Source organism: Sphingopyxis witflariensis (assembly GCF_002205635.1).
Taxonomy (GTDB): Bacteria; Pseudomonadota; Alphaproteobacteria; order Sphingomonadales; family Sphingomonadaceae; genus Sphingopyxis; species Sphingopyxis witflariensis.
In genome coordinates this window covers 111170-224084 of sequence record NZ_NISJ01000001.1, presented here as the reverse complement: position 1 = coordinate 224084, position 112915 = coordinate 111170, and the positions used below count along the sequence as shown (strand labels likewise).

Annotated in this window: 110 protein-coding genes, 1 tRNA gene and 1 other annotated feature (3 of these 112 running past the window's edge); of the genes, 72 read left to right on the top strand and 39 right to left on the bottom strand. The window is 63.5% G+C overall.

Annotation, left to right across the window (positions count from 1 at the left end; all coding sequences use genetic code 11):
* The 4 genes from pstB to CDQ91_RS01140 form a co-directional block, all read right to left on the bottom strand.
* Nucleotides 1-135 carry the 5' portion of a phosphate ABC transporter ATP-binding protein PstB gene (gene pstB / locus CDQ91_RS01155; protein ID WP_088470876.1) on the bottom strand. 648 nt of this gene lie to the left of the window's left edge, so the window shows 135 of its 783 coding nt (coding positions 1-135); its start codon is at nt 133-135; its stop codon lies beyond the left edge, outside the window.
* 2 nt (nt 136-137) lie between these two features.
* A complete protein-coding gene (gene pstA, locus CDQ91_RS01150; protein WP_088470875.1) occupies nt 138-1394 on the bottom strand; it encodes a phosphate ABC transporter permease PstA in 1257 nt (418 codons plus the stop codon).
* Nucleotides 1387-2763: a phosphate ABC transporter permease subunit PstC gene (gene pstC, locus CDQ91_RS01145; protein ID WP_088470874.1), complete on the bottom strand. Its 1377-nt coding sequence runs from the start codon at nt 2761-2763 to the stop codon at nt 1387-1389. Before pstC ends, pstA begins: the two co-directional genes overlap by 8 nt.
* Nucleotides 2764-2964: 201 nt before the next feature.
* The gene (locus CDQ91_RS01140) at nt 2965-4026 is read right to left on the bottom strand and encodes a substrate-binding domain-containing protein (protein ID WP_088470873.1); all 1062 of its coding nucleotides are present in this window, start codon (nt 4024-4026) and stop codon (nt 2965-2967) included.
* A 398-nt stretch (nt 4027-4424) separates the two neighbouring features.
* On the opposite strand from CDQ91_RS01140, the gene CDQ91_RS01135 reads away from it, so the two are divergent.
* A protein-coding gene (locus CDQ91_RS01135) for an IS3 family transposase (RefSeq protein WP_088470872.1) occupies nt 4425-5596 on the top strand; the annotation gives its coding sequence in 2 pieces (ribosomal slippage) (nt 4425-4689 and nt 4689-5596; 1173 coding nt in all).
* A gap of 224 nt (nt 5597-5820) precedes the next feature.
* On the opposite strand, the gene uvrA is transcribed toward CDQ91_RS01135, so the two are convergent.
* A complete protein-coding gene (gene uvrA / locus CDQ91_RS01130) occupies nt 5821-8712 on the bottom strand; it encodes an excinuclease ABC subunit UvrA (RefSeq protein WP_088470871.1) in 2892 nt (963 codons plus the stop codon).
* A gap of 187 nt (nt 8713-8899) precedes the next feature.
* Between uvrA and CDQ91_RS01125 the strand changes: the two genes are divergently transcribed.
* From CDQ91_RS01125 to CDQ91_RS01115, 3 genes are all read left to right on the top strand, one after another.
* Nucleotides 8900-9163, top strand: a complete 264-nt coding sequence (locus tag CDQ91_RS01125; protein ID WP_088470870.1) for an NADPH-dependent FMN reductase family protein — start codon at nt 8900-8902, stop codon at nt 9161-9163.
* A gap of 11 nt (nt 9164-9174) precedes the next feature.
* Nucleotides 9175-10554 (top strand): hypothetical protein, encoded by a 1380-nt coding sequence (locus CDQ91_RS01120; RefSeq protein ID WP_144036651.1) that lies wholly within the window; start codon nt 9175-9177, stop codon nt 10552-10554.
* A gap of 150 nt (nt 10555-10704) precedes the next feature.
* Complete coding sequence (locus CDQ91_RS01115; RefSeq protein WP_088470868.1) at nt 10705-12780, top strand: M13 family metallopeptidase; 2076 nt, start codon at nt 10705-10707, stop codon at nt 12778-12780.
* A gap of 16 nt (nt 12781-12796) precedes the next feature.
* Here CDQ91_RS01115 and CDQ91_RS01110 read toward each other — a convergent pair whose 3' ends face one another.
* On the bottom strand, nt 12797-14293 hold the full coding sequence (locus CDQ91_RS01110) for a BCCT family transporter (protein WP_237245766.1): 1497 nt from the start codon (nt 14291-14293) through the stop codon (nt 12797-12799).
* Nucleotides 14294-14462: 169 nt separating this feature from the next.
* Here CDQ91_RS01110 and CDQ91_RS01105 point away from each other — a divergent pair, with 169 nt between their 5' ends.
* Nucleotides 14463-14897 carry a hypothetical protein gene (locus CDQ91_RS01105; RefSeq protein ID WP_144036650.1) on the top strand — a complete coding sequence of 145 codons (435 nt, stop codon included), beginning with the start codon at nt 14463-14465 and terminating at the stop codon, nt 14895-14897.
* A 6-nt stretch (nt 14898-14903) separates the two neighbouring features.
* Here CDQ91_RS01105 and CDQ91_RS01100 read toward each other — a convergent pair whose 3' ends face one another.
* The gene (locus tag CDQ91_RS01100; protein WP_088470865.1) at nt 14904-15374 is read right to left on the bottom strand and encodes a hypothetical protein; all 471 of its coding nucleotides are present in this window, start codon (nt 15372-15374) and stop codon (nt 14904-14906) included.
* Nucleotides 15375-15606: 232 nt separating this feature from the next.
* Here CDQ91_RS01100 and CDQ91_RS01095 point away from each other — a divergent pair, with 232 nt between their 5' ends.
* The gene (locus CDQ91_RS01095) at nt 15607-15948 is read left to right on the top strand and encodes a UrcA family protein (RefSeq protein ID WP_088470864.1); all 342 of its coding nucleotides are present in this window, start codon (nt 15607-15609) and stop codon (nt 15946-15948) included.
* A gap of 31 nt (nt 15949-15979) precedes the next feature.
* Here the strand turns inward: CDQ91_RS01095 and CDQ91_RS01090 are convergent, their stop codons facing one another.
* The 5 genes from CDQ91_RS01090 to CDQ91_RS01070 form a co-directional block, all read right to left on the bottom strand.
* Nucleotides 15980-16714 carry a LytR/AlgR family response regulator transcription factor gene (locus CDQ91_RS01090; protein WP_088470863.1) on the bottom strand — a complete coding sequence of 245 codons (735 nt, stop codon included), beginning with the start codon at nt 16712-16714 and terminating at the stop codon, nt 15980-15982.
* Nucleotides 16715-16716: 2 nt separating this feature from the next.
* Nucleotides 16717-17889: a sensor histidine kinase gene (locus CDQ91_RS01085; RefSeq protein ID WP_088470862.1), complete on the bottom strand. Its 1173-nt coding sequence runs from the start codon at nt 17887-17889 to the stop codon at nt 16717-16719.
* 92 nt (nt 17890-17981) lie between these two features.
* Nucleotides 17982-19439, bottom strand: coding sequence for an MATE family efflux transporter (locus CDQ91_RS01080; RefSeq protein ID WP_237245765.1), 1458 nt, complete (start codon nt 19437-19439; stop codon nt 17982-17984).
* 55 nt (nt 19440-19494) lie between these two features.
* On the bottom strand, nt 19495-19956 hold the full coding sequence (locus CDQ91_RS01075; protein ID WP_144036649.1) for a hypothetical protein: 462 nt from the start codon (nt 19954-19956) through the stop codon (nt 19495-19497).
* Nucleotides 19957-19979: 23 nt separating this feature from the next.
* Nucleotides 19980-22679 (bottom strand): valine--tRNA ligase, encoded by a 2700-nt coding sequence (locus tag CDQ91_RS01070; protein ID WP_088470859.1) that lies wholly within the window; start codon nt 22677-22679, stop codon nt 19980-19982.
* A 117-nt stretch (nt 22680-22796) separates the two neighbouring features.
* On the opposite strand from CDQ91_RS01070, the gene CDQ91_RS01065 reads away from it, so the two are divergent.
* The gene (locus CDQ91_RS01065) at nt 22797-24131 is read left to right on the top strand and encodes a COG3904 family protein (RefSeq protein ID WP_088470858.1); all 1335 of its coding nucleotides are present in this window, start codon (nt 22797-22799) and stop codon (nt 24129-24131) included.
* Between the two features lie 9 nt (nt 24132-24140).
* Here CDQ91_RS01065 and CDQ91_RS01060 read toward each other — a convergent pair whose 3' ends face one another.
* The 3 genes from CDQ91_RS01060 to ypfJ all read right to left on the bottom strand — a co-directional run bounded on the left by CDQ91_RS01060 (nt 24141) and on the right by ypfJ (nt 28443).
* Nucleotides 24141-26210 carry an alpha/beta hydrolase family protein gene (locus CDQ91_RS01060; protein ID WP_088470857.1) on the bottom strand — a complete coding sequence of 690 codons (2070 nt, stop codon included), beginning with the start codon at nt 26208-26210 and terminating at the stop codon, nt 24141-24143.
* Nucleotides 26211-26278: 68 nt separating this feature from the next.
* Nucleotides 26279-27562 carry a metal-dependent hydrolase family protein gene (locus CDQ91_RS01055; protein WP_088470856.1) on the bottom strand — a complete coding sequence of 428 codons (1284 nt, stop codon included), beginning with the start codon at nt 27560-27562 and terminating at the stop codon, nt 26279-26281.
* A complete protein-coding gene (gene ypfJ / locus CDQ91_RS01050; RefSeq protein ID WP_088470855.1) occupies nt 27535-28443 on the bottom strand; it encodes a KPN_02809 family neutral zinc metallopeptidase in 909 nt (302 codons plus the stop codon). Before ypfJ ends, CDQ91_RS01055 begins: the two co-directional genes overlap by 28 nt.
* A 152-nt stretch (nt 28444-28595) precedes the next feature.
* Here ypfJ and CDQ91_RS01045 point away from each other — a divergent pair, with 152 nt between their 5' ends.
* The 4 genes from CDQ91_RS01045 to CDQ91_RS01030 all read left to right on the top strand — a co-directional run bounded on the left by CDQ91_RS01045 (nt 28596) and on the right by CDQ91_RS01030 (nt 32640).
* A complete protein-coding gene (locus CDQ91_RS01045; RefSeq protein ID WP_088470854.1) occupies nt 28596-29750 on the top strand; it encodes a patatin-like phospholipase family protein in 1155 nt (384 codons plus the stop codon).
* A 31-nt stretch (nt 29751-29781) separates the two neighbouring features.
* Entirely contained in the window at nt 29782-30567 is a 786-nt protein-coding gene (locus tag CDQ91_RS01040) for a 3-hydroxybutyrate dehydrogenase (protein ID WP_088470853.1), read from the top strand.
* Between the two features lie 93 nt (nt 30568-30660).
* Nucleotides 30661-31308 carry a DUF4893 domain-containing protein gene (locus CDQ91_RS01035; protein WP_088470852.1) on the top strand — a complete coding sequence of 216 codons (648 nt, stop codon included), beginning with the start codon at nt 30661-30663 and terminating at the stop codon, nt 31306-31308.
* Between the two features lie 21 nt (nt 31309-31329).
* Nucleotides 31330-32640, top strand: coding sequence for an amidohydrolase (locus tag CDQ91_RS01030; protein ID WP_088470851.1), 1311 nt, complete (start codon nt 31330-31332; stop codon nt 32638-32640).
* Nucleotides 32641-32643: 3 nt separating this feature from the next.
* Here CDQ91_RS01030 and CDQ91_RS01025 read toward each other — a convergent pair whose 3' ends face one another.
* Both CDQ91_RS01025 and CDQ91_RS01020 read right to left on the bottom strand, forming a co-directional pair.
* Complete coding sequence (locus CDQ91_RS01025; protein WP_088470850.1) at nt 32644-33519, bottom strand: alpha/beta hydrolase family protein; 876 nt, start codon at nt 33517-33519, stop codon at nt 32644-32646.
* A gap of 22 nt (nt 33520-33541) precedes the next feature.
* Nucleotides 33542-34306: a crotonase/enoyl-CoA hydratase family protein gene (locus CDQ91_RS01020; protein ID WP_088470849.1), complete on the bottom strand. Its 765-nt coding sequence runs from the start codon at nt 34304-34306 to the stop codon at nt 33542-33544.
* A gap of 267 nt (nt 34307-34573) precedes the next feature.
* Here CDQ91_RS01020 and CDQ91_RS01015 point away from each other — a divergent pair, with 267 nt between their 5' ends.
* Nucleotides 34574-34756, top strand: a complete 183-nt coding sequence (locus CDQ91_RS01015) for a hypothetical protein (protein WP_088470848.1) — start codon at nt 34574-34576, stop codon at nt 34754-34756.
* 73 nt (nt 34757-34829) lie between these two features.
* Nucleotides 34830-35822, top strand: a complete 993-nt coding sequence (locus tag CDQ91_RS01010; protein ID WP_088470847.1) for a TerC family protein — start codon at nt 34830-34832, stop codon at nt 35820-35822.
* A 51-nt stretch (nt 35823-35873) separates the two neighbouring features.
* Here the strand turns inward: CDQ91_RS01010 and CDQ91_RS01005 are convergent, their stop codons facing one another.
* The gene (locus tag CDQ91_RS01005) at nt 35874-36173 is read right to left on the bottom strand and encodes a WYL domain-containing protein (RefSeq protein ID WP_088470846.1); all 300 of its coding nucleotides are present in this window, start codon (nt 36171-36173) and stop codon (nt 35874-35876) included.
* A gap of 246 nt (nt 36174-36419) precedes the next feature.
* On the bottom strand, nt 36420-38012 hold the full coding sequence (locus CDQ91_RS01000) for an isocitrate lyase (protein ID WP_088470845.1): 1593 nt from the start codon (nt 38010-38012) through the stop codon (nt 36420-36422).
* A gap of 157 nt (nt 38013-38169) precedes the next feature.
* Between CDQ91_RS01000 and CDQ91_RS00995 the strand changes: the two genes are divergently transcribed.
* The gene (locus CDQ91_RS00995) at nt 38170-39561 is read left to right on the top strand and encodes a helix-turn-helix domain-containing protein (protein WP_088470844.1); all 1392 of its coding nucleotides are present in this window, start codon (nt 38170-38172) and stop codon (nt 39559-39561) included.
* A 53-nt stretch (nt 39562-39614) separates the two neighbouring features.
* Here the strand turns inward: CDQ91_RS00995 and CDQ91_RS00990 are convergent, their stop codons facing one another.
* The 3 genes from CDQ91_RS00990 to CDQ91_RS00980 are packed head-to-tail and all read right to left on the bottom strand — an operon-like array spanning nt 39615 to nt 43239.
* Nucleotides 39615-41444, bottom strand: coding sequence for a DUF885 domain-containing protein (locus CDQ91_RS00990; RefSeq protein WP_088470843.1), 1830 nt, complete (start codon nt 41442-41444; stop codon nt 39615-39617).
* Between the two features lie 45 nt (nt 41445-41489).
* Complete coding sequence (locus CDQ91_RS00985) at nt 41490-42197, bottom strand: helix-turn-helix domain-containing protein (protein WP_158213584.1); 708 nt, start codon at nt 42195-42197, stop codon at nt 41490-41492.
* A 4-nt stretch (nt 42198-42201) separates the two neighbouring features.
* Entirely contained in the window at nt 42202-43239 is a 1038-nt protein-coding gene (locus CDQ91_RS00980) for a mannose-1-phosphate guanylyltransferase (protein ID WP_088470841.1), read from the bottom strand.
* A 129-nt stretch (nt 43240-43368) separates the two neighbouring features.
* On the opposite strand from CDQ91_RS00980, the gene CDQ91_RS00975 reads away from it, so the two are divergent.
* From CDQ91_RS00975 to CDQ91_RS00960, 4 genes are read left to right on the top strand one after another with little or no spacing between them, the layout of a single operon-like run.
* Nucleotides 43369-44757, top strand: coding sequence for a TIGR03013 family XrtA/PEP-CTERM system glycosyltransferase (locus CDQ91_RS00975; RefSeq protein ID WP_088470840.1), 1389 nt, complete (start codon nt 43369-43371; stop codon nt 44755-44757).
* A gap of 3 nt (nt 44758-44760) precedes the next feature.
* Nucleotides 44761-46887 (top strand): XrtA/PEP-CTERM system histidine kinase PrsK, encoded by a 2127-nt coding sequence (gene prsK / locus CDQ91_RS00970; RefSeq protein WP_088470839.1) that lies wholly within the window; start codon nt 44761-44763, stop codon nt 46885-46887.
* Nucleotides 46884-48260: a PEP-CTERM-box response regulator transcription factor gene (gene prsR / locus CDQ91_RS00965; RefSeq protein WP_088470838.1), complete on the top strand. Its 1377-nt coding sequence runs from the start codon at nt 46884-46886 to the stop codon at nt 48258-48260. Before prsK ends, prsR begins: the two co-directional genes overlap by 4 nt.
* Nucleotides 48261-50105: a tetratricopeptide repeat protein gene (locus CDQ91_RS00960; RefSeq protein ID WP_088470837.1), complete on the top strand. Its 1845-nt coding sequence runs from the start codon at nt 48261-48263 to the stop codon at nt 50103-50105.
* Between the two features lie 35 nt (nt 50106-50140).
* Here CDQ91_RS00960 and CDQ91_RS00955 read toward each other — a convergent pair whose 3' ends face one another.
* Together CDQ91_RS00955 and CDQ91_RS00950 are read right to left on the bottom strand one after the other, a co-directional pair.
* Nucleotides 50141-50488, bottom strand: coding sequence for a GntR family transcriptional regulator (locus CDQ91_RS00955; protein WP_088470836.1), 348 nt, complete (start codon nt 50486-50488; stop codon nt 50141-50143).
* A gap of 71 nt (nt 50489-50559) precedes the next feature.
* Nucleotides 50560-51141 carry a nitroreductase family protein gene (locus CDQ91_RS00950; protein WP_088470835.1) on the bottom strand — a complete coding sequence of 194 codons (582 nt, stop codon included), beginning with the start codon at nt 51139-51141 and terminating at the stop codon, nt 50560-50562.
* 188 nt (nt 51142-51329) lie between these two features.
* On the opposite strand from CDQ91_RS00950, the gene CDQ91_RS00945 reads away from it, so the two are divergent.
* Genes CDQ91_RS00945 through CDQ91_RS00925 form a run of 5 tightly spaced genes read left to right on the top strand, consistent with a single transcriptional unit; the run spans nt 51330 to nt 56907 of the window.
* Complete coding sequence (locus tag CDQ91_RS00945; protein WP_088470834.1) at nt 51330-52913, top strand: peptide MFS transporter; 1584 nt, start codon at nt 51330-51332, stop codon at nt 52911-52913.
* A 2-nt stretch (nt 52914-52915) separates the two neighbouring features.
* Nucleotides 52916-54343: an amidohydrolase gene (locus tag CDQ91_RS00940; protein ID WP_088470833.1), complete on the top strand. Its 1428-nt coding sequence runs from the start codon at nt 52916-52918 to the stop codon at nt 54341-54343.
* Nucleotides 54340-55644 carry an amidohydrolase family protein gene (locus tag CDQ91_RS00935; protein ID WP_088470832.1) on the top strand — a complete coding sequence of 435 codons (1305 nt, stop codon included), beginning with the start codon at nt 54340-54342 and terminating at the stop codon, nt 55642-55644. The genes CDQ91_RS00940 and CDQ91_RS00935 overlap by 4 nt, the downstream gene beginning before the upstream one ends.
* Before the next feature lie 53 nt (nt 55645-55697).
* On the top strand, nt 55698-56399 hold the full coding sequence (locus CDQ91_RS00930) for an NnrU family protein (RefSeq protein WP_088470831.1): 702 nt from the start codon (nt 55698-55700) through the stop codon (nt 56397-56399).
* Nucleotides 56400-56403: 4 nt separating this feature from the next.
* Nucleotides 56404-56907 carry a DUF1003 domain-containing protein gene (locus CDQ91_RS00925; RefSeq protein ID WP_088470830.1) on the top strand — a complete coding sequence of 168 codons (504 nt, stop codon included), beginning with the start codon at nt 56404-56406 and terminating at the stop codon, nt 56905-56907.
* A 141-nt stretch (nt 56908-57048) separates the two neighbouring features.
* Here CDQ91_RS00925 and CDQ91_RS00920 read toward each other — a convergent pair whose 3' ends face one another.
* Both CDQ91_RS00920 and CDQ91_RS00915 read right to left on the bottom strand, forming a co-directional pair.
* Entirely contained in the window at nt 57049-58044 is a 996-nt protein-coding gene (locus CDQ91_RS00920; protein ID WP_088470829.1) for an aldo/keto reductase, read from the bottom strand.
* Nucleotides 58041-59288: a dicarboxylate/amino acid:cation symporter gene (locus CDQ91_RS00915; protein ID WP_088470828.1), complete on the bottom strand. Its 1248-nt coding sequence runs from the start codon at nt 59286-59288 to the stop codon at nt 58041-58043. The genes CDQ91_RS00920 and CDQ91_RS00915 overlap by 4 nt, the downstream gene beginning before the upstream one ends.
* 119 nt (nt 59289-59407) lie before the next feature.
* Here CDQ91_RS00915 and glmM point away from each other — a divergent pair, with 119 nt between their 5' ends.
* The 8 genes from glmM to folP all read left to right on the top strand — a co-directional run bounded on the left by glmM (nt 59408) and on the right by folP (nt 67636).
* Entirely contained in the window at nt 59408-60745 is a 1338-nt protein-coding gene (glmM, locus tag CDQ91_RS00910) for a phosphoglucosamine mutase (RefSeq protein WP_088470827.1), read from the top strand.
* Nucleotide 60746: 1 nt separating this feature from the next.
* On the top strand, nt 60747-60971 hold the full coding sequence (locus tag CDQ91_RS00905; protein ID WP_088470826.1) for a DUF1272 domain-containing protein: 225 nt from the start codon (nt 60747-60749) through the stop codon (nt 60969-60971).
* Between the two features lie 106 nt (nt 60972-61077).
* Nucleotides 61078-62220: a bifunctional hydroxymethylpyrimidine kinase/phosphomethylpyrimidine kinase gene (gene thiD / locus CDQ91_RS00900; RefSeq protein WP_088470825.1), complete on the top strand. Its 1143-nt coding sequence runs from the start codon at nt 61078-61080 to the stop codon at nt 62218-62220.
* Nucleotides 62221-62368: 148 nt separating this feature from the next.
* Nucleotides 62369-62923, top strand: a complete 555-nt coding sequence (locus CDQ91_RS00895) for a ribonuclease HII (RefSeq protein ID WP_088470824.1) — start codon at nt 62369-62371, stop codon at nt 62921-62923.
* 28 nt (nt 62924-62951) lie between these two features.
* Nucleotides 62952-63848: an oxidoreductase gene (locus tag CDQ91_RS00890; protein ID WP_088470823.1), complete on the top strand. Its 897-nt coding sequence runs from the start codon at nt 62952-62954 to the stop codon at nt 63846-63848.
* A 27-nt stretch (nt 63849-63875) separates the two neighbouring features.
* A complete protein-coding gene (locus CDQ91_RS00885) occupies nt 63876-64898 on the top strand; it encodes a DUF2804 domain-containing protein (RefSeq protein ID WP_237245764.1) in 1023 nt (340 codons plus the stop codon).
* A gap of 351 nt (nt 64899-65249) precedes the next feature.
* Complete coding sequence (locus CDQ91_RS00880) at nt 65250-66389, top strand: site-specific DNA-methyltransferase (RefSeq protein WP_088470821.1); 1140 nt, start codon at nt 65250-65252, stop codon at nt 66387-66389.
* A gap of 116 nt (nt 66390-66505) precedes the next feature.
* A complete protein-coding gene (gene folP / locus CDQ91_RS00875) occupies nt 66506-67636 on the top strand; it encodes a dihydropteroate synthase (RefSeq protein WP_088470820.1) in 1131 nt (376 codons plus the stop codon).
* Nucleotides 67637-67661: 25 nt separating this feature from the next.
* On the opposite strand, the gene CDQ91_RS00870 is transcribed toward folP, so the two are convergent.
* Nucleotides 67662-69095 carry a sigma-54-dependent transcriptional regulator gene (locus tag CDQ91_RS00870; RefSeq protein ID WP_088470819.1) on the bottom strand — a complete coding sequence of 478 codons (1434 nt, stop codon included), beginning with the start codon at nt 69093-69095 and terminating at the stop codon, nt 67662-67664.
* Nucleotides 69096-69253: 158 nt separating this feature from the next.
* Between CDQ91_RS00870 and CDQ91_RS00865 the strand changes: the two genes are divergently transcribed.
* From CDQ91_RS00865 to CDQ91_RS00835, 6 genes are all read left to right on the top strand, one after another.
* Nucleotides 69254-69457: an aa3-type cytochrome c oxidase subunit IV gene (locus CDQ91_RS00865; protein ID WP_144036647.1), complete on the top strand. Its 204-nt coding sequence runs from the start codon at nt 69254-69256 to the stop codon at nt 69455-69457.
* 11 nt (nt 69458-69468) lie between these two features.
* Nucleotides 69469-70590: an NAD(P) transhydrogenase subunit alpha gene (locus CDQ91_RS00860; protein ID WP_088470817.1), complete on the top strand. Its 1122-nt coding sequence runs from the start codon at nt 69469-69471 to the stop codon at nt 70588-70590.
* 220 nt (nt 70591-70810) lie between these two features.
* Nucleotides 70811-71452: a fasciclin domain-containing protein gene (locus CDQ91_RS00850; protein WP_088470815.1), complete on the top strand. Its 642-nt coding sequence runs from the start codon at nt 70811-70813 to the stop codon at nt 71450-71452.
* Nucleotides 71453-71631: 179 nt separating this feature from the next.
* Nucleotides 71632-71913: a proton-translocating transhydrogenase family protein gene (locus tag CDQ91_RS00845; RefSeq protein ID WP_088470814.1), complete on the top strand. Its 282-nt coding sequence runs from the start codon at nt 71632-71634 to the stop codon at nt 71911-71913.
* 1 nt (nt 71914) lies between these two features.
* Complete coding sequence (locus CDQ91_RS00840) at nt 71915-73399, top strand: NAD(P)(+) transhydrogenase (Re/Si-specific) subunit beta (RefSeq protein ID WP_088470813.1); 1485 nt, start codon at nt 71915-71917, stop codon at nt 73397-73399.
* 107 nt (nt 73400-73506) lie between these two features.
* Entirely contained in the window at nt 73507-74205 is a 699-nt protein-coding gene (locus tag CDQ91_RS00835) for an aspartate/glutamate racemase family protein (RefSeq protein ID WP_088470812.1), read from the top strand.
* 138 nt (nt 74206-74343) lie between these two features.
* Here the strand turns inward: CDQ91_RS00835 and CDQ91_RS00830 are convergent, their stop codons facing one another.
* Entirely contained in the window at nt 74344-74760 is a 417-nt protein-coding gene (locus CDQ91_RS00830; RefSeq protein WP_088470811.1) for a DUF2147 domain-containing protein, read from the bottom strand.
* A gap of 99 nt (nt 74761-74859) precedes the next feature.
* Between CDQ91_RS00830 and CDQ91_RS00825 the strand changes: the two genes are divergently transcribed.
* The 8 genes from CDQ91_RS00825 to CDQ91_RS00790 all read left to right on the top strand — a co-directional run bounded on the left by CDQ91_RS00825 (nt 74860) and on the right by CDQ91_RS00790 (nt 82503).
* Nucleotides 74860-76074: a parallel beta-helix domain-containing protein gene (locus tag CDQ91_RS00825; RefSeq protein ID WP_088470810.1), complete on the top strand. Its 1215-nt coding sequence runs from the start codon at nt 74860-74862 to the stop codon at nt 76072-76074.
* A 5-nt stretch (nt 76075-76079) separates the two neighbouring features.
* Nucleotides 76080-77090 carry an SO2930 family diheme c-type cytochrome gene (locus CDQ91_RS00820; protein ID WP_237245801.1) on the top strand — a complete coding sequence of 337 codons (1011 nt, stop codon included), beginning with the start codon at nt 76080-76082 and terminating at the stop codon, nt 77088-77090.
* Nucleotides 77091-77095: 5 nt separating this feature from the next.
* Entirely contained in the window at nt 77096-77728 is a 633-nt protein-coding gene (maiA, locus tag CDQ91_RS00815) for a maleylacetoacetate isomerase (RefSeq protein WP_088470808.1), read from the top strand.
* Nucleotides 77725-79764, top strand: coding sequence for a TonB-dependent receptor (locus CDQ91_RS00810; RefSeq protein ID WP_088470807.1), 2040 nt, complete (start codon nt 77725-77727; stop codon nt 79762-79764). Before maiA ends, CDQ91_RS00810 begins: the two co-directional genes overlap by 4 nt.
* 145 nt (nt 79765-79909) lie before the next feature.
* The gene (locus CDQ91_RS00805; RefSeq protein WP_088470806.1) at nt 79910-80356 is read left to right on the top strand and encodes a MarR family winged helix-turn-helix transcriptional regulator; all 447 of its coding nucleotides are present in this window, start codon (nt 79910-79912) and stop codon (nt 80354-80356) included.
* Nucleotides 80349-80630, top strand: coding sequence for an HPr-rel-A system PqqD family peptide chaperone (locus CDQ91_RS00800; protein ID WP_088470805.1), 282 nt, complete (start codon nt 80349-80351; stop codon nt 80628-80630). The genes CDQ91_RS00805 and CDQ91_RS00800 overlap by 8 nt, the downstream gene beginning before the upstream one ends.
* Nucleotides 80627-81493, top strand: coding sequence for an HprK-related kinase A (locus CDQ91_RS00795; RefSeq protein WP_088470804.1), 867 nt, complete (start codon nt 80627-80629; stop codon nt 81491-81493). Before CDQ91_RS00800 ends, CDQ91_RS00795 begins: the two co-directional genes overlap by 4 nt.
* Nucleotides 81490-82503, top strand: a complete 1014-nt coding sequence (locus tag CDQ91_RS00790; protein WP_088470803.1) for a nucleotidyltransferase domain-containing protein — start codon at nt 81490-81492, stop codon at nt 82501-82503. Before CDQ91_RS00795 ends, CDQ91_RS00790 begins: the two co-directional genes overlap by 4 nt.
* A gap of 25 nt (nt 82504-82528) precedes the next feature.
* Here the strand turns inward: CDQ91_RS00790 and CDQ91_RS00785 are convergent, their stop codons facing one another.
* The gene (locus tag CDQ91_RS00785; protein ID WP_088470802.1) at nt 82529-83197 is read right to left on the bottom strand and encodes an HAD-IA family hydrolase; all 669 of its coding nucleotides are present in this window, start codon (nt 83195-83197) and stop codon (nt 82529-82531) included.
* Nucleotides 83198-83255: 58 nt separating this feature from the next.
* Here CDQ91_RS00785 and glmU point away from each other — a divergent pair, with 58 nt between their 5' ends.
* From glmU to glmS, 7 genes are read left to right on the top strand one after another with little or no spacing between them, the layout of a single operon-like run.
* A complete protein-coding gene (glmU, locus tag CDQ91_RS00780; RefSeq protein ID WP_088471383.1) occupies nt 83256-84602 on the top strand; it encodes a bifunctional UDP-N-acetylglucosamine diphosphorylase/glucosamine-1-phosphate N-acetyltransferase GlmU in 1347 nt (448 codons plus the stop codon).
* Between the two features lie 4 nt (nt 84603-84606).
* Entirely contained in the window at nt 84607-85140 is a 534-nt protein-coding gene (locus CDQ91_RS00775; RefSeq protein WP_174688452.1) for a GNAT family N-acetyltransferase, read from the top strand.
* Nucleotides 85141-85154: 14 nt separating this feature from the next.
* On the top strand, nt 85155-85778 hold the full coding sequence (locus CDQ91_RS00770) for a Pr6Pr family membrane protein (RefSeq protein ID WP_144036646.1): 624 nt from the start codon (nt 85155-85157) through the stop codon (nt 85776-85778).
* Nucleotides 85779-85808: 30 nt separating this feature from the next.
* Nucleotides 85809-86123, top strand: a complete 315-nt coding sequence (locus CDQ91_RS00765; protein WP_088470800.1) for a hypothetical protein — start codon at nt 85809-85811, stop codon at nt 86121-86123.
* A 30-nt stretch (nt 86124-86153) separates the two neighbouring features.
* Nucleotides 86154-86588, top strand: coding sequence for a ribbon-helix-helix domain-containing protein (locus CDQ91_RS00760; protein WP_088470799.1), 435 nt, complete (start codon nt 86154-86156; stop codon nt 86586-86588).
* Complete coding sequence (locus CDQ91_RS00755) at nt 86585-86962, top strand: type II toxin-antitoxin system VapC family toxin (protein ID WP_088470798.1); 378 nt, start codon at nt 86585-86587, stop codon at nt 86960-86962. Before CDQ91_RS00760 ends, CDQ91_RS00755 begins: the two co-directional genes overlap by 4 nt.
* 17 nt (nt 86963-86979) lie before the next feature.
* The gene (gene glmS / locus CDQ91_RS00750) at nt 86980-88803 is read left to right on the top strand and encodes a glutamine--fructose-6-phosphate transaminase (isomerizing) (RefSeq protein WP_088470797.1); all 1824 of its coding nucleotides are present in this window, start codon (nt 86980-86982) and stop codon (nt 88801-88803) included.
* Between the two features lie 415 nt (nt 88804-89218).
* Here glmS and CDQ91_RS00740 read toward each other — a convergent pair whose 3' ends face one another.
* Nucleotides 89219-89407 carry a hypothetical protein gene (locus CDQ91_RS00740; RefSeq protein ID WP_088470795.1) on the bottom strand — a complete coding sequence of 63 codons (189 nt, stop codon included), beginning with the start codon at nt 89405-89407 and terminating at the stop codon, nt 89219-89221.
* 69 nt (nt 89408-89476) lie between these two features.
* On the opposite strand from CDQ91_RS00740, the gene CDQ91_RS00735 reads away from it, so the two are divergent.
* Both CDQ91_RS00735 and CDQ91_RS00730 read left to right on the top strand, forming a co-directional pair.
* Nucleotides 89477-90148 carry an HAD family hydrolase gene (locus tag CDQ91_RS00735; RefSeq protein ID WP_088470794.1) on the top strand — a complete coding sequence of 224 codons (672 nt, stop codon included), beginning with the start codon at nt 89477-89479 and terminating at the stop codon, nt 90146-90148.
* Between the two features lie 497 nt (nt 90149-90645).
* A complete protein-coding gene (locus tag CDQ91_RS00730; RefSeq protein WP_088470793.1) occupies nt 90646-91515 on the top strand; it encodes a dienelactone hydrolase family protein in 870 nt (289 codons plus the stop codon).
* Nucleotides 91516-91599: 84 nt separating this feature from the next.
* Here CDQ91_RS00730 and CDQ91_RS00725 read toward each other — a convergent pair whose 3' ends face one another.
* The 3 genes from CDQ91_RS00725 to CDQ91_RS00715 form a co-directional block, all read right to left on the bottom strand.
* Complete coding sequence (locus CDQ91_RS00725) at nt 91600-92067, bottom strand: DUF411 domain-containing protein (protein WP_088470792.1); 468 nt, start codon at nt 92065-92067, stop codon at nt 91600-91602.
* Nucleotides 92068-92127: 60 nt separating this feature from the next.
* Complete coding sequence (locus tag CDQ91_RS00720; protein ID WP_088470791.1) at nt 92128-93144, bottom strand: aldo/keto reductase; 1017 nt, start codon at nt 93142-93144, stop codon at nt 92128-92130.
* Between the two features lie 63 nt (nt 93145-93207).
* Nucleotides 93208-93798 (bottom strand): LysE family translocator, encoded by a 591-nt coding sequence (locus CDQ91_RS00715; protein WP_088470790.1) that lies wholly within the window; start codon nt 93796-93798, stop codon nt 93208-93210.
* Between the two features lie 64 nt (nt 93799-93862).
* Between CDQ91_RS00715 and CDQ91_RS00710 the strand changes: the two genes are divergently transcribed.
* The 8 genes from CDQ91_RS00710 to queE all read left to right on the top strand — a co-directional run bounded on the left by CDQ91_RS00710 (nt 93863) and on the right by queE (nt 100681).
* A complete protein-coding gene (locus CDQ91_RS00710; RefSeq protein ID WP_237245763.1) occupies nt 93863-94324 on the top strand; it encodes an Lrp/AsnC family transcriptional regulator in 462 nt (153 codons plus the stop codon).
* Nucleotides 94325-94472: 148 nt separating this feature from the next.
* A complete protein-coding gene (locus tag CDQ91_RS00705) occupies nt 94473-95459 on the top strand; it encodes an LLM class flavin-dependent oxidoreductase (protein WP_088470788.1) in 987 nt (328 codons plus the stop codon).
* 113 nt (nt 95460-95572) lie between these two features.
* Complete coding sequence (locus CDQ91_RS00700; RefSeq protein ID WP_088470787.1) at nt 95573-96760, top strand: aspartate aminotransferase family protein; 1188 nt, start codon at nt 95573-95575, stop codon at nt 96758-96760.
* Nucleotides 96757-97683, top strand: coding sequence for an ornithine carbamoyltransferase (gene argF / locus CDQ91_RS00695; RefSeq protein ID WP_088470786.1), 927 nt, complete (start codon nt 96757-96759; stop codon nt 97681-97683). Before CDQ91_RS00700 ends, argF begins: the two co-directional genes overlap by 4 nt.
* A gap of 10 nt (nt 97684-97693) precedes the next feature.
* Nucleotides 97694-98608 carry an Hsp33 family molecular chaperone HslO gene (gene hslO / locus CDQ91_RS00690; protein ID WP_237245762.1) on the top strand — a complete coding sequence of 305 codons (915 nt, stop codon included), beginning with the start codon at nt 97694-97696 and terminating at the stop codon, nt 98606-98608.
* A 144-nt stretch (nt 98609-98752) separates the two neighbouring features.
* Nucleotides 98753-99157 (top strand): hypothetical protein, encoded by a 405-nt coding sequence (locus CDQ91_RS00685; RefSeq protein ID WP_088470784.1) that lies wholly within the window; start codon nt 98753-98755, stop codon nt 99155-99157.
* Between the two features lie 171 nt (nt 99158-99328).
* A complete protein-coding gene (gene queC, locus CDQ91_RS00680) occupies nt 99329-100045 on the top strand; it encodes a 7-cyano-7-deazaguanine synthase QueC (RefSeq protein WP_336579493.1) in 717 nt (238 codons plus the stop codon).
* A gap of 3 nt (nt 100046-100048) precedes the next feature.
* Complete coding sequence (gene queE / locus CDQ91_RS00675) at nt 100049-100681, top strand: 7-carboxy-7-deazaguanine synthase (RefSeq protein WP_088470782.1); 633 nt, start codon at nt 100049-100051, stop codon at nt 100679-100681.
* A gap of 6 nt (nt 100682-100687) precedes the next feature.
* Here queE and CDQ91_RS00670 read toward each other — a convergent pair whose 3' ends face one another.
* The gene (locus CDQ91_RS00670; protein WP_088470781.1) at nt 100688-101020 is read right to left on the bottom strand and encodes a hypothetical protein; all 333 of its coding nucleotides are present in this window, start codon (nt 101018-101020) and stop codon (nt 100688-100690) included.
* A gap of 9 nt (nt 101021-101029) precedes the next feature.
* Nucleotides 101030-101683 carry a lipoyl(octanoyl) transferase LipB gene (gene lipB, locus CDQ91_RS00665; RefSeq protein ID WP_088470780.1) on the bottom strand — a complete coding sequence of 218 codons (654 nt, stop codon included), beginning with the start codon at nt 101681-101683 and terminating at the stop codon, nt 101030-101032.
* A 130-nt stretch (nt 101684-101813) separates the two neighbouring features.
* Here lipB and CDQ91_RS00660 point away from each other — a divergent pair, with 130 nt between their 5' ends.
* Both CDQ91_RS00660 and CDQ91_RS00655 read left to right on the top strand, forming a co-directional pair.
* Nucleotides 101814-102623, top strand: coding sequence for a hypothetical protein (locus CDQ91_RS00660; protein WP_088470779.1), 810 nt, complete (start codon nt 101814-101816; stop codon nt 102621-102623).
* Nucleotides 102624-102669: 46 nt separating this feature from the next.
* Nucleotides 102670-103524: a glycerophosphoryl diester phosphodiesterase membrane domain-containing protein gene (locus tag CDQ91_RS00655; protein WP_088470778.1), complete on the top strand. Its 855-nt coding sequence runs from the start codon at nt 102670-102672 to the stop codon at nt 103522-103524.
* A 55-nt stretch (nt 103525-103579) separates the two neighbouring features.
* Here the strand turns inward: CDQ91_RS00655 and hemF are convergent, their stop codons facing one another.
* Both hemF and CDQ91_RS00645 read right to left on the bottom strand, forming a co-directional pair.
* Complete coding sequence (gene hemF / locus CDQ91_RS00650) at nt 103580-104440, bottom strand: oxygen-dependent coproporphyrinogen oxidase (protein ID WP_088470777.1); 861 nt, start codon at nt 104438-104440, stop codon at nt 103580-103582.
* Nucleotides 104437-104895: a tRNA (cytidine(34)-2'-O)-methyltransferase gene (locus tag CDQ91_RS00645; protein ID WP_088470776.1), complete on the bottom strand. Its 459-nt coding sequence runs from the start codon at nt 104893-104895 to the stop codon at nt 104437-104439. The genes hemF and CDQ91_RS00645 overlap by 4 nt, the downstream gene beginning before the upstream one ends.
* A gap of 224 nt (nt 104896-105119) precedes the next feature.
* Between CDQ91_RS00645 and petA the strand changes: the two genes are divergently transcribed.
* From petA to CDQ91_RS00625, 4 genes are read left to right on the top strand one after another with little or no spacing between them, the layout of a single operon-like run.
* Nucleotides 105120-105677: a ubiquinol-cytochrome c reductase iron-sulfur subunit gene (gene petA, locus CDQ91_RS00640; protein WP_088470775.1), complete on the top strand. Its 558-nt coding sequence runs from the start codon at nt 105120-105122 to the stop codon at nt 105675-105677.
* A gap of 13 nt (nt 105678-105690) precedes the next feature.
* Nucleotides 105691-106977 (top strand): cytochrome b, encoded by a 1287-nt coding sequence (locus CDQ91_RS00635; protein WP_088470774.1) that lies wholly within the window; start codon nt 105691-105693, stop codon nt 106975-106977.
* Nucleotides 106978-107008: 31 nt separating this feature from the next.
* On the top strand, nt 107009-107818 hold the full coding sequence (locus tag CDQ91_RS00630) for a cytochrome c1 (RefSeq protein ID WP_088470773.1): 810 nt from the start codon (nt 107009-107011) through the stop codon (nt 107816-107818).
* Between the two features lie 25 nt (nt 107819-107843).
* On the top strand, nt 107844-108398 hold the full coding sequence (locus CDQ91_RS00625) for an adenine phosphoribosyltransferase (protein WP_088470772.1): 555 nt from the start codon (nt 107844-107846) through the stop codon (nt 108396-108398).
* A 428-nt stretch (nt 108399-108826) separates the two neighbouring features.
* Here the strand turns inward: CDQ91_RS00625 and CDQ91_RS00620 are convergent, their stop codons facing one another.
* Nucleotides 108827-109594, bottom strand: a complete 768-nt coding sequence (locus CDQ91_RS00620; protein ID WP_088471381.1) for a DUF1134 domain-containing protein — start codon at nt 109592-109594, stop codon at nt 108827-108829.
* Between the two features lie 236 nt (nt 109595-109830).
* On the opposite strand from CDQ91_RS00620, the gene CDQ91_RS00615 reads away from it, so the two are divergent.
* Both CDQ91_RS00615 and CDQ91_RS00610 read left to right on the top strand, forming a co-directional pair.
* Nucleotides 109831-109923: transfer RNA gene (locus CDQ91_RS00615), tRNA-Ser, on the top strand.
* A 165-nt stretch (nt 109924-110088) separates the two neighbouring features.
* Complete coding sequence (locus CDQ91_RS00610) at nt 110089-111552, top strand: tyrosine-type recombinase/integrase (RefSeq protein WP_237245761.1); 1464 nt, start codon at nt 110089-110091, stop codon at nt 111550-111552.
* Between the two features lie 29 nt (nt 111553-111581).
* On the opposite strand, the gene CDQ91_RS00605 is transcribed toward CDQ91_RS00610, so the two are convergent.
* The gene (locus CDQ91_RS00605; protein ID WP_088470771.1) at nt 111582-112001 is read right to left on the bottom strand and encodes a helix-turn-helix transcriptional regulator; all 420 of its coding nucleotides are present in this window, start codon (nt 111999-112001) and stop codon (nt 111582-111584) included.
* A gap of 208 nt (nt 112002-112209) precedes the next feature.
* Between CDQ91_RS00605 and CDQ91_RS00600 the strand changes: the two genes are divergently transcribed.
* The gene (locus tag CDQ91_RS00600) at nt 112210-112404 is read left to right on the top strand and encodes a hypothetical protein (RefSeq protein ID WP_088470770.1); all 195 of its coding nucleotides are present in this window, start codon (nt 112210-112212) and stop codon (nt 112402-112404) included.
* 208 nt (nt 112405-112612) lie between these two features.
* Nucleotides 112613-112915, top strand: a protein-coding gene (locus CDQ91_RS00595; protein WP_088470769.1) for an IS3 family transposase whose coding sequence is annotated in 2 segments (ribosomal slippage) — nt 112613-112901 and nt 112901-112915 — 1230 coding nt in all (it continues 926 nt past the right edge of the window). Because the reading frame shifts where the segments join, the coding sequence is not laid out codon by codon here.
* Nucleotides 112894-112915 (top strand) — a sequence feature (AL1L pseudoknot); it runs 95 nt beyond the window's last position. It overlaps the preceding gene by 117 nt.

Genomic DNA, 112915 nt, shown 5'->3' with positions numbered 1-112915 from the left:
GCCGATGAAGGCGGTGACCAGATCGGTGCCGACATCGATCGACACATTTTTGATCGCCTGTTTCTCGCCATAGAAAACGTCGACGCCGTGCGCCTTCATCTTGGGGTCGGCGATGGTCAAATCGTCTTGGGTCATGTTCACCAGCGTTGTTCGAATTTGTTGCGAAGATAGATCGCAAAGGCGTTCATCGACAGCAGCACGATAAGCAGCACGATGATCGCGGCGGAGGTTTTCTCGACAAAGCCCCGGTCGACTTCGTCCGACCAGAGGAAGATCTGCATCGGCAGCACCGTCGAGGGCGAGCAGATGCCGCCCGGAACGTCACCGATAAAGGCGCGCATCCCGACGAGGAGCAGCGGAGCGGTCTCGCCCAGCGCGCGCGCCATGCCGATGATCGTGCCGGTCAGGATGCCGGGCAGCGCGAGCGGCAGGACATGGTGGAACACCACCTGCACCGGGCTGGCGCCGACGCCCAAAGCGGCGTCGCGGATCGACGGCGGCACCGACTTGATCGCGTTGCGGCTGGCGATGACGATCACCGGCATCGTCATCAGCGCCAGCGTCAGCCCGCCGACGAGCGGGCTCGCCTGACAGATGCCGAACCAGTTGATGAACACCGCGAGCGCGAGCAGGCCAAAGATGATCGACGGCACCGCGGCGAGATTGTTGATCGATACCTCGATCAGGTCGGTCCAGCGGTTCTTCGCCGCATATTCTTCGAGATAGAGCGCCGCGAGAACGCCGGTCGGGAAGGCGATGATGAAGGCGATGAAGATCGTCAGTATCGATCCCTTGAGCGCCCCCCAGATGCCCGCAACCGCAGGATCGGTGGCGTCGGCGTTCTTGAAGAAGGGCCAGTGGATACCGGTCCCCAACTTGCCGTCCGCCTTCAGCTTCGCGACCGTCGCGCCCAGCGCGCCCTTGGCGCCATCCTTGGCCGCGATATCGACCTCGGACGAGGCGGGCAGGTCGAACACCGTCTTGCCCCCCAGCAATTCGGGATCGTCGATGATCGCGCTGCGCACTTCTTTCCACGCATTTTCGCTGATCAGCGCCGATCCGCCGTCACCCAGCGCCTCGTCGGCGGCAAAGGCGACGATGTCGGCGAGGCCGGCGTTCGCGATCATCTGGTTCGCATCGGCATCGCCGAGCCGCGCCGTGTCGATCGTCAGCGGCATCGCCTTGAAATCGACCGGCACCGCGACATGCGTGTAGGTGAAACCGCGCGCGCCATTGCCGACCATCACGAACAGCAGGAAGGCGAGGAAGGCGCCCGAGAGCAGCACCGCGCCCAGCCCGAACAGCTTGAAGCGGCGTTCGGCGGCGTAGCGCTTCGCGATGCGGTTCTGCATCACGGAGCCTTTCCAGTCGGTCGGGGCTGTTTGCCTATTCATATGCTTCCCGATATTTTTTGACGATGCGCAGCGCGACGATGTTGAGCAGCAGGGTCACGATGAACAGCACAAGGCCGAGCGCGAAGGCGGCGAGCGTTTTCGCGCTGTCGAACTCCTGATCGCCGGTGAGCAGTTTCACGATCTGCGCGGTCACCGTGGTGACGCTGGCAAAGGGGTTGGCGGTCATGTTGGCGGACAGGCCCGCGGCCATCACCACGATCATCGTCTCGCCGATCGCGCGGCTGACCGCGAGCAATATGCCGCCCATCACGCCCGGAAGCGCGGCGGGGATCAGCACCTGACGGATCGTCTCGTTCGGCGTCGCGCCGAGCGCCAGCGACCCGTCGCGCATCGACTGCGGCACCGCGTTGATGCTGTCGTCGGCCATCGAGGAGACGAAGGGGATGATCATCACCCCCATCACGATACCCGCGGCGAGCGCGCTTTCGGTCGAGGCGTTCGGAATACCGAGCATCACCGCGAAATTGCGCAGCGCCGGGGCGACCGTCAGCGCGGCGAAATAGCCGTAAACGACGGTCGGCACGCCCGCGAGGATCTCGAGGATCGGCTTCACCCATTTGCGCACCGTCGGCGCGGCATATTGGGTGAGGTAGACTGCGGTCATCATCCCGATCGGGATCGCGACGATCATCGCGATAATCGCGCCGATCAGCACCGTCCCCCAGAACAAGGGGATGCCGCCGAACGTGTCATCCTGTGGCGCGCCGCTCGTCGGGGCCCAATTGGTCCCGAACAGCAATTCGGCGGGTGAGACGAGGCGGAAGAAGCGGATCGATTCAAACAGCAGCGACAGCACGATGCCGAATGTCGTGAGGATCGCGACGAGCGACGCGAGCAGCAGGAACAGCATCACGATCTTTTCGACCCGCGTCCGCGCGCGGAAATCGGGCTTGATCCGCGTGAAGGCATAAAGCCCGCCCGCGAGTGCCAGCGCGAGCATCGCGGCAATGCCGATCCACGCATATTTCTCCCCCGCGTCGGCATAGGCTTTCACCAGCGGCGCGGCGGCGGGCAGGCGCACGGCGGGCTGCTTGCCCTCGGCAACCCCGCGCGCGTCGGACAATATCGCCCCGCGCTCGAAGCCAAAGGCGGGCAGGCTCTGCGCCGCTTCGGTCGCCAGCACCTGGTTGGTGACGAGCGCGGGCGATACGCTGGACCATATGGCCAGGAACAGCGCGGCGGGGGCGAATAGCCACAGCGCGACATACCAGCCATGATATTGCGGGCGCGAATGGAGCTTGGTCCCCGAACGGCCCGCCAGCATAGCCGAGCGCGCGCGCCCGGCCAGCCAGCCGATCAGCGCGAGGCCGGCGATCAAAAGCAACAGGGCGGCGGCGTTGAAGGTCACATGATCCTCGTCAAACCGGTGAGGGCAGGAGCTGCCCTAAAACTCATCTCGTCATTGCGAGGAGCGTAGCGACGAAGCAATCTCCAGCGATCGAAATGGCCGGACGCCTGCTGGAGATTGCTTCGCTTCGCTCGCAATGACGATCAATAAAAATCGGCGGCCGGGCAGGGCGAACCCGCCCGGCCGCCAGCGGGGGGAGAGTTATTTCAGCACCGAACCATCGAGCGCGGTCATGCCCTTGCCATTCGCCGCCGCGGTGTCCGCAATCGCCTTCGGCGACACGATCAGGCCCTTGGCGTTCAGATATCCGCCGTCGCCCGCGCCCTTCAGAAACTCGGCGACGAATTCGGCGAGCCCGGGGATCACCCCGACATGGGCTTTCTTGATATAGATGAACAGCGGGCGCGAACCCGGATAGCTGCCGTCGGCGATCGCCGCATAGGTCGGCGACACGCCCTGCACCGGAACCGCCTTGATCTTGTCCTTATTCGCATCGAGATACGAAAAGCCGAAGATGCCCAGGCTGGTCGGGTTCTTGTCGAGCTTCGAGATGATCAAATTATCATTCTCGCCCTGCTCGACATAATAGGGCGCGCCGCGAAGCGCGGTGCACACCGCCTCATGCTTGTCCTTGTCGCTGTCCTTCAGCGCCTTCATCTCGGGATTGGCGTCGCAACCACGGCCGAGGATCAGCTCCTTGAACGCGTCATAGGTGCCGCTGGTCGACGGCGGGCCAAAGACCGAGATGGCGACCGCGGGAAGCGCGGGGTTCACATCTTTCCAAGTCTTCGCGGTGTTCGGCTTGCCATAAGGGTTGGCGGCCAGCGCCTTGTAAACATCTTCTTCGGTCAGCTTGAAGCCGGGGCCGCGCGTCGCTTCGCCCAGCGCGATGCCGTCGATGCCGATCTGGATTTCGACAATGTCCTTCACGCCGTTCTTGGCGCAGGTGTCGAATTCCTTTTTCTTGATGCGGCGCGATGCGTTCGCAATGTCGGGCGTGTCGCCGCCGACGCCGGCGCAGAAGCGCTCGAAACCGCCGCCGGTGCCGGTGCTGTCGATCTTGGGCGTCTTGTTGCCGGTCGCTTCGGCGAATTTCTCGCCGACCGAGGTCGCAAAGGGATAGACGGTCGAGGAGCCGACGGCGCTGATATAATCGCGCGCGGCTCCGCCCGAGGAGGCCTGATCCTGACAGGCGGAAAGCGCCAGCGCGCACACGGCGGCGCCGACGGTGCCAAGGACGCGGGGGGCAAATTTCTGGGCCATGACAAATCCTGTTGAGGGGTCGTTACCGAACCAAGCCGCCACCCCTGTAGCGACTCGCTGAGGGCCATTTGGGGGTTTTGTGTGACGCGTTTGTGACAGAGAGTGTCATGGAAGTGTCATGGGAATTAGAGGGGGTGCTTGTAACGCTTGAATGAGCAGCGCGCCGTGACTAATCGACTTCTCGTATCAGAGGGATTTTAGAGAAAGTTTGGGCATCGGATGAAACTATCTCTTTATAAAAGAGATCGTCGTTATGGCTCTGCTTATAATCGGCGGGCGCTTCGGGGGGCGATTTCGAAAAATTACCGTTATGACAGGGAAAAAAGAAAGAGATATGATCTGCCCCCTTCTGAGTGGTCCAAAATTGATGATATTTTGGATTACGAAGGAGATTATGAATGCCGAGCAAGAAGCATCGCCCGGAAGAGATTATTGGCAAGCTGCGTGAAGCGGAGGTTGTGCTGGCGCAGGGCGCCACGACGGCTGAAGCGTGTCGCCGGATCGCGGTCAGCGAGCAGACCTATTATCGGTGGCGCAAGGAATATGGCGGCCTGAAAACCGACCAGGCGCGTCGGATGAAGGACCTGGAGAAGGAGAATCTTCGGCTTCGGCGTGCGATATCCGACCTCACTTTGGACAAGCTGATATTGCAGGAAGCTGCCCGGGGAAACTTCTGAGCCCCGCGCGCCGAAGGCGCTGTATCGACCACATCAGAACGATGATTCCGGTGTCCGAGCGGCGGCTCTGCCGCGTACTCGGGCAGCACCGATCGACACAGCGCAAGGCGCCCCGCGGGGCAGATGACGAAGCGGCTCTTACCGAGGATATCATTGCGCTGGCGCGGCAATATGGTCGTTATGGCTATCGCCGGGTGACGGCGTTGCTGCGCGATGCGGGGTGGCATGTGAACCGCAAGCGAGTCGAGCGCATCTGGCGACGCGAGGGGCTGAAGGTGCCGCAAAGACAACCGAAACGCGGGCGGCTCTGGCTGAATGACGGATCGTGCATCCGGCTTCGGCCAGAGTATCCCGGCCATGTCTGGTCCTACGACTTCGTCGAGGGCCGCACCCACGATGGTCGCAAATATCGTATCCTGTCGATCATCGACGAGGCGAGCCGGGAGTGCATGGCGTTGCCCGTGGCGCGTAAACTCAAGAGCGACGACGTGCTGGCGGCGCTGGCCGAACTGTTCGTCACGCGCGGGCCACCAGCGCATATCAGGTCTGACAATGGGCCGGAGTTTATTGCCACGGCAGTGCAGGAATGGCTGGCGAAGGTCGGTGTGAAGACGCTCTACATCACGCCCGGATCGCCCTGGGAGAATGGCTATTGCGAAAGCTTCAACGGATCGCTGCGCGATGAACTGCTCAACGGCGAAATCTTCTACTCGCTCGCCGAGGCCCGGATCCTGATCGAGGCCTGGCGGCGACATTACAACACCGTCCGGCCGCACAGCTCGCTGGGATATCGGCCACCGGCGCCGGAGGCCGTTCCCTCGCCAGTGTTGCCCTCCGGTTCCGCTTCGCTCCACCTACGGCCAACACTGGCGAGGGAGGCGTCAATGCACTAACAATCCACCCGGACCACTCGGTGGGGGCCGGTCACTGATGGAGTAGGGCTTTTCCCCTCACGCCTGCGGGAGGGGTCGGGGGCGGGCCAGCATCGTTTCATATGCCCGCCTCGCGCGCCTTCGTCGCCGACCCCGGATCAAGCCTGTCCTGAGCCTGTCGAAGGGTCCGGGATGACGAGGTTGCGTTACAGGGCCTTCTCAAACCCCTCCCTGAAGGGAGGGGCCTATTTGAGCATCGGTGCCAGATATTGCCCGGTGAAGCTGCGGGGATTTTTCGCAACCTGCTCCGGCGTGCCCGCCGCGACAATCTCGCCGCCCTTGACCCCGCCTTCGGGGCCGAGGTCGAGGATATAGTCGGCGGTCTTGATGACATCGAGATTATGTTCGATGACGATCACGCTATTGCCCTGTTCGACCAGCGCCTGCAGCACTTCGAGCAGTTTGCGGACATCTTCGAAGTGCAGCCCGGTGGTCGGCTCGTCGAGGATATAGAGCGTCTGTCCGGTCGAGCGCCGCGACAATTCCTTCGCCAGCTTGACGCGCTGCGCCTCGCCGCCCGACAGCGTCGTCGCCTGTTGCCCGACCTTGACATAGCCAAGTCCGACGCGGACCAGCATCGCCATCTTTTCGCGGATCGACGGCACCGCCTTGAAGAATTCGGCGGCATCCTCGACCGTCATGTCGAGCACATCGGCGATGCTGTGGCCCTTGAACTTCACCTCGAGCGTTTCGCGGTTGTAGCGTTTGCCGTGGCACGTCTCGCACGTCACATAGACGTCGGGCAGGAAGTGCATTTCGATCTTGATCAGCCCGTCGCCGGTGCAGGTCTCGCACCGCCCGCCCTTGACGTTGAAGCTGAAACGCCCGGGCTTGTATCCGCGCGCCTGGCTTTCGGGGAGCCCCGCGAACCAGTCGCGGATGATCGTGAAGGCGCCCGTGTAGGTCGCGGGGTTGCTGCGCGGGGTGCGGCCGATCGGCGACTGATCGATGTCGATCACCTTGTCGCAATGCTCCAGCCCCTTCAGGCTGTCGTGCGGCCCCGCCACCATCCGCGCGCCGTTGAGGATGCGCGCCGCGCTGGCGTAAAGCGTGTCGATGATCAGGCTCGACTTGCCCGATCCCGACAGGCCGGTGACGCAGGTGAAGGTGCCGAGCGGGATTTTCGCCGTGACATTGTTGAGGTTGTTCGCGCGCGCGCCCTTGAGCACGAGGTCGAAGCCATTGCCCTTGCGGCGGTGCGCCGGAATGTCGATCTTGCGGCTGCCGTTAAGATAGGCGGCGGTGAGGCTGGTCTCGCTCGCCAGCACCTCCTCAAGCGTCCCCTCGGCGACGATTTCGCCGCCGTGCAGCCCCGCGCCGGGGCCCATGTCGACGATATAGTCGGCGTGGCGGATCGCGTCCTCGTCATGTTCCACGACGATCACCGTGTTGCCTAAGTCGCGGAGGCGCTTGAGCGTCGCGAGCAACCGGTCGTTGTCGCGCTGGTGGAGGCCGATCGACGGTTCGTCGAGCACATAAAGCACCCCTGACAGGCCGCTGCCGATCTGCGACGCAAGCCGGATGCGCTGGCTCTCGCCGCCGCTCAAGGTTCCCGAGGTGCGGTTGAGGTTGATATAATCGAGCCCGACATTGTTGAGGAAGCCGAGCCGTGCGTTGATTTCCTTGAGGATCGCCTTGGCGATCTGGCGCTGGGTATCGTTCAGCTTCTCGTCGAGCGTACTGAACCAGTTCAGGGCGTCCGCGACGGACCGCTGCGCCGACATGCTGATGTCCTCGCCCGCGATCTTCACCGCGAGCGGTTCGGGGCGCAGGCGCGCGCCGTGGCACGTCTCGCACGGCTGCGCGGTCTGATATTTGCTCAGTTCCTCGCGCATCCACGCGCTTTCGGTCTGGAGCAGGCGGCGGTTGAGGTTGCCGATCACGCCCTCGAACGCCTTGTGGGTCGAATAACTGCGTTTGCCGTCCTTGAAGATCAGCTCGACGGGCTTGCCGCCGGTGCCATAGAGGATGACAAGTTGAACCTCACCCGGCAAATCCTGCCACGGCGTCGTGAGGTCGAAGCCATAGGCTTTGCCGAGGCTTTCGAGCACCTGCATATAATAGGGCGAGGGCGGGTTGGACTTCGCCCATGGCACCACCGCGCCCTTTTTCAGGCTGAGCGCATGATTGGGGACGACAAGGTCGGGGTCGAACTCCTGCCGTTCACCAAGCCCGTCGCACGCGGGGCAGGCGCCCTGCGGCGCGTTGAAGCTGAACAGGCGCGGTTCGATCTCGGCGATCGTGAAGCCCGAGACGGGGCAGGCGAATTTCTCGGAAAAGATGATGCGGTTCGCGGGGATGCCCGCGCCCTTCATCGCGCCGCCGGTATCCTCTTCCTCGCGTCCCGGGACCGGCCCGTCGGCGAGGTCGACATAGGTCAGTCCCTCGGCGAGTTTCAGCGCGGTCTCGAAGCTGTCGGCAAGGCGGGTTTCGAGACCTTCGCGCACCGCGATACGATCGACCACAACCTCGATGTCATGCTTATATTTCTTGTCGAGCGCGGGCGCCTCGCCGATATCGTAAAATTCGCCGTCGATGCGGACGCGGGTAAAGCCGTCCTTCTGCCACTGCACGAGTTCCTTTTTATACTCGCCCTTGCGCCCGCGCACGACCGGCGCGAGCAGATAGGCGCGCGTTCCCTCGGGCAACTGCATCACGCGATCGACCATGTCGGAGACCGTCTGTGCCGTGATCGGCTCGCCGGTGGCAGGCGAATAGGGAATGCCGACGCGCGCCCAGAGCAGGCGCATATAGTCGTAGATTTCGGTGACGGTCGCGACGGTCGAGCGCGGGTTGCGGCTCGTCGTCTTCTGCTCGATGCTGATTGCCGGCGACAGTCCGTCGATATGCTCGACATCGGGCTTTTGCATCATCTCGAGGAACTGGCGCGCGTAAGCCGACAGGCTCTCGACGTAGCGCCGCTGCCCCTCGGCATAGATGGTGTCGAAGGCGAGGCTGGATTTGCCGCTGCCCGACAGGCCCGTGATGACGACCAGCGCATCGCGCGGCAGGTCGACGTTCACGCCCTTGAGATTATGCTCGCGCGCGCCGCGCACGGAAATATGGGTGAGACTCATGGGGAGGTATGTTCCAGATTTGTTCTATGGGTGCAAGGGGTGCGTCGATGGAAAGATAGGGGCGCCGAACCGGCGCCGCAATGGACCGTATTTGGCGTTTTGATCCTATACGCGTCTTGAGTGTCACATAGTATTTCTGTGTCATGCCGCGTTTGGGGGAACAGCGATGCCGCTAATAAAAGTAAAAATGTCCGGTAATACCAAGTGGCGTGCCGGAATTGTCGAAGACCATAATCATAATATTATTCCGCTGGATTTGACCCAGGGGGAAGATGCCGTCGATGTGGCTTCAGGCGGGCTTGCATGGCTCAGTTTATATTTCTGGGGAGACCCGGGTGCTCCGGTAAACGCCGAAGTGCTCAAGGGCGAGAAGTCGCTGGTCAAGCGCTCCTACAAGATCGACCCTGACGGTTCCGCCGCGCGAACACTTCAATTCGACCCCGACGCTTGAGGAGTTGCAGTATGATTTTATGCAAATTCCACGCGCCGGTCGGCGTTGCCGCTATTCTATCGGGCTTCTTGTTGCATGCGGTCCCGGCCTTGTCACAGACCGGGCCGGAGTCGCCGGTTATCTTGAGTGAAGAGGATCAGGCTCGATCGGGAGATCTCTTGAAAGAACAGGCAACAAATATTGTTGCCGGTGGTGCGTCATCATCGTCGACGTTCGGGAATCTGGCGCGATCGATCAATATCGAAACAAGCGGAACCGAAACTACGGCAAGCGTTTCATTTGGCTTTGACCGGTCTCATCCACTGGGCGGAGGAGTTCGCAATGCCGACGGATCGACGCGGTTCCGCTTCGCCACGGACTCGATCGGGATTGTCGCAACCGCGCCCTTGGGCAAGAATGACAAGCCTTCGCTGTTCGATTTCGACAAATTGGGCGACGGCACGTCGCTTTCGATTTCCGCGGTGCGCTATGTCGGATCGGTCAATTATCAGCCTGCGAGCAGCGCAGATAGTCTGCCCGCTCTGCAAGCGCGGCTGCAAAATCGATGTATCGATGCGCAATTGATCCTTTGGGTCGGCGCGGAGGGCAGGGGGGATACTGCGAAGGAAGCTCTGGCCCGGCTGGTGGCGACCGAACTTCGTGCAAAGGTGGATAGAATGAAGCTCGAGCGCGGTGCCGCGCCGGAGTTTGCATTGGGCGAGTTGGCCAAATCCGAAGACGCCCGGATCAAAGCTCTGGCAGGCACCTTGCTCCTGCACTGCGTGGAAGTCGAGAATAACAAAATTCCTCCGGCGGGAATGCTGGCGACATATGGAACGGATGAAGAAAAGGCCGCCAAACAGGGCGATGAGCCGACCGGGCTGTGGTTCTTTGGCGGACGAGGCAAGATTGCGCGAACCAATTACGAGTATCTCGTTCAGACGCCGCTATCGAAAACCGACGTGAGTCATACGGGCTACAAGATAGAAGCTTTTGGGGGGCGTGTGTTTGACAGCGGGCGCAAATCTCTCACTGGCTCATTCGCCTACTCGCGGGCGTATACGGCACAAGATGAGGTCCAATTGTGCGAGCCCAATGGTGTCGGAACGCAAATTGCCTGTTTCACCGGCCCTCTCGGCGCGCCGGCCAGGGCAAATCGCTATACGCTGGCAGGTGAATTTCGCTGGCTTGTACCGCTGGGCGCCCTGCCCGGCGACCCGTCGATTGGCTTCGCTCCCCGTGTAAGCTATGAAATCAAGAGCAATTCTGCGTGGTTTGAACTTCCGGTCTACTTTGCTCCCAACAGCGACAAGGCCTTGAACGGTGGGCTGCGGTTCGCTTTTGATACGGAAAAGGATGATTTTGCATTCGGGCTGTTTGTGGGCGTTCCTTTCTCCGTGTTCACGAACTGAGCATTTTTCATTTTCGGCAATTTCCACCAACCTTCCTGACACTTCGACCAATGCAGGCGCTCTTGCTTGACCGCTTGGCGTCACGGGCGGAGAAGTCGGTTTTATTCGTCGTCCCGTTCGGCACGGCGCGCAAATGAAGGAGTCCGGGGAATGACGAAATATTTGGGTGGGGCAGCTTATGCCGCAGTTACCGCTGCGCTGTTTGCTGTACCTGCAATCGCAGCGGACGCCGCGCCGACTGTTGCATTCAACGCCAAGGCTGACGATGCGAGCGGCACGGACAGGGCATCGCTCAAGGCACTGACCTTCGGCTCATGGGGTGTCGATTTGAGTGCGCGCGACACGTCGGTGAAGCCCGGTGACGATTTCGACAAATATGCCAATGGCGGCTGGTTCGCGCGGACCCAGATTCCGGCTGATCAGGCGTCGGCGGGGGTCGACTATGACGTCTATAACCTGACCCAGCGCCAGTTGCGCGCGGTGGTGTCGGGCGCCCCCGTGACGAGCCAGGTGGGCGGCCTCTATCAAAGCTTCATGGACGAGGCGCGAGCCGATGCGCTGGGCGCGAAGCCGCTGATGGCGGACATTGCCGCCGTCGGGGCGATCAAGGACAAGGGCGCCATGGCGCGCTTCATGGGCCAGACGCAGGGCGGTTTCGGTGTCTCGATCGTCGGCGGCGGTCCCTATGCCGACACCGACGATCCGACGATGAACGTGCTGTGGTTGGGGCAGGGCGGGATCGGACTGCCCGAGCGCGAATATTATCTCGATGCCAAGTTCAAACCGCAGCGCGACGCCTATCGCGCCTATATCGCGCGGACGCTGAAGATGATCGGCAACGCCAGTCCCGAAAAGGGCGCCGATGCGATCATGGCGTTCGAGACCGCGATTGCAAAGGCCAGCTGGGCGGTCGCCGATCGCCGCGACATTGGCAAGATTAACAATCCGATGTCGTCGGTCGAGCTTGCCGCCTATGCGCCGGGGCTCGACTGGGACGCCTGGTTCGCGGGTGCGGGGATCGCGCCGCAAAAGCGGATCATCGTCAATGAGAATACGGCGATCCGCGACATCGCCGCGCTTTATGCGAATACCCCGCTCGATACGATCAAGCTGTGGCAGCAATTTCATGTCGCGAACAGTGCGGCCCCCTATTTGTCGGAGGATTTCGTCGACAGCCGTTTCCAGTATAGCAAGGTGCTGAGCGGCGTGTCCGAGCTGCGTCCGCGCTGGAATCGCGGGCTCGTGCTGGTCGGCGACAGCCTCGGCGAACTGGTCGGCGAAACCTATTCAAAGCAATATTTCCCGGCGAGCGCGAAGGCGAAGATGGAGGTGCTGGTCGCCAATCTGAAGCTCGCGATGGGCGACCGCATAACCGGCAACGGCTGGATGGCGCCCGCGACCAAGGAGGCAGCACAGGCAAAGCTCGCCAAGATGGACGTGATGGTCGGCTATCCGGACAAATGGCGCGACTATTCGGGGCTGAAGATCGACCCCGCCGACCTCTACGGCAATGTGCAGCGCAGCACCGCGTTCGAATATGCCTATCAGCTCAGCGATCTGGGCAAGCCGGTCGACCGCAAGAAATGGGCGATGAATCCGCAGGAAGTGAACGCCTATAATGGCGGGTTGGAGAATAAGATCGTGTTCCCGGCGGGGATATTGCAAGCCCCCTATTTCAGCGAAAGCGTCGACGATGCCGTGAACTACGGCGCGATCGGAGCGGTGATCGGGCATGAGATCACCCATGGTTTCGACGATCAGGGGCGCAAGATCGACGCGAGTGGTGCTGTGCGTGACTGGTGGACAGCGGAAGACGCCGCGCGTTTCGAGGCGCAGGCCAAGGCGTTCGGCGCGCAATATGCGAGCTATGAGGCCGCCCCCGGGGCGTTCATCAATCCCGATCTGACGATGGGGGAGAATATCGCCGATCTCGCCGGGCTGGAGGTGGCTTATGACGCCTATCACCGCTCGCTGGGTGGCAAGCCTGCACCGGTGATCGACGGGCTGACCGGCGATCAGCGCTTCTTTCTGGCGTTCGCGCAGGCGTGGCGCGACAAGGCGCGCGAGGATTCGATCAAGCAGCAGGTCGCAAGCGACCCGCACAGCCCGGCGCGCTGGCGCATCATCGGTCCGGTTCGCAATGTCGATGCCTGGTACAAGGCATTTAATGTCGGCGCGGACGCCAAATATTGGCTGAAGCCCGAGGAGCGCACCAAGATCTGGTAAAATCTGAGGCGCGTTCTCAGGATATGGCGGGGGCGGCTTCTTGCTGTCCCCGCATCATCATGACGGCCAGCGATAGCGCCGCGCCGATAATGACGAACAGCGCGGGAAAGCCACCAAGAACCGACATCATCCGGATGCCGTCGATGCCGCCCCCGGCGACCAGCAGCAACGCAACAAGCCCGACGGTAATCCCCCACACCGTCTGGACGGCCAGCGGCGCCTCGGGGGTTTCGGGTGAAATGCCGTGGGTCGATAGCGCGCTCATTGCGGAGACATTGGCATCCGCCCCCGCGACATAGGACAGGAAGATCGCGAACAACACGATCGCGGCGACACCCGATCCGCCGCCCAAAGCGCTGAACAGGCGGAATAGCACCGGATCGGGGCCTTGCGCGGTCAATATGGCGTAAAGGCTGGCGCCGCTTTGCTGGTCGAGCGCGATTGTCGCGCCGGCGATCGCGGTCATCCACACCGCACCGAACAGCGACGGCAGGATCAGATTGTACATGATGAAGGCGCGGACGCTGTATCCGACCGCAAGTCGGCCGAGAAACAAGGCGGTCACCGGCGCCCAGGCGAACCAGTTCGCCCAGTTGAAGATCGTCCATTGCCGATGCCAGTCGGTATCGACATCGAGACCGAGGTTGCGGGGGACGAATGCCCGGAAATAGTCCGCGCCGCCGCGCAGCGACAATCCCAGCATCTCGGCGGTTGGTCCGGCGATCAGGACGAAGGCGATGATCGCGAAGAACAGCCAGGTGTTGAGCACCGACAACCCGGCGATACCTTTTTGCAGGCCGGTCGCCGCCGAAATCAGGAAACTGGCAACGATCGCCGCGGCAATTGCCCAGCGCAGTGGCGCGCCGCCGGCAAAGCCGCCGATCCCCTCGATCCCGCCCGCGAGCGCGAGGATGCCCGCACCCATCGACGCCGCCATTCCCGCGACCAACGCATAGAGGCAAATGATGTCGATGCCCGTGCCGACCGGGCCATGCGCACGCTGCCCAAGCAGGGGCACGAACAGCGACGACAGGCTGAACGGCTCGCGGCGGTTATAATAGACGAGGGCAAAGGCCAGACCGGCGACGGTGTAGATCGCGTAGGGCGTCAGCGTCCAATGCAGGAACATCGTCGACATGGCGAAGGTCGCGGCGGCATCGCTGCCGGGCTGTAGGCCCAGCATTGCCGGCGGATCGTTCAGGTGAAACAGCGGTTCGGCGGCGCCCCAGAACAATATGCCGGTGGCGATAGTGGTGCACAGGGTCACGGCAAACCAGCGCCAGCGGGTCAATATCGGCGTCGCCCCCGGACCACCGATGATGCGCCCGCCCAGCGGCGACAGCGCGATGCCCGCCAGCAGCAGGAGAAAGCCGACCCCGGCCCAAGCGAACAGCGGCGAAAAATGACGTAGGATCCAGTCGTTGATCGCGGTTTCGGCGGCGACGACCGCCGGCCCCTGCCACAGACTGAGCAGCACCGCCGCCAGAAGGACGGCGAGGGGGATGAAAAACACCGGGCGGTTGACGGGATGCTTCGACGGGACTGGCAAAGGATGGGCCGATCGGACATGGTGGGGGCAACCAGCATGACGGCCGATGGCTTTGCGGTCAAATCGCGCCCGGAACGCCGGACAGGCTAAAGCGTTGATAGCGCAGGACCGTTGGATTGAAGGATAAGTTGCGATGACCAGAATGATTTGGGCCGCCGCCGCGGCTGTCGCGCTGCTCGGTTCGGGACAGGCGATGGCCTTCCAGGCACCGCATGGCAGCGTCGCTGCGAAGAAGGTCGTTCCCGCGGAGAAACTTGCCCCGGCCGAAAAGAAGGCGACCAATGGGACGACGCCCGAGGAAATCTCCAACACCGCACGGCTTAACGCCGAGCAGGCGTCGCGCGCGCGGCAGGACAATGTCACCTACGAGCAGGAAGTGTCGGCCGCGCAGCAGCAGGTTGCGCATGACCAGACGGTGTTCACCGAGGAAACTGCCGCCTATGAAGCCGAAAAGGCCCGCGTCGCGGCCCTGTCGGCCGAAGAGCGGATGAAGTGGGAAGCCGATGCTGCGGCCTGCAAGGCCGGCGATCTCACCCGCTGTGCCAAGCCGGTACCGCCGCAGCCCTGATCAGCTTCATGGTGGCGGGGTGTCCCGCAACGCGGGATTGGCGGCATCGTAAGCAAGCGTGTCTGTCGCCATTGCGGTCTCCGACGCCGGAGCATCCGCATCCGCAAAGCGCCCGCCATAATGATATTCGCCGGCGGGCTCGTCTGCGGGCATCCCGTCGGCATCGACCGCACCGAGTTCGCGGAAGGCATCGTCCATGCGCTGTTCGCGGACGGCGCGCATTCGTACCGCAACGCCATAGCTGTCGGGGCAATCGAGACACGCGTCTTGCGGCAGGGTGACGGGCGCTGACGCATCGGGGTTGGCGCTGAGCCCGGAATAGGATGTGTCTGCGCCTGCCCTCACATTGTGTAGATTCTCGGCCGCCATCTCTCCCAGGAGCCATCCGCTGCCGAGACCGGCGGTGACGAGCAGCAGCCATCGCAGCAGCCGGTGACCGCGATCGCGACTCGAAACGGCATGTTTGCGCTTCGCCATCGACCGATAAGGCCATGGTGGCCGCCGCGTTGCAAGTCCGCGCCCCGCCTGTCGGCCGTTCGTCGATGCCTCAACGCCCTTCGTCCTTCAATCGACGGTGACGCCTGTCCGGTCGAAGCGCAGATGCGCCGACGCGCCATCGGGGGCATTGAAGGGGTGCGGGATACGGGGGCGCTGGTCACCCCGGTCTGGGTCCTCGTATCTCGCATCAACCAGAAGAGAGGACTCCCCCATGGCGAAATTTACCAACCTTCTGCTGGCGGCTTCGGTTGCAGTCGCCGGCATCGCGGCTCCTGTAGCGGCCAGCGAAAACGGACTGCCGCGCACATTTGTTTCTTACAGCGATCTGGATCTTTCCAGCGTTGCGGGCCGCGAGCAGCTGTCGATCCGGATCGAGCGCGCCGCACGGAAAATCTGCGCTGTTGAACCGCGCCGTGATCTGCAGCGGCAGGCCGCATCCAAAGCATGCCAGGCCCAGGCGATGCGGAGCGTCGAGGTTCAGCTTGCCGGCCTGCTCAACGGCAATGGCGCCCAGCTCACCGACCGTGAGGGCAAGCTTCTCGCGGCACCCTGACGGCCCCCAATGATCGAGCCGACAAAGGCGGTCATGCCTGATGCATGATCGCCTTTACGTCGTGGAGATAGGTGCGGCCGATGCGGTGCACGCCGCCTTCACCCAGGTCGACACTCCACGCGCCGTCACCATGATGTTTCAAGCCGACAATGCCGTCGCGCCGTACCATTTTGGACCGGTGGATGCGCAGGAACTGGTCGGGGTTCATCCGCGCTTCCAGTGACTTGATCGTCTGGTGGATCAGCCAGCTTCGGCCGCCGACATGCAGACGCATATAGTCGCGCTCGGCCTCGACCAAATCGACCTGCGTTGCGTCCACACGCAGCATTTCGCCGCGGTTCTGAACCCAGAATTCGTTGATCCATTTGCTTTTCTGCGTGTGGCCGCGGTCGGTCGCACGCCATTCGCGCACGCGCGCGATGGCACGGCCGAGCCGCTCGGGTGACACGGGTTTCAGCAGATAATCGACTGCCGCCACGTCGAAAGCGGCGACGGCATAGCGATCGAAGGCGGTGACGAAGACGATCGCCGGCGGATTGTCGAACTGGTCGAGCGCCGCCGCGACCTGCAACCCGTCGAGATCGGGCATCGCAATGTCACAGAGTATGAGGTCGGGCGACAGCGCACCGACCATGCGCAGCGCCGAGGCGCCGTCGCTGGCAGTGCCGACGAGGGCGATGCCGTCCTGCTGTCCGGCGAGGATCTGAAGCCTTTCGATCGCCAGCGGTTCGTCATCGACGATCAATGTTCGTATCGTTTGGATCATGGTCAGCACCTCTCCCGCGCCAGCGGCAACCAAAGTGAGACGGCAAAGCCGCCGTCGTCTGACGGACCCCATTCGCAGCCCGCCGACGGACCATAGCGCGTCAGCAACCGTTCGCGCACATTGCCGAGGCCCAGCCCCGTCCCGGCATTGGGAACCGGCGCCTTGGGGTCGATGTCATTTTCGATCCGGAGCACCAGCAAGCCATATTCGCTGCTGGCGGTCAGCCGGATGGCGATCTTCCCCTTGCTGGGCCCCACGCCATATTTGATCGCATTTTCGATGATCGGTTGCAGGATCAGCACCGGCAGACAGGCGTTTTTCAACTCGTCAGGTACGGCGACCTCGACCTGCAACCGGTCGGGAAAGCGCGTCTGCTCGATATCGAGATACAGCCGCTGGAGCGCGATTTCCTCGTCGAGGCTGACCAGCTGTTCGGGATCGATGGCGAGGCTCGATCGCAGGAAGGAGGACAGGTTCATGATCATCGATTCGGCTTCGCTTTTTGACCCGCGCATGACGAGCGTCGACAGCGAATTCAACGTGTTGAACAGGAAGTGCGGATTGACCTGATAATGGAGCGCGCGCAGCTGGGCATTTTTGGCCTCGAGCCGGAAATGGTTCGCGCGCCGTTCGACCGCGCGCATTTCATTGGCATAGCCCAGCGCGACATAGAGCGCGGCCCAGACGGCGAAAAAGAAATACCAGCGGATCGCGCTGTCGAGGATAAGGACGATTTCCCACGAACCTGGATGTTTCACCTGCATTTCCGCCATGATTTCTGCGGAATCGGCGATCGGAAACCAGTAATAAAAGACCAGCAGATTGATGGTCGCATAGATGATGACCAGCGGAATCGCGGCGCCCAGTGCGGACGCAAGGCGCGCGCCAAAGCTTTGCGGCTGCGCGCGCTGAAGCAGCTGATAGAGGACGAAGGTGCACAATATCCCCGCCGTGACGACGATCGCGCGGCGGCCGGCATAGCTCCATTGATCGGAGGCGTCGGACATCAGGGCGAGGCCGGTGGTGGTCACGAAATAGATCAACCACATCGCGATGATCGAACCGATCGCGACGCGTGGATTGACGTGCGCGTCGGACGCGCGCCAATCGGGTGCCGCCGCCAGCATTTTTGCGCGCTGGTCGCGCAGTGCATCCTTGCCGATATTCATGTTCATTGCTGTGCTTTTAGCGCCAAAGGGGGATCGAAGGCCAGCGGGTGCCGGGTCGCCAGTCGAAGAAGCGGGCGCCTTGGTCGAAACGCCATCGGCTATCCCGCAAGTGGCTGAGGACGGCGCCAGGTGCCGCGGGCATACCATGCCCAGGCCATCGCCAGCGACGTGAGCGAGGATAGGGGAAAGCTCCACCAGATCGCGTCGCCGCCCAGCGCGGGGTAAGCGAAATGATAGATGCCGAGGCGGATCGGGAACATCGACAGGAAAAGGATGATCAGCGGCGGGACCACCGAACCGTTCGCGCGGAGTGTGCCGATGAGGACGATCGTCGTTCCAAAGGGCAGGAAGGTCCAGGTCGCAATCAGCTGGATATGCCGCGCGACGTCGATCGCGGGGCTTTCGGTGCCAAGGAACAGCCCGAGGGCCGGGCGGTCGAAAAGCAGCAGCAGCACGATCAACGCACCGGTCATGATGAGGTTGATCGCGATGCCGCTGTTGGTAATCGCCGAGACGCGATCCCAGCGATGCGCGCCGATATTCTGCGCCACCATCGCACTGACCGCAGCGCCCACGGCCAGCGCGGGCATCTGGACATAATTCCATAGTTGCAGCGTCGCGCCATAGGCGGCGGCGGTCACCAGCCCTTCGCGATTGACCAGGCCGACCATGACAAGGCCTGCGCCCGACAGCACCAGCATCTGGGCACCCATCGGCACGCCCTTGCCAAAGATGAAGCGCAGTTCCCCCCAGGTTGGATAAAGATAGGCGAGTTCGCGGCCGCGCAGGCGCAGCACATGGTCCTTGGCATAGAACCAGCCGATCATTGCAGCCAGACTGATCGTTCCGGCCAGCGCCGTCGCCATCGCGCTGCCCGCGATGCCCATCTGCGGGAAGGGGCCAAGGCCGAGGATCAGCACCGGGTTGAAGACGATGTCGAGCACGACCGACAGGATCATGAAGCGCAGCGGCGTCACTGCATCGCCCGCGCCGCGCGATGCCATCATCAGCGTGACCATCAACATGCTGGCAGGCACCGCAATGAAGGTGACGCGCAGATAGTCGTGCGCAAGGGTAAAGGCTTCAACGGGAGTTTCGAGCCAGCGCAATATCGCGTCGGACGCGAACCAGCCGACGACCGCGATGGCTACGGAAAAGATCAGCGACAGCCCGATCACGCCGCCGCTCGCGCGCCGCGCCGCGTCAATGTCGCCGCGCCCGATCGCCTGACCGATCAGCACCGTCGCCGCCATGCCGAAGCCAAAGAAGGTCGCGAACATCAGGAACATGATGATGTTTGCATTGGCGGTCGCGGCGAGCGCGCTTTCGCCAAGGAACTGGCCGACCCAGATCGAGTTCACCGATCCTGACAGCGTCTGGAGGACGTTCGACGCGAGCGTCGGCAGCGCGAAGATGATCAGCGTTTTGGCGATTGGCCCGCTGGTCAGGTCCATTCGTCCCCCACCGCGTGCGGTCTGGCGCGGCGGCAGGGGGCTGGCAGCGGGATCGGCCGCCGTAGCGACCGGGGTCGGAGTGACGGGCGCTTCCTCGCTCAACCGAGCGGTGCCCGTGTGGAGGGGAACATTGATATTCTGTGCCGTCGAAATGCGCTCATGCTGGACCGCCTTCCAGGTCGCCGACGCATTGAAGGTCGGGGTCTTTCTTTGCCTTGCGTTCCAGCTCGCGGGTATGGGCAGCTATTCCCGGAACAAGCGCATCGGGCGTAATATGATGGGACTGGATCAGCTCTATTGCCCATCGATAATGCCGCGCGCCGGCGGCGCAACTGTCGCTGCCGCCGTCGCCTTCGCCCCAAACCTCGCGCCAGCCGGTCTTGCCGTCGCGGGTCAGGATGATCTTGAAGCCGCCGATGACGCCATTGTCGCCCTCGGCATAGGCGATGGCGCGGTTGCCATCGTTCCACACCCGCAGATAGCGGAAGGTGAAGCGCAGATCGGGGTGCGTACGCAGCGTCTGGATGATCGCCGTGCGTTCGGCGCTACCGACGGCGGGGGTGTGCGGCGCAGCGCTTTTCGCCGCCAGCGGGGCGGCGAAAAGCAACGCACTTGCCACAATCAGGGCCCCCGCGCGCCGCATCACCCCAGGCGGGCCAATGCGGCAGTCAGGCGGTCGGCCTCGGCTTCCTTGGCGGCATGGTCGGCGCGCGCCTTTTCGACCGCTTCGGGCTTGGCGCGCTCGACGAACGACGGGTTGTTCAGTCGCCCGGCGAGGCCGTCGCGTTCCTTCGCCGCAGCTGCGAGCGCCTTGCTCAGGCGGTCGCGTTCGGCGGCGATGTCGATCACACCCTCGAGTGGGACGGTGATCGTCTCGCCCTCGACGACGAGCTGCGCCGAAGCTCCCGCGGGTGCCGGATCGAAGCTGATCGCCTCGAGACGCGCGAGGCGGTCGAGCTGCGCCGACAGCTTGTCGGTGCGGCCCTTGAGCGATGCCGGGAAATGCGCGGTCAGGCGCGCGCCCGGCGGCAGGCCGAGTTCGGACTTCGCACCGCGCAGCTCGCTGACCAGCTTGATCAGCCAGTCGATGTCGGCGCTCGCTTGCGGGTCGCGCGTTGCTGCGGGCTCGGGCCATTTCGCGGTGATCAGCGGATAGTCGGCGCGCTCGCCAAGCCCGGTCCACAGCTCTTCGGTGATGAAGGGCATGAAGGGGTGAAGCATGACGAGAATCTGGTCGAGCACCCAGCCGGCGACGGCCTTCGTCTCGTCGTCGATCGCGCCCTTGATCAGCTCCAGATACCAGTCGCAGAAACGGTCCCATGCAAAGCTGTAGATCGCATTCGCGGCCTCGTCGAAGCGATAGTCGGCAAACGCCTTGTCCATCGCGGCGACGGTTGCGGCGACTTCGCCGATGATCCAGCGGTTAACCGGCAGCGTCGCGGCGGGCGCGGCAAGGCTGGTCGAGGCCGAAATGCCATTGGCTTCGCAGAAACGCGCGGCGTTCCACAGCTTGGTCGCGAAATTGCGGTATCCGGCAAGGCGTGCGTCATCCATCTTGATGTCGCGGCCCTGGCTTTCCATCGCCGCCATGAAGAAACGCAGCGCATCGGCGCCGTACTGGTCGATCAGGCCGAGCGGGTCGACGACATTGCCCTTCGACTTCGACATTTTCGCGCCATCGGGCGCGCGGACGAGACCGTGCAGATAGAGCGTCTTCCACGGCACTTCGTTCATGAAGTGCATCCCCTGCATCGCCATCCGCGCATCCCAGAAGAACAGGATGTCGAAGCCCGAGATCAGCACGTCATTGGGATAGTGGCGCTTCACCAGATCGCTGTCCTCGGGCCAGCCGAGGGTGGCGAAGGGCCAGAGCGCCGAGGAGAACCAGGTGTCGAGAACGTCGGGATCGCGGTTCAGCGTCACGCCGTCACCGGCCTGCGCCTGCGCTTCTTCCTCGGTTTCAGCGACAAAGATACGCCCATCGTCAGCATACCACGCCGGAATCCGGTGCCCCCACCACAGCTGGCGTGAGACGCACCAGGGCTGGATATTCTCCATCCAGTTGAAGAAGGTCTTTTCCCACGTCTTGGGGACGATGTTGATCCGCCCGTCGCGCACCGCCTGCATCGGCGGCTGGGCGAGCGTTTCGGCATCGACATACCATTGGTCGGTCAGCCAGGGTTCGATGACCTTGTTCGACCGGTCGCCATAGGGGGTCTGGATCGTGCGCGGTTCGGCGTCATGTTCGGCCACCTCCCCGTCTTTTGAAGTCACGACATGCGCGATCAGATAGCCTTGCTCTTTCAGCCGCTCGACGACCAGTTCGCGCGCGCCGGGGACGCCATCGACGGCGAAGCGGTGCAGGCCGATATATTCGGCGGGGATCAAGCCATCGCTGGTCTGGATGACATTGGCATCGCCGTCGAACATGTTGAGCATCTCGCCGGCCTTGAAGCCCGCGCGCTTGCCGACCTCAAAGTCGTTGAAGTCATGTCCCGGGGTGATCTTCACCGCGCCCGAACCCAGTTCGGGATCGGCATGGTCGTCGGTGACGATCGGGATGACGCGGCCGGTGATCGGCAGCACGACCTTCGCGCCCGCCGCGATCAGGCTGGCGTAGCGGGTGTCGCTGGCGTTCACCGCGACCGCCATATCGGCGAGCATCGTTTCGGGGCGCGTCGTCGCGACGACGATATAATCCTTGCCGTCGGCGGTTTTCGCGCCATCGGCGAGCGGATAGCGGAAGTGCCAGAATTTGCCCTGAACCTCGACCGTCTCGACCTCGAGATCCGAAATTGCGGTCTTGAGGCCCGGATCCCAGTTCACCAGCCGCTTGTCGCGATAGATCAGGCCCTGCTTGTGCAGGTCGACGAACACCTTGACCACGGCCTCGGTGAAATGCGGGTCCATCGTGAACTGCTCGCGCGACCAGTCCATCGAGCAGCCGAGGCGGCGGAGCTGGCCGGTGATCTTGCCGCCGCTTTCGCCCTTCCATTCCCAGACCTTGTCGACAAAGGCTTCGCGGGTGAAATCGGTGCGCTTCTGTTGCTTTTCGTTGAGCTGGCGCTCGACGATCATTTGCGTCGCGATGCCCGCATGGTCCATGCCGACGACCCACAGCGCGTCCTTGCCGCGCAGCCGCTCGTAACGGATGAGCACGTCCTGCAACGTGTTGTCGAGCGCATGCCCGATGTGCAGCGCGCCGGTGACGTTCGGCGGCGGGTTGACGATCGTATAGGGGACGGCGTCGGGACGCTCGGGGCGGAATAGCCCGCGGCTCTCCCACTCATGGGCCCATTTCGCCTCAATCGCGGCGGGATCGAATGTTTTTTCCATCGGCATAATGGCCGCGCTTTGCCAGCGCAGCGGATATGCGGCAAGGGCTTATCGGCGCCTTGCCGCGCTTTGGGCGTGCCGCCCCGTCTTGCCCGCTGCAGCAAGCTGTGCTGGACAGGGGATATGAACCCGATGCCGCACGCCGCCATGGCCGCCCTTCTGTTGTCCACTGCGGTTGTTGCGGCCGAACCCGTTGCGCCGCCGCCGATCTTTGTCCCGCCGCCGGTGCCGGCCAAGGTGACGCCTGTTCCGGTCAAGCCGAAACCAAAGGTGCCCGGTCCGGGCTTGTTTGAACTCGCGCCAGACGGGCGGACTCTCTATTTTGCGGGCACCATTGCCAATGCGAGCTATGACCGGTTGAAACAGCTGCTGGACGCCAATCCGGGCGTCAGGCGGCTCGATGTGGCGTCCAGCGGTGGGCTGGTGTTGTCGGCGCGCCTTATGGGGGCGCTTGTCATACGGCGGAAGCTCGCGGTCCATGTCGAACATTCCTGTGCCTCGGCGTGCACGCTGATCCTGCTCGCGAGCAGCGAAAGGACGATGGGCCCCAGCGCGCGGATCGGGTTTCACCAAAGCTATGAACTCCATCCGCGAAAGCGACTGCGCGGAGGGCAGAGCAAAACGTCAAAAGGAATCGATGCCAAAAATGGAGGCGATTCCTCTGCCGAAGCCACCGAGACCCCCAGCGCGGCGGTCAACATGGGTGACACGTTCAGCCGCAGGTCGCTGGCCAATGCCGGCGTTGACGACGCCTTTATCGAACGTGCGCTGACCACCAGCAGCGAGGACATGTGGTATCCCGATGCGGACCAATTGCTGTCGGCCAAGGTCGTCACGGCCCAAATACCCGAACCGCGGCCGCAGGGGCCGTCGTGGGGTATTTCGCGGACGGCTGTTACCCAATCGCTGCCCGATCCGATGTGGTCGACGCTTCGCGACCATGATCCGGCGCTATGGGGCGAGGCGGTCGACGCCATCTGGCATGATCGCAACGGCGGTGCATCCGAAGATGCCGCGATGGAAACGCCGCGGTCACAAGTGATAGAGCAGCTGCTGCCGATGCTTGTGCGGGCGCCCGACGAGATGGCCGCGCGGCTCGCGACGATCCACGCCGAGCAGTCCCGGATTGCCGCGATGGATGCTTCCGGCTTTTGCCGACCCGACCCCTTTGTGGAGCGCGTCATTTCAGGTGATGAACGCGCGCAAAACCGGCTCGAGGATGCGGCGCTGGCCGACCTGATGCGACTGGCGCGTTGGCAGAAACCAATGTCGGCCCGAAAAGCCGAAAAGGTTTTTGCGCGTTTCCTGCGCGACAATCAGGTGCTGTCCGACAGCCTGCTCGAAGGCGACGACGCCGAGTCCGATTGCCGCAACGGCCTTGAGCTGTTGCAGGCAATCGGTTCGGCGCCGCTCGACCGGCGCGGTGCAATCTATCGGGCGTTGATGGCGCTCGACTGACCGTGCGGCTTATTTCTTCAGATGTTTGCCCATCCAGTCGAACACCGTGCGGTGCCACTGGACGCTGTTCGCGCCCTTCAGCACCCAGTGGTTTTCGTCGGGGAATACCAGCAGCTGGCTCTCCACGCCGCGGCGCTGAAGCGCGGTGAAGGCGGCGAGGCCCTGACTATAGGGAATGCGGAAATCCTTTTCGCCGGTGATCACCAGCATCGGGGTCTTCCACTTGTCGACATGGTTCACGGGGTTCCATTTTTCGGGGTCGCTACGCTCCCACCAGGGGCCGCCATGCTCCCATTCGTCGAACCACAATTCCTCGGTTTCGAATGCCATCGCGCGCAGGTCGAAGACGCCGTCATGCTGGACGAGGCATTTGAAGCCGTCGGTCCACTGGCCCGCGATCCAGTTCATCATATAGCCGCCATAGGAGGCGCCGAGCGCGCAGGCGTTGTTGATGTCGAGCTGCGGGTCTTGCTTGCCCGCTGCGGCGAGGCCGAGCTTCAGGTCCTGAAGCGGCTTGCCGCCCCAATCCTTGTTGATGCTGTCGGTGAAGGCCTGACCGTAACCCGTTGAACCATGGAAGTCGACGGTGACGACGCCATAGCCCTGCTGTGCCATCAGGCGCGGGTTCCAGCGCGTCGACCAGCTGTTGCCGAAGCTGCCCTGCGGTCCGCCGTGAACGACGAATGCCACCGGCAGCTTCTGGACGGGACTGACCGGCTTTAGGATCATGCCCCAGACCTTGTCATTGTTCGCGCCCGCGAATTGCAGCCGGTCGATCTCGACCTGATCGAACTCGGCGAGTTGCGCTGCGTTGACCTTGGTCAGCTGACTGACTTTGCCCTTGGCGTCGCGGACATAAAGGTCGGTCGGCATGAGCGCGCTGTTGCGCGAATAGAGCAAGGCGCCGCCGGGCAACGGGGTGACGTCGCCGATATAGCCATCAAACGGCTCGGCCGAGGCCTTGACCTTCTCGACCTTTCCGCTTGCCGCATCAACGCGGAACACAGGATGATCGAGGACGTCATCGGCGGTGACATAGAGCGATTTGCCGTCGGGCGCCCACGCGATCGAGGCGACCGAGCGGTCCCATGCGTCGGTCAGCTTGCGCGTCTCGCCGGTCGAAAGATCGCGCAGCATCAGCACCTGCCGGTCGGCCTCATAACTTGGCCGCGCCATCGCGGCATAGGCGAGCCATTTGCCGTCGGGCGAAGGGGTGGGCAGGGTGTCGGTCGCCTGATTGTCCGCGGTCAAATTCTGCGGCATCATCCGGCTGTCGACCAGCCAGCTATAGATATCGAGATTGGTCGAGGTGGGCTCGTTGCGGTCGGCCTTGCGCAGCGTGAAAAAGACGGTGCGGCTGTCGCCGCCCCATGCGAGTTCTTCGCCGCCGCCGAACGGCTTCGACGGGCTGTCTCCGATCAGGCCGCCGTCGACGGCGCGCGCTACGGTTGCCTTGCCACCTTCGAGGTTGAAGACGAACGGGCGGCTGTAGGTGCCGGGGGTTTCCCAATGGTCCCAATGACGCACAAAGCCCGCGCCATCCTTGTAAAGCCGTCCGGTGCCGGGACCGACGAGCGCGCCCTTGTCCTTGGCGTCGCAGCCGAAGTCCGCACATTCCTTGGCGATATCCCCCCAGGCGAGCAGGCGCTTGCCATCGGGTGAGATTTTATAACCCTCGACGTCGGCCTTGGTATCGCTGACCTGCGCCGCGGGTGCGCCGGCCGATTTGGGATCGACGCGCCAGATTTGATTGGTGCCCGATGCGTCGGAGAGGAAATAGAGCGAGCCGTCGGGGTGGAACGCAGGGCTGGTTTCATTCTTGCCTGCGGCATCGGCGATGGCGACGGGCTTTGCATCTTTCGCATTACGATCGACGAGCCACAGCCCGGTCGAGCGCTTGTACGTCTCGGCTGCGGTCTCGGTCATCTGGAATACCACCCAGCGTCCGTCGGGCGACGCGGTTGGTGCCGCGACGCGCTTCAGCGTCGCGAGGTCAACCTCGGTCATCGGCCGGGCGGCTGCGGGGGTGGACAGGGCGGCGGCGAGCGCGATGGCGCTGGGCAGGATCAGGTTACGCATGAAACGGCTTTAGCGATGCTGGAGGCGGGTGCAATAGTTCGTCGTCCCCGCGCAGGCGGGGGCGACGCTTAGCGCACCAGCGCGCCGCCCTTCATAACATGGTCGATCTTTTCGAGCGCGCTGATGTCGGTAAGCGGGTCGGCCTTGACCGCGATCAGATCGGCGAAGCGGCCGGGCACGACCGCACCAATGTCGTCGCGCCCCATTTCTTCCGCAGCACGGCCGGTCGCGGCGCGGATCGCCTGCATCGGGGTCATGCCATAGCGGACCATATAGGCGAACTGCCGTGCGTTCATCCCATGCGGATAGACGCCCGCGTCGGTCGCGAAGCCGATGTTGACGCCCAGTTCGACCGCACGCTTGAATGCCGTGCGCTGGGTGTCGGTCGTCTCGCGATTCTTGCGCAGATATTCCTCGGGCCAGCCTTCCTTGGTGCCGATGTCGTTGATGTAATCGCCGTTGAAAATATCCATCGCCAGCCAGGTGCCGCGCTGCTTCGCGAGTTGAAGCGTCGCTTCGTCGGCAAGGCTCGCATGTTCGATGCTGTCGACCCCGGCGTTGATCGCGCTGCGGATGCCGATTGCGCCATGCGCGTGGGCCGTGACTTTCTTGCCGCGATCATGGGCGACCTTCACCACGGCGCGTAGTTGCTCTTCAGTCAGTTCCGGCGCGCCGGGTTCGGTTCCGATTGCCAGCACTGCCCCGGTCGCGATCGTCTTGATGAAATCGGCGCCATGGTCGAGCAGGAAGGTGGCTTTCGCCGCCGCTTCCGCGGGCGTGGCGGCGACGCCGAGCCGCATGTCGGCGGGCAACTGCTCATTGGGCACGACGCCGTTGAGTTCGCCGCCCCCCTTGGGGATGGTGATATAGGCGCCCGCGACCCACATGCGCGGCCCCGGCACGTCGCCGCGCTCGATCGCATTGCGCAGCGTCACGTCGGTCAGCCCGCGATAGGTGCCGACGTCGCGGACGCTGGTGAACCCCGCGTTCAGCGTCACGCGGGCGTTGCGTGCGCCGACAAGCACGGTTTCGGCGGGCGATGCCTTGATCGGTGCCGCCAGATCGGCGCTCTGGCCGAGGTCGGCGAGATGGGTGTGGAGGTCAATCAGCCCGGGCAGCACGGTGAAGCCCGACCAGTCGAGCCGCGTCGCGTCCGCCGGGGTTTGGCCGCAAGCGCCGACCGCTGCAATCCGCTCATCCTTGATCGTGATGCACTGACCGGTGCGCACCTGCTCGGTAACGCCGTCGATCAGCCGCCCGGCCTCGACATAAAGCGTCTGCGCCGATGCGGGCTGGGCGGTCAGGGCGACCGCCAGCGCCGCGATCAGATCGCGGTGCCGAACGCGTCGCATTGGCGCGGATCCCCCGATTGCAGTCCGCGCCGCAGCCACGTCATGCGCTGTTCGCTCGTTCCATGGGTGAAGCTTTCGGGAACCGGACGCTGGCCCGCCGAGCGCATCAGCGTGTCGTCGCCGATCGCATTGGCGGCGCGCATCGCCTCTTCCATATCGCCCGGCTCCAGCACCGGCTGGCCCGCGCTATTCTTGGCGCGCGCCGCCCAGACCCCGGCGTAACAGTCGGCCTGCAACTCCATGCGGACCTGCAAGGCATTGCCTTCGGCCTGCGAGGCGCGCTGTTGCGCCTGGCGAACCTGATCGGAAATGCCGCTGATCGTCTGGATATGGTGTCCGACTTCGTGCGCGATGACATAGGCCTGCGCCGCGTCACCCGCCGCGCCGAATTTGGTTTCCAGCTCTCGGAAGAAGCTGGTGTCGAGATAGACGCCCTGATCGGCGGGGCAATAAAAGGGGCCCATCGCCGATTGCGCCGCGCCGCAGCCCGACCGGTTGGATTCGGTGAAGAAATTGAGCGTCGGCTTTTTATAGCCGCTGATCAGACCCTCCCAGACCGTATGCGTCGAACCGAAGACGTTGCAGGCAAAGCGTTCCGACGCCGTATCGCAGGCTACATTGGCGCCGCCACGGCTGTCGGCGGCCGGGTCGGCGGTGCCGCTGCCCATGCTCAGCATATTGGCGCCGGGCCCGAGCAGGAAAAAAGCCGCTGCACCGAGGAGCAGGATCGTCCCGCAGCCCATCTTGCGGCCGAGCAGCATCGGGAGCAGGCCAAGAAGCAGGCCGCCCATGCCACCGCCGCCTCCACCGCCGCCAAAACCGCCACCCCCGCGACCAAGATCGCGAATGTCGTCGCCGGGATCATAATCGTCGAGGCGCATTGGGTTTCTCCCGCGGCTGAGTGTCTGCGTTTGCCTGGTTGTGACAGCAGCGCCAGGCAATTGGAAGGGGCTTCGATGAGAACGAGCCATTGCAATCGCGCGTGCTGCGGTGCACCAAACAGCCCCGCGCTGAAAGAGGAACACCCGAGTCCATGCCCCGTCGCGCTGCCTCCGCCGCTTTGCCGCTCCCCGACCTCGTCGTGCTGGTCCTGCAGGGCGGCGGCGCGCTCGGCGCATTTCAGGCCGGGGTTTATGAGGCGCTGATCGAACTGGGCATCGAACTCGACTGGGTTGCCGGTATCTCGATCGGTGCGGTCAACGCCGCGATCATCGCCGGGAATGAGCGTGATCAGGCGGTCGGGAAGATGCGCGAATTCTGGGATGGCGTCTCGTCGGCGCTTCCGGCGCTGCCGATGGTCGACAATGACCTGCTGCGCGAATGGACGCATCTCGCGGCGGCGGGGCAGGTTGCGGCCTTTGGCGTACCCGGCTTCTTCACCCCGCGCTTTCTGCCACCCGCATTCGCCCCGCGCCAGACGCCCGAAGCGGTAAGTTTTTACGACACCGCGCCGCTGGTGAAGACGCTCGACCGGCTGGTCGACTGGGACAGGGTGAACAATGGCAAGGTCCGCCTGTCGGTCGGCGCCGTCGCGGTCGAGACCGGAAATTTCCGCTATTTCGATACGAAAATCGAAACGCTCGACGCGCGGCATATCCTTGCGTCGGGGGCGCTGCCACCGGGCCTGCCGCCGGTCGAGATCGACGGTATCTGGTATTGGGATGGCGGCCTTGTGTCGAATACCCCGCTCGAACATGTCGTCGAGGCGGCGCATGAGGATATGCTGGTGTTCCAGGTCGATCTGTTCCCGGCGCGCGGCGAGCGGCCGCACGATATGGAAGAGGCCTGGTCGCGCGAGAAGGATATTCGCTTCTCCAGCCGCACCCGGCGCATTTCCGACGGGCTGGTGCGGCGGCGCAAGGAGCATCGGCTGATCGACCGGATGCTCGACAAACTGCCCCCCGAATTCACCAGCCTGCCCGAGGTGAAGGCGGTGCGCAAAATGGTCGATTGCAAGGCGCTGAACCTCGTCCAGTTGATCCACCAACCGCCCAAATGGCAGACGGGGGCGCGCGATTTCGAATTTTCGCGTTCGACGATGGAAACCAATTGGGCGCTCGGCCGCACTGCGGTCGAGGCGGCGATGAAGGATGGGCACCTGCTTGCCGAAAGCATCGCCGAGGGCCGCTCGGGCAGCTTTGCCGTGCAATCGGACGCGCTGCGGCCCAAGCCCGATCTCGATATCTGATCTGACTCTCTCCCACCGAAAGGAATATCATATGCAACTTCAAGGCAAGACCGCGCTCATCACCGGCTCCACCTCGGGCATCGGGCTCGGCTATGCGAAGGCGCTGGCAGAGGCCGGAGCGGCGGTGATGATCAATGGTTTCGGTGACGCCGCCGCGATTGCAGCGATGGTGGAGGAACTCGGCGCGCTCAACGGCGGCAAGGCCGCGCACAATGGCGCCGACATGAGCAAGCCCGAGGAAATCCGCGCGATGGTCGCGGCGTGCGGCGATCAGTTGGGTGCGCCCGACATTTTGATCAACAATGCCGGTATTCAGCATGTCGCGCCGATCGACGAGTTCCCCGACGACAAATGGGACGCCGTGCTGGCGATCATCCTGTCGAGCGCCTTTCACACGACCAAGGCGGCGCTGCCGGCGATGAAGGCAAAGGGCTGGGGCCGCATCATCAACACCGGGTCAATGCACAGCCTCGTCGCCAGCCCCTATAAGTCGGCCTATAACGCCGCCAAGCACGGGATCGCCGGGCTGACCAAGACCGTCGCGCTCGAGGTCGCGACGCAGGGCATCACCGTGAACAACATCTGTCCGGGCTATGTCTGGACGCCGCTGGTCGAAAACCAGATCCCCGACACGATGAAGGCACGCGGCTTGACCTATGATCAGGTCGTCAACGACGTATTGCTCGACAAACAGCCGCAGAAGAAATTTGTTCAGGTCGAACAACTGGCTGCGCTGGCGCTGTTCCTGTGCGGCGATGCTGCCAGCGCGATTACCGGCACCAATCTGTCGGTCGACGGCGGCTGGACCGCGCAATAATCCCGCAGCTTGCGCCCCGCCTTGAGCCCCCGCCTTGAGCATTGTCGTTTGCGCTCCTAAGGTTAGCGCCAGACCGGACAGGAGAGACGGACGATGTGGCGTCGCAGAACGATATTCCTTGCCGCTCTAGCGGTGCCGGCGCTGGCGGGGTGCAAGACGGCGTCGTCGCCGGTACCGCCCTCGGCGGTCGATGCACCGCCGACTGAAGGGACGTGGCGCGGCACCGCGACCGAGCAGGACCGGTTGCGGATCCGCAACTGGTATAAAAGCTGGGAAGCGGCGCTGGCCGATGCGCGCGCCAAGGGGCATGGCGCCGAAATCGATCGCGAGGGCGCGCTGCTTCAGCCGCTCGCGGCGCTACCCAATCCGCACATACCGGCGGGCGATTATCGCTGCCGCACGATCAAGCTCGGGGCGCAGGGCAAGGGTGGGCTGGGCTATGTCGCCTATGGCTGGTTCCAGTGCCGCGTGTCGGCCGAGCAGGGAATTTACAGCCTGACCAAGGTGACAGGGTCGCAGCGGCCGATCGGGCTGATCTTTCCCGACGATCTGAAGCGGCAGGTTTTTCTGGGCACGCTGGAACTGGGCGACGAGTCGATGCCGGTCAATTACGGCAGCGACCGAATGCGCGATATGGCGGGGTTGATCGAACGGGTCGGCGACAACCGGTGGCGGCTGACGCTGCCCGCGCCAGCCTATGAATCCTTGCTCGATGTGATCGAATTGGTGCCGGCGAGCTGACCGGATAAAAGGGGGACGACTATGCGGCTTTTCTGGACGGGTGCGGCGATGCTGGCTTTTGCAGCACCTGCGGCGGCACAGACGATCGGTGGCGAGGTCCAGAAGGACATGCCGTCGCTGATGAAAATCTATGATGATTTTCACGCCAACCCCGAACTCAGCTTCATGGAGATACGCTCAGCGGCTATTCTTGCCGCCGAGGCGCGCAAGCTGGGTTTTACGGTGACCGAAAAGGTCGGCGGCACCGGGGTCGTCGCAGTGATGAAGAACGGGCCCGGCCCCGTCGTCATGCTGCGCGCCGACATGGACGGGTTGCCGGTGACCGAACAGACGGGCCTGCCCGGTGCGTCGAAAGTGCGCGTCACGACGAAGGAAGGCGTCGACACCGGCGTGATGCACGCTTGCGGCCACGACACGCATATGACCGCGTGGATCGGCGTCGCGCGGCGGATGGCGGCGAACAAGGATAAATGGTCGGGGACGCTGGTGATGATCGGCCAGCCCGCCGAGGAACGCGGCGCGGGCGCGCGCATGATGCTTGAGGACGGGCTCTACAAACGCTTCCCCAAGCCGCAATATGCGCTTGCCTTCCACGACGCCGCACAGTTTCCGGCGGGGCAGATCGGTTATACGCCGGGCTATGCGCTCGCCAATGTCGACAGCGTCGATGTTCTGGTGAAGGGCGTCGGCGGGCACGGCGCCTATCCGCAGGCGACGAAGGATCCGATCGTCCTCGCGAGTCGGATCGTCGGGGCGCTCCAGACTTTGGTGTCGCGCGAAATCAGCCCGCTCGACAGTGCGGTGGTGACCGTCGGCAGCTTCCACGCGGGCGCCAAGCATAATATCATTTCGGACGAGGCGCGGCTGCAATTGACGGTGCGCAGCTATACCGACGCGGTGCGCAATCATCTGCTCGACGGAATCGCGCGCATCGCGAAGGGCGAGGCGATTGCTGCGGGCATGCCCGAAGACCGGATGCCGGTGGTCAGCGTCCAGAAGGATGAATATACGCCCGCGACCTTTAACACCCCCGATTTCACCGAAGAGATGGCAGGCTTCCTGAAAGGCCAGTTCGGCGACAAGCGCGTCGTCAAACTGCCCCCGGTGATGGGCGGCGAGGATTTCGGCCGCTTCGTGCGCGAAGACCCGAGCATCAAGAGCCTGATCATCTGGGTCGGCGGCGTCCCGCAGGCCGAATATGACGCGGCGCAGAAATCGGGGAAGGTGTTGCCGAGCCTCCATTCGCCCTTCTGGGCGCCCGACGCCCCGGCGGTGATTGCGACAGCGACCGAGGCGCTGACCGCGATGACGATGAAGCTTATGCCGAAATAGGCGCTATTTCAGCGTCGCTAACCAGTTCAATATTTCGCTTTGCAGGCGGATGCGCGCGTCGGACCAGCTATGATCGGTCGCGACGTGGAGCGTTCTGACCTTCGTCCCGCCGCCCGCCTTGATGGCCGCGCTCAGCGCGTCGCTCATTCCGGCGAATCCGTCGTCGGAGGTCAGGACGAAAAGGTTGGTCTGCAAAAGCTGCGGCGCGGCTTTTGCGAAGTCGAAGCGGTCCTTGTTGGCGATGATCTCGTCGGCCATGATTTCGGGCGTCGTTCCGGCGAGCGCCTCCATGCCATTGCCGCGGAGCAGTCCGGCCGCCTGATCGCGCGGCAAGGCGCCGATCATCCCCATATTTCCGGCCGAGATCATGGCGCCGCCCAGCAAGTTCTTGTCGTGCGCTGCGGTTAGCGCGGTCACCCAGCCGCCCATGCTGTGGCCGATGACGACGAGGCGCATCGGGTCGATCCGCAGTTTCGCCGCATTGGCGGGATTGCGCGCAAAAGCGAGCACCGCATTCGTATCCTCCAGATTGTGCGCGAAGCGATAGTCGCCGGGACTGCCCCACGATCCGCGATAGTTGAAGGTGATCACTGTCCAACCCGCGCGCCGCATCGCTTGTGCGAGATCGAGATTCTTTTCGAGCCCGGGAAGACCGTGACACAGCACAACCGTCGGATGCGGCCCGGGCCCCTCTGCGACATAGACCACGCTGTTGATCTCGATCCCGCCGCTGGGGATGTGAACGACCTCCATCGCGGCCGGATGCGTCTTGTTCGCGGGCGGATCGGTGTAGATGGCGGCGGGAATGTCGGGCGAAATGGTCTGGGCTGCGATCGGCAAGGGCAGGGCGGCCAGTGTGGCGGCAAGCAATATCTTCATCTTCGTCTTTCCCCCGAATGCATCATTCCGTTTTGGTCGCGAAGCTCCCGCCGCGTCCCGCGCCCTCGGTAAAGCGCTTCGCTCCGGCCGCCACACCTTCACGCAGCGGCGCGACCCCGGCGTGGGCTTCGTACCCGAGCGCGCCTTCGATATCGAAATCCCATTGGCGATAGGCGCTCAACCGGTCGCTGTTCATGCAAAGCTGCGGAAAGGCCGCAATCTGCTTCGCCAGTTCGATCGCAGCGGGCAGGGCATTGCCGTCGCCGACGACGCGGTCGGCCAGCCCGATGCGCAAAGCTTCGTCGGCGGGGACTGGCCGACCGGTCAGGATCATGTCGAGCGCGCGGCCTTGGCCGACGATGCGCGGCAGGCGGACGGTGCCGCCGTCGATCAGCGGCACGCCCCAGCGGCGGCAATAGACGCCGAACACCGCGCTTTCGGCCACCACGCGCATGTCGCACCAAAGCGCGAGTTCGAGGCCCCCCGCGACGGCATGGCCCTCGACTGCGGCGATGACCGGTTTTTCGATCAGCATCCGCGTTGGCCCCATCGGCCCCGGGCCATCGGGATCATAGCGTCGCTCGCCGACCGCGCCGAGATCGAACCCGGCGCAAAAATGCCCGGCGCTGCCCGTCAATATCGCGACCCGGGCGGTTTCGTCGGTGGCAAAGGCGGTAAAGGCATCGCGCAATGCATCGGCGGTGGCTGGATCGACGGCGTTACGCTTCGCGGGGCGGTCGATGGTGACAATGGTCACTGCGCCATCATGGTCGATCAGGAGCGACATATATTTCCTTCGCGGCAGGCGGCGGGACGACAGTCGGACAGGCTAGCATGAGAATCTTTGTTTCGGCAAAGCCTTGAAAGCCGTCATGCCGTATCCTAAATTCGTCTTATGCGGGCCGGGCCCCTCTGGCGTCGGCGGGATATTTCCCGCCACGTGATGTCGGACCGCATCGGGTGACACCGATGCTCTGCGGCCCATCTCTCCCCTCTGTCCAGGGTCTTTGGCATCGGCGTCACCTGCTTGATTCTTTCAATCAGGAGGCCCTTTATGACTCTCAATTCCCGCCTTTACCGGCTGACCGTCCTGCATCGCCAGATCGACGATGCGTTGCGCCGCGAGATGCAGCGACGCGGTACGGATCCGTTCCGCCTATTGCGGCTCAAGGCGCTGAAACGGACGATCAAGGAACGGCTCATGAAGCCGGTTCTGCGCCCGGCGTTCGCCCACTAAATTCAATATAATCGACGATCGGGACGCTGCCCTGCAAGGGGCGGCGCTCTCGGCGCATGTCAGGGATAATTTTATGGAATTTTTGTTTGCCGACTGGCTGGGAACGCCGGCCTGGTTCTGGCTGGCCTTCATCGGGCTGGTCGTCGCGCTCACCGCCTTTGACCTTGGTATATTGAACAAGGAAAACAAGGAAATGGGGATCAAGGAGAGTCTGAAGCTCTCCACGCTCTACATCGGTATTGCACTCGCCTTTGGTGCCTGGATCTGGGCCGAAAAGGGCGGTGAGGCCGGGCTGCAATATTATACCGGCTTCTTCATCGAGAAGGCGCTGTCGATCGACAATATCTTTGTCATCTCGTTGATCTTCGCGACCTTTGCCATCCCGCCGCGTTATCAATATCGCGCGCTGCTCTGGGGTATTGTGGCGGTGATCGTGCTGCGCGGGATCATGATCGCGGGCGGCGCGGCGCTGGTCACCGAATATGGCTGGCTGCTCTACATCTTCGCGGCTTTCCTCGTCTTCACGGGCATCAAGATGCTGTTCGCCGGTGAAAAGCCGATGGACGTCGCGGGCAATCCGGTGGTGAAATGGCTGTCGCGCCATATTCCGATTACCCATGACCTGCATGGCGAGAAATTCTTCGTGCGCGTTGAAGATACGAAGACGGGGAAGCTTGCACTCGCGGCGACGCCACTCTTCCTTGCGCTGGTCGTCATCAATCTTGCCGATCTGGTGTTCGCGGTCGACAGCGTGCCCGCGATCTTTGCGATCACGACCGACACCTTCATCGTCTATACGTCGAACATCATGGCGATCCTTGGCCTGCGCGCGCTTTATTTCGCGCTCGCGGCGATGGTGCACCGTTTCCACTATCTGAAATATGCGCTCGCGCTGGTGCTGGTATTCATCGGGTCGAAGATCTTCGTTGCCGACTTCATCCTGGGCGGCAACAAATTCCCGCCGCTCGTCAGCCTCGGCGTGACCGTCGGCTTGATTGCGGGCGGGGTCATTTGGTCGCTCGTCAAGACGCGCACCGACGATCAGGCCGCTGTGACGCACGGCTGATTATAAAATAGCGACGCCCGCACCCCTCTGAGGTGCGGGCGCTCCGATCGCTTAAATCGCGAGAAGTAGCGTGTCTTCTTCGTGCGGGGCTGCCGGTTCGAACGAGGGCAGCGGGTCGAAAGTGTCTTCCTTCAACTCGGTCGCGCCAAGGCCGTCGAGCTTGAAATGTCCGAGCTTCCGTTCGTCGGGCGATCGCCAATTCTTGTTCAGATTCAACGCGCTGATGAACAGGTCGCCGCGGCGTTCGAACATCTGATGCGGCGCTAGTTCCATGACATTGCCATTATATTGCGCGGTGACGGTGCGTCGGCGCGCGATGGCTTCCATCAGTTTCAGGCGAGTGTCGCTCATGATGTGATCGCCCCGGGGGAGAGGGTGAATAGGTTGTGCATTGCAACATAATGCCTGCCTCGCGCGTCATGGGCAAGCGCAGAATTGACAATCCGGTTTACGAACTGGTCTGAACTGGCCCGGGAGAAGCCAAAAAAATGTCCGCCGAAAGCTGTTAAGCTTCCGACGGACAGGCTTTCCTCCCCAGGAAAGCTCGGGAGGTGAAGGGCTAGCAAGGCGCCCCACACCAATCTCTTCATGCGGTGGTCAGGCCGCGAATTGGTTCATCGTATTGTCCTTGCCCGAAGCTTTCAGCGCGGCTTCGCCGGCGAAATATTCCTTGTGATCGTCACCAATGTCGCTGCCCGACATATTCTGGTGCTTCACACAGGCGATACCCTGACGGATTTCGGCGCGCTGGACGCCCTTGACGTAACCCAGCATCGCTTCGTCGCCGAAATATTCCTTCGCAAGATTGTCGGTCGACATCGCCGCGGTGTGATAGGTCGGCAGGGTGATGAGGTGGTGGAAAATCCCCGCCCGCTTCGCCGAATCGCGCTGGAAGGTGCGGATGCGGTTGTCGGCCTCGTCGCTCAGCTCGGTGCCATCATAATCAACGCTCATCAGCTTGGCGCGATCATAGGCGCTGACATCCTTGCCGTCCTTCTCCCAGGCGTCGAACACCTGCTGGCGGAAGTTCAGCGTCCAGTTGAAGCTCGGCGAGTTATTGTAAGCGAGCTTCGCATTGGGGACGACTTCGCGGATGCGGTCGACCATGCCGGCGATCTGTTCGATATGCGGCTTTTCGGTTTCGATCCACAGCAGGTCGGCGCCGTTCTGAAGGCTAGCGATGCAATCCATCACGCAGCGATCTTCGCCGGTTCCCGAACGGAACTGATAGAGGTTCGAGGGCAGACGCTTCGGGCGCATCAGCTTGCCGTCGCGGTTGATCAGGACGTCGCCGGGATTGCCCGCGCCTTCGACCTCTTCGCAATCGAGATAGCTGTTATACTGATCGCCCAGATCGCCGGCTTCCTTCGAGAAGGCAATCTGCTTGGTCAGGCCGGCGCCAAGGCTGTCGGTGCGGGTGACGATGATGCCGTCCTCGACGCCCAATTCCATGAAGGCATAGCGGCAGGCACGGATTTTCGCGATGAAATCCTCGTGCGGCACGGTGACCTTGCCGTCCTGATGACCGCACTGCTTTTCGTCCGAGACCTGATTTTCGATCTGCAGTGCGCAGGCGCCGGCTTCGATCATCTTCTTGGCGAGCAGATAGGTCGCCTCGGCGTTGCCGAAGCCCGCGTCGATGTCGGCGATGATCGGCACGACGTGGGTTTCATAATTGTCGATGCTCGCCTGAACCTGCTTTGCCTTGAGTTCGTCGCCCTCGGCGCGCGCAGCGTCGAGTTCGCGGAACAGGCCGCCCAGTTCACGGGCATCGGCCTGACGCAGGAAGGTGTAGATTTCCTCGATCAGCGCCGGAACGCTGGTCTTTTCGTGCATCGACTGGTCGGGAAGCGGCCCGAATTCGCTGCGCAGCGCCGCGATCATCCAGCCCGAGAGATAGATGTAGCGGCCCTTGACGGTCCCGAAATGCTTCTTGATCGAGATCATCTTCTGCTGCGCGATGAAGCCGTGCCAGCAACCGAGCGACTGGGTGTAGTTCGCGGGGTCGGCGTCATAAGCGGCCATGTCGGCGCGCATGATGCGGGCGGTATAGCGTGCAACGTCAAGGCCGGTGCGGAACTTGTTCTGGGCGCGCATGCGGGCGATGCTTTCGGCGCTGATGCCGTCCCATGTGCCGTCATAGTCGCGGATCAGGCGGCCCGACTGCGCCATATCTTCTTGGTAGCCCATCATCTTGTCCCTTGGCTGCGCCCGTTGGGGCGTTGGAGGTGATGGACATGATTTGCCGGTCATTGCGCCAAAAGTGAAAAGCTTTGTCAATTATTCTTGTGAAATATGGCGTATAAGTGCAAAATGGGGTGTAAATTAGTAAAGAAAGTTACAGGCGATGGCGGAGCGACGGGTGTTTGCCGGACCAGCGGTGCGCAAGGTGCGGCGCGAGGCGGGGTTGACGCAGGCGGCGATGGCTGACGCGCTCGACATTTCGCCCAGCTATCTCAACCTGATCGAGCATAGCCAGCGCCCGCTCAGCGCCACGGTAATCGTGCGGCTGGCCGAGCGTTTCGGTTTCGACGCCGCGAAACTCGGCGCCGATGAGGTGCCCGGCGGGCTCGCGGGACTGCGGCGGCGGCTCGCCGATCCGCGCTTCGCCGACCTTGGGATCGGGGCGCAGGAGGTCGAGGAATGGCTGCAAACCGCCCCTGCGACGGCGGCTGCCTTCGCACGCTTGTTTGATCGCGCAGGCGATGCCGCGACGACACCGGCAATGGCCGAAGCGCCGGAGGTCGATGCGGTGCGCCGCGCGATCGAAAAATGGCGCAACCATTTTGCCGATCTCGATGCGCGTGCCGAGGAACTGGCCGACGAACTGCGCCTCGCGGGCGGCGATCTTTACGGGACGATCGCCGAACGGCTGCGCTCGCGGCACCAGCTCGGTATCCGCATCCTGCCCAGCGACGTCATGCCCGACCGGCTGCGCTGGCTCGACTGGCACGCGCGACAGCTGATGCTGAATGAACTGCTCCGACCCGCCTCGCGCACCTTTCAGGCCGCGGCGACACTCGCGCAGATCGAGGCAAAGGCCGAGATCGACGCGCTGGTTGCGGGCGCCGAATTCGCCGAGACCGCCGCCGCGCGCCTGTTCGAGCGCCATCTGATCCACTATTTCGCCGCCGCGCTGATGATGCCGTACAGCCGCTTCCTGCGCGCATGCGACGCAACGGGTTACGACCTGTTGCTACTCCAGCGGCGTTTCGGCGCGGGCTTTGAACAGGTCGCGCATCGGCTGACGACGCTCCAGCGCGTCGGCGCGCGCGGCCAGCCCTTTTTCATGCTGCGCATCGACCGCGCGGGGCAGGGGAGCAAGCGCTACGCCGGGGCGAGCCAGTCGCCGCTTGTCGATGGTGATGCGCGCTGTCCGCTGTGGGGCGTCCACGAAGCCTTCGCCCGCCCCGGCGAGGTGGTCGCCGATCTCGTCGAGCTCGAAGACGGATCGCGCTGGTTCACCCAGTCGCGCTCGGTTGCGGCTCCCGGCGCCACCGGCAGCGGCACTCCGGCGCGCTTTGCCGTGTGCGTCGGGGTCGATGCCAAGATCGCCGCACCACTGATCGCCGCGCGCGGGATCGACCTGATGCGCAGCCCCGCAACCCCGATCGGACTCGGCTGTCGCCGCTGCACGCGCACCGGCTGCGTCCAGCGCTCGATGCCGCCGCTCGGTCGCCCGCTGCGCTTCCGCGAAGGCGAGCGCGGAGTGAGCGCTTTCGATTTTGTGGGGGATTGAGGCCGGTCAGCGGTTCCCGGGGTGACCAAGGGGGCGCGTGCTATGCCGACCAATCAGGCCTTTTGCGCCATAACCCAGCGGTCGATGACCGATTCGAGCACCGAGATTGGCATCGCGCCCGCCGACAGTGCGGTGTCGTGGAAGGCGCGGAGGTCGAATTTGGTGCCGAGCGCGGCTTTTGCCTTCTCGCGGATTGCGACCCAGCGCGTCTGGCCGACCTTATAGCTTGTCGCTTGGCCTGGCCACACGCAATAGCGCTCGATCTCGGTGACGTTCGAAGGTTCGGGGGTGCCGAGCGTGTCGTTATAATAGGCGATAGCCTTCTCTCGCGTCCATTTATAGTGGTGGAGTCCGGTATCGGCGACGAGGCGCGCGGCGCGGAACATATAGGACTGAAGGTAGCCGAGACGGCCCCACGGGTCGTTTTCATAGACCCCCATCTCGTCGGCGAGCTGCTCGGCGTAGAGACCCCAGCCCTCGGTATAGACTGAGTAAGCAGGGAGGCGGCGGAGGCGCGGAATGCCCTCGGCCTCTTGCGCGAGCGCGATCTGGTGATGATGGCCCGGCGACGCCTCGTGATAGGTAAGCGTCGGCAGCGTCCAGCTGGGGTTTTCCGCTGTGTCGCGTAGGTTGATATAATAGGCGCCAGGGCGTGAGCCATCGAGCGCTGGTATCTGATAATAGCCGCCGGTCGCCCCGTCCTCAATATCTGCGGGGACACGGCGGATCTCGACCTTCGCCTCGGGCAGGCGGCCGAAAGCCTCGGGCAGCCGGGCCTGGATCGCCTGCATCTGGTTGTTGAGCTCGGCGATCAGCTTCGCCTTGCCCTCTTCGGTGTTGGGATAGAGGAAGCGCGGGTCTTTACCGAGTGCGCGCATGCGTTCGGCGACGCTGCCTTTCGTCATCCCCTGCGCCTTGAAGATCGCGTCGGCCTGCGCGCTCAGATCGGCGACGCGCTCGAGCCCGAGCTTGTGCACTTCCTCGGCCGACATGCCCGTCGTCGTCGCGTAGCGCAGCGCATAGGCGTAATATTGGTCGCCTTTGGGCAGGCGCCACACGCCGGCGTCGTGCGTCGCTCGCGGGCGCGCCGCGCGCAGCTCTTCGGCCTGCCGGCGCATCGCCGGGTAGATTTTTCCTTCGACGATGGCGGCGCAGCGCCTGGCCCAGTCGCCGGGGATGCTTTTCGTCTTCGCGGCGAGGTTCTTCGTCAGCCCGTTGGCGTCGGGGGCGGGGGCCCAGATGCGATCAAACTGGCCAAGCGTGCGGTCGATGACGAAATCGGGCGGGATGATGCCGTTGGCATGATCGGCCTTGATGCGGCCCGTTTCATTGTCGAGCTGCACCGCGAAATCGGCGCAGCGCGCGAGATAGGCTTCGGCATCGGCGGCGTTCGCGATGCCGTGCTGGTTGATGAGAAAGTCGGGGGTCGAGCGATAGGTGCCTGACAGCTGGGTTACCGGATGCGGCTCGGGCCAGCTGTGGAGGCCATAGTCGAAGGTGTCGTACGCCTTGACGAAAGATTCCCACGGACCGCGGAAGGTTTCGTAATTAACGAGGTCCATCCCGGAAAGCTTTGGCGCATCAATCTTTTTCAGCTCGGCAAGGCCGTCGCGATAGAGCTGATGGCTGCGCTTGATTCCTGCGGGCGAACGGTCGTCGAGCCGGGCTTTGAGTGGCAGGCGGGCGTCTTTGTCGAGCCCGAGCGCGGTCGCAAATTCGGGGCTTTCGTCGATCATCCGGTCATAGAAGCGCTCGTAGATGGCGGTGAGTCGCGTACCTTCGCTGTTCGCCGCCTCGCCGGTCAGCGCAGCCGCGGGGTTGCGAATGCCCGCGAGGGCGGAGGTCGCGGCGAGGGTGGCGATGAGGGTGCGGCGGTCGAGCATGATCGTCTCCGATAAAGTGTGTTGTCCGAATGCTACACGGTGGCGTCAGCCGAGTCTTGTATCGATTTGACCCCGGCGCCACGAGCCCGGGGTTGCGCCGCTGAGCCGTGCGACCGCATGTGTCATATGGGCCTGATCGGTGAAATGAAGGCCGTGCGCTATGTCGGCAAGCGCCTCGACGCCCGAGCGGATCGCCGCGAGCGCGGCGCGGGCGCGGACGTCGGCGCGATAGGCCTTGGGGGTGCAGCCATAGGCGGCGCGGAAGCCGCGGCTCAGCGTTTCGGCGCGCACGCCCGCGCGCTCGGCCCATTCGCCGAGCTGGATCGGCTCGCCGCCGCGCAGGTCGTGCGCAAGCAGGTCGGGCCAGTCCTGCGCCCGGTCGGGAAGCGCGACGAATTGCTCGGCGAAGGCCGCCGCGGCACTGCGCGGGTCGCATGCGGCGAGGCGGACGAGCGTGTCGGGATCGTCGACGCGTCCGCGCACTTGCGGGTTTGCCGCAAGTTCGGCGGGCAGATCGAGCACAAGCACGCGCGCACCCCTTGCCGCGACACGATCGAGGTGGGATTCGAAGGGATGGTGGATCAGCGCGTCGCCGGGACGGACGTCGAAGCGGCCCTCATCGCCGGCTTCCTGATAGCCGCCCTCCAGCACGATCGCGACAAACGCGTCGTCGTGGCAATGGCGCGCGCGCAGTTCGTGCGGGTGATGATCGAGCAGCCCGAGCGGGGCATCGGCGAACCGGTGCGACGCCACAGGCTTAGTCGCGCGCCTTGGCTGCTGCGCGGACATCCTGCGACCGGGCAAGCGGCATCACCAATATATCGTCGCCATCGACGATGACCGCAACATCCTCCATGCCTATCAGCGACACGCGTTTGCCGGGGGCGCGGACCAGATTGCCGCGGCTTTCATGCAGAAACACGTCGCCTACTGCGACATTGCCGTTGGCGTCCTTGTCCGCCGCGAGCGTGTGAACGGTCTGCCAGCTGCCAAGGTCGGACCAGCCCATCTGGACGGGGACGACGGCGACGCGATCGTCCTTTTCCATGACCGCATAGTCGATCGAATCCGACGGCGCCTTTTCGAACGCGATGGCGTCCGCGTAAAAAGCGTCGCCATCGTGCATGCCCGCCGCCACGGCACGGTCCGCCGCCTCAAAGATCGCGCGGCAATGGGTGAGCATCGCATCGCGCATCCGGCCCGCGCGAAACAGGAAAATCCCGGCATTCCAGCTGTAAGTGCCCGCCGCGAGCATTGCTTCGGCCTCGGCGAGCGGGGGTTTTTCGATGAAACGGCTAACCGCGAAACCTGCGTCGTCCAGCGGTGCGCCGCCGGCGATATAGCCAAAGCCGGTGTCGGGGCGGTCGGGGGTGATGCCGAAGGTCACAAGCCAGTCCTGCTGCGCGAGGCGCGCTCCCTGGGCAATCGCGGCGTGAAAGGCGGGGACGTCCGCGATGACATGATCGCTGGGCATGGCGAGCAGCAGCGTGTCGGCGTCGGACCGTGCGACGGCGAGCGCGATCGCGGCGGCGGTGCTGCGCGGCATCGGCTCGACCAGCAGCGAAGCTTCGGCCTGACCCATTTGTTCGCGGACAAAGGGGACGTGCGCATCGCCGCACAGGATGATTGGCGAGGCGAAAGTTTCGCCCGCCGGCACCCGCGCGACGGTCTGTTGGAACAGGCTGGTGCTGCTGGTCAGCGGCAGGAATTGTTTGGCGCGGGTGCCGCGCGATTCGGGCCAAAGCCGGGTTCCGGCGCCGCCGCACAGGATGACGGGTTGTATCGTTGCGGTCATGGCGTTCAGTCGATCCTCTTGCGTCGTCGGGCCTCCCTCGGGACGAGCGAGATTTGAGAAGTGTAAAATTAACCGACACTTCACCCCTGTTACCTACTATGGCGACCCGAAAGGGCGCAACGCTTTCCGATGTTCAGACTGTTCAAACATTATGTCCCGCGCGCGGTCGTCTGGCTGGCGCTGATCGAATTTCTCGCGCTGCTCGCGTCGGCGGAGGCGGCGTGGCATCTTTATGCCTATCAGGCCGGTTTCGACGCTGGCCCGCTCTCCGACCGCAGCCTGCCGCTCGCGACCTTTGCCGTCGCCAATTCGCTCGCGATGATGGCGACCGGCCTCTATGGCGGCGAGGCGCTGCGCTCGATGGGCTTTGCGACGGCGCGATTGCTCGCGGCGGTGTCGCTGGGCGTGATCTTCCTGTCGGTCGTCGGCTTCCTGTTTCCTACCGCGACCTTGTGGCGCGCGAACAGTTTCTACGCGATGGCGCTGGCAATCGCCGCGCTGTTCCTGATCCGGCTCGCGCTGACCCAGACGGCTGGCGCCGACGCCTTTCGCCGGCGCGTCCTGGTTCTGGGTGCCGGGCCGCGCGCGGCGCGCCTTGCCAAGCTGGCGAACGAACCGGGCAGCGGGCTGATCATGGCGGGATTTGTCGCCATGTCGCCGGTCGAAAAGAAAATCGCAGGGGCGGTTCCGCGCGACGCGATCGATAACCTGTCCGACCATGTCGTCGAACTGGGTGTGAGCGAGGTGGTGCTGGCGGTCGAAGAGCGACGCGGCGCGCTGCCGCTGACCGACCTGCTGCGCGTCAAAACGACGGGCGTCCATGTCAACGACATCTCAAGCTTTATCGAGCGGGAAACGGGGCGGATCGACCTCGCGACGACCAACCCCAGCGCGCTGATCTTTTCTGACGGATTTTCGGCCGAGCAGAGGATTTCCAAGGTCATCAAGCGCCTGTGCGACATTGGTGCGAGCCTCGCCATGCTGGTGATCGGCCTGCCGCTGATCCTTGTCGCCGGGATCGCGGTCAAGCTCGATAGCAAGGGGCCGATATTTTATCGCCAGTCGCGCGTCGGCCTGTTTGGCGAGCATTACAGCATCGTCAAAATCCGTTCGATGCGGACCGATGCCGAGGCTGCGGGGCAGGCGGTGTGGGCGAGCGAAAATGATCCGCGCATCACGCGCGTCGGAAAGATTATTCGCACATTGCGCATCGACGAACTGCCGCAGATATGGTGCGTGCTGAAGGGCGATATGAGCTTTGTCGGGCCGCGCCCCGAACGCCCGGCGTTCGTCGAGGAACTGGAACGCGAACTGACCTATTATGCCGAACGCCATATGGTGAAGCCCGGCCTGACCGGCTGGGCGCAGATCAATTACCCCTATGGCGCCTCGGTCGAGGATGCGCGGGTGAAGCTGGAATATGATCTCTATTACGCCAAAAATTATTCACCCTTCCTCGATCTGTTGATCCTGCTTCAGACGGTCCGCGTTGTGCTGTGGCCAGAGGGCGCGCGGTAAGCCATGATGGCGCTCGCGGGTCTGTCGCATCTCCTGTCCGGCTTGGCGCTGGTGGGCTTTTCCGGCGTCACCCTGTGGTTGTTGACGCGGGTTCGCGGGGGGATGGCGGCGCTGATGCCGGTGCCCGGCCGTCTCGTCGGAGCCGCAGCCGCGACGGCGCTGTGGTGCGCCGCGCTCTATGTCTTTTCCCCGGGATCGTCGCAGGCGCTGGTGGCGCAGGCGCTCCGCGACCTCGCCATGCTGGTCTGGATCAGCGGCACTTTCTGGACGCCTCAAGCGCCGATGTCGCGGTCGCTGCTTCTGATCCAGCGGCTCCTCGCGACGACGTGCCTGATCACCTTGTCGCTGGGCACCGCCGCCCATTGGGGTGTTGGCGGCGCGGGCGGCGCCTGGCTGGCGACGGGGCTGGCGAATGCCGCAATGATCGTTGCGGTGGGCGGGCTGCTGGTCGTCGATATCGGCGTGCGGCGTGGCGGTTCGGGCCTGCGCACCCCGGTCCTGGCCGTCGCAGGCGGCTTTGCGATGCTCTGGGCCTATGAACTCAACGCCCAGTTGATCGGCGCGCTGACCGGCAAACCCGCCCTGACACTGATCCTGCTGCAACCTGCCGTCGCGCTGTTGATCCTGCCGATTTTTGTCGTCGCCGCGATGGATATCGGCCGCGAACGGATGCGCCTGTCGCGCCCGGCGGCGATGCGGACGATCATCCTGCTGGCCGTCGCGGTCTATCTGATCCTGATCGGTCTGGCGGGCGCCGTCGCGCGCTTGATTGGCGGCGACTACGGCAATTTGGCGCAGGGGCTCTTCCTGATCGTCGCGCTGGGATCGGGGGGGCTGTTGTTCCTGTCGGCGCGCGCACGCGCGTGGCTGTCGGTGATGATCACCAAGCATTTCTTTGAACATCGCTATGATTATCGGGCCGAATGGATGCGCTTCACCGCGACGCTGGCGCGCGAGGGCGGGCAGGGCGACGGAGAGGATGGCCTGGGCCTCCATCGCCGCGTCGCCAAGGCGCTGGCCGAATTGACCGGCAGTCCCGGTGCGCTTTTGATGTTGCCCGATGCGTTGGGCGGTTTTCGCGTTGCCGACCAGTGGCACTGGCCAACCGCCTCCGAGGAGGGAGCGACGCTGTCGCTGCGCTCGGCCTTCATGCTCCAGGAAACGCGGCACATTGTCGATCTCGACGCGCAGCGGCGCGGCCAGAATAGTGCGGCAGAGGATCTGGCGATCCCCGGCTGGCTGCTCGCCGACCTGCGTGCCTGGGTTGTGGTTCCCGTGCTGCATTTTCAGCGCATGATCGCGGTCGTGATACTCCACCGCCCGGCGGTGTCGCGCGCGCTCGACTGGGAAGATCTCGACGTGCTGCGCATCGCGGGACAGCAGGCGGCAAGCTATCTCGCCGAATCGCAAAGCCAGCAGGCCTTGTCCGAAGCCCGGCGCTTCGATGAGTTTAATCGCCGCTTTGCCTTCATCATGCACGACATCAAGAATCTGGCGAGCCAGCTCTCGCTGCTCGCGCGCAATGCCGAACGCCACGCCGACAATCCCGAGTTTCGTGCCGACATGGTCCAGACGCTGAAAATCTCTGCCGGGCGGCTCAGCGACCTGCTCCAGCGTCTGTCGCCGCGCGAGCGTGGGCGTGCGGCGTCGGTCGAGCGAACCTTGATCGAGCCCTTGCTGAAAGCCGTAGCTGCGGAGGCGCAGCCTCGCCGCGCGCTGTTCACGGGCTGTCAGGCCGGGCTCGCCGCATGGGGCGATGCGGCCTCGATTCAGCAGATCGTCCAGCATCTGGTCGCCAATGCGATCGATGCTTCGGCGCCCGACACGCCCGTGCAGGTGATCGCCGTCGCCGAACAGGGGCGGGGGCGCATCGATGTGATCGATCAGGGCAAGGGCATGACCCCCACCTTCATCCGCGACGAGCTGTTCAAGCCCTTCGTCTCGACCAAGGAGGCGGGTTTCGGCCTTGGCGCGTTCGAGGCGCTGGGACTGGCGCAGGCGATGGGCGGCACGATCGAGGTGGCGAGCGAACCCGGGCGCGGCAGCAACTTCACCCTGTGGCTGCCGCTGGCCGAGGCGCACAGCGATCCGCCGTCCGCCGGCCATATGAGGAAAGTGGGATCGAAATGAGCGAGAGCGGCACGAGCCCAAGAAAATTGCTGGTGATCGAGGATGACGCGGGGCTGCAGGCGCAGCTCAAATGGGCCTATGACGGCTATCAGGTGCTGATTGCCGGCGATCATGACAGTGCGATCAATCTGCTGCGTGCCGAAGAGCCGGAGGTCGTGACGCTCGACCTTGGCCTGCCGCCTGATCCCGACGGGACGCGGGAGGGATTTCGGACGCTGACGGCGCTCCTTGAGCTCAAGCCCGATACGAAAATCATTGTCGTGTCCGGTCATGGCGAGCGCGCGAGCGCGCTCACCGCGATCGCGAATGGCGCGTGGGACTTTTACCAAAAGCCGATTGATATCGACGAATTGGGACTAATCGTTCGCCGCGCTTTCCATGTTCGCGATCTTGAGGTCGAGAATGCGCGGCTGGCCGGTCAGGGGGCGAGCGACAATCGCGTGCTGGGCGGGATGATCACGGGCGCGCCCGAAATGGCGAAGGTCGCGCGGATGATCGAGCGCGTCGCCAATCTGGGCGTTTCGGTGATGCTGCTGGGCGCGAGCGGCACCGGCAAGGAATTGCTCGCGCGCGGGCTGCACGAGGCGAGCGGACGCCGCGACGGGGCGTTCGTCGCGATTAACTGCGCCGCCATCCCCGAAAATCTGCTCGAAAGCGAGCTGTTCGGGCATGAGAAGGGCGCGTTCACCGGGGCGGTGAAGACGACCGAGGGCAAGATCGAGCTGGCGCATGGCGGCACCCTGTTTCTCGACGAGGTCGGCGACATCCCGTTGCCGCTTCAGGTCAAGCTGCTGCGCTTTTTGCAGGAGCGCACGATCGAGCGCATCGGCGGGCGCAAGGCGATTGCGGTCGATACGCGCATTGTGTGCGCAACCCACCGCGATCTCGATGCGATGATCGCCGACGGCGGCTTTCGCGACGATCTTTATTACCGGCTCGCCGAAATGGTCGTGAAGATTCCGTCGCTCGCCGAACGGCCGGGCGACGCGGTGTTGCTCGCGCGCCACTTCCTCCACCAATATGCGCCCGAAATGAACCCCGCGGTGCGCGGCTTCGCGCCTGATGCGCTGCAGGCGATCGACGAAGCGCGCTGGCCGGGCAATGTCCGCGAGCTCGAAAACCGCATCAAGCGCGCCGTGATCATGGCCGACGGCAAGCTGGTGATGCGCGAGGACCTCGACATGGCGGGGGCGGACGGGGAGGGCGACGAGACCTGGCTCAACCTGCGCAGCGCGCGCGAGGCGGCCGACCGTGTCGCGATCCGCCGCGCGATGATGCAGAGCGAGGGCAATATCTCGCTTGCGGCAAAGCTGCTCGGGATCAGCCGCCCGACGCTCTACGATCTGCTCAAACAATATCGGATGCATGCCTGAATGATCTGCCGGCGCTTCTGGGCGGGCGTGCTGCCGCTCGCGGTGATGCTCGCCGGATGCGATGGCGCGCGCCCGGAGGCGCCGCGCCAGATGCTTGAAGACCGGCGCATTGCGCTGCACGATGCCATCGCCGACAATCCGCAGGCGATCGCCGAACGTATCCAGCTGGCACGCGTTGCTTTTGGGCTCGGCGACGGCGTGGCGGCCGAAGCGGCGGTGAAAGGCGCGATCGACGCAGGCGGCAAGGAAGCCGCGCTGCGTCCGTTGCTCGCGCGCGCCTATGCGATGCAGGGCGACGGCAGCCGGGCGCTTCAGACGCTCGACGCCGGGCCGATCATCCCCGAAATGATCGGCGAAGCCGCGTGGGTCGCGGGCAATGTTCACCTCGCCAATGGCGACATCGGCGCTGCGCGCGAAGCCTATGACCGCGCGGTAAACGAGCTGCCGCGCGATGCCGCTTTGTGGGTCGATGTTGCGCGCTTTCGCGATGCCAATGCCGACACGCTCGGCGCGCGCGATGCGATCGACTATGCGATCGAGCTCGACAAAAACAACAGCCCGGCGCTGGCCTATAAGGCGAGTCTGATCCGCACCGAGCAAGGCCTGAACGCCGCGCTCCCCTGGTATGACGCGGCGCTGGTGGCCGATCCCGACAATGCCGGGGCGCTGATCGATCAGGCCGCGGTTCTGGGCGACCTTGGCCGCTATCGCGAGATGCTCGGTGCGCTGCGCCATGCCTCGACGCTCGTCCCCGGAGAGCCGCGCATCTATTATCTGCAGGCGGTGCTTGCTGCGCGCGCCGACAATTACCGATTGGCGCGCAGCCTGTTGCAGCGGACGCGCGGCGCGATGGACGATGTACCGGGGTTCATGCTGCTGAGCGCTGTCGTCGAGCTGGAATTGGGCGGCGAGGCGGTGGCGGCGACCTGGGCCGAGCGGCTGTTGGCCGACCAGCCGGACAATATGACCGCGCGGCGGATTCTCGCGGTCGCTGATTGGTCCGACGGCGATGCCGTTGCTGCCGCCGACGCACTGGCCCCGATTGTCGATCGGGCCGATGCCGACAGCTGGTCGCTGCTGCTCGCGGCGCGCGTTGCGGCCGAACTGGGGCGACAGGGCGAAGCATCCGCCTATCTGGCGCGGGCGGCGACGCTGACCCGGGGCGACGCAGCGCCGTTCGCGGTCGATGAGGATTATGGGTTGCTCACGGCGCTCGCTGACGCCGAGCCGCTGAACCCGGTGCATGCGGTCCCGGCGATTTCGGCCGATATCGCGGCGGGCAACGCCGCCCGCGCGATCGAACGCGCGGCGCGGCTACGCGATGCGAATCGCGGGGTCGCCGACGCGCATATCCTCCTTGGCGACGCCGCGCTGGCGGGCGGCCGTTTTGGCCTGGCGGTCGAGGCGTTTCGCGCCGCACGCGCGCTCGACGCAAGTGAGCGCACGACCCTGCGCCTTGCCAATGCGCTGTATCGCGCGGGCGATCCCGCGGGGTCGGGCGCCGCGATTCTCGCGCTGCGGGGCAGTCAGCCGTCGAGCATCGCTGCCGACCGGCTGGCGGGCCATCTGGCGATGGACATCAAACATTGGGATCAGGCGATCGATCATTTCGAGCGTGTCCGCCGCCGTATCGGCAGCCGCGATGTCGTGATTCTGCGCGAACTCGCGCGGGCCTGGGCGACAAAGGGCAATCGCGACCGCGCGCTGCCACTGATCGCGCGGGCCTATCGGCTCCAGCCGCTGAATGGTGAAATCATGAATTTCTACGCCGATCTTTTGGCGCAGGGCGGCGATGCCCAAGCTGCGGCAGATCTGCGCGACAAGGCGGCGCAGATCGGACGGTAGGATAAGTTCGTTGCCCGCCTTCGCCGGGGCGACGGTTAAGCGTCGGCTATATCCAGCAAAGTCCGCGCGTCGAGGCCGATGCGGCGCATCTGCTCGGCGACCGGCGGCCACACATTGGTCAGGAAATCTTCGCGCATCAGGCTGCGCAGCCGGTCGGTCGCGCCCGGCGCGACGAACATGCCGACCCCGCGCTTCACGATCACCAGACCTTCGTCCTGAAAGGTCTGATAGGCCTTGGCGACGGTCAGCGGATTGGCGCCCTGCTCGGCCGCGAGCGAACGCACCGACGGAAGTATGTCGCCGTCGCGAAACTGGCCATCGAGAATCGCGTTGGCGATCACGTCGCGCAAGCGTTGGTACACGGGTTTGGACTGATCGAGCATGCCGCCTTAATGCCATAAGACAGCAGCACAGTCAAACGCGTGTCGTTACAAAAGCCGGGTTTTCGTTGAAACTATATTTCCCAGGGCCCGACCACATCGTCATATTCGGGGCGCGGACGCTCATCCAGCTCTCTGGCTGCGGTGCCCAGAAAGAAATAGCCAACGATCGTATCGCCTTCGCCCGCACCGAATGCAGCGGCGACGTGGGGGTTATAGGCCGCCCAGCCGGTCAACCAGCTGCCGACATAGCCATGCGCATGCGCGGCATGGAGCAGGTTCATGCCCACCGCGCCCGCCGACATCTGCTGTTCCCACACCGGAACCTTGCTGCCGGGGACGGGTGTCGACAGAAGAACGAGCAGGGTGGGTGCCTGCTGCGCGAACTGGTCGAGCGCCGACAGGTCCATTCCCGCCGCACCGGGATTTTCAGATATCCAGGCCTGTTTGAGCAAGGCCGCAAGGGCCTCGCGTTGCTCGGCAGCGACCGTGACGATGCGCCAGGGTGCGAGCTTGCCATGATCGGGGGTGCGCAGCGACAGCGCAATAATCTCTTGCAGTTCGGCGGCATCGGGTCCGGGCGCGATCATGTCGCGGGCCTTGCCCGAGCGGCGGGTGGCGAGATGGGCGAGCAGCGAGGAGCGATCGTTGAACATGGTGTGCCATGTGGCGTTTTTGGCGCCGCAACGCAAGTGTTGCGAATGGTTCGCAACAATTTTCGGCCCTGCACAACCGGTTTCACACGCAATTAGATTCTTCCCATACGCAATTTTCGCGCTAGGGTTGCTCCATCCGCTCCCCGTTTCGAGGGGGCCAAGCAACCAAATATCAGGGAAGGGTCGCCATGACCAAAGCCTATGCCCAGCACGGGGATGCCGCCGGGACGTTTCTCGGCCACCCGAAGGGCCTGTTCGTCCTCTTTTTCGCGGAGATGTGGGAGCGTTTTTCCTATTACGGGATGCGCGCACTCCTGATCTTCTACCTGACCAAGCACTGGCTTTTCTCTGACGGCGAGGCTGGTGTCATCTATGGCGCTTATACCGCGCTCGTCTACATCACCCCGGTCCTCGGCGGTTATCTTGCAGACCGCTGGCTTGGGCAGCGAAAGGCGGTGCTCTACGGCGCCATATTGCTGACCTTCGGCCATTTCATCATGGGGTTCGAGGGCGATGGCGGACAGGATCCGGCCAGCCTGAGCATCTTCTGGCTCGCGCTTGCCTTCATCATCGTCGGTTCGGGCTTCCTGAAAGCCAATATTTCGGTGATCGTCGGACAGCTTTATCCGCGCACCGACGTGCGCCGCGATGGCGCTTACACCATTTTCTACATGGGAATTAATCTCGGTGCGGCGATCGGTTCGCTGCTTTGCGGCTATCTGGGCGAAGTTTACGGCTGGGCCTATGGTTTCGGTGCAGCAGGCTTCGGTATGCTCGCCGGCCTGATCGTGTTCGTCGTCTTCAAGCCGCTTCTGCTCGGCCGCGGCGAGCCTGAAAATCCCGCGAAGCTCGCCGAGAAGAAGTTTGGCATCAAGTTCGAATGGCTGCTCTATCTCGTCGGCCTCGGCGCCGTCGTCATCTGCTGGTGGCTGGTGCAGAACCAGGCGCTGGTCGGGACGCTGCTCGGCCTCGCCGGTCTGATCCTCGTCGCCTATGTCATCGGTACGGCAGTAATCAAACTGCCCCGCGAAGACCGCGACCGCATCTTTGCCGCGATGTTCCTGATCCTCGGGTCGATCCTGTTCTGGGCCCTGTTCGAACAGGCGGGCTCGTCGCTCAATCTCTTCACCGACCGCTATGTCGATCGCGGCAATGTTCCGGCGTCGGTGTTCCAGTCGATCAACGCCATCTATATCGTTCTGCTCGCGCCGCTGTTCGCGGCGCTGTGGACCTGGCTTGGCCGCCGCGGCATGGAGCCGTCGACCCCGGTCAAGTTCGGCCTCGCGATGCTCCAGCTCGGGCTGGGCTTCTACGCCCTCAAATGGGGCGCCGAAGCGGTCGGCATGGGCAATGCGACCCCGGTTCTCTTCATCTTCCTCATCTATCTGTTCCACACCATGGGTGAACTTTGCCTGTCCCCGGTCGGGCTCAGCGCGATGAACCGGTTGGCGCCCGCGCATATGGCGTCGCTGATCATGGGCACCTGGTTCTTCGCCTCGGCCACCGGCAATTTCGTCGCTGGTTTGATTGCGGCCGCTACGGGGTCGGAAAAGGCGAGCGGTGAGGGGGCCGGCAAGGCACTGGTGCTCGACGTCTACAGCACGATCGGACTTTATGCCGTCGGCTTTGGCGTCCTGGTGATCGTCGTGTCGCCGCTGATCAAGAAGCTGATGCACCTCGACACTCTCAGCGATGCCGATGCGCTTGCCGGACAGGGCGAGATTGGCGAAGCGCAGGCTGCGGGCATTCATCCTGAAGCCAAGGGGGCGTAAATATGATCCGGGGTGTGAAGGGCAGCCTGCTGGCTGCGGTGTCGCTGGCGTTCGCCGGTTGTGCGGCCACTGGAACATCGGGCGGCGGCGAAGCGAATTCGGCGGGCGACAAGCCCGCCGCAACCGCCGACAAGCCGGTCAAGTTCAACAAGGATCCCTATCCGTCGACTTACAAGCCCTATGCGGGGCGGGTCACGGCGGTCCGCAATGTGACCATCTTCGACGGTGAGGGCGGGCGGATCGACAATGGGACGATCCTGCTGGTGAACGGCAAGGTTGAGCGCGTCGGCGGCCCCGACACGCCGATCCCGGTGGGCGATGTCGCGGTCTTTGACGGCACCGGCAAGTTCGTCACCCCCGGTGTCATCGATATTCACAGCCACTTGGGCGATTATCCCTCGCCCAGCGTCGACGCACATGATGACGGCAATGAGGCGACCAGCCCGACCACCCCCGAAGTCTGGACCGAACATAGTGTCTGGCCGCAGGATCCGGGTTTCAGCCGCGCGCTCGCCAATGGCGGCGTGACCAGCCTGCAAATCCTGCCGGGCAGCGCGAACCTGATGGGCGGCCGTTCGGTTACGCTGAAGAATGTGCCGTCGCGCACGGTGCAGGGGATGAAATTCCCCGGCGCGCCCTATGGCCTGAAAATGGCGTGCGGCGAAAATCCGAAGCGCGTTTACGGTGCCAAGGGGCGGATGCCCTCGACCCGCATGGGCAATTTCGCGGTCAACCGTGCGACCTGGGCAAAGGCCGCCGCCTATAAGAAGAAGATGGACGACGGAAAGGCAGTCGACCGCGACCTTGCGATGGAAACGCTTGCGGGGGTGCTGTCGGGCGAAATTCTCGTCCACAATCATTGCTACCGCGCCGACGAAATGGCGCTGGTGATCGATATGAGCAAGGAATTTGGCTATAAGGTGTCGACCTTCCACCACGCCGTCGAAGCCTATAAGATCGCCGATCTGCTCAAGGCGGAAGGCATTTGCGGCGCGCTTTGGGCCGACTGGTGGGGCTTCAAGATGGAGGCCTATGACAGCGTGCCCGAAAATGTCGCGCTGACGTACAAGGCCGGCGCGTGCACGATCGTCCATTCGGATGACGCGAACCAGATTCAGCGGCTCAATCAGGAGGCGGCGAAGGCGCTGAAGGCCGGCCGCCGCATGGGAATGCAGATCAGCGACGAACAGGCGTGGACATGGCTGTCGTATAATCCCGCGAAAGCATTGGGGATCGGCGACAAGACTGGCAGTTTGAAACCCGGCAAGATGGCCGATGTCGTGCTGTGGAACGGCAATCCGTTCAGCGCCTACACCCGCCCGGAAAAGGTATGGATCGACGGCGCGTTGATGTTCGATGCGATGGACCCGAAACGGCGACCGGTCAGCGATTTCGAACTCGGCCAGCCCGGCGAAGGGGATGTGAAATGATGCGCGCACTTCTGCTTTCCGTCGCGGCTCTGGCCGTCACGGCCCCGATCGCCGCACAGGACATTGCGATCACCAACGCAAAGCTCGTCATCGGCGACGGTAGCGCGCCGATCGAGGGCGGCACGGTAGTCGTGCGCGGCGGCAAGGTCGTTGCGGCGGGTGCCGGCGTCGCCGTTCCCGCCGGGATCGAACGCGTCGATGCCAAAGGCCGCTGGGTCACGCCGGGCATCGTCGCGGCGTTCAGCCGCGTCGGGCTGGTCGAGGTTGATGCGGTGTCGGGAACCAACGACCGGTCGGCGGGGCGCTCGCGCTTCTCCGCCGGGCTCGATATCGCGCCGGCGCTCAATCCGATGGGCTCGCCCGTCGCGGTCAACCGCGCCGCCGGGGTCACCCGCGCGATCGTCGCACCGGGCAGCAGCAGCAATTTGTTCGCCGGACAGGGGGCGGTCGTCGACCTCGCCGACGATATGGACATGGTCACGCGCCCGCGCGCGCTCCAGTTCGTCGCCTTTGGCGAAGCCGGGTCGGCCAAGGCCGGCGGCAGCCGCGCCGCGACTTTCCTGCTGTTCCGCGAACAATTGCTTGCGGCGCGCAGCTATGCCCGCAACCCCGCCGCGCTTGCCGAATGGGGCAATGATGCGATGATCCAGCGCGCCGACGCCGATGCGCTGGTGCGGGTGATCGATGGCACCACGCCGCTGTTCGTCCGCGTCGACCGCGCGGTCGATATCGTCAACGTCATCAAGCTGAAGGGGGAGTTTCCCGCGCTGAAGCTCGTCCTCGTCGGCGTGACCGAAGGCTGGCTCGTCGCGCGCGACATTGCCGCCGCCAAGGTGCCGGTGCTGGTATCGCCGCTGACCGACCTGCCCAGCAGCTTTGAACAGCTCGGCGCGACCCAGTCGAACGCCGGACGATTGAAGGCTGCGGGCGTCGATGTGTCGGTCGGTGTGTTCGATGACGACGATGCGCATAAAATGGGCTATACCACGCAATATGCCGGGAATTTGGTCGGACTGGCCAGACTGCCGGGAGCGAGCGGGCTGAGCTGGGACCAGGCTTTTGCCGCGATCAGCAGTGCGCCTGCCCGCGCTGTCGGGATGGACGCCAGCATCGGGTCACTCAGGGCCGGACGTGTTGGTGACGTGGTCATCTGGGACGATGATCCGCTCGAACTCGGCAGCCGTCCGACGATGGTCTGGATCGACGGCAAGCGCCAGTCGCTGACGACGCGGCAGGACCGTTTGCGCGATCGCTATGCCACGCCGCAGGAAGGCGCGCTGCCCAAGGCCTATGACAGATAAACGCCGCGCCTGACCAGCGCTGCACCGGGAAAGAGGGAGGAGAGAGAGGCCCAATGCAACCGATGTCGCTTCTGGTCACAACATGCGTCCTGTTCGTCGGGTCGCATTTGCTTCTGTCACATCCGCTGCGCGCGCCGCTTGCGGGCCGGATGGGCGAGCGGTCGTTTCTGATCGTCTATTCGGTCGTGGCGATCGCAACGCTTGTCATGCTCGTGCAGGCGTGGCGCGGGATGCCCGCAGAACCGCCGATATGGGCGGTCGGCGATGGGCTGTGGATGTTCGCGTCGCTGCTGGTGCTGTTCGCCAGCATATTGTTCATGGGCTCGCTGATCGGCAATCCGGCGCTGCCCGCGCCGAACGCCGCCTTTGCCGCACAGGGCGCCGCGCGCGGCGTCTTCGCGATCACGCGCCACCCGATGATGTGGGGCTTTGCGCTCTGGGCCTTCGCGCATGCGCTAGTGGTGCCGACGCCGGGGCAGTTCATCCTGTCGGCGACGATCATCTTCCTCGCGCTCGTCGGATCGGCGGGGCAGGATGTGAAAAAAGCGCGGTTGATGGGTGATACATGGCGGCACTGGGCCGCGCGCACGAGTTTCATTCCCTTTGCCCGTCAACTCAGCGGGCGCGGTTCATGGGGCGACACGATCCCGCGGCCGCACGCGCTCTTCGGCGGCATTGCTGTCTGGCTCGCCGCGACCTGGGCGCATGGCGCGCTGGGCTATATGGTCGCGGGAATCTGGCGTTGGGTGGGGTAGGGCGATGAATGATGCGACGCAGATCGCGGACCTGTCGCTCCGCCTGCTCGGGCGGCCGCTTGAGGAGCTCGACGGTGACGAGCGCCGCGTTCTCGACGCCATCGCCGAACGCCGTCTGACCAGCCGCGACGCCGCCGATCTGGTCGATCAGGAATCCAGTTTTGGTGCGCGCCTGTCCGACCATGTTGCTGCCGTTGGCGGGTCGTGGGGTTTCATCATCCTGTTCACCGTCGTTCTGCTCGGCTGGATGCTGCTCAATTCGGAAATATTGGCGCGCTGGGGGCTCGCGTTCGACCCCTATCCGTTCATTTTCCTGAACCTGATGCTCTCGACCCTCGCGGCGGTGCAGGCGCCGATCATCATGATGAGCCAGAACCGCGCGTCGGCGAAGGACCGGATCGCGGCGGGGCTGGACTATGAAATCAACCTGCGCGCCGAGTTGGAAATCATGCGGCTGCACCACAAGATGGATGAGCTGATGGGTGAGGTGAAGGGGTTGAAGCGCTAGAATCCACCCTGTTGCGCAGCAATGGGGAGGGGGACCGCCGCCGCAGGCGGTGGTGGAGGGGGCTCTGGCGTCCAAGCCCCTCCGTCAGCGCTTCGCGCTGCCACCTCCCCATGCCTGCGGCACAGGGAGGATCGAGAAGTGCTACAACCGCACCATCCGCATACCCTGTTCGCCATAGCGCGGCCCACTCGTGCCGCCGCGGGGTGCCGCCGCTTCGATCGCCGCGAGATCGTCGGCAGTCAGCGCCAGCTCGGTTGCCGCGACGCTATCCTCCATCGTCACCCGGCGCTTGGTGCCCGGGATCGGCACAATATCCTCGCCCTGCGCGAGCAACCACGCCAGCGCGACCTGCGCCTTCGACGCCTTATGCTTGTCAGCGACCGCGCCGATCGCATCGACGATCGCGAGGTTGGCCGGCAGATTCTCGTCCGAATAGCGGGGATCATTGCGGCGCCAGTCACCCTCGGGCAGCTCGTCCCGGCTGCGCACCGCGCCCGCCAGAAAGCCGCGGCCGAGCGGCGAATAGGGGACAAATCCGATGCCATGCTCGCGGCAGACGCCCAGGATTTCCTCTTCCACATCGCGCTCCCAGATCGAATATTCGCTCTGCAACGCGGTGATCGGCGCGGCTTTGGCGGCGCGGCGGAGCGTGTCGGGGCCAGCTTCGGACAGCGCGATGTGGCGCACCTTGCCCTCGTTCACCAACTCCATCATGCCGCCGACGACTTCCTCGATCGGGATCGAGGGATCGACGCGGTGCTGATAGAAAAGGTCGATCGTGTCGATACCCAGCCGCTGGAGCGAGCCTTCGCACGCCGCGCGCGCGTTGGCGGGCGATCCGTCGACGCCGACGATCTGATTGCCCTCGAATTTGAACCCGAATTTGGTCGCGATAATCAGGCCGTCGCGCTTGCCTTTGATGGCTGCGCCCAGCAGTTCTTCGTTGCTGAACGGGCCGTAAATTTGCGCGGTATCGAAAAAGGTGACGCCCAGATCGATCGCGCGGTGGATCGTTCGCGTCGATTCATCAAGGTCGGCGGCTTCGCCATACAGGATATTGCCGCCCTTGATCATCGGCATGCAGCCGATGCCGATGGCGGAGACTTTCAGGCCGTGGCCGAGGGTGCGATATTTCATAATGCCTCTCCTGCTGGTTCGTCGTCGACACCGTCGGCGGCATATTTGGTTGCGGCGACATCGCCGACGACATTACCTAGGGTTCGGAAGATATCGGGAAAAGTCTCGACCGCGACGAGCAGCCCGAGCGGCGCGACGGGGACGCCCATCGATACCGCGATCGGCGCGATTGAGGTCACAAAGCTGATCGACCCGGGCAGGCTGACCGAACTCAGCGCCGCGGCCATGGCGACGCCCAGCCCGACCGCCATCTCCCAAGGTGTCAGCTCGATGCCAAACAGCCAGGCGACATAGACCACGACCGCAAGGTTCATCGCCGGGCTGGTGAAACGGAAGAGCGCAACCGCGAGCGGCAGCACGACGTCGGCCTTTTTCGGATCGACGCCCAGCGTTTCGGTCGCCTTGAGCATTGCGGGAAGGCTGGCGAGCGAGCTTTGCGTGCTGATCGCGACCGCGAGCGTCGGAACCATCGCCTGGACAAAGCGCGGCAGCGAAATGCCGACCACGAGCCATGCAAGCAGCAGGCCGAGCAGAAGGCAACTGACGCCGACGCCCGACAGGATCAACACATAATGGATGAGTCCCCCAAAAGCCGCGACGCCGGCCTTGACCGAGAGTGCATAGCCGAGCGCGAAAACGCCGATCGGCGCAAGCGCCAGCACCCAGCCAATGACGATCAGCATCGCGTCGCCGAGAGCCCTGAACAGGCCCGAGAGCGTCGCGCGCTGTTCGGGCTGGAGCTTGGTAATCGCAAAGGCGAAGATGGTCGTAAAGACGATCAGCGGCAGCACCGTCGTCTCGGCCGCGGCAGCGATCGGGTTGGACGGGATCAGGCCCAGAATGAAGTCGGCGAATGTCGGCGAAGGCGGTGCTTCGCTCGTCCCGCCGAGCCCATGGCGCAGCGCTTCGGCCGCATTGGATGACATCGGAAAAAGGCGCAGCAACAGCGGCGTGACCAGAAGAGACATCAGCCCCGAAAGGAAGATGGCGCCCAGAAAGATCATCACCGAACGCCCGGCCAGCGCGCCCGCCCGCGCCGCATCGGCGGTCGCAGTAATGCCGGTGACGAGCAGCGCGACGATCAATGGAATGATCGTCATCGTCAGCGCCTTCAGCCACAACAGGCCGACGGTTTCGATATAGGGGAGCGACGCCGTCCCCGCGGCGGGCGAGAGCGTTTCCACGCCGATCCCCAGCAGCATCCCGGCGACCAGCGCCGAGAGGATAATCCATGCCGATTTCACGCTATAATCTCCCGGCAATCCCCCCGGCCAGCTTGCCAAGCAAAAAAGGGTGACCTAGGGCCATCCCGGTAACCCGGGGTAGGCCTTCTTCTCCCCACGGCTTAGGTAGCAGAGGTGGCATGCGCAAGTTTTTCGGCACCGACGGCATCCGCGGTCTGACCAATCAAGTTCCGATGACGGCTGAAGTCGCGATGCGCGTCGGCATGGCGGCGGGCACGCATTTCCTGCGCGGTGACCACAAGCATCGCGTGGTGATCGGCAAGGACACGCGTCTGTCGGGCTATATGCTCGAAAACGCACTGGTTGCGGGCTTTACCAGCGTCGGGATGGATGTGGTGCAGGTCGGGCCGATGCCGACCCCGGCGGTCGCGATGCTGACCCAGTCGATGCGGGCTGATCTGGGCGTCATGCTGTCGGCGAGCCACAACCCCTTTCATGACAATGGCATCAAAATGTTCGGCCCCGACGGCTATAAATTGTCGGACGCCGACGAGGCGCAGATTGAACTGCTGCTCGACGCGGCGCCGAAGCTCGCCGACCCCGCACAGATCGGTCGCGCCAAGCGGATCGAGGATGCGCGCGGCCGCTATATCCATGCGGTGAAACAGAGTCTGCCACAATCGGTGCGGCTCGACGGTCTGAAGATCGTGCTCGATTGCGCCAATGGCGCCGCTTACAACAGTGCGCCAACGGTGTTCTGGGAACTGGGCGCCGATGTCGTGGCGATCGGCGTCACCCCGAACGGGATCAATATCAACGACCGGTGCGGATCGACGGCACCTGCGCTGCTTCAGGAAACCGTGGTCGCGAGCGGCGCCGATATCGGCATCGCGCTCGACGGCGACGCCGACCGGCTGATCATTGTCGATGAGGCGGGCGCGATCGTCGATGGCGACCAGATTATGGCGCTGATCGGCGCGAGCTGGGCGCGTCAAGGGCGGCTGAAAGGCGGCGGCGTCGTCGCCACCGTGATGTCGAACCTCGGCCTCGAACGCTTCCTCGAGGGGGAAGGGCTGCGGCTCGAGCGTACCAAGGTCGGCGACCGCCATGTTCTCGAACGCATGCGAAGCGGTGGCTTCAACGTCGGCGGTGAACAGTCGGGGCATATGATCCTGTCCGACCATGCGACGACCGGCGACGGCACGCTCGCGGCGCTTCAGGTGCTTGCCGAACTGGTGACGACGGGCAAGCGCGCCAGCGAATTGCTCCACCAGTTCGATCCGGTGCCCCAGTTTTTGAAAAATGTCCGTTTCGCAGGCGGCAAGCCGCTCGATGAGGCAAGCGTCAAGGCGGCGATCGCCGAAGGCGAAGCCGCGCTCGCGGGCCGGGGGCGGCTGGTCATCCGGGCCTCGGGCACCGAACCCCTCATCCGGGTCATGGCCGAAGGCGATGAAGCGACCGAGGTTGAACAAGTCGTCGACAGCATCTGTGACGCAGTAAGAAAGGCAGTAAGCTAAAATGTTGGAAATGCGCCCCGATTGTGAAAAGTGCGGCCGCGATTTGCCCGCCGATATCCATGGTGCTTTCATCTGTTCTTTCGAATGCACCTTTTGCGCGAATTGCGCCGACAAGTTCGATGAGCGTTGCCCCAATTGCGACGGCGACCTGCTAGATCGGCCGTTGCGCGAAGGCGCGCAGCTGGCGAAATTCCCCGCCTCGACGGAGCGGAAGCACAAGGGGTGACCATAGCCTTCTTCCGTCATGCCGGACTTGATACGGCATCCATAACCGCCGCAGCGTCCTGGACCCCTGATCAGGTCCGGGGTGACGATCATTTGGGTGGCCGCTCATGACCGCACGCGTCCTGATCGTCGCCGGGTCGGATAGCGGTGGCGGCGCGGGGATTCAGGCCGATATCAAGACGGTGACGATGCTGGGCGGTCACGCAATGACCGCGATCGCCGCGATCACCGCGCAAAACACGATGGGCGTACAGGGCGTCCATGCCGTGCCGACCGACATGGTGCTGATGCAGATCGACAGCGTCGTCGCCGACATCGGCGTCGATGCGGTCAAGATCGGCATGATCGGCAGCGCGGAGACGGCAGCGGCGGTCGCCGAACGGCTGACGCGCCCCGATCTTGCGGGCGCGGCGGTGGTGTTCGACCCCGTGATGGTCTCGACGAGCGGGTCGGTGCTGGCCGACGCCGGCACGATCCGCGCGTTCGAAAAGCTGCTCGCGCGGGCAAGCGTAGCGACGCCGAATCTTGGCGAACTCGATGCGCTCGGCGGCGAGGCCGCGGTGCTCGCGCACGGTTGCGCGCTGCTCGTCAAGGGCGGGCATGGCGCGGGCGAGACGGTGATCGACCGATTGCTCGAGCCGGGCGAGGGCGAAGTCGCGCGCTGGGAAGCTCCGCGCATCGATACGCAGCACACCCACGGCACCGGCTGCACGCTGGCGAGCGCGATCGCGACCGGCCTCGCGCAAGGCATGCCGCTCGAGCCCGCCGTGGCGCGCGCGCGCGATTTCGTGCGGCTCTCGCTGCTCGATGCGCCGGGGCTCGGCGAAGGTCATGGCCCGATGGGGCATCAAAAGGTGCGCAACGACGGGCTGTTCACCGGCCCTGCGCTCAACCAGTTCACCTTGCCCGCGAGCGACTATGCCGCGTCGGTCGCCTTCTACAAACAGATGGGGCTGACGCTGATCGTCGATAGCACCGAAAATGGCTATGCGCGCTTCGAAGCGACCAACGGCGTCACCCTGTCGATTCACGTCGGCGACGGCGCGGCGGGCGGGGCGGTGACCTATCTGGAGAGCGGCGCGCTCGACGCATGGGTCGCCTATCTCGCGCGTCGCGGCGTGCGTTTCGACCAGATGCCGCGTGACGAGGAGTGGGGCTGGCGCGAAGCACGGCTGACCGACCCCGCGGGCAATCGCCTGTGCCTCTATCAGGCGGGCGAATATCGGCGCTACCCGCCGTGGCGGGTTTAAGGCGGACCCAGCTTATGTTGACCCGTTCGTGTCGAGCGAAGTCGAGACACCCATCGGGGTTGCGCCAGACCGAGGGGCATCTCGACTTCGCTCGATGCGAACGGAACAATTGGCTTTTCTCCGCTTCCGGCAAGCGGGAGGGGAATCCATGATTGTCGGCGTCGACGAAGCCGGACGCGGGCCACTCGCGGGGCCGGTGGTCGCCGCCGCCGTGTTGCTCTGTGACGGCGGCATCGCGGGGCTCGACGACAGCAAAAAACTCACTGCAAAACGCCGCGCCGTGCTGGAAGCTGAAATCAAGGCGCGCTGCCGCTGGGGCATTGGCGAGGCGAGCGTCGAGGAAATCGACCGCATCAACATCTTGCAGGCGACCTTTCTCGCGATGACGCGCGCGGTCGAGGCGCTGGGGTTCGAGCCCGCCGAGGTGCTGGTCGACGGCAATCGTCTGCCGCGCTGGACATATACCGCCCGCGCGATCGTTGGCGGCGATGCGCTTCATCCCTGCATTTCGGCAGCGAGCATCCTCGCCAAGGAGCATCGCGACCGCTTCATGGTCGCTGCGGCGCAGGACTTTCCGGGCTTTGGCTGGGAACGCAATATGGGCTATGGTACCGCCCAGCATCTCGCGGCGCTGCGTCAATATGGCGCAACGCCGCATCATCGGACCAGTTTTGCCCCGGTCGCACAAGTGCTGCTGGTCTGACCAAAAACCTCAAGAGGGGGAGTGGGTAATGCGCAGCGGATTCACGGCCGACGATGTCGGCGCGCAGACCGGACGGCGCTTCCTCGTCACCGGCGCCAACGCCGGGCTCGGCTTTGAAACAACAAAGATACTCGCGGCGCGCGGCGGCCATGTCGTGCTGGCGTGCCGCGATCAGGCCCGTGCCGAAGAAGTGATGAACCGCATTCGCGTCGATGTGCCGAAGGCCGACTTGTCCTTTCAGCCGCTCGACCTCGCCGATCTCGATCAGGTGCGCGATGCCGCGAAAGCCGTGCTGGCGGGACCGCGCATCGACGTGCTGATCAACAACGCCGGGGTGATGATCCCGCCGCGGACGCTGACCAAAGAGGGCTATGAACTGCAATTCGGCGTCAATCACCTCGGCACCTTCGCCTTCACCGGGCTGGTCCATCCGCATGTTACCGACCGCATCGTGATCACCGCCAGTCTCGCGCACAAGAGCGGCGAGATGGACTATAGCGACCTCGATGCCAGCCGCAGCTATCACAAATGGCCGCGCTATCAGATGAGCAAGCTTGCGAACCTGCTCCATATGTTCGAACTCGACCGGCGGTTGGGCGCGGCAGCACGCGCGACGCAGGCGATCGGGTGTCACCCCGGCGTCGCGCTGACCGAACTCACGCGCCACCTGCCGCTGCCGCTGCGCAGCATGACACCGCTCGCCGCACCCTTTTTCAACAGCGCCGCGCAGGGCGCGTGGCCGACCCTGCAGGCGGCGACCGGCGCGCATGTCCAGGGCGGCGACTATCTGGGGCCACAGGGGCTGGGCGAGGTTTCGGGCCGCTCGGGCCCCGCACGGGCGACGCGCGACGCGCGCGATCCCAAGCTGGCGCGCGAATTGTGGGAGCGTTCGGTCGACCTGACGGGGATCGATCCGGGGCTTTGAACGACGATTGAGACAAAGGGGTAGGCATTGACACAAAATAGGATGCGCGAGGGCGCGCTGCATGACGGCGCGGGGCGCCTGCTCGACCCCGGCTATGCGACGCGCGAGGTTCGCCGCTACGACCGCGCGGCAATTTCCGCCGAACCCGTCCGTATCAAGGAATGGGACTATTACTGCATCCTCGATGCCGATTTCGGACTGGCGCTGACCGTCGCCGACAATGGCTATGCCGGTTTTTTGGGTGTGTCGTGGATGGATTTGCGCGGCAAAGGCTTCGTCAATCACGGCGCGCTGATCCCTGCGCCGATGGGCGCCATGGCGCTTCCGCCCAGCGCCGACAGCGGCGATATCGTCCACGCGCAGGACGGGCTGGAACTGGCCTTTCGCCACGAGCGGGGCGGGCGGCGCCTGACGGTCCATGCCCCGGGTTATGACGAGGGACGGGGATTGTCGGGGGAGATCTGGCTCGGCCAGCCCGATATGGACCGGATGGTGATCGCGACCCCTTTCGCCGATGACCCGCATGCCTTTTACTATAATCAGAAAATCAACTGCATGCCGGCGCGTGGGCGTGTGAAGATCGGCGGCGAGAGCTATGATTTCGCGCCTGAAAATGCCTTTGCGGTGCTCGACTGGGGGCGCGGCGTCTGGACTTATGACAATGTCTGGTATTGGGGGTCGGCATCGGGGTTGGTCGATGGCTGTCCGTTCGGTTTCAACATCGGCTACGGCTTTGGCGACACTTCGGCGGCGAGCGAGAATATGCTGTTCGTCGACGGCCGCGCGCACAAGCTCGATCAGGTCGCCTTCCACATGCCCGCAGGCGCACCCGACAGCGGGCCGTGGCGCTTTACGAGCAATGATGGCCGTTTCGAGCTGGATTTCGCGCCCGCAGTCAATCGCTGGGCGAAGGTTGATGCGGGCATGATCAAGACCGAGCAGGATCAGGTGTTCGGCTGGTTTTCGGGCAGGGTGATCCTTGACGACGGCACGCCGATGCAGGTGCGCGACCTGCCGGGCTTCGCCGAGAAGGTGTGGAACCGCTGGTAGCGATAAATCCTCCCTGCCGCGAAGCGATGGGGAGGGGGACCGCGCCCGCAGGGCCTGGTGGAGGGGCTCTGGAGCCGAAGCCCTCCGTCAGCGCTTCGCGCTGCCACTTCCCCATGCCTGCGGCACAGGGGGGACCCGTTCGAAAATATTTTTCGCCGGTGAGTCCTCTTTGCCACACCACCAGTGGTTGAGTCTCCGAGTCGCGCCTGACTCCATATGGTGTGCCAGACTCCTTTCGTTCTCATCCCGTTAACCGCTTAGTCACCCGGAACCCCTAGGGTCTGGCGCTTGACGGCGGACTCCGCCTGACTCATCAGGGCCTTCTTTCGATTAAGAGCAAGGGGCGAAAACATGGGTGTGATGGAACGGGTCAAGGCGCCGGCGGTCAAAGCGCGCGCGGCGAAACCGGCCCCGGTCGAGCTTCCGCTCGACAGCATCCTGCAGGGCGATTGCGTCGAAATGATGCGCTCGCTCCCCGCCGCCAGCGTCGACATGATCTTCGCCGATCCGCCGTACAACCTCCAGCTCGGCGGCGATCTCCATCGTCCCGATGGCAGCCAGGTCGACGCGGTCAACGACGAATGGGACAAGTTCGACAGCCTCGCGACCTATGACCGCTTCACCCACGGCTGGCTGAAGGAAGCGAAGCGCATCCTGAAACCTGGCGGCAGCATCTGGGTGATCGGCAGTTATCACAATATCTTCCGCGTCGGGACCGCGCTCCAGGACAATGGCTATTGGATCCTCAATGACATCGTGTGGCGCAAGGCGAACCCGATGCCCAATTTTAAGGGTACGCGCTTCACCAACGCGCATGAAACGCTGATCTGGGCATCGATGGGCGAAAAATCGCGTTACACCTTCAACTATCGCGCGATGAAGACGCTCAACGATGAATTGCAGATGCGCTCCGATTGGCTGATCCCGATCTGCGGCGGCGGTGAACGGCTCAAAAAGGGCGGGACCAAGGTCCACCCGACGCAAAAGCCCGAAGCCTTGCTCTATCGCATCCTGCTCGCCTGCTCGAACCCCGGCGACGTGATCCTCGATCCCTTCTTCGGCACCGGCACCACCGGCGCGGTCGCGAAGCGCCTCGGCCGCCACTATATCGGCATCGAACGCGAGGATGATTATATCGCCGCGGCGAAAGAGCGCATCGAAATGGCGCTGCCGCTCGACGAGAGCGCGGTGAAGACGATGATGGCGCCGCAGGCTGCAACGCGCGTCGCGTTCGGCATGCTGGTGTCGGGCGGGATGATCGCGCCGGGATCGGTGCTCACCGACAGCAAGCGTCGCTGGAAGGCGAAAGTGCGCGTCGATGGCAGCCTCGATTGCGAAGGCTATCCCGCGGCATCGATCCACAAGATGGGCGCTGCGGTGCAGGGCGCGCCGAGCTGCAACGGCTGGACCTTCTGGCATGTCGATACCAAGGACGGGCTGCGCGAGATCGACACGGTGCGGCAGAATTGGTTGCTGGCGAACGAGGCGTAATATTACAGCATATTACAGCGTTATTGCGAGGAGCGTCGCGACGCGGCAATCCAGGGCAGGCGTAAACCGCCCTGGATTACTTTGCTTCGCTCGCAATGACGGGTAGGGGAAAAGGCATGTTCGCACCACTGACCAGGGCCGGTCTCGGCGGCGCTTCCCCTGCCGCGCAAATCTATTGCCGCCCCGCCTGCTTCGTCGATCGCCCGCACGAACTCGACGACGCCTGCCTGCGCGTCGCCGATACGATGGTCTGGTTCGCTGCCTGGCATATCAGCCTGCGCGACGGCCTGACTGTCCAATCGGCAATCATTCCGGTTCCCGAACTCGCCGACTGGATCGCCGCCATGCCCGACGCGCTGGCAAGCGCGGCCTCGGCGCAGCTCGGCGTCGTGGCGCGCCCGCGCGGCGCACTTCAACTCGGCGAACGCACCGTGCGGCTGACTGAGCCGCAGTTGATGGGCATCCTCAACGTCACCCCCGACAGCTTCTCCGACGGCGGCAAGCATGTCGATACCGAAGCGGCGATCGAACATGGTTTTGCGATGGCATCGGCGGGAGCCGCGATCATCGACGTTGGCGGCGAATCCACGCGCCCCGGTGCGCCCTTGGTCTGGGAAGGCGACGAAATCGAACGCATCGCGCCCGTCGTATCGGCGCTGGCGCGCGGCGGCGTCGCGGTGTCGATCGACACCCGCAAGGCCGCGGTGATGGAGGCCGCGCTTGCGGGGGGGGCGACCATCGTCAACGATATCTCGGCGCTACGCTATGACGACCGCGCGATGGAGGTCGTCGCGAACAGCGGCTGTCACGTCATATTGATGCACGCCCCATCGGCAAAGAGCGATCCGCACGAAGGCGGCACCTACGCGCATCCACTCTTTGACGTCTACGACATGCTCGCCGAGCGCATCGCGGCGTGCGTTGCCGCCGGGATTGATCGGGCAAAGATCATCGTCGATCCGGGCATCGGCTTCGGCAAGGGCATCGGCGACAATCTGGCGCTGGTGAACGGCCTCGCGCTGTTCCACACCCTTGGCTGTCCGCTCCTTTTCGCGGCAAGCCGCAAGCGAATGATCGGCGCACTCGACAATGAAGCCCCCGCCGACGAACGCCTCGGCGGCACAATCGCGCTGCAATATCAAGCCGCTACGCACGGCGCGCAAATGCTGCGCATCCACGATGTGCTCGAGAACCGCCAAGCCCTACGCATCTGGCGCGGCCTTAGGGATGCGGCGTTGACGGGCTAGTTCCCTTGCGTTTGCGCAGCGGGAACTAAGCTGCGGTATCGATCCCCAGATCGCTTAGCTTGCGGTAAAGCGTCGAACGTCCGATCCCCAGTCGCCGCGCGACTTCGCTCATCCGGCCGCGATAATGGCCGATGGCGAGGCGGATGACGTCGGCCTCGATTTCCTCGAGTGGCCGCAAATTGCCGTCGGGCAGGTAGAGCGTGACGCCGATTGCTTCGCCGTTGATCGCGATATTGCCGTCACTGGCGCGGCTGCCGCCGCCGAGCGCGGCTTCGATGGCACCAAAGTCGGCGCTGGTCAGCACATCGGTTTCGCTATCGACCGCGGCGCGGAACAGCACGTCCTGCAACTGGCGGACATTGCCCGGCCAGGCATAGGCGGCGAGCAGGCGCAGCGCGTCGTCGGTAACCCCGATCGGCCCCATGCCGGGAAGTCCGCCGATGCGCGCCAGCAGATGGCGCGCGAGCGGGCCGACGTCACCGCGGCGCTCCGAAAGCGAAGGCAGGGTGAATTGCGCGCTCGATAATGCGTAATAGAGGTCTTCGCGGAAGTGGCCGGCCTCGATCAGCTTGTCGAGCGGACTGGTGCTCGTCGCAATGATACGGACGTCGACGCTCTGACGGATCGAGCCGCCGATCATCTGCACTTCGCCATTTTTCAGAAATTCGACGAGCTTCGCCTGGGTGTCGGGTGGGATACATTCGACATGGTCGATGATGATGCTTCCGCCATCGGCCTGGACCAGCCGGCCGATCTGGCGGTCGAAGGCGCCCGGAAAGGCGCCGCGTTCGTGGCCGAACAGGCCCGATCCGATCAGTCCCGGCGAAACCGCCGAGCAATCGACCATGACCAGTGCGGCGCGGGCGCGCGGGCTTGCGCTGTGGATCGCGCGGGCGAAGACTTCCTTGCCGGTGCCGGGCTTGCCGTTGATCATCACCGGGACGCGGGCACGCGCGGCCTTGGCGGCGATCGCGAGCGCGCTGCGGAAATTGGGCGACGACCCGATGATTTCCTCGAAGGCGAGGGGCGCGCGGAGCTTTTCGGTGAGCGGGCGAAGCTCGCCTTGCGGGCCGCTTGTCGAGACGACGCGATCGAGCGCGCCGAGCAGGCGGTCGGGTGCGATGGGTTTCTGGACGAAATCGCTCGCCCCCGCGCGCATCGAGCTCACCGCGACTTCGACCCCGTTGCGCATCGTGATGACGATCAGCGGCAGTGCGGGGCGCCAGCGGCGAAGTTCGGTGACAAATTCGGGAATGGCCATGCCCGGGACACCCTGATCGACGAGCACGGCGTCGAGCGCCATGCCTTCCTGCGTACCGAGTTGGGCGAGGGCGGTGTCGGTATCGCCGGCGATGATGCTGCGCCAGCCGCCACGCGACACGAGCGCCGACAGAAAGCGCTGCTGTGCCGGCTCGCTGTCGACGATCATCACCGTTCGGGTGTCACGCGTGCTCGTCATGGTCGTGGTTCTGCCCCTTTTCCGGCGTGGTCATGCCGTTGTTATGCCGTATCAATCACCTATAGGCGAGAGGGGTAAAAGGGCGATTAAGGCCGTTTGACTTTTGCGGACGCAATAGCGTTCGGTGGGCAAACCGGCACTTGAGCATATGGAACGCCGTGGCTAAGACCGGCGCGACGTCCGATTCTGACGATTCCGGGCCGCACGTATGTGCACCCGACGACGAACAAGGGGATAAAGTGATGGCACAGCAGGAAATGAAGGCAGCGGAAGACACCTATGCGGGTTTCATCAGCATGTTTAAAATTGGCTCGGCCATTACTGCGGTCATCGCCGTCTTTGTCGTCCTGTTGATCTCCTGACCGGCCCCGGCATGCGCATTGCTGTGCTGAAAGAGCTCGCCGCTGGCGAGACTCGTGTCGCTGCGACCCCCGAAACGGTCAAGAAATTCATTGGCCTGGGTGCGGAAGTTGCTGTTGAAGCAGGTGCAGGCGAGCAGGCCTCGGTCGCCGATGCCGACTATAGCGCGGCGGGTGCCAAGGTCGGCAGCCGCGCCGATGTGCTGAAGGGTGCAAACATCATCCTCGCGATCCAGGGGCCCGATCCGAAGGGCCTGAAGGGCTTCGCCGACGGCGCCTGGCTTGCTGCCGGGCTCAACCCGTTCGGTGAACGCGCGCGCGTCGACGAATATGCGAAGCTCGGGCTCGAAGCGCTGGCGATGGAATTCATGCCGCGCATCACGCGCGCCCAGTCGATGGATATCCTCTCCAGCCAGGCGAACCTCGCGGGTTATAAGGCTGTGCTGATGGCGGCGAACGCCTATGGCCGCGCCTTTCCGATGATGATGACCGCTGCGGGCACCGTCAGCGCCGCCAAGGCATTCGTGATGGGTGTCGGCGTCGCGGGGCTTCAGGCGATCGCGACCGCACGGCGTCTGGGCGCACAGGTCAGCGCGACCGACGTGCGCGCCGCGACCAAGGAACAGATCATGTCGCTCGGCGCCAAGCCGATCTTCGTCGAGACCGTCGCAGGGATCGAGGGCGAAGGCGCGGGCGGCTATGCCACCGAAATGTCCGACGAATATAAGGCGGCGCAGGCCGAACTCGTGTCGTCGCACATCGCCAAGCAGGACATCGTCATCACCACTGCGCTGATCCCGGGGCGCCCCGCGCCGCGGCTTATCTCCGACGCGCAGCTCGCAACGATGCGCACCGGCAGCGTGATCGTCGACATGGCGGCCGAAAGCGGCGGCAATGTCGAAGGTTCGGTTTCGGGTGAAGCCAAGCGCATCCACGGCGTCACTGTCATCGGCGCGAGCAACATCGCCGCGCTGATGCCCGCCGACACCAGCGCGCTGTTCAGCCGCAACCTGTTCAACTTCCTTTCGGCCTTCTGGGACAAGGAAGCCGGCAAGCCCGTCCTCGACGAAGAAATCGGTAATGCGGTGCGCCTGACGCAGGGCGGCAAGGTCGTGAGCGAACGCCTGTTGGGATAAGGCTTGGTTGGGGTCGAAATCGCCAATCAAGGTGGTTTTCGCTTCGAGTTTTTGCGGTCCCGGTCGCTGGCTTGCGACCGGGACAAAGCGAGCCTTCTGCGCGACGGAGTGCATGTCACGCAAGAAAATGGCCGATTTCGGCCTTTTCATGAAACTCCCTTCGGTTACTATGCGTTCAGGGTTTTCTAAACCCACGATTATAACAACCGGAGAATGACTGATGATGCCTGCGAAGTTTTTCGCCACCCCCTTGTTTGCCCTTACCGCGTTGAGTGCCGCCGCCGTGTCGCCCGCTTTTGCGCAGGACACAGCCGCCCCGGCTGAAGCCGCCGTCGGCGCCGAAGTGGCTGCCCCAGCTGATGCCGTTGCCGATGCCGCCGTTCCGGCTCCCGCCGCCACCCCCGCGCAGCCGACCGGTATCGCCGCCGAAATTGCCACGAAAACGCCCGAGCTTCAGAAGCTGGCCACCGTCATGACAACTGCGGGCGTGACCGAAAAACTGGGCGCTGGCCCGTTCACGCTCTTTGCTCCGACCGATCAGGCCTTTGCCGCGGTGCCGCAGCCGATGACCGACTGGCTGATGAATCCCGTCAACACCGAAGCGCTGGCGAAAGTGCTGAGCTATCATGTCGTCCCGGGCCGCGTGACTGCCGAGGATCTCTACGCCAAGATCAAGGCCGGCGGCGGCAAGGCGACGCTGACCACCGTTGCGGGCGAGACGCTGACCTTCACCGAGGTGCAGGGCAATATCAAGGTCGACGGCACCCAGGGCAGCAGTGGTTTCGTCACCCAGCCCGACGTCGAGCAATCGAGCGGTATGGTGCATGTCATCAACGGCGTGCTGATGCCGACCCTCGGCTGACTCTTTGCTGTAACGTAAAAATTGGACCGGTTCGCCCGGTCTCGCGACATTTTATGTCCCGAAGGGGCCGTGTTTCTCGCTTTGCGTGACGCGGCCCCTCTTTTTTGGCCGCTTAGGAGTCGACAGGCCCGCATCCTGACGGCAAGAGGTGCGCTCGCGGAATCAGCAGGGGAGCGCGCGTGGATTTCATCGCCATTTTTTCGATTTTCGTCCTGGCCTGTTTTGTCGGCTATTTTGTCGTCTGGTCGGTGACCCCGGCGCTGCACACGCCGCTGATGAGCGTCACCAACGCCATTTCTTCCGTCATCATCGTCGGTGCGCTGATCGCCAGCGCCGCCGCGGGTTCGGCCTCGTCGAAGTGGCTCGGGCTTGCCGCCGTTGTGATGGCGAGCATCAACATCTTCGGCGGCTTCGCGGTCACCGCGCGCATGCTGGCCATGTACAAGAAGAAGGTGCGCTGAGATGGAGTTTCAGTCGATCCTTTCCGCCGCAACCGGCGAACATGGCCTTGCCGTCAATCCCTGGGCGGCTGTCGCCTATCTGATCGCGGGCGTCCTTTTCATTCTCGCGCTGCGCGGGCTGTCGAGCCCGGCAACCGCGCAAAGCGGCAACCGCTTCGGCATGGCGGGCATGGCGATCGCGGTCGTCACCACCTTGCTCACGCATGCGCCGGTCACCCTTGACGGTGGCCTCGACACCATCGGTCTGGTCGAAATTCTCGTGGCCATCGGTATCGGTGCCGTGATCGGCATCGTGATGGCGCGCAAGATTGCGATGACCGCGATGCCGCAGCTCGTCGCGGCCTTCCACAGCCTCGTCGGTCTCGCCGCGGTTGCGGTGGCGGCGGCGGCCTATCTCAATCCGCAGGCGTTCGGCATCGCCGATGCGGCAGGACAGATTTTCACCGTCAGCCGCGTTGAAATGGGCCTTGGCATCGCGATTGGTGCGATCACCTTCTCGGGGTCGGTCATCGCCTTCCTCAAGCTCAACGGCAATATGTCGGGTTCGCCGATCATGCTGCCGGGCCGGCACATCATCAATCTCGGCACGCTTGCCGCGATCATCGGGCTCACCGCCTATTTCACCTTCGACCAGTCGCCCTGGGTGTTCTGGACGATCACGGGTCTCAGCTTCGTCATCGGCTTCCTGCTGATCATCCCGATCGGTGGCGCCGACATGCCCGTCGTCGTGTCGATGCTCAACAGCTATTCGGGCTGGGCCGCGGCGGCGATGGGCTTCACCCTCGGCAACACCGCGATGATCATCACCGGCGCGCTCGTCGGCTCGTCGGGTGCGATCCTGTCCTACATCATGTGCCGCGCGATGAACCGCAGCTTCATCAGCGTGATCGCGGGTGGCTTTGGTGCCGACGCGGCGGCCTCGGGCGGCGGTTCGACCGAACAGCGCCCGTGGAAGCCGGGCAGCGCGGACGATGCGGCCTTCCTGATGAGCCAGGCCGAAAATGTCATCATCGTTCCCGGCTATGGCATGGCGGTCGCACAGGCACAGCATGCGCTGCGCGAAATGGGTGACCTGCTCAAGAAAGAGGGCGTCAACGTCAAATATGCGATCCACCCGGTCGCAGGCCGCATGCCCGGCCATATGAACGTGCTGCTGGCCGAAGCGAACGTACCCTATGATGAGGTGTTCGAGCTGGAGGACATCAACGGCGAATTCGCGCAGTGCGACGTTGCGTTTGTCATCGGCGCCAACGACGTGACCAACCCGTCGGCCAAGACCGACAAGACGTCGCCCATCTATGGCATGCCCGTGCTCGACGTCGAAAAGGCCAAGACCGTGCTGTTCGTGAAGCGCTCGATGGGCGGGGTCGGCTATGCCGGCGTCGACAATGACGTCTTCTATATGGACCAGACGATGATGCTGCTCGGCGATGCCAAGAAAATGGCCGACGACATCGTCAAGGCGCTCAACGGCGGCGGGCACTAGACAATAATCGTCGTCCCTGCGAAGGCAGGGGCCGCTGGTGGCCTTGCGCTGCCTCGACAGCGGCCCCTGCCATTGCGGGGGCGACGTGTTTTTGGACAAGGGACCTTATGCGCAAAATCGGCCTGATTGGCGGCATCAGCTGGGCATCGACCGAGCTTTACTACCGGCATCTTAACAAGGGCGTGCAGAAACGCATCGGGACGTCCTGCTCCGCGCCGATCTTGCTCGAAAGCCTGAATTATTGCGATCTGTCGCGGCTTTCGACGCCCGAGCAATGGGCGCATGCCAAAGAGGTTCTGATCGCCTCGGCGCAGCGGCTCGAGGCCGGGGGCGCCACCGCGCTGATGATCGCCGCCAATTCGATGCACAAGATTGCCGACGACATTTCCGCGGCGATCTCGATCCCGCTGCTCCACATCGTCGACGAAACCGGCGAGAAGATGCAGGCCGACAAGGTCAAATCGGCCGCGGTGATCGGGACGCGCAACGTGATGACCGAGCCCTGGTTCCGTCAGGCACTGGTGCGCCACGGCCTGACGCTTGCGCCATTCGACGTGTCGCGCGTCGAGGAAATCGATCGCATCATCTATGACGAGTTGATGCAGGGCAAGGTGACCGAAAATTCGCGCCGCACGATGCGGACCTTCATCACCGATATCGCGAAGCAGGATATTCAGGCGATCGTGCTGGCCTGCACCGAACTCGTCATGCTCGTCGATCCTGACGCCAATATCCTGCCGATTTACGACACCACGCGTATCCATGTCGCGGCGGGGGTCGACTGGATTCTCGGCGACGCGCCCTGAGCCTGTAACCCCTCCCGTTCACGGGAGGGGTAGCGAGACTTGCGAACTTGTTCGCTAGTCGCAGCGGGGTGGGCCTCCGCAACCGCAGAAGCTCGCTTTGCTCGCCCCACCCCTCCCGCAAGCGGGAGGGGGTGTCGCTCACTTCATCCGCGTCCATGTAATCGTCTTGCAAAAGACCGACACGCATCCCTTCAACGTCAATTTGTTGCCGTTGGCGCGCATGTGCGCCTTGTAATAGCGACCGTCCTCGGGGCTATAGCCGGGACCTTTCCAGCCCGCGCCGTCGGGCACCACGTCCCAGTAAATCTGCAACCCTTCGACCATGCGGGTGCGCTTCGCCTTGTCGGGGTTGCGCTCGTCGCGCTGGCCGCCGGGGGGCTCCTTGATCAGCAGGCGGACGACGCGGCCGCACACTTTGGCCCCGCACGGCATGATCTCGATGATCGCCTTGCCGTCATCGGTCGCCCAGCGTCCGGTAATCGGCGCGGGCGCGGCTATTGCCTTTGCAGGGAAGATAGCTAAAGCTAGCAAAATATATGCGAATTTATGAACCAAGCAACCGCTCCTTATTGTTGTTATTTACACCAATGTAAGCAGAGCGCTTGGCATCGGTGCAGTCTTGACGCATGTATGACAAAAATATGGGAGAGATACATGCGATTCTATGACGTGCCGCGCGCGGCCTGCCTGTCCCTGGCCGTGGCGATGCTTGCGGCAGCGCCCGCGACCGCCAAGACCATCAGCGTCAGTGCGACAACGCCTGACGCCAATGAAAAGCTGCAAGAGGCACTGATCCTCGCCGAACCGGGCGATGTCGTCCAACTCGGCGCCGGGACATGGAAGCTGACCGACGGCCTTTCGCTCGACGTCGCCAATGTCACTTTGCGCGGCGCCGGGGCGGGGCTCGACGGTTCGATCCTCGATTTCTCGGGCCAGCAGGGGGCAGGCGAGGGGCTTCTCGTCACCTCCGACGATGTATTCCTCACCGATTTCGCGGTGCTCAACACCAAGGGCGACGGCATCAAGTCAAAGGGCGCCGACCGTATCGTCTATCATCAGGTGCGCGTCGAATGGACCGCGGGGCCGAAGGAAACGAACGGCGCCTATGGCATCTACCCCGTCGAAAGCACCGATGTGCTGATCGACAGCGTCTTCGTGCGCGGTGCGTCCGACGCCGGCATTTATGTCGGCCAGTCGAAGAACATCATTGTCCGCGATTCGACCGCGATCGAAAATGTTGCGGGGATCGAGATCGAGAACAGCTATGACGCCGATGTTCACGACAATATCGCGACGAAGAACACCGGCGGCATCCTTGTCTTCGACCTGCCCAGCCTGCCCATGCAGGGCGGCCACAATGTCCGCGTGTTCGACAATGACGTGCGCGACAACAGCACACCGAACTTCGCACCGAAGGGCAATATCGTCGCGAGCGTCCCCGCTGGCACCGGCGTCCTCGTAATGGCCAACCGCAATGTCGAGATTTTCGACAATCTGTTCGACCAGAACGGCACGTCGAACATATCGATCGTCGGTTATCGCTATGCCTATACCGACGCGAAATATCAGCCGCTGCCGCGCGCGATCGTCGTGCGCGACAACCAGCATGGCAGGGCGGGCTTTGCTCCGGCCTTCCCCGGCGGCGCTGAAATGGCGAAGGCGATGGGCGGCTCGATCCCGCCGATCCTGTGGGACGGCACCGGCGATGCGGTGGTGAATGAGGATGTCGGTGTGATGTCGCTCAACCTGCCCGACCTCAAAATGCCGCAGAGTGCCGCGAAGCCCAGCCGCGTCGATCTCAAGGGCACCGCCCCGGCGGCCTTGCCCGGCGTGACATTGCCCGCGGCGATGGAGGCCAAGGTCCAGTGAAGCGCATGGCCGCAGCCCTTGCCGCGGCGATGCTGTGCGCCAGCGGTGTCGTCGCCGTCCCGGTTCCCGCACCCAATCAGGCGGTGATCGACGGGACGGCGATGCCTGCCAAATTGTCGGAATTCGCGCTGTTCCAGCCGGAATCGGCACAGCCGCTCGAAATGCTGGCGCCCTATACGCTGAACACGCCATTGTTCAGCGACTATGCCGATAAACACCGCCTGCTGTGGGTCCCGGCGGGCAAGAAGGCAAGTGTCGCTGCCGACGGCACGATCGAATTTCCGGTCGGGACGGTCATCGTCAAAAGCTTTGGCTGGCCCGATTTCAATGGCGGCCATCCCGTCGAAACGCGGCTGCTGATCCACCGCGCCGACGGCTGGCTGGCGCTGCCCTATATCTGGGACGCCGACGGCAAGGATGCGACGCTGGCCGTGGCGGGCCGACGTGTGCCGGTGAGCTTCAAAAGCCCTGACGGGCAGGCGCACAGCATCCGTTATGGGGTGCCCAACAAGAATCAGTGCAAGGAATGTCACAGCAAGAGCGGGGTGATCGAACCGATCGGTCCCAAGGCGCGCAACTTCATACTGCCGACGAATTTCGCCAGTCGATATTTCGCCGACCCCGCGGCGCTGAAGCCCGTCATGCCGCGCTGGGATGACCCCAAAAGCGGCACTGTTGCCGAGCGCGCGCGCGCCTATCTCGACGTCAATTGCGCGCATTGCCACAATCCGGCGGGCAGTGCGTCGAACAGCGGGCTGTTCCTGCGCTGGACTGACGATCCCGCCGGGGTCAATTACGGTATCGGCAAGCGCCCGACCGCGGCGGGGCGTGGCAGCGGCGGAATGGATTTCGCCATCGCGCCGGGCGACCCCGACCACAGCTTCCTGATCTATCGCATGGAAAGCCTCGACCCCGGCATCGCGATGCCCGAGGTGGGGCGGTCGACGGTGCACAAGGAAGGCGCGGCTTTGCTGCGGCAATGGATTGCGGAGATGCCGAAAGCGTCGCATGACTAGCCGCCATGACCAAACTCGTTCTCCACGACTATTTCCGCTCCTCGGCCAGCTTTCGCGTCCGCATCGCGCTCCAGCTCAAAGGGCTTGAGTTCGAACGCGTCGAAATCAGCCTGATCGCCGGTGAGCAGAAGAGCGACGCCTATCTCGCGCAAAATGCGCAGGGTTTCGTGCCGATGCTGGTGGTCGATGGCGAACCGATCATCCAGAGCATGGCGATCATGGACTGGATCGACCGCGCCTATCCCGAACCGCGACTGATCCCCGACGAAGCGATGCCGCGCGCGGTCGCGCTTGCACAGGCACAGGTGATCGCGAGCGACATTCATCCGCTCAACAATCTCCGCGTCCTCAAATATCTGACCCGCGATCTCGGGCTCAACGAACAGACCAAGGATCGCTGGATCGCGACATGGATCGCTCAAGGGTTCGAGGCGCTCGAGGCGATGGCGGGTGAGAGGCGCTACCTCGGCGGCGACACGCCCAGCATCGCCGACTGCTGCCTCGTCCCGCAAATGTACAACGCGCGACGATTCGAGGTGCCGCTCGACGCCTATCCGCGCCTCGTCGAAATCGACGCCGCGTGCATGGAGTTGGACGCGTTCCGCAACGCCCACCCCGACGCGGTCAAGCCCGCGTGATCCGCCTTCTGACGGGGGTCGCAGCGTTGGCACTGCCGACGATGGCGATGGCGCAGGAAGAGGAAGATTATGGGCAAGACCTCCCCTGCGTTTCCGCCTCCTATCCCCTCGACGTGATCATAGTTAACGGCAGCGGCATGTTGTATCACTCCGACAGCGACATCGTACAGGGCAGTACTATTCTTTCGGATATCGACTCCGGCGTCGGCGCGCGTGTCGAAAACCGCCTCCGCGACGAAGCGGGCATCGCCCAGTTCCGCCGTTCCGACGGTCGCTCGGCGCATCCCACCAGTCAGGGCGTCACGCTACGCGGCCTCGGCGGCAACGCATCGAGCCGCGCGTTGCTGACTCTCGACGGCGTGCCCCAAGCCGACCCCTTCGGCGGTTGGGTCGCATGGTCGGCCTATGATGCGATCAATCTCGGCGGGATCATTGTCACCCGTGGCGGCGGTAGCGGCGTTGATGGTGCTGGGGCGCTTGCCGGAACCATCGGTCTCTATTCGACGATGACCGAGGGAGCCGAAGCGAGCTTTGCTTATGGCAGCCGCAATAGCTGGGATGCTTTGGCGACCGCTGGGGAAAGGCTCGGTAGCGGACAGGTCGCGATCGATGGCCGCTACAGCCGCGGCGACGGCTTCATTCCCGTCGTTGAAGGCCAACGCGGCAGTGTCGATCGCGCCGCATCCTATGAACAGGGCGGCCTCGGTCTGCGTCTGCGCTTCGACGCGGGCGACAACAGCCGCATCGAGGCCAGCCTGCGCGGCTTCTCCGACAAGCGCGATCGCGGCGTCGATTTCACCGACAGCCAGACCGACGGCGTCGATGCCAGCCTGCGTTTCGTCCATACAGGCGCAACCCAGTGGCTCGCGCTCGCTTATGTACAGGTCCGCGACTTCAAATCGAGTTTCGCGAGCGTTGCCGCGAACCGCAACAGCGTCGCTCCCGCCCTCTATCAGGAGGTTCCCGCGACCGGCCTCGGCGCACGTTTCGAAATCCGCCCGGAGATTGACGGCGACACCCCGCTGCGCCTCGGTGCCGACTGGCGGCGCACGACGGGGCAGACCGAGGAGGATTATTTCTTCGCCGGGCTGGTCCCGGGCCGCCACCGGATCGCGGGCGGCAGCAGCGACACTGTGGGCGCCTTCGCCGAATGGGCCTCGGGCGACCGTTATGACGGCTTCCTCTGGACGCTCAGTGGCCGCGTCGATCGCTGGTGGCTGGGTGAAGGCTTTCGGAATGAACGCAATATCGGCGGCAGCACCATCACCGACCTTCGCTTCAACGCGCGGCAGGGCTGGGAAGGCAGCGGCCGCGCCGGGATTCGCTGGACGTCGGACAGCCTCTCGCTTCGCGCCGCCGCCTATCGCGGCTGGCGCCTGCCGACGCTCAATGAACTTTATCGCCCCTTCCGCGTCGGCGCCGAAACCACGCTGGCGAACGAGATGCTTAAACCCGAACGCCTGTGGGGCGGTGAGGTCGGCGTCGACTGGAACAATGGCGATACGAAATTGTCGGCGACGATCTTCGCCAACCATCTGACGAACGCCATCGCCAATGTGACCCTCGCGCCGAACCTCAACCAGCGGCAGAATCTGGGTGCGATCGACAGCAAAGGCATCGAATTCAGCGCCGAACAGCCGATCGGCCCGCTGACCCTGCGTGCAACCTATGCCTTCACCGACGCCCGGGTCGATGCCTCGGGCGCTGCTCTTGCGCTCGACGGCCGCCGCCCGGCGCAGATTTCCAAACATGGCGGCAGCGTGTCGCTGCGCAGCAACGCCAGCGGCCCGCTCGGCGGCTTTGCGACACTGCGTTATGTCGGCAAGCAGAATGAGGATGATCTGGGCATGCAGCAACTCGGCGACGCGCTGACGTTGGATGCGGGCCTGTCGTGGCAGCTTGCCGAGGCGATCAGCATCGAGGCGCGCGGCGAAAATCTGTTCGACGAACTGGTTCCCGCCGCCATCTCGTCATCGGGCATCGTCGAACGCGCAACTCCGCGGACCTTGTGGATCGGCGCGCGTTTGTCGTTCTGAGCCGATTCATGTTTTCGTCATTGCGAGCAAAGCGAAGCAATCTAGGGTGGAATAGACCGCCCTGGATTGCTTCGCTTCGCTCGCAATGACGGATTTTATCTCGCACCCGGCTTCACAGACGGCGGTTTCGCGATAAGGAAGAGCCATGGCCGCCAAGAAACTGAACCTCGACAATTTCCTGCCCTATCGTCTGTCGATTGCGTCGAACGCGCTGTCGGAACGGATCGCGGCCGAATATCAGAATCGTTTCGGGCTCAAAATTCCCGAATGGCGGCTGATGGCGGTGCTTGGCGAGGGGCGGCCGCTGACCCAGCGGGAACTGGTCGCCGCGACCCGCATGGACAAGGTGACGGTCAATCGCGCGGCAAAAGCGCTCGCCGACCGGCAACTCATCGCGCGGCAGGCGCATGAGGCCGACGGGCGTTCGCACCATCTCGAACTCACCGAAACCGGCCGCTCGCTCTATGACGCGATCGTTCCGGCCGCGCTGGCGAGCGAGGCCCAGCTTGAAGCCAAATTGAGCGCCGCTGAACGCGCAACGCTGCTCGCCATTCTCGCAAAGCTGACCGCCGCCGCCGAAAATTATGCCTGATCGGGCCTATCGCGCCGCGCCGCCGGGTGCGCTGCGCGCCGAGCCATTGGGCGAACTCACCGCCATTTTCGACCGCCGGTCGATGCAAACGCATCTGGTCGTGTCGCCGATGCCTGAAATGCTGAACGCGATGGACGATGTTCCGTGCGATGCCACCGCGTTGACTGCACGCTTGGCCGCCGTCTTCGATCTCGACGGCGAAGGCGACACCCGCGCGATCATCGCCGAACGGTTGGGCGAACTTGCCGCGATGGGACTGGTGGAACGGGCGTGAAGCACAGCACGCGCATCGCCGTCGGCCCCGTCCAGTTTCGCATTGGCAGCGATTGGGCAGGGCCGATCGCGGCGCTGGGTCATCTCTATGCCGGCTATCCGCAGGACGACACGCGCTCCGCCGACGCAACGGTACGGCTGTTTGCGGCGCGGCCATGGCGGCGCTGGCTGCGCCCCTCGGTGCATATCGGTGGCGATTTTGTCGTTCCCGACGCGCTGCCATTGCCGCTGTCGATGGGGTTGCTCGCCGCCGAAATGGCGATGAATTTGCAGGTCGCGCTCGGCTGGCGGCGGCACATGCTGCTTCACGCGAGCGCGGTGGCAAGGGATGGCCGCGCTTTGTTGATGTCGGGCGAATCGGGGTCGGGCAAGTCGACCCTCGCGGCGCTGCTGGGTGAGCGCGACTGGCGATTGATGGGCGACGAATTCACGCTGATCGATCCCGCCAGCGGCGACGCGCTCGCTTTCCCGCGTGCTATCAGCTTGAAGAACGAAGCGATCGCCGAGGTTGCCGCGCGCGTCGATCCGGCGCGGCTCGGTCCGCTGCTCGCCGCGACTCCCAAGGGCGATATCCGCCACCTGATCCCACGCGCCGACGCCATCGCCTGCATGCATAAACCCGCACGCCCCGCACTGCTGCTCTTCCCGCGCTTCGGCGGTGACGTCGCGGTCGAGCGGATGGGCGAGGGCGAGGCCTTCGTCCGGCTGACCGAAGCCTCGACCAACTATGTCGCGTTGGGCGAGGCTGGCTTTGCCGCGCTGACCCGGCTCGTCCGCGAAACCCCGTCGTTCGGCATCAGCTATCCCGACAGCGCCACGGGAATTGCGCTGGTCGAACAGCTTTGGGCCGAGGCGGTAAAGTGAGCGCGGTCCAAACCTTGATCGACCTCCTCGCCGAACGCCGCGATCCCGCGTCGCTTGGTCCCGGCGACTGGGATGGCGTCATCGGCATCGCGCGCGCCGAGGCGATGCTCGCGACGCTGGCATGCCATCTCGAAGCCACCGACCTGCCGCCGCATGTCGCGGCCCTCTTCGCCGACCAGCGTGCCGCCGCGAAGGTCGCGACGGCGCAGGCTATATGGGAGGCCGAAATGGCGCGGCGCTCGCTTGATCCGGCGGGGGTCGAGTTCGTGCTGCTCAAGGGCACCGCCTATGCCGCCGCCGAGCTATCCTGCGCAGCGGGACGTCAGATCGGCGACCTCGACATTTTGGTGCCTTGGCACGATATCGGTCGCGCCGAAAATCTGGCGCTGCTCGATGGGTGGGAATGGGTGAAGCAGGACGCCTATGACGACGCTTATTATCGCGACCATATGCACGAGTTGCCGCCGCTGATCCATGCGAGCCGGGACCGGATGATCGATGTGCACCACACGATCCTGCCGCGCACGCACCGCGTCACCCCCGACGCGCTCGCGCTGGTCGGTGACGCGATCAAGACGCCGGGAGGCTTCCGGGTCCTCAACCCCGCCGATATGGTATGTCACTGTGCAGCGCATCTGATCGCCGATGGCGATTTGCAGGGGGGGCTGCGTAACCTGTGGGATTTTCATTGCCTGACGCGTGATTTTTCCGCCGCCGATCCGGGGTTCTGGACCGTGCTCGGCCGCCGCGCCGCGATGCACGGGCTGGGCGCTGCGGTGCATCGCGCGGCGCGCCTTGCGCGCGACATTTACGGCGCGAGGTTACCCGCCGACTGGGACCGGCACGACCCGACCGATATATGGTTCCGCCGCCGCCTGCTCGCCCGCGACGACTGGGGCCGCGCGACGCATTTCGCGCTTCAACAGGCCTTCTACATCCGCTCGCACTGGCTGCGCATGCCGCCCGTCATGCTTGCGCGTCATTTGTGGACCAAGTGGCGCAAGCGCTGATCGCGATGGCGAGGACCGCAGACGGCTAAAGCCGTTCGAGCAGCGGAAGCAGCTCGTCAAAATGGTCGATGATATGGTCGGCTCCCAGCCCTTCGACCGGCTGGTTCGGGAAACCGAAACTGACCGCAATGCTGATCACACCGGCATTTTTCGCGGCCATGATGTCGTAAATACTGTCGCCGACAAACACCGCGCGCCCGCCGCCGCATCGCTCGATCATCGCGTGGATCGGTGCGGGGGAGGGCTTGGCGTTGCCAGGCCCCATCGTGTCGCCGCCGATGATCGCCGCCATGCGATCGGCCAGCCCCAGTTCGCCGAGCAGCGGGCGGGCCAGTCGCTCGACCTTGTTGGTGACCACGGCGGTCTGTACCCCCAGCGCGTCGAGCCGGTCGAGCGCGGCTGTCAGGCCAGGGTAGGGGCGGCTGTGCACCGCAATATGCGCTTCATAATAGACAAGCAGCGCATCATAGATCTGCTGGAATTCATCCTCTGCGACCCCGCCGCCCGCCGCCAGCCCGCGTTCGAGCATGTGCCGCGTGCCCAGCCCGACCATCGATCGCACCGCATCGGCGGCGACCGGCGGCCGTCCGGCAAGCCCCAGCGCATGGTTGAGCGCGGCGGTCAGGTCGCCCAGACTGTCGACCAGCGTGCCGTCGAGATCGAAACCGACGATGCGGAAGGGGAAATGATTCATGCACCGCGCATGGCGCGATGCTCTGGAAACCGCAATGATTTGCTGGCATGGCAAGGACATGACCCATCCCATCGCCGCCATCATCCTTGCCGCGGGCAAAGGCACCCGCATGAAGTCCGACCTGCACAAGGTGCTACACCCGATCGCCGGGCGGCCGATGCTGTTGCACTTGATGGCAAGCGTCGATGAGCTGAATCCCGCGAAAAAGGTCGTGATCGTCGGCGACAAGGCCGATCAGCTCGAATCTGCACTGGGTGGCACCGCCGACCTCGCGGTGCAGGAGCCGCAGCTCGGCACCGGCCATGCGGTGCAACAGGCCGAAGCCGCGCTCGCCGGTTTCGACGGCGACGTGCTGATCCTCTATGGCGATGTGCCCTTCGTCCCAGCTGCGACGATGCAAGCGATGATCGACCGGCTGAACGCGCCCGACGCCCCTGCTGTCGTCGTCCTCGCCTTCGAACCCGCCGATGCGCAGCAATATGGCCGCGTGATTACAGACGGCGACCGCGTCACCAAAATGGTCGAGCATAAGGACGCGACGGAGGCCGAGCGCGCGGTGCGGCTTTGCAATTCGGGGTTGATGGCCGCGAAGTCGGCCGACCTGCTCGCGCTGCTCGCGCGCGTTACCGACGACAATGCCGCCAAGGAATTTTATCTCGTCGATATCGTCAATATCGCCAACGCCGACGGTCGGCATTGCGCGGTGGTCAAGACCGATCCCTATGATGTCGCCGGTATCAACAGCCGCGCCGAACTCGCCGCGATGGAAGGCGAATGGCAGGCGCGCCGCCGTGTGCAGGCGATGGCCGACGGTGCCAGCCTGATCGCCCCCGAAACCGTCTGGTTCGCGTGGGATACGGTGCTTGGCCGGGACGTGATGATCGAACCCAATGTCTTTTTCGGTCCCGGCGTGACCGTCGCCGACGATGTGAAGATCCGCGCCAACAGCCATATCGAGGGCGCGAGCATCGCCGCAGGCTGCGAAATCGGCCCCTTCGCGCGTCTCCGCGCCGGGACGATCCTCGAGGAAAAGGCCAAGATCGGCAATTTCGTCGAAACCAAGAAAGCGCATCTGGGGCAGGGGGCCAAGGCCAATCACCTGACCTATCTGGGCGATGTCACCGTCGGTGCGCGCGCGAACATCGGCGCGGGGACGATCACCTGCAATTATGACGGCTATTTCAAATATCAGACGGTGATCGGCGAAAACGCCTTCATCGGATCGAACAGTGCGCTCATCGCCCCGGTGAAGATCGGCCGCGACGCGATCGTCGCCGCAGGCAGTGCGGTGACGATCGACGTCGCCGATGGCGAGCTCCGGCTGGTGCGCGGCGAGCAACTCGTCAAACCCGGCTGGGCGGACCGCTTCCACGACGCGATGCGCAAGAAAAAGGCAGGGAAATAGCATCATGCCCGCGCCGACGCTGACCACCGATCGCCTTGTGCTGCGCCAGATCCGCGCCGATGATGCGGAGGCGTTGTTCCCCGTGCTGTCCGATCCCGAAGTGATGACCTGGTGGTCCAGCGGGCCGCACCAGTCGCTCACCGAAACCGCCGAATATGTCGCGAGCAATGCGACCGAGGGGCAGGGCTTTGAATGTTGGGCGATCACCGCGGCCGACGATGTCGCGCTCGGCTGGGTGATCCTGATCGACGGCAAGCCCGCGGTGAAAGAGATTGGCTATATCCTGCACCGCGACCAGTGGCGCGGCGGCATCGCGCGCGAGGCGGTGGCGCGCGTGATCGATTATGGTTTTACCGAGCTGGAACTGCGCCGCATCTTCGCCGACACCGATCCCGAAAATGCGGGCTCGATCGGCCTACTCGAACGGCTGGGCTTTCAGCGCGAAGGCCATTTGCGCGGTGAATGGGAAACCCACATGGGCGTGCGGGATTCCCTGATTTTCGGACTTTTGCAGAGCGAGTGGCGAACCGCGCCATAAAAGGGGACGGGCAGATGGCGAGAGTGTTGGCGGCGATCGCGGCGTTAGTCGCCTGGCTCGGGCTGGCATTGCAACTCCTGCTGCTGATCGGGCAATTTGCGGATACGGGCCAGTCGGCCGCGGCCGCCATCTGGCGCTACGTCGGCTTCTTCACGATCCTCACCAACATCTTCATCGCCGTCGTCGCGAGTGCCGCCGCGCTGACGCCATATCATCGCCTCGCCTCGGCACAGATGCGGTTTTCGGCGCTGGTGACGATCCTGCTCGTCGGCATCACCTTCTCGCTCGCGCTGCGCCATCTTGCGCAGCTGAACGGCTGGGATGCCATCGCCAATCATGCGCTCCACGACGCCACGCCGCTTCTGTTCCTGTTCTTCTGGCTGGTCGCGCGCGACGGGACGCTCGGCTGGCGCGATATCGTCTGGGGCGTGGTGCCGGGCTTCCTCTATTTTCTCTACGCCCTCGCGCGCGGCGCCTATGATGGCTGGTACGCCTATTATTTCCTCAACCCGGTGACGCTGACGCTGCCCGAGTTTCTGCGCAACATCGTCCTGCTCCTGATCGGGATATCAGGCCTCGCCGCGCTGTTCGTCGCCATCGACAAGGGGCTTGCACGCTGGCAGGGCCAACCCATCTAAGGCTTCTGGCCATGATGATGGAGATATGATTTGACCGACCGCTACACCGACAAGCCCTTCCTGCGCTTTGTCGACGCCTGGGTGCTGAAGGCGATCGGCCATCTCGACACGCCGACTGCGGATTATTGCAAGGCGATGGAGCCGCAGCTTCGCCAGAGCTTCAGCGCGACGGGCAGTTGGACGCAGATCGTCGAGCAACAAATGAAGTTCACCCCCGAACTTCCCGCGCAAATCCGGCAAATCTGGGAAGACGGCAAGGCGCGCTTCGAGGCGGGCAATGGCCAGCCCGCCGATCCGGTGCAGTTCGCGATGATCTTCGTCGACCGGAATTTGCAGCGGGCTTGATTTGATATCATGATATGATATCGGTATATCATGACTCGCATCCTCGCCGATCTGCCTGACGAAGACATCAAATGGCTCGACCAGCTCGCCGCCGAGCAGGGAAAGTCACGCGCTGCGGTCTTGCGCGAAGCGGTCGCGGCCTATCGCCCGCAATCGCCGCTCGACTGGATCGAGGCCGGATTCGGTGCGTGGAAGGACCGCGATGATATCGGCGACGCCGTCGAGTGGCAGCGGCGTGAACGCGCTGGGTCGACGCGCCCTTGGGACCCCGACTATCCTGAGGTGCGCGCTGAATTCCCCGATCTGTTCGATGACGAAGATGACCGCGAGCATGAGATTCACAAAGCGTGGATGGCCAAGCACGGCATGAAGCTTGGTGATGGCTATCCTGGCATCGAAAAGGCGCTCCAATTATTTGCTGACGCCGATGAGAAGGCAAAGCGCAAGAAGCGCGACAAGAAGTGAGCGGCTTTGCGTTCGACAGCAACATCCTCATCGACCTGCTGCGGGGCTTTCCCGAGGCGCGTGTCGAACTGGAGCGCGCCGCGCAAAGGAACCGGGTCTGGATCAGCCGGGCGGTGTGGATAGAAGTTATGTCCAAGGGGGAGGGTGACGGCCTTCGCCGCGCCGAAATTCTTCTGTCCGGTTTCGGTGTCGACGAAGTCGATGCCGAGATCGGCGAACGCGCGGCGGCGCTTCGCCGTGAACGCCCGCGGCTCAAGGCCATTGACGCCATCATTCTCGCCACGGCGCTCACGCGCGGCAGGGTGCTGATTACCCGAAATACCAAGGATTTTCCGGCGAATATGCCGGGTATCCGCGTCCCTTACACGCTCTAAGACGAAAGCCTGACCACATGTGCGGAATTATCGGAATTGTCGGCATAACCCAAGTCGCCGACCGGCTGGTCGAAGGCCTGAAGCGCATGGAATACCGCGGCTATGACAGTGCAGGGGTCTGCACCGTTCAGGACGGCCAACTGATCCGTCGCCGGGCTGAGGGCAAGCTCGGCAATCTGGTCAAGGAACTCGCGGGCAATCCCGCCCCCGGCCTGATCGGCATCGCCCACACGCGCTGGGCGACCCACGGCGCGCCGACCACCAGCAACGCGCACCCGCATGCGACGGGCGAGGTCGCGCTCGTCCACAATGGCATCATCGAGAATTTCAAACCGCTCCGCGAAGCGCTGACGGCACGCGGCCGCAAGTTCGAAAGCGAGACCGATACTGAGGTTGTTGCGCATCTCGTCTCCGAACAGGTCGAGGCAGGCCTGTCGCCGCAGGATGCGGTGCAGGCCGTGCTGCCGCAACTGCGCGGCGCCTTCGCGCTCGCGATCGCCTTTCGCAGCCATCCCGACATGCTGATCGGCGCGCGCCTCGGCTCGCAGCTCGTCGTCGGCTATGGCGAGGGCGAAACCTATCTCGGCAGCGATGCGCTTGCGCTCGCGCCGCTAACGCAGAAAATCGCCTATCTCGACGAAGGCGACTGGGTCGTCATCACGCGCGAAGGCGCGCAGATTTTCGACAGCGAAAACAATCCGGTGACCCGCGAAGTTACGACGTCGGGTCTCACTGCCGCGACGATCGAGAAGGGCAATTACCGCCACTTCATGCTGAAGGAGATTTTCGAACAGCCGACCGTCGTTGCCCAGACGCTCTCCTCCTACATCCGCCCGCTCGAACAGACGGTGGCGCTGCCGCAGATGGATTTTGATCTCAGCAAGATCGACCGCATCACCATCGTCGCCTGCGGCACCAGCTTCTACGCCGGGATGGTCGCCAAATATTGGTTCGAACAATTCGCGCGCGTCCCCGTCGATATCGATGTCGCGTCGGAGTTCCGCTATCGCGACCCGGTGCTGCAACCCGGCGGGCTCGCGCTCTTCATCTCGCAGTCGGGCGAAACCGCCGACACGCTCGCGGCGCTGCGCCATTGCAAGGCGAATGGCCAGACGATCGCGGTCGTCGTCAACGTGCCGACCAGCAGCATGGCGCGCGAGGCCGACCTGCTGCTCCCGACCCACGCCGGCCCCGAAATCGGTGTCGCCTCGACCAAGGCCTTCACCTGCCAGCTCGCCGTCCTCGCCGCGCTCGCCGCGCATCTCGCGTTGAAGAAGGGCAAGCTCGACGCCGCGCAGGAACGCGAGATCGTCAAGCATCTGATCGAGGCCCCCGCCGCGCTCAACGCCGCGCTGGCGCATGACGAGGAAATTGCCGCAATGGCGCACCTTGTCGCCCCCGCGCGTGACGTGCTGTATCTCGGCCGCGGCCCCGATTATCCGCTCGCGCTTGAAGGCGCGCTAAAGCTTAAGGAAATCAGCTATATCCACGCTGAAGGCTATGCTTCGGGTGAAATGAAGCACGGCCCGATCGCGCTGATCGACGAAGCCGTCCCGGTGATCGTCCTCGCGCCTTCGGGGCCGCTGTTCGAAAAGACCGTCAGCAATATGCAGGAAGTCATGGCGCGCGGCGGCAAGGTTGTGCTGATCAGCGACGCCGAAGGCCTCGCCGAAGCCGGCGATGGCTGCATGGCGACGATCGAAATGCCCAAGGTCCACCCGCTGATCGCGCCGCTGGTCTATGCGGTGCCGGTGCAGTTGCTGGCATACCATGTCGCGGTCGCCAAGGGCACCGACGTCGATCAGCCGCGCAATCTGGCGAAGTCGGTTACGGTGGAGTGAGAGTCAAGGAGCTTGGCATCGGGACTGGTCTCGCGGCCTGCATGTTGGCGGGATGCAGTGCCCCCGACCGCTGCAAGGCCTTTCCGAAAAGTCTGAGTGAAATGCCGGTTCGGATCTGGGGGTTGCCAAAGGCGGACTCGGAAATTTTACCTGTCCCCGCAAAATTGCTTATTGAGAGCTGCTATCCGAAGACTGATTACGGCTACCCTGGCTACCCGATGATCGAAGAAGAGGTCAGGGCATATGGCCAAGACAAACTTATCATATCATACGAGCATGAGGGTGTGTCTGACACACGGGTAGCGTTCGTCGTCAATCGCAGCGGTCAGATAACGTCTGTGTTCCAGTACGGCATGTGAAGATTCTCGTTGCCAACGACAGCGAATTGCTGCCGTTATTTTAGCCGCCGATGACATCACTCCGTCCCATTCACCTGCGCCAGGATCGTCGCCGCAATATCCTCCAGCTCCCCCGCGATGAGCAGCGGCGCACCGCCGACCATGCCGACTTGCGTCTGGCCATTTTCATAGGCACGGAGCCACGCGACATTCTCTGCGACGACCAGATAATTGCCGCCGCGTGATTTGAGGGAAATGAATTTCACTATGCTGTCTCCTGATGTTCGACCCTTTGGGCCGAAGATGTTGCATATGGATAAACAGGGAGCGTTTTTGTGAGTTTCGCCGCGATCATTTTCGATTTTGACGGCGTCATCGCTGACAGCGAGGTCCGCGCGAACAGGACGCTCGCCGAAAGTCTTGCCGCGATCGGCCTGCCCACGACCTACGAAGATTGCCTGCGCGATTATTGTGGCCACAATTGGCAGGAAACCGAACGCCGCATCGTCGCGCGCCTTGGCCGCCCGCTGCCGACCGACTTTCGCGAGCGGCACCGCGAACGCGCGCTCAGGATGTTCGCCGACGGCTTCGCACCGGTCCCGGGCGCACCGGAATTTCTACACACACTCGGCGACCGCCCGCGGGCAATCGCCTCGTCGAGCAGCCCCGCCTATATCGCCGCGTCGCTGGGTCGCTTCGGTCTCGCGCATCATTTTGGCGACCATGTCTACAGCGCCGACGGCTGGGATCGCGGCAAGCCCCACCCTGACATCTATCTCGCCGCCGCCAAAGGCCTCGGCGTCGATCCCGCCGCGTGCCTCGCGATCGAGGATTCGCCGACCGGAGCACAAGCGGCGCTCGCGGCGGGGATGAGTGTCATCGGCTTCTGCGGGGCAGGGCATATCCTCGACCGCGCAGCGCATGGCGAAGTGCTGCACGGCGTCGGCGTCCATCATGTGGCGCTGACCTTCGATGAAGTCGCAAAGTTGATCCTCCCTGTCGCGTAGCGATGGGGAGGGGGACCGCGCCCGTAGGGCGGGGTGGAGGGGCCGCGACGGTAGCGCCCATGCCCCTCCGTCAGCGGCTACGCCGCTGCCACCTCCCCATGCCTGCGGCACAGGGAGGATTGAGAAATCCCTGTCCTACAAAATGCGGCTGCGTTAGCTTCGCTCCATGCCTACAGTCCGGCCTCTTCGCATCCCTCACGCCAATACGCGCAATGTCGGCGCTGTCTGTGCGGCGCCCCGTCCGACACGTAAATCCCGAATGAAGTTGCGCAGTTTTCCGTCACTTTGCGAAACGGACATTTGCCTTCGTCATCCCGGGCTTGACCCGGGATCCGCCTTCCTTTCGGCGCGCAGGGAGCAAAAAAGGCAAGCTCCGGGTCAAGCCCGGGGTGACGAAGGTGGGAGCGCCACACAGCTGCGCCCGCAAAGCGATTTCCGAATGAAGTTACGCAGTTTTCCGCCATTTTCGAAATCCACCCCATCCAAGGAGAGCCCTCATGTGCGATGAAAATACCGAAGCCGAACGCGACCGCGCGGGCATGCCCGTCGCGCGCCGCAGCTTCACTGCGCTCGCCGGCGCCGGCGCGCTCGCCGCGTCGCTTCCCGTTCGGGCGATGGCGGGCAAGTCGGTGAAGGGTCGCGACGTCAGCATCCAAACCGCTGACGGCACCGCCGACGCCTATTTCGTCGCCCCGGCGACCGGCAAGCATCCCGCCGTACTCATCTGGCCCGATATCCGAGGTCTGCGTCCTGCGTTCCGCCAGATGGCCGACCGGCTGGCGGGCGAAGGCTATGCCGTGCTCTGCGTGAACCCATTTTATCGTTGGGAAAAATCGCCCGTCGTCTCCGCGACGAGCGACTTCAACGATCCTCCCGTGCGCGAGCGGCTGTTCGGCTATCTGAAGCAACTGAACAAGACGCTCGTCGACACCGACGCCAAGGCGCATCTCGCCTTCCTCGACGCGCAGCCCGAGGTCGATACGAAGCGCAAGATCGGCACCACCGGCTATTGCATGGGCGGCGCGATGACGATCTTCACCGCGGCCCTGAAACCCGATCGCGTCGGCGCGGCGGCGAGCTTCCACGGCGGCGGAGTCGGCACCGACAAGCCCGACAGCCCGCACCTGCTAATCCCCGGCACCAACGCCGGCTATCTCTTTGCAATCGCGGCCGATGATGACGAAAAAGCGCCGAACGAGAAGCTGCGGCTCAAGGCCGTCCTTGAACCCCGCAAGCAGTGGCATGAGGTCGAGGTCTATGCGGGAACGATGCACGGCTGGTGCCCGCCCGACGGCCGCGTTTACAACGAGGCGGCGGCCGAAAAGGCGTGGAGCCGGATGCTCGAACTGTTCAAGGCGAGCCTGTAGGATTTTATCAAATCGACTCCCGTTCGCATTAAGCCCTTCGACTGCCCGCAAGGCTCGATGCGAACGGATAATATCAGCATTTGCTCAGTGCGCGTGCGCGCCGCCGCTTGCGGCATAGCTTGCATATACGCGCTGACCGCCGGGACCAAAGCTCATCACCTGATAGGCTTCGCGGTGGTCGCCATGCTCCATTCCGGGCGACCCCATCGGCATCCCGCCCACGGCCAGCCCCTTCACGCCTTTGGGCTTTTCGCGGAGCAGCCGCGCGATTTCCTTGGCCGGAACATGGCCCTCGATCACATAGCCGCCGACGAGGACGGTATGACAGCTACGCAGCGCTTCGGGCACGCCCTGCTTGTCCTTCACCGCAGTCATGTCGGCCGCGTTGACGACCGCAACCTGCTGTCCGAACGAGGCCTTCACCTGCTCCAGCCATTTGAGGCAGCAGCCACAGCCCGCGTCGCGAAACATCGTCGGATCGGCGGCGTGCGCGGCGCCAATGGCACCGGTGAAAGCGGCAAGGGCGAACAGGATGCGGCGGGCGGGGGACATGGAAGGTTCCTTTCTGATGATCGGGTGAGGATAGCGCGGACAATGCGCCGCGCAAGCCCTTCACCCCATGGGATAAAGGATGTCGCGGCTCACCCGGTGGAGCGCCGTCATCACATCCCTAGGCAGCACCAGGTCGATCGCGGCGAGGATCGGATCAAGCTGGTCGTCGGCGCTGACCCCGACGATTGTCGAGGCGACGAAATCATGCTGCTTCGACCATGCCGTCGCCATCGTCACCGGGTGCAGTCCCGCCTCTTCGGCGATCGCCAGATAGCGCTCGGTCGCGGCAAGGCTTCTTTCGTTGACGAAGCGCAGCCCCATCTCGCGTTGGCGGCCCTCCATCTTCAGATATTTCGAGAAGCGCGCGCCGTCGGGGGTCGCGCCGCCCTGATATTTGCCCGACAGCACGCCGCCGGCGAGCGGCGAATAGGGGATCAGGCTGACGCCTTCCTGCCGGCACACCTGCTTCAGCTCATCCTCGAAACGGCGATTGTTCAGGCTGTAATTATTCTGGATGGTCTGGAACCGCGCTACGCCCAGCTTGTCCGACGCCGCGAGCGATTTCATCAATCCCCAGCTCGTTTCGTTCGAACAGCCAGAAATGCGGACCTTGCCGGCGCGAACCAGTTCGTCGAGCACGTCCATCACCTCCTCATAGGGGGCGTCGGGGTCGGGCCAGTGGGTCTGGTACAGGTCGATATAGTCGGTCTGAAGCCGCGTCAGGCTGTCGTCGATCGCCTTCATGATATTGTGGCGATCGAGCGCGGTCATCCCGCCGCGGCATGGCGATTTGAACCAGAGCTCGCTCGATCCCGATACCTTGGTCGCCAGGATGATCGCGTCGCGATTCTTGGTCTTCATCCAGCGGCCGACGATCTCCTCCGTGCGGCCGACCCATTTGATGTCGGGCGGGACCGGATAGCCTTCTGCGGTGTCGTAGAAATTGATCCCGGCTTCGAAACAGCGGTCGAGAACGCGAAATGCCGTCGCTTCGTCGGCCTGACTGCCGAAGGTCATCGTCCCCATGCAGATGTCGGACACATGGATCGCGCTTTTGCCCAGGCGGCGGTTTTTCATGGCTCTTCTCTCCGGTCAGGAAGGGGAAGCGCCGTGCATAGGTTGCGTGGCGTGGGCTTGCAATCAGATGAGCAGTGCAAGCGACCCCACCAGCAACGCAGCCATCGTCCAGTTGAAAATACGCAGCCGCGCGGGGCTCGACAACCAGCCACGCAGCACCTGCCCCATCACCGCCCACAGGCTGGTCGAGGGCAGGTTGATGATTCCGAACACGACCGCGACGAGCAGCACCGCGACGATGTTACGATCGGGCGCATAAAGTGCGATCGCGGTCAGTGCCATCGACCAGGCCTTGGGATTGACCCACTGGAACAGCACCGCCTGCATGAAGGTCATCGGCTTCCCGCTGCTGCTTCCCGCGGTGTCGGGCGCGGCGGCATTGGCGATTTTCCACGCGAGCCACAACAGATAGGCGACGCTCACCACCTTCAGCACGGTGTTGAGGATCGGGAACAGGTCGAACAATCCCATCAGCCCGACGCCGACCAGCACGATCATCAGCGTAAAGCCGATCCCGACCCCCAGTGCGTGCGGCACCGTCCGGCGCAGACCGAAATTGGCGCCCGACGACATCAGCATCAGATTGTTCGGCCCCGGCGTGATCGACGAGACGAGGGCAAAGGCGGAGAGCGCGAGAAGCGTGGTCTGGTTCATGCGCGCAACATAATGCGGTTTTGGCGGCGAGGTGTTGCAAATATGACCGTGCAAAAGCTATGTCATGCAACCTATGATCGATATTGATGCCATTGGCCGCAAGATATTGCGCGAGCTGTCGCAGGACGGGCGAATCTCGAACATCGAACTTGCTGATCGCGTCGGCCTGTCTCCCTCGGCGTGCCTGCGCCGGGTGCAGGAACTCGAACGCAGCGGGGTGATCAAGGGCTATCGCGCCCGGATCGACCCGGCAAAGACCGGCGCGACCTTTATCGCTTATGTCACCATCGGCCTGTCGAGCCACACCAAGGATGCGCAGGAAGGTTTCGAAGCCGCGATGGCGGTCGCGCCTGAAGTCCGCGAATGTCACAACACCACCGGTGCGATCGAATATCTGCTTCGCGTCGAGGCGGCGGACCTTGCCGCTTACAAGCATTTCCATACCGAGGTGCTCGGCGTGCTGCCGCAAGTCAACGCGATCACCACTTATGTGTTGATGGATTCGCCGAAGGATGAGCGGGCCTGATTTCCCTCCCTGTCATTGCGCGGAGCGAAGCGACGCGGCAATCCAGAGCGCGCGTAATCCGCTCTGGATTGCGTCGCTTTGCTCGCAATGACGATCCATTGGGGCGGAGTGACTTGAATGCGGCACCGGCCCACCGCATATCCGTTGCATGGTGAAACTCTCCTTCCTCGACCTCGTCCCCGTGACTGACACCGGTTCGATCTCCCAATCTCTCGCCAATGCGGCCGATCTAGCGAAACATGCCGAAGCGCTCGGCTATCATCGCTTCTGGGTCGCCGAACATCATGGCATGACGGGCATCGCCAGCGCCGCGACGTCGGTGGTGCTCGCGCATATCGGGCAGGCCACCTCGACGATCCGTATCGGCGCCGGCGGCATCATGCTGCCCAATCACGCGCCGATGGTGATCGCCGAGCAGTTCGGGACGCTCGAGGCACTGTTTCCCGGACGGGTCGATCTGGGACTCGGCCGCGCGCCCGGCTCGGACGGCGTCGTCGCCCGCGCGCTGCGCCGCAATCTTGCGAGCGACGAGCGGCAGTTCCCGCAGGATGTCGTTGAGCTTCAGGCCTTTCTCGCTGGCGACGACCGCCTCGGCATCCGCGCGGTGCCGGGTGAGGGGACGAATGTCCCGTTGTGGCTGTTGGGATCCAGCACGTTCGGCGCACAACTCGCGGCGATGCTTGGGCTGCCCTATGCCTTCGCCAGCCATTTCGCGCCCGACGCGCTTGACGAAGCACTCGAAATCTATCGTCGCCAGTTCAAACCTTCGGCACAATTGGCCGAGCCCTACGCCGCCGCTGCCTTCAACGTCTTCGCCGCCGACAGCCACGAAGAGGCCGAATTGCTCGCCTCGACCCAGCAACAGGCGTTCGTGGCGCTGCGCACCGGCAATCCAGGGCGGATGAAGCCACCGCTTGCGGGTTATAGGGACAGCCTTCCGCCCAATGCGAAGGCCATCCTCGATCATGTGCTGCAATGCTCGGCCACCGGAACGGTCGACGATGTTGCGGCGGGGTTGAAGGCGTTTGTCGCACGGACCGGGGTTGATGAGGTGATCGTCGCGTCGTCGATGTACGACCATGACGCGCGCAAACATTCGCTTGCGCTGACGATGGAAGCGGCGCGGGCGCTTTAGCGCCCCTTATGTTGACGCGGATCGGGCAGGGACGGTATAGGGTCGGTCCGACCAAGGGCGGCCCATATGGGGTCGCCTTTTTACTTTAGTTCGAAGTCTGAAAGGTGCCTGTCATGTCGATCACGCCGCTGATGCCCGTATACCCCCGGTGCGCAGTACGTCCGGTCCGCGGTGAAGGCGCATATTTGTTCGGCGAACGAGGCGAGCGCTATCTGGACTTCGCCAGTGGCATTGCAGTGAACCTGCTCGGTCACGGCCATCCCCATCTGACCAAGGCGATTCAGGATCAGGCCGCGACGCTGATCCATGTGTCGAACCTTTACGGCAGCCCGCAGGGCGAGGCCTATGCCGCGCGGCTGGTTGAGCACACTTTTGCCGACACCGTCTTCTTCACCAACTCAGGTGCCGAGGCGGTCGAATGTGCGATCAAGACCGCGCGCGCCTATCATTCGAGCGCGGGCAACGCCGAAAAGCATAATCTCATCACCTTCAACAATGCGTTCCACGGGCGCACGCTGGGGACGATTTCGGCGACCAATCAGGAAAAGCTGCGCAAGGGTTTCGATCCGCTGCTGCCCGGCTTTGCCTATGCGCCGTTCGACGATCTGAACGCCGCCCTCGATCTGGTCGATGACAACACCGCCGGCTTCCTGATCGAACCGATACAGGGCGAGGGCGGTATCCGTCCGGCGTCGCAGCCCTTCCTTCAGGCGCTGCGCGACATTTGCGACAAGCGCGACCTGATGCTGGTCTTCGACGAAGTGCAGTGCGGCGTTGCGCGCACCGGCTCGCTCTATGCCTATGAAGAATTTGGCGTCGTTCCCGACATTCTTGCAAGTGCGAAGGGCATCGGCGGCGGCTTCCCGATGGGCGCGTGCCTTGCGACGGAAAAGGCAGCGCGCGGCATGGTAATCGGCACCCATGGCTCGACCTATGGCGGCAACCCGCTGGCAATGGCGGCGGGGCAGGCGGTGCTCGATGTCGTGCTGGAAGAAGGCTTTCTCGATCAGGTCAAGGCGACCGGCGAACGGCTGCGCGGTGCGCTCGAACAACTGATCCCGAACCATGACAATCTGTTCGAAAGCGTGCGCGGAATGGGCCTGATGCTCGGCCTCAAGCTGACATCGGACAGCCGTGCTTTTGTTGCGCATCTGCGCGACAATCACGGCCTGCTGACCGTGGCCGCGGGCGAGAATGTCGTGCGGGTGCTGCCGCCGCTCAACATCGAGCAGGCCCATATCGACGAATTCATCGAGAAACTGTCAGCGGGCGCGGCGAGCTACACGCCGCCCGAAGTCTGATGCGGAATTTCCTGAACCTGTCCGACGCGGGCGGCGACGCCGTCGCGGCGATGCTCGCTGACGCCATCGATCGCAAGGCCGCGCGCGCCGGTTGGCCGAAGGCAAAGCCCGACGCTGATAAACCGCTCGCCGATCATGTGCTGGCAATGGTGTTCGAGAAAAACTCGACCCGCACCCGCGCGTCGTTCGACATCGCCATCCGCCAGCTCGGCGGTGTGCCGATGATCCTCGATGCGGGGACGAGCCAGCTCGGTCGCGGTGAAACCATCGCCGATACCGCGCGCGTCCTGTCGCGCTATGCCGATGCGATCATGATACGCACCGACGATCATGCCAAGATCGAGGAAATGGCCGCGCATGCGACCGTTCCCGTGATCAACGGCCTGACCGATCTGTCGCATCCGTGCCAGATCGTCGCCGACCTGCTCACCATTGTCGAGCACGGCAAGGCGCTGCCCGGGCTCGAGCTTGCGTGGCTCGGCGATGGGAATAATGTCCTCTCGTCGTTGATCGAGGCGGCGGGGCTGTTCGGTTTCAATATCCGCGCGGGCTGTCCGCAAGGCTATGATCCCGATGCCAGCTTTGTCGAGGCGGCCCGTGCCAAGGGCGCACGCATCGATATCGTCCGCGATGCGCGCGAAGCTGTTGCCGGCTCCGATCTGGTCGTCACCGATACCTGGGTGTCGATGGGGCAGCAGCATGCGCACAACAAGCTGGCGGCCATGGCGCCCTATCAGGTCGACGATCAACTGATGGCGGCGGCAAAGTCCGATGCGTTGTTCCTGCACTGTCTGCCTGCGCATCGCGGCGAGGAAGTGACCGACACCGTGATCGACGGTTCGCAGTCGCGCGTCTGGGACGAGGCCGAAAACCGCGTCCATGCGCAAAAATCCGTCCTGCTTTGGGCGCTGGAAAAATTGTGAGCCGACAATCGTGAGCGAAATTATCGAAACCTGGTTTGACCAGCCGCTGGTCTTCACCATCGCCGCGCGTCATGTGCGCGGGCGTTTGGTGCGGCTGGGACCGGTGCTGAACACGATCATCGCGGCGCATAACTATCCGCCGGTTGCCGAGAAATTGCTCGCCGAAGCGCTGGTGCTGACGGTCCTGCTCGGATCGACGCTGAAGGACGAAAGCGGGCAGTTGACGCTGCAGGCGCAAACCGGTGGCGGCCCAATCGAATTGCTCGTGTGCGATTATCGCGGCGGCGAGCTGCGCGGTTATCTGAAATTCGACGCCGAGCGGCTGGCCGAGGTTGGGTCCGACCCGACGCTGTTCGCGCTGTTCGGCGAAGGCTTTCTTGCGATCACCTTTGACCAGGCGACCAGCGGCGAACGCTATCAGGGCATCGTGCCGCTCGAGGGCACGTCGATCGGAACCGCCGCCGAACATTATTTCGAACAATCCGAACAAATCCCCAGCCTGCTCAAACTCGCCGCGCGCCATGATGCCGAGGCGGGCTGTGTCGCGGGCGGATTGCTGCTCCAGCATCTTCCCGAAGGCGAGGTCGATCGTGACCGGCTGCATCTGCGTCACGACTATCCCCAATGGGATCATGCGCGGACGATCGCGGCGACGCTGAAAGACGAAGAACTTACCGATCCCGCGACGTCGCTCGAGACGCTGGCATGGCGGCTGTTCCACGAGGAAGAGGTACGCGTCGCGCCGGGCGTGACGCTTTCGCGCGGCTGCCGGTGCAGCAACGACTATTTCGCGGGCGTGCTGGCCCAGTTTCCCGAGGCGGAGCGGCAGGACATGGCCGACGACGCTGGAAATGTCGTCGTCGACTGCGCCTTTTGCTCGCGCATATTCCCGATTCCATTGGAAGAAATCGCGACGCACAGCTGACGGCGGATTTACAGTGGAGCCTTGCTGACGACAAGGCGAGGCAATCTGGCGCCAAGCGGTTGAAATCACGCACCCCGATTGCTACCTTGTGTCAAACAGGGTCGCAATTTCGTTCGCTTTCGGGCGACCAACGGACAGGTGGAAATGGCGATCTTCTCTCCCTTCATGCGATGGACTTTGGCTGTTTGCGCGCTCGCGGTCACCCCGGCAGTTCCCGCGCAGGCGCCCTCGCTGACGATGCTCGACCGGCTTGAAAAAGGAAGTTGGCAGTTGCGCGAGCGCGGCAAGGACGCCGTGTTGCAAACGATCTGCGTCGGCGATGCGCGGCGGATGATCCAGGTCTATCACCCGCGCTCGAACTGTTCGCGCTATGTCATCGAGGACACGCCAACGTCGGTGACGGTGCATTATACCTGCCCCGGCGCGGGGCATGGCCGCACCAGCATTCGCAGCGAAACCAATCGACTGGTGCAGATCGACACGCAGGGCATTGCCGACGGCAAGCCTTTTTCGCAGTCGATCGAGGCTCGCCGAACCGGCGGCTGCTGACGGACATCTTATCGGTAAGCTGAGGTTAACCCTTCATGTCTAAACAGGAGGGGTGACACATGGATGTGTGTCCGTCTCCCTAAACGGCTTCATGCCGACCTGGGCCGTATCGCGAAAGCCGTGCGGCCCATTTCTTTGGTGCGCTGCAACAAGCCGCCTCTTGCGCGGTCTTTGGCGCAGGCGTATCGGGCGCCCATGCAAGATATTTCCGGAAAAACCCTGATCGTTCTTTTGTCGGGCGGACTCGATTCGATGGTCTGTGCGGGCCTCGCACGCGAAGCGGGTGCGCGGATCGTCGCGCTGACGATCGACTATAACCAGCGTCACCGCGTCGAACTGGAATCGGCGGCGCGCATTGCGAAGAGCATCGGCGCGGCCGAACATATCGTCCTGCCGCTCGACCTGCGCCGCTTTGGCGGCTCGGCGCTGACCGCCGATATCGACGTGCCGAAGGACGGCATGAGCAGCGATGTTCCGATCACCTATGTCCCGGCGCGCAACCTGATTTTCCTCTCGCTGACGCTCGGTCTGGCCGAAGCGCGGCAGGCGCAGGACATCGTCATCGGGGTCAATGCGCTCGACTATTCGGGCTATCCCGACTGCCGCCCCGACTTCATCGCGGGGTTCGAGGATCTGGCGCGGCTCGCGACGCGCGACGGCGATATCGGCGTCGCCTTCCGCATCCACGCGCCGCTGCAATATATGACCAAGGCCGATATCGCGGTCGAAGCGACGCGGCTGGGAATGGACGCGGGGATGAGCTGGTCCTGTTACGATCCAACCCCCGAGGGGTTGCATTGCGGCCTCTGCGAAAGCTGCCGCTTGCGGAGCAAGGGCTTCGCTGACGCTGGCATCCCTGACCCGACCCGCTACGCCGCCGGGGTCTGACCCATGACCTATGCCGTCAAAGAGATTTTCCTGACCCTGCAAGGCGAAGGTGCACAAGCGGGTCGACGCGCTGTTTTCTGTCGCTTTGCCGGATGCAATTTGTGGACGGGGCGCGAGGTTGATCGGGCCAAGGCCGTGTGCAAATTCTGCGACACCGATTTCGTCGGCACCGACGGCACGCTGGGCGGAAAATATGCCGATGCCGCAGCGCTGGCGGCGGTGATCGCCGAAAATTGGGGCGAGGGCTTCGACGACCGTTATGTCGTGCTGACCGGCGGCGAACCGATGCTCCAGGTCGACGAGGCGCTGATCGAGGCGCTCCATCGCGAGGGTTTTACCGTCGCGATCGAATCCAACGGCACGCTGGCGGTCCCGCGCAGCATCGACTGGATCTGCATCAGTCCGAAGGCCGGGAGCGAACTCGTCCAACTGAGCGGCGACGAACTAAAACTGGTCTGGCCGCAGCCCGGCAGCGATGTCGAACGGCTCGCGGAGCTCGATTTCGAGCATCGGCTGGTTCAGCCGCTCGATGATCCGAATGCGGCGGACAATGTCCAGCGCTGCATCGATCTGGTGATGGACGACCCGCGCTGGCGGCTGTCGCTACAGGCGCATAAGAGCCTGGGGCTGCGATAAGCGCGACTACTCGCCCTTTTTGGCGGGCTCGGTGACGGTTTTCTGGACGGCTGGGGCTGCGACCGCATCGACGGTTGCCGTTTCATCCGCGGCTTCGCCTTCATCCGCAGCATCATCCTTGGATTTCGTTGCTTCCTTTTTCGTCCCATCGTCGGGAACGCTGTTGTCTACCGCCGTGCCGTCGCTTGCCGCATTGTCGAGGATGATCATCGAATCGCTGATCGAGCCTGGCTGAACCTCGACGGCATCGAGCTTGGCCGTGGACTTGCCAGCAGGATCGCCGCTGCCGCAAGCCGCGAGAGAGAGAAGGAAGAGCGAGGAGATAAGGGTGCGGGTCATGTGCCGTTCCTAATCCTTCGCTCGGAGCTTGTCGAGAAAGGCGGGCAGGGCATCCGTCAATGCGGCATCAACGTCGGCAAAACCAGCCGTCTTGCCTAAAGCGGCAAGGCTGGTGACGGGGAATTCGGCGATTCCGCACGGAACAATGCCGCCGAAATGCGTCATGTCGGGCGCGATGTTCAGCGAAAAACCGTGCATCGTGACCCAGCGTTTCACGCGCACCCCGATCGCGCCGATCTTGGCCTCGCGACCGTAAAGATCGTCGGTCCAGATCCCGATGCGACCGTCTGCGCGGCGGGCTGCGACTCCCAGCTGAGCTAGCGCGTCGATCACCCAGCCTTCGAGTGCAGAGACATAGGCACGCACGTCGCGTCCGCGTTGCGTGAGGTCGAGCTGGACATAGCCGACCCGCTGGCCTGGACCATGATAGGTATAACGTCCGCCGCGTCCCGCGTCATACACGGGAAAACGCGGATCGAGCAGTTCGGCGGGATCCGAGCTCGTGCCAGCCGTATATAGCGGGGGGTGTTCGAGCAGCCAGATGCGTTCGCAGGCCTCGCCCGCGTGGATCGCGGCCGCGCGCGCTTCCATGTCGGCAAGCGCGGCGGGGTAATCGGTAAGGCCCGGTGAAACGGTCCATTCGGGTTGCGGTAGACGGCTCATTGCGCCGCGTCCTGCCCGCCTATGTCAACAAGTGCAAGAGGTGCAGCTCTAATCGAGCCACAAGGCTGGACAACCGGGATCAAGCGCGTCAGGCTAACATGCACAACAATCAGGTGGAAATGGAGTATTGATGCCGAAATTCGACATGGGTGCAGCTTGGGACGACAGCAAATTATTGTTGCGTTCACATGGCGCGCTGACCGGCACGATCGCCGCCGTTTTCCTGTTCCTGCCGACGCTTGCGGTCAGCTGGTTCGGACCAACGCCAATTGCCCCCGCCGACGGAGCGAATTTGGAGCAGGTCATGGCCGCGTTTCGTGAAAATGCGGCGCAGGCCGTTCCCTATCAGCTTCTGGTCAGCATTGTTTCAGCGATTGGCGGCGTGGGAATTTTGCGGCTGTGGTTGTCGCGGTCGGGGACCAGCGTCGGTGACGCGCTGCTCTTTGCGATCAAGATGATCCCGACGATGATCGCCGTTCAGTTGATCATGGGCGTCGCGCTCGGCCTTGGCGCCTTGCTGCTTCTCATGCCGGGTATCGCTGCCGGCGGCGGCGCGATCGCCATGCTGCTCGTACTGATTGGTTTGGTTCTGCTTGTTGGCCTCAGCGCCTATTTCTGGGGGCGGCTTGCCGTTGTTTCGCCGGTCATCGCCGACCGGGAGGTGCGTAACCCCATCACCGCGATTCAAGCCGGCTGGGCGCTGACGAGGGGCAATGGCTGGCGGATTTTCCTGTTCATGTTTCTGGTCGCTCTGGTGATCGTGATAGTTGCGGCGCTGGTTGGCGGCCTTGTCGGGGCTGTGGCGGGAACGGAAGACGGAATCGGGCGCATCCTGACGGGATTGGTTCAGGGTGTGGTCGCCGCCGTTGGCGGACTCATTTCGGTGGCGATTGCTGCTGCGACCTATCGCCAATTGGCGGTGCGCGGCACTTTTGAATGAGTGAGGATCAAGCCGGTATGTGGTTCGGGAATAGGGGAGAGCAGCGATGAATAAAATCAGTATCGGTCAGGCATGGTCCTATGCGACCAGCTTTTTCACCGGGCAAGGCGTCCATCACGCCATTGCCTTGATTGGGGTCGGGATCGTCGTTCCGCTTATCCTGCAGATCGCGATTGGCGGCGGAGCGGTGCTGTCCGATCCGATGAGCTTTGCCACCGACGGCGGAATGATGGCGATGGGGGCCTTCGCGATACTGGTCGGTTTGCTCAACTATGTCCTCCAGACGGGCAGCTATTTCGCATCATGGCGGATCGGGCTGACGGGCGGAGCCGAGCCGTTGGGGGCCGCGCTGGGCTATGGTCTGGTCGCGGCGCTGCCGTTGCTGCTGCTTGGCTTCGCCGTCGTGGCGGTGCTGGGGCTTGTTGCGTTCCTGGTCTTTGGGAGTGCGCTCGCACCGATGATGATGGGCGAGCAGCCCAGCCAGGCTGCGATCGCTGGCACCGGCATGCTTCTTTTGCTGCTGATGCCGCTCTTCTTTCTGTTCATGCTCTGGCTCGCTGCGCGCCTTTGCTGCACCGGTCCGGCGATGGCCGACCGACGGACGTTCAATATATTCACCGGGATAGGCGAATCATGGCGGATGACCGCAGCGTCGCAGTGGAAGATTATCGCCTATTTCATCCTGCTCGGCGTGGCCGTCAGCGTCATTGCGATGATCCTGACGATGATCGTTGGGGTGTCAATGTTCGCAGGCGGCGGGGTCCCGAGCGGCGGGGCGATGGTCGGAATCGTGGCAGCTACGCTGCTTCTCGGCATCCCGATGGCCTATTTGCAGGTGGGGGTGCTGGCAGGCATCTACCGTGCCTTGGGGCAGGGTGGTCAGGGCGACGTCTTCGCCTGATCATCTCCTCCAAGGCACAAAGGGCGCTCCGGAAACAGAGCGCCCTTTTGCTATCTCAGCTCCATTTGGCGAGCGGCGGCAGGCTCATCAGGATCGCGTCGATATTGCCGCCGGTCTTGAGCCCGAACAGCGTTCCCCGGTCATAGACGAGATTGAATTCAGCATAGCGACCGCGCCAGATCAGCTGCTCTTCACGTTCGGCATCGGTGAAGGGCTGGTTCATCCGTCGCCGCACAATTTGCGGGAAAATGTCGAGAAAGGCTTCTCCGACCGCTTGGGTGAACTGGAAGCTGCGATCGAACTCGGCATCGTCGCCGGCTTCGAGATGGTCATAGAAAATCCCGCCAACGCCGCGGTGAACGCCGCGGTGCGGGATATAGAAATAGTCATCGGCCCATTTGGCGTAGCGTTCATACACATCGGGACCAAAGGGCGCGCACGCCGCGCGCAGCCGCGCATGAAAGGCGTCGGTATCCTCGGCATAGGGAATTGGCGGGTTGAGGTCGGCGCCGCCGCCGAACCAGCGCTTCGTCGTCACGAGGAAGCGGGTGTTCATGTGCACGGCGGGCACATGCGGGTTCTTCATATGGGCGACGAGGCTGATTCCCGTTGCGAAAAAGCTGGGATCTTCGGCTGCGCCGTGGATCGATTGGGCGAAGTCGGGTGCGAACTGACCGCCGACGGTCGACACATTGACCCCGACCTTCTCGAAAACCTCGCCCGTCAATACGCCGCGCACGCCGCCGCCGCCCGCGCCGGGATCAAGTCCATCGGCCTCACGGTCCCAAGGCGTATAGGCAAAGCGCGCATCGCTGCCCGCTTCCGCCTCGATCGCTTCGAATTCGGCGCAGATTCGGTCGCGCAGCGATTCGAACCATGTGCGCGTCGCCTGCTGCTGGGGGTCGAGCGAAATCATGCCGGAAAGCCTTTCGTCTGTCTGAGAGCTTCGGCGAGCGCGATGCCAGCCGCCACCGCGACATTCAAGGATCGAAAGCTCGCTTGCATAGGAATTGCAACGCGCGCCGCTGCTGCTGCATGGACATGTGGCGGCACGCCTGAGGATTCGGCGCCGAGTAACAGGACGTCATCTGGCGTGAAAGCAAAGTCTGGCAGCGGCGTCGCGCCTGCGGTGGTCAGCAGCACGAGGCGAAGCCCCTCCGCCGCGATCCATGTACCGAAACTGTTCCAGTCGGCATGTCGCCGGACATTGGCGCGCACCGCATAATCCATCCCGGCGCGTTTGAGCGCCTGGTCGGAGAACGGAAAGCCGCAGGGCTCTATTATATGAGCCGGGATGCCGAAGCAGGCGGCGGTCCGCAATGTCGTTCCAACATTTCCCGCAATATCCGGCTGAAACAGGGCAATTTCCATCGCGACCCCATAGCTGTTACGCCAAGCGGAATCGAGGGGTATCGCCGTCGTATCGCTTTGCAGAAAAAAGAAGGGAAATTGACTGTTGGCAAGCCCCGGATGTGCGGCTATCAGGCCCGCAATTCCCGGAGGGGCCGCCGGGACGCGTCGCTTTTGTGCGTGCGCAGTACAGGCGGTCCGACTTTCCGAGAACTTTGTCAGTTCACCCATGCAAGGGCAGTCGAATGGCTAGTGAATCCGAACTCAATGCCGGCATCGAAGATGGCGTGCGGCGCCGGGACTTCATCAATATTGCGGCAGTGAGTTTCGCGGGCGTTGGTGCTGCGACAGTTGTCTTGCCGCTGGTCAACCAGATGAACCCGTCGGCCGACGTGCTTGCGCTGTCGTCGACCGAAATCGACATTTCCGCGATCCAGCCGGGTCAGGCGATCAAGACGAGCTGGCGGAAGCAGCCCGTGTTCGTTCGCAATCTGGTTGCAAAGGAAATTGCCGAGGCCAAGGCTGTGCCGCTCGGCGACCTGCGTGACCCGCAGACGATCGATGAGCGCACCAAGCCGGGCAAGGAAAACTGGCTGATTACGCTGGGCGTTTGCACCCATTTGGGTTGCGTTCCGCTCGGCGCGGCAGAGGGTGAGAATCGCGGCGATTTTGGCGGTTATTTCTGCCCGTGCCACGGTTCGCACTATGATACCGCTGCACGCATCCGCAAAGGCCCGGCGCCGACCAATCTGGTTGTCCCGCCTTATGAATTTACCAGCGACACCGTCGTGACGATCGGCTGAGGAGCGAGATAAGATGAGCTTTCCCTGGGCCAAGCAATATCAGCCCCAGCATCCTTTGATGCAGTGGATTGACGAGAAGCTGCCAATGCCGCGTCTCGTCTATAACGCGATCGGTGCGGGCTACCCCGTTCCGCGCAACCTGAACTATTTCTGGAACTTCGGCGTTCTCGCCGGGGCCGCGCTGGCGATCCAGATCATCACCGGCATCGTGCTGGCGATGCACTATGCCGCCAATGCGGGCGTCGCTTTCAATTCGGTCGAGCATATCATGCGCGACGTGAACGCCGGCTGGTTCATTCGCTACGCGCATATGAACGGCGCGAGCATGTTCTTCATCGTGGTCTATCTCCACATTTTCCGTGGCCTTTATTACGGTTCGTACAAGGCGCCGCGCGAAATGGTGTGGCTGCTCGGTGTGGTCATCTTCCTGCTGATGATGGCGACCGCGTTCATGGGCTATGTGCTTCCGTGGGGCCAGATGAGCTTCTGGGGCGCGCAGGTGATTACCGGCTTCTTCTCGGCGATACCTGTCGTTGGCGAGCCGGTGCGCGAATGGCTGCTGGGTGGCTTTGTTCCCGATAATGCGACTCTCAACCGTTTCTTCTCGCTGCACTATCTGCTGCCGTTCGTGATCCTGGGTGTCGTCATCCTGCACATCTGGGCGCTGCATATCCCGGGTTCGTCGAACCCGACGGGCATTGAGGTGAAGGATGAGCAGGACACGGTTCCGTTCCATCCTTACTACACTGCGAAGGACGGCTTCGGACTTGGCATCTTTTTGCTGATCTTCGTCGCCCTGACCTTCTTCAGTCCGAATATGCTGGGTCATGCGGACAACTATATCCCGGCCAACTCGCTTTCGACGCCGGCGCATATCGTTCCCGAATGGTATTTCCTGCCCTTCTACGCGATTTTGAAGGCCTTCACCTTCAACTTCCTGTGGATTGACGCGAAGCTGTGGGGCGTCATCGCGATGTTCGCTTCGATTGCACTGCTGTTCTTCCTGCCCTGGCTGGACAGCTCGCCGATCAAGTCATCGACCTATCGCCCGATGTATCGCATCTTCTTCTGGATCCTCGTCTTCGACGTGCTCCTTCTCGGCTGGTGCGGCATGCAGCCGGCAGAACAGCCGTGGGTGATCCTGAGCCAGTTGGGTGCCATCTATTACTTCGCTCACTTCCTGGTGATCATTCCCATCGTATCGCGGATCGAGCGTCCGCTGCCGATGCCGAACTCGATCACCGAAGCGGTTCTCGCCAAACACGCCACCGACACCTCGTCGGCTTCGGCAACGGCCTGAGCGCCGGACTTTAATAGGAGCTGATTCAGCCATGGTTCGTCCGCTCGGATTCCTCGTCGGCCTGGGTTTCATCACGGCACTGGTGCTCGCGATCTTCACGACGCCGTTGTCCAATGAACACAACGCCACGCATGACTTCCACAAGCATCCGAAGAAGCTCGCTCTCGCGAGTGACGGTCTGGTGCCCCACTGGGACAAGCAGCAACTCCAGCGCGGGATGCAGGTATACAAAGAAGTATGCTCTGCCTGTCACAGCCTGAACTTCGTTGCCTTCCGCAACATTCAGGATCTGGGCTATACCGAAGGCCAGGTGAAGACCTTTGCCAAGGGCTTCCAGGTGCCGTCGATCAACCCCGACACGGGTGAGCCGGCGACCCGCGATGGCCTGTCGTCGGATCATTTCCCGGCACCCTATGCCAATGAAGTTGCGGCGCGCGCGGCTAACAACAACGCGCTGCCGCCGGATCTTTCGCTGATCACAAAGGCGCGCGAAGGCGGCAAGAATTACGTCTATTCGCTGCTGACCGGCTACCAGAATCCGCCGCAGAATCTGCCGAAGGAACTCGCGCCGAGCACGGGGCTGCACTACAACCCCTATTTCGCAAACCTGAACCTTGCGATGGCGAAGCCGCTGTCCGACGGCCAGGTGACATATGCCGACGGCACGAAGGCATCGGTCGATCAGATGGCGAAGGACGTAACCGCATTCCTCGTCTGGACCGCCGAGCCCAAGCTGGTGACGCGCGTGCAGGTGGGTTGGGCAGCCTTCTTCTTCCTGCTGATCTTCACCGTGCTGACCTATTTGTCCTATCGGAACATCTGGGCTGACAAGAAGCATTGAGACTGGGGAAGGGTGATTATTTTAGATGATCGCCCTTCCGCCCCAGCCTGACCTCGACCTCGCGTCGCTGGTCCGCACGATCCCCGACTTTCCCAAGTCGGGCGTCCAGTTTCGCGATATCACCACATTGATCGGCGACGCGGTCGGCTTTGCCGAAAGCGTGCGCCGATTAAGTGCGTTGGCGGCGGTCCATCGGCCCGACCTGATCGTCGCGGTCGAGGCGCGCGGCTTCCTGTTCGGTGCCGCGATGGCGACCGCCATGGGCCTCGGCCTCGTTCCGGTCCGCAAGGCAGGCAAGCTCCCTGGCGTCACCATCGGGGTCGACTATGAACTCGAATATGGCGTCGACCGGCTCGAACTGCACGAGGGCGCGGTTCTGCCGGGGCATCGGGTCGTGCTCGTCGACGATCTGCTCGCAACCGGCGGCACGATCCTCGCGACGGCCGCGCTGATGCAAAGCGTTGGGGCGGAAGTCGCAGGAGCGCTGTTCGTCATCGATTTACCCGACCTCGGCGGATCGCAGCGGCTGCAGGCCGCGGGCCTCCTTTGCGAGACGCTGATCGCCTTTGACGGCGAATAGGGGAAATATTGGCGGAATCGCGCGAAGGCGAGCGATTCCAAGCTTTCAACGTCTGTTTTCGGGTGGGAAGCGGACATAAAGATCCTCCCTGTCGCGCAGCGATGGGGAGGGGGACCGCCGCCGCAGGCGGTGGTGGAGGGGCAGCGACGTCGGCGCCCATAGCCCCTCCGTCAGCCCTTCGGGCTGCCACCTCCCCATGCCTGCGGCACAGGGAGGATCGAATGGCCGCAACCGGTCGAAAGTAGCCACAGCAAGATTTCGCCGCCAACGGAGCCAGAAATCGCCGTCCTACTTTGTTCCGCCATGCCATTTTTGGGTTGCGGCTCTTTAATCTGCGGGTCGTTGCTGCTCGGTCGCGAGGCTCTGCCGCGCAAAGAAAAGCCCGCGCCGAAGCGCGGGCGATAGCCCCCGTGGCAATCGGGTTGTGCCTAGAAGGGGACCCAGTTCTGCTTCTTGCGGAACTTCATATAGCCGACATTGGCGCCCAGCCGCGCGCCGACGCCGACCCGGATCGGGATCAGGACGACATCGCCGCGGCGCAAATAGCTCGCATTGAATCCGCCGAGTAGATAGGCCGCGCCTTCGCCCGCCGGATAGCGCCTGTACAAATCCTCGCTGTCGAACAGATTGTATACGAGGACGAAAGTGTTGCCGGCATTGGCGCCGGCGTCGAAGCCGATCGACGGCCCGGTCCAATAGGCAGGGAGATCGCCCTCGACCTTGTGGTGGAGCGTTCCCGAGCCATAGCGGACGCCGACGACGAGTGCGCCGCCAGCCTCGCGCCCGACGATATAGGCGTTGGGTTCGCCCTGCTTCTTCAGAATATCTTCGATCAGACCGGCGAGGCCCTGTGCGCCCTTGCCGAATACGCCTTCGGCGGCGCCTATCAGATCGTCCTTCTTGTACGTCGCGCCAGGAGGGGCGGTGTTGGTCGCTGCGGCGGAGTTCGCAGTCGTGTCGTTGGTGCCCGTGACCTGCCCATATTGTTCGTCGCCAGTGGCGAGGTCGCTGTTGATGTCGCTCCCCATCGAATCATCGCTGGTTGGTGCCGGGGAGAGGGCGGGCCTGTCGAGATCGGCGTCGATCGCCGCATTGGGGTCGACTTCCTGCATCTGCGCGGTGGCAGGCATCGGTGCCAGGGCAAGGCCGATCGCCGCAAAAGCCGTGATCGCAAAGCTGCTGATCGTGTTTCGCATAATACCCCCAAAAAACGAACGACGCGCGGCGCCGAAACCTGTTTCAATCATGGCCTGATTTGCCGCTCGAGCAATGAACCGGCGATGACCCGAGTCGAAATTGCGCCGGAATGAATCATTTTCGTCCCCAAAGCGTCGATGGATGGAAAAAGGGTAATGTTAGGCGTTGCGGGGCGATGAAGTGCTGGCTATAGCGCCCGCCTAGGCCAGACTGTTGCTAGCGCGACAGGCCATGCGGAGGCGTGGGTGAGTGGCTGAAACCAACGGTTTGCTAAACCGTCGTACTGGTAAATCCGGTACCGAGGGTTCGAATCCCTCCGCCTCCGCCATTTTTGTGATCGCGCCCGTTCGGGGCCGTTCACAAATCATTGATTTTCTAAGGTTAAACCGATTCGCTAAGGCGCGACGCGTTCGCGTGCGTCCGCAGGCGTCCGCGTTAATCCATGGTACGGTCCATGGTATCGGTCCGGTCGTCCATGGTATCGGAGGCGAGCGTGCTTAACGACGGGAAGATCAAGGCTGCCAAGCCACGTAAGGCCGCCTATCGCCTCGGAGATAGTGGGCAGCTTTACCTTCAAGTGACTCCTTCTGGCGGCAAGCACTGGCGGATGAACTATACCTTTGGGAGAAATTTAGCAGGAAAGCCGATCCAGAAAACGCTCAGCTTTGGCTCTTATCCGGCCGTTACCCTCTTGAACGCGCGCGCTAAGCGCGATGAAGCGAAGCGCGTGCTGAGCCAGGGAAGGGACCCAGCAGAAGAGCGCCGCGCTGCCGAGCTGGCTCAAGCCAGCGAAAGACAGAATAGTTTCCGGGCGGCCACGGAGGCGTGGTTCGAACTTCATAGCGGGTGGTCGCTCGAAAAACTCCGCGAATCGGCCATGCTGAATGCAGGCAAATGGTCGTATGCTCAGGCCGATCGCTGGACGACTGATCCGCACGCCCGCTGGTCAGCTGTGCACTCCAGCGATGTTCTGGTCAGCCTTGAGCGCGACGTACTTCCGCTGATCGGTGGCGAGCCGATCGCAGAATTGAAGGCCCCGGCGGTATTGGCTCTTTTGCGCGCGGTCGAAAAGCGAGGGGCGATCGAGACGGCACATCGTCTACGACAGCGAATTTCTGCGGTGTTTGTATATGGAATAGCGGCAGGGCTTTGCGACGGCGACCCTGTAGCAACGCTTTCCAAGGCATTGAAGCCCGTTCCTGAATCGAAGCATCAGCCGTCAATTGTTGACGAAGAGCGCGACCGGGAAGGCCGAATCAGCGCAGTTCGTCAGATGTTATTAGATTGTGAGGCGCAACGATGTCGGGGCCAGACCAAGCTGGCACTTCGATTGCTCGCCCTAACAGCAGTGCGGCCGGGAGACTTGACGGGCGCTCGATGGACTGAATTTGTCGATCTTGGTGGAAAGGCGCCGACGTGGGTTGTTCCGGCATCCCGAATGAAGGGCATAAAGGCGAAGAAGGGGAGTTCTGACTTCGATCACCATGTCCCTCTCTCGCGGCAAGCGATCGACGTGCTGGATCAACTCAGGCGGCTGACCGGCAAGTTTCAATTTTGCTTTCCGGGCGAACGGCAGGTCAGCCGGTCGATATCGGAAAACACGTTGAGGGCCCTCCTCATTCGCGCCGGTTATCATCAGCGCCACGTCCCGCATGGTTTTCGAGCTGCTTTCTCAACGATCATGAATGAACGCGCAAAAGAGCTGGGCCAGGACGGAGATCGTGCCGTGATTGATTTGATGTTGGCGCATGTGCCTCAAGCCTCGGACAAGAGAAATTCGCCCGGGACGCTCGTCTCAGGGTCGGAGGATGCATATAATCGCGCAGCATATATGCCGCGGCGACGGCAGCTTGCACAGGAATGGGCCGATATTCTGTTCGAGGGTTTCTGGCCGGCGGAGACGTTGCTCGAAGGTCCGATCCGATGGGCCGCGAATGGTCCGGGGAGACCGCGGTAATACGGTCTGCTCCTCGGCTCGGGGCAACGTCAGCCAGGCTGCAGTTCCTCACGCCAACGTTTAACTTCCGCGAGGCTCCATCGGGAAGATGTTCCGCCCGGTTTGAAAGGTTCAGGAAATTTGCCTTGGCGGATGAGGTCATAGATTTTGGTTTTGCCAAGGCCCGCGATCCGCTTAACTACGTCGAGTGGCACCAACGGATCGTCAGGCTCCGACGGTGCTGGCGTGACATTGTCAGTTTTTGAATTGCTGCCGCATCGCAGGCACGGACTGTATGATTCATGCTTCTTAGGTTGGTTTCTATCGAGCGCCTCAGCTATCAGTTCCAGTGCGGAGGGGCTTGCCGATATTAGTTTTGCCAATTCTTCTACGAGTGCGCTCTCCCCGCCGAACCCGGCAGAGGCAGGGGCTTGCTTCGACTTGCGAGGGCTGATGGCCTTTGAGTACATGCCATAAAGATAGCAATTATATGAGATTGAGCATGGGGGGGTGACATCCCGATAATGTTGCATGGGTCATGGCGAGATTTGAGCTCTCATGCATGGAGGGCTATTCGAGAAGGGTTCGCCTTCCATTTCGCGCAGTAGTTTGGCGGCATGAAAACGTGCATTACGCTGATGAAGCGATTATAGTCGCTCGACGATTCAGGAGATGACAATGGCGAAGAAACAGGCGGTTCAGCGCGAAAGAACCCTCACGCTGGGTCTCGTCCAATTCGCGGCCATCAGCGCGGTTGAGGGCATTCGTCTGACGGACAGCGCAAAGCGCGAATTCCGGGCGGATGACCATCGACGCGCTACGTCCGCCGAACGCAGGCAGCGCATCATCGAGAAATATGCCGCGAAAGCCTGAACTCGACCGTGTATGAGGCTTTCGACGATCCTTACTGTTATCCAGGCACCGACGTTCTTCGTAACCGGCTGGATTTGACCAATGCCGCCGATCTCGAAGCGTTTGAAACCGAAATCACGGCGGCCCGCGCTACAGAGCCCCTGCCAGACGGAAGGTGAACCGCCCCGGGATTGCCGGAGGCCCCAACTCCTGAGAGGAAGGGCCTACGATGAGCAAGACAACCAACAAGTTTTCACCTGAGGTTCGCGCACGTGCGGTACGGATGGTGCTGGATCACGAAGGCGATCATCCATCACGGTGGGCAGCCATCGTATCGATCGCAGCGAAGATCGGCTGCGTGCCGCAGACGCTTCATGAGTGGGTGAAGAAGGTCGAGGTCGATAGCGGCAAGCGCGCCGGTGTTCCGACCGAGATGGCTGATCGCCTCAAGTCCCTTGAGCGCGAGAACCGCGAGTTGCGCCAGGCCAACGAGATCCTGCGCAAGGCGTCAGCATATTTTGCCCAGGCGGAG

Bases quoted from the DNA above. Each gene is read 5' to 3' on its own strand.
- pstA (WP_088470875.1), bottom strand. From the start codon at position 1,394: ATGAATAGGCAAACAGCCCCGACCGACTGGAAAGGCTCCGTGATGCAG.
- CDQ91_RS01140 (WP_088470873.1), bottom strand. From the start codon at position 4,026: ATGGCCCAGAAATTTGCCCCCCGCGTCCTTGGCACCGTCGGCGCCGCC.
- uvrA (WP_088470871.1), bottom strand. From the start codon at position 8,712: ATGAGTCTCACCCATATTTCCGTGCGCGGCGCGCGCGAGCATAATCTC.
- CDQ91_RS01125 (WP_088470870.1), top strand. From the start codon at position 8,900: ATGTCCGGTAATACCAAGTGGCGTGCCGGAATTGTCGAAGACCATAAT.
- CDQ91_RS01120 (WP_144036651.1), top strand. From the start codon at position 9,175: ATGATTTTATGCAAATTCCACGCGCCGGTCGGCGTTGCCGCTATTCTA.
- CDQ91_RS01115 (WP_088470868.1), top strand. From the start codon at position 10,705: ATGACGAAATATTTGGGTGGGGCAGCTTATGCCGCAGTTACCGCTGCG.
- CDQ91_RS01105 (WP_144036650.1), top strand. From the start codon at position 14,463: ATGACCAGAATGATTTGGGCCGCCGCCGCGGCTGTCGCGCTGCTCGGT.
- CDQ91_RS01100 (WP_088470865.1), bottom strand. From the start codon at position 15,374: ATGGCGAAGCGCAAACATGCCGTTTCGAGTCGCGATCGCGGTCACCGG.
- CDQ91_RS01095 (WP_088470864.1), top strand. From the start codon at position 15,607: ATGGCGAAATTTACCAACCTTCTGCTGGCGGCTTCGGTTGCAGTCGCC.
- CDQ91_RS01090 (WP_088470863.1), bottom strand. From the start codon at position 16,714: ATGATCCAAACGATACGAACATTGATCGTCGATGACGAACCGCTGGCG.
- CDQ91_RS01085 (WP_088470862.1), bottom strand. From the start codon at position 17,889: ATGAACATGAATATCGGCAAGGATGCACTGCGCGACCAGCGCGCAAAA.
- CDQ91_RS01070 (WP_088470859.1), bottom strand. From the start codon at position 22,679: ATGCCGATGGAAAAAACATTCGATCCCGCCGCGATTGAGGCGAAATGG.
- CDQ91_RS01065 (WP_088470858.1), top strand. From the start codon at position 22,797: ATGAACCCGATGCCGCACGCCGCCATGGCCGCCCTTCTGTTGTCCACT.
- CDQ91_RS01060 (WP_088470857.1), bottom strand. From the start codon at position 26,210: ATGCGTAACCTGATCCTGCCCAGCGCCATCGCGCTCGCCGCCGCCCTG.
- CDQ91_RS01055 (WP_088470856.1), bottom strand. From the start codon at position 27,562: ATGCGACGCGTTCGGCACCGCGATCTGATCGCGGCGCTGGCGGTCGCC.
- ypfJ (WP_088470855.1), bottom strand. From the start codon at position 28,443: ATGCGCCTCGACGATTATGATCCCGGCGACGACATTCGCGATCTTGGT.
- CDQ91_RS01045 (WP_088470854.1), top strand. From the start codon at position 28,596: ATGCCCCGTCGCGCTGCCTCCGCCGCTTTGCCGCTCCCCGACCTCGTC.
- CDQ91_RS01040 (WP_088470853.1), top strand. From the start codon at position 29,782: ATGCAACTTCAAGGCAAGACCGCGCTCATCACCGGCTCCACCTCGGGC.
- CDQ91_RS01035 (WP_088470852.1), top strand. From the start codon at position 30,661: ATGTGGCGTCGCAGAACGATATTCCTTGCCGCTCTAGCGGTGCCGGCG.
- CDQ91_RS01030 (WP_088470851.1), top strand. From the start codon at position 31,330: ATGCGGCTTTTCTGGACGGGTGCGGCGATGCTGGCTTTTGCAGCACCT.
- CDQ91_RS01025 (WP_088470850.1), bottom strand. From the start codon at position 33,519: ATGAAGATATTGCTTGCCGCCACACTGGCCGCCCTGCCCTTGCCGATC.
- CDQ91_RS01020 (WP_088470849.1), bottom strand. From the start codon at position 34,306: ATGTCGCTCCTGATCGACCATGATGGCGCAGTGACCATTGTCACCATC.
- CDQ91_RS01015 (WP_088470848.1), top strand. From the start codon at position 34,574: ATGACTCTCAATTCCCGCCTTTACCGGCTGACCGTCCTGCATCGCCAG.
- CDQ91_RS01010 (WP_088470847.1), top strand. From the start codon at position 34,830: ATGGAATTTTTGTTTGCCGACTGGCTGGGAACGCCGGCCTGGTTCTGG.
- CDQ91_RS01005 (WP_088470846.1), bottom strand. From the start codon at position 36,173: ATGAGCGACACTCGCCTGAAACTGATGGAAGCCATCGCGCGCCGACGC.
- CDQ91_RS01000 (WP_088470845.1), bottom strand. From the start codon at position 38,012: ATGGGCTACCAAGAAGATATGGCGCAGTCGGGCCGCCTGATCCGCGAC.
- CDQ91_RS00995 (WP_088470844.1), top strand. From the start codon at position 38,170: ATGGCGGAGCGACGGGTGTTTGCCGGACCAGCGGTGCGCAAGGTGCGG.
- CDQ91_RS00990 (WP_088470843.1), bottom strand. From the start codon at position 41,444: ATGCTCGACCGCCGCACCCTCATCGCCACCCTCGCCGCGACCTCCGCC.
- CDQ91_RS00980 (WP_088470841.1), bottom strand. From the start codon at position 43,239: ATGACCGCAACGATACAACCCGTCATCCTGTGCGGCGGCGCCGGAACC.
- CDQ91_RS00975 (WP_088470840.1), top strand. From the start codon at position 43,369: ATGTTCAGACTGTTCAAACATTATGTCCCGCGCGCGGTCGTCTGGCTG.
- prsK (WP_088470839.1), top strand. From the start codon at position 44,761: ATGATGGCGCTCGCGGGTCTGTCGCATCTCCTGTCCGGCTTGGCGCTG.
- prsR (WP_088470838.1), top strand. From the start codon at position 46,884: ATGAGCGAGAGCGGCACGAGCCCAAGAAAATTGCTGGTGATCGAGGAT.
- CDQ91_RS00960 (WP_088470837.1), top strand. From the start codon at position 48,261: ATGATCTGCCGGCGCTTCTGGGCGGGCGTGCTGCCGCTCGCGGTGATG.
- CDQ91_RS00955 (WP_088470836.1), bottom strand. From the start codon at position 50,488: ATGCTCGATCAGTCCAAACCCGTGTACCAACGCTTGCGCGACGTGATC.
- CDQ91_RS00950 (WP_088470835.1), bottom strand. From the start codon at position 51,141: ATGTTCAACGATCGCTCCTCGCTGCTCGCCCATCTCGCCACCCGCCGC.
- CDQ91_RS00945 (WP_088470834.1), top strand. From the start codon at position 51,330: ATGACCAAAGCCTATGCCCAGCACGGGGATGCCGCCGGGACGTTTCTC.
- CDQ91_RS00940 (WP_088470833.1), top strand. From the start codon at position 52,916: ATGATCCGGGGTGTGAAGGGCAGCCTGCTGGCTGCGGTGTCGCTGGCG.
- CDQ91_RS00935 (WP_088470832.1), top strand. From the start codon at position 54,340: ATGATGCGCGCACTTCTGCTTTCCGTCGCGGCTCTGGCCGTCACGGCC.
- CDQ91_RS00930 (WP_088470831.1), top strand. From the start codon at position 55,698: ATGCAACCGATGTCGCTTCTGGTCACAACATGCGTCCTGTTCGTCGGG.
- CDQ91_RS00925 (WP_088470830.1), top strand. From the start codon at position 56,404: ATGAATGATGCGACGCAGATCGCGGACCTGTCGCTCCGCCTGCTCGGG.
- CDQ91_RS00920 (WP_088470829.1), bottom strand. From the start codon at position 58,044: ATGAAATATCGCACCCTCGGCCACGGCCTGAAAGTCTCCGCCATCGGC.
- glmM (WP_088470827.1), top strand. From the start codon at position 59,408: ATGCGCAAGTTTTTCGGCACCGACGGCATCCGCGGTCTGACCAATCAA.
- CDQ91_RS00905 (WP_088470826.1), top strand. From the start codon at position 60,747: ATGTTGGAAATGCGCCCCGATTGTGAAAAGTGCGGCCGCGATTTGCCC.
- thiD (WP_088470825.1), top strand. From the start codon at position 61,078: ATGACCGCACGCGTCCTGATCGTCGCCGGGTCGGATAGCGGTGGCGGC.
- CDQ91_RS00895 (WP_088470824.1), top strand. From the start codon at position 62,369: ATGATTGTCGGCGTCGACGAAGCCGGACGCGGGCCACTCGCGGGGCCG.
- CDQ91_RS00890 (WP_088470823.1), top strand. From the start codon at position 62,952: ATGCGCAGCGGATTCACGGCCGACGATGTCGGCGCGCAGACCGGACGG.
- CDQ91_RS00880 (WP_088470821.1), top strand. From the start codon at position 65,250: ATGGGTGTGATGGAACGGGTCAAGGCGCCGGCGGTCAAAGCGCGCGCG.
- folP (WP_088470820.1), top strand. From the start codon at position 66,506: ATGTTCGCACCACTGACCAGGGCCGGTCTCGGCGGCGCTTCCCCTGCC.
- CDQ91_RS00870 (WP_088470819.1), bottom strand. From the start codon at position 69,095: ATGACGAGCACGCGTGACACCCGAACGGTGATGATCGTCGACAGCGAG.
- CDQ91_RS00860 (WP_088470817.1), top strand. From the start codon at position 69,469: ATGCGCATTGCTGTGCTGAAAGAGCTCGCCGCTGGCGAGACTCGTGTC.
- CDQ91_RS00850 (WP_088470815.1), top strand. From the start codon at position 70,811: ATGATGCCTGCGAAGTTTTTCGCCACCCCCTTGTTTGCCCTTACCGCG.
- CDQ91_RS00840 (WP_088470813.1), top strand. From the start codon at position 71,915: ATGGAGTTTCAGTCGATCCTTTCCGCCGCAACCGGCGAACATGGCCTT.
- CDQ91_RS00835 (WP_088470812.1), top strand. From the start codon at position 73,507: ATGCGCAAAATCGGCCTGATTGGCGGCATCAGCTGGGCATCGACCGAG.
- CDQ91_RS00825 (WP_088470810.1), top strand. From the start codon at position 74,860: ATGCGATTCTATGACGTGCCGCGCGCGGCCTGCCTGTCCCTGGCCGTG.
- CDQ91_RS00820 (WP_237245801.1), top strand. From the start codon at position 76,080: ATGGCCGCAGCCCTTGCCGCGGCGATGCTGTGCGCCAGCGGTGTCGTC.
- maiA (WP_088470808.1), top strand. From the start codon at position 77,096: ATGACCAAACTCGTTCTCCACGACTATTTCCGCTCCTCGGCCAGCTTT.
- CDQ91_RS00805 (WP_088470806.1), top strand. From the start codon at position 79,910: ATGGCCGCCAAGAAACTGAACCTCGACAATTTCCTGCCCTATCGTCTG.
- CDQ91_RS00800 (WP_088470805.1), top strand. From the start codon at position 80,349: ATGCCTGATCGGGCCTATCGCGCCGCGCCGCCGGGTGCGCTGCGCGCC.
- CDQ91_RS00785 (WP_088470802.1), bottom strand. From the start codon at position 83,197: ATGAATCATTTCCCCTTCCGCATCGTCGGTTTCGATCTCGACGGCACG.
- glmU (WP_088471383.1), top strand. From the start codon at position 83,256: ATGACCCATCCCATCGCCGCCATCATCCTTGCCGCGGGCAAAGGCACC.
- CDQ91_RS00775 (WP_174688452.1), top strand. From the start codon at position 84,607: ATGCCCGCGCCGACGCTGACCACCGATCGCCTTGTGCTGCGCCAGATC.
- CDQ91_RS00770 (WP_144036646.1), top strand. From the start codon at position 85,155: ATGGCGAGAGTGTTGGCGGCGATCGCGGCGTTAGTCGCCTGGCTCGGG.
- CDQ91_RS00760 (WP_088470799.1), top strand. From the start codon at position 86,154: ATGACTCGCATCCTCGCCGATCTGCCTGACGAAGACATCAAATGGCTC.
- glmS (WP_088470797.1), top strand. From the start codon at position 86,980: ATGTGCGGAATTATCGGAATTGTCGGCATAACCCAAGTCGCCGACCGG.
- CDQ91_RS00730 (WP_088470793.1), top strand. From the start codon at position 90,646: ATGTGCGATGAAAATACCGAAGCCGAACGCGACCGCGCGGGCATGCCC.
- CDQ91_RS00725 (WP_088470792.1), bottom strand. From the start codon at position 92,067: ATGTCCCCCGCCCGCCGCATCCTGTTCGCCCTTGCCGCTTTCACCGGT.
- CDQ91_RS00720 (WP_088470791.1), bottom strand. From the start codon at position 93,144: ATGAAAAACCGCCGCCTGGGCAAAAGCGCGATCCATGTGTCCGACATC.
- CDQ91_RS00715 (WP_088470790.1), bottom strand. From the start codon at position 93,798: ATGAACCAGACCACGCTTCTCGCGCTCTCCGCCTTTGCCCTCGTCTCG.
- CDQ91_RS00710 (WP_237245763.1), top strand. From the start codon at position 93,863: ATGCAACCTATGATCGATATTGATGCCATTGGCCGCAAGATATTGCGC.
- CDQ91_RS00705 (WP_088470788.1), top strand. From the start codon at position 94,473: ATGGTGAAACTCTCCTTCCTCGACCTCGTCCCCGTGACTGACACCGGT.
- CDQ91_RS00700 (WP_088470787.1), top strand. From the start codon at position 95,573: ATGTCGATCACGCCGCTGATGCCCGTATACCCCCGGTGCGCAGTACGT.
- CDQ91_RS00685 (WP_088470784.1), top strand. From the start codon at position 98,753: ATGGCGATCTTCTCTCCCTTCATGCGATGGACTTTGGCTGTTTGCGCG.
- queE (WP_088470782.1), top strand. From the start codon at position 100,049: ATGACCTATGCCGTCAAAGAGATTTTCCTGACCCTGCAAGGCGAAGGT.
- CDQ91_RS00670 (WP_088470781.1), bottom strand. From the start codon at position 101,020: ATGACCCGCACCCTTATCTCCTCGCTCTTCCTTCTCTCTCTCGCGGCT.
- lipB (WP_088470780.1), bottom strand. From the start codon at position 101,683: ATGAGCCGTCTACCGCAACCCGAATGGACCGTTTCACCGGGCCTTACC.
- CDQ91_RS00660 (WP_088470779.1), top strand. From the start codon at position 101,814: ATGCCGAAATTCGACATGGGTGCAGCTTGGGACGACAGCAAATTATTG.
- CDQ91_RS00655 (WP_088470778.1), top strand. From the start codon at position 102,670: ATGAATAAAATCAGTATCGGTCAGGCATGGTCCTATGCGACCAGCTTT.
- hemF (WP_088470777.1), bottom strand. From the start codon at position 104,440: ATGATTTCGCTCGACCCCCAGCAGCAGGCGACGCGCACATGGTTCGAA.
- CDQ91_RS00645 (WP_088470776.1), bottom strand. From the start codon at position 104,895: ATGGAAATTGCCCTGTTTCAGCCGGATATTGCGGGAAATGTTGGAACG.
- petA (WP_088470775.1), top strand. From the start codon at position 105,120: ATGGCTAGTGAATCCGAACTCAATGCCGGCATCGAAGATGGCGTGCGG.
- CDQ91_RS00635 (WP_088470774.1), top strand. From the start codon at position 105,691: ATGAGCTTTCCCTGGGCCAAGCAATATCAGCCCCAGCATCCTTTGATG.
- CDQ91_RS00630 (WP_088470773.1), top strand. From the start codon at position 107,009: ATGGTTCGTCCGCTCGGATTCCTCGTCGGCCTGGGTTTCATCACGGCA.
- CDQ91_RS00625 (WP_088470772.1), top strand. From the start codon at position 107,844: ATGATCGCCCTTCCGCCCCAGCCTGACCTCGACCTCGCGTCGCTGGTC.
- CDQ91_RS00620 (WP_088471381.1), bottom strand. From the start codon at position 109,594: ATGCGAAACACGATCAGCAGCTTTGCGATCACGGCTTTTGCGGCGATC.
- CDQ91_RS00605 (WP_088470771.1), bottom strand. From the start codon at position 112,001: ATGTACTCAAAGGCCATCAGCCCTCGCAAGTCGAAGCAAGCCCCTGCC.
- CDQ91_RS00600 (WP_088470770.1), top strand. From the start codon at position 112,210: ATGGCGAAGAAACAGGCGGTTCAGCGCGAAAGAACCCTCACGCTGGGT.